Below are 115,343 nucleotides of genomic sequence, written 5' to 3'. Positions count from 1 at the left end.
GAGAGCCCCAGGTGCACCGGCTCCTCGGGGTGCACGCGCAGCTCCACCCCCTGGTAGCCGTTCCCGGCGGCGAGCCGGACGACGTCGGCGACCGGCGTCCCCGGCACTCCGAGGGTGGAGAAAGCGAGCTTCATGGTGCGTGTCCTTCCCTTGAGCCGACGCCCCGCTCCTGCCCGCCGGGGCCGGTGGCTACTCCCGGGGCGCCGGCCTCCTCAGCCGACGCCCCGCAACAGCCGCTCCAGGCTGCCCAGCAGTTTCAGCGCGTCCTCGCGCCGCGCGCCATCCAGCGCGCCCTGGCCGAACACCGCCCGGTGCTCGGCCTCCCGTACCCGCTCGGGGGTGACCACCCGCAGGGCGGCGGCGGCCTGCCGGGCGAACATCGCGAGCAGGTCCAGCTCCCGCACGCCCGACCGCGCCTGCGGAGAGGGGTCCAGCACCTCCAGCACGCCGAGGACCCGGGCGTCGCTGATGAGCGGGGCCGCCATCAGGGCGTTCGGCACGTACGCGGTCGACTCCGCCAGCGAGCGGTCGAAGGACGGATCGGCGCTGAGGTCGTCCACCACCATCGGCTCGCCGGAGGTCGCCACCCAGCCGGCGATCCCCCGCCCGGCCGGGAACCGGCGGCCCACGAGGAAGTCCTCGCCCTGCCCGGACACGGCCTGGAAGACCAGCTCGTCCGCCTCCTCGTCGAGCAGGAAGACCGAACTGGCCTCGGCCCCGAAGATGGCGCGGGCCACGTCGACGACCGACTGGAGCAGCTCCCCGCGCGGCGCGTCGGCGGCCGGGGCGGGCGTGGTGGAGAAGGAGGTGGCGGAATCAGTTCTCGGAGTCATCACGGATATCTCCTGCCGCAGTGGAGGACCGCGGCGCGTGGCGCACATTGGCCGCGGACAGATAGAGGGCGTTCTTGAGCTGGAAGGCCGTCATCCGCGGATGCGCGGACAGGACGCGGGCGCAGAGCCCGGCGACGTACGGCGTGGCGAAGCTGTTCCCGGTGGTCCGGATCGTCCGGCCGCCCAGCCACGGCACGGTCACGTTCTGACCCGGTCCGAAGAACTCCACCGGAGGGTCCGGGTTGTACAGGTGCAGTTCCGGGTCGTCCTCCTGGTGGCTGCCCACCGAGATCACCGACGCGAACCGCCAGGGGAAGCTCTCCACCGGCGTGTTGTGGGCGGAGGCGACGATCACCGTACGGGCGAAGTAGGCGCTGTCGGCCAGGTTGTGCAGTTCCTGCGCGAACCGGGTGCGGGTCGTGGACAGGCTGAGGTTCACCACGTCGAAGCGCTGCTCCACCGCCCAGCGCAGCCCCGCCATCAGGATGTCGCCGGTGCCGGAGAACCGCTCGCCGAGCACCCGCACACTGTGGATCTCACAGTCCGGGGCGGTCCGGCGGACGATGCCCGCGCAGGCGGTGCCGTGCCCGCAGGTGTCTCCGGTGGTCGTCGGCTCGACCGTGGTCTCCCCGCTCTCCCCGTCCTTGACGACCACCCAGGAACCGGCCAGCGGGCCGATCAGCGGATGATCCCGTTCCACGCCCGAATCCACCACGCACACGCGTACGCCGCGTCCGGTGGCGGGCCCGGCGGGACGTCCGCCCGGCGGTCCGGCGTCCGCCAGCACGGGGACGTCCTCCGGGCCGCGTCCGCGCAGACTCCAGGTCAGCCCCTGCCCCGGGGCCGTGCGCACGCCCGGTTCCGTGGTCGTCATCGCTCGCTCCTCTCCCTCGTCGTGGCCATCGGCCGGGGCGGGTGCGCGAGGAACCCGGAGACCCGGCGCACCCCCGGCAGATGCCCCTTGTCCGTGAAGTGCGCCCCGGCCGACCGGGCGCAGACCTCGGCCTCAGGCCGCCGTCCCAGGGCGGCGAGCGTGTGCGCCCGGTCCAGTTCGGCCGTCGCCTGGACCAGCGGGGAATCGGTGAGCAGCGAGGCCCGCACCGCCCGGACCGCGTGCCCGGCCGCCTCCTCGGGGCGCTCCCGTGCCGTCAGCCGGGCCCGCAGCCCCGCCAGGTCCACCGCGTCCGCACGGCTCAGCCCCGACGTGTCGCCGACCCCCGCCAGCCGGGCGGCGGCCCGGTCCTCCCGGCCCCCGTCCAGCTCCAGGCGGGCCGCGTCCAGCGCCACCGCCGTCCGCATCCCGGCCGCCCCGGTGCGCCGGGCCGCCGCGTCCGCGCGGCCGAGCAGGTCCAGCGCGGCGGCGCTCCGGCCGAGCAGCGCCTCCACCGTCGCCCGGAACACCGGGAGGAACACCTCCGCCTCGGCGAACCCCAGCTTCCCGGCCAGCCGCTCCGCCTCGGCCAACGCCCCGTACGCCTCGTCCGGCCGGTCCTGGAGCGCGTACAACACCGCCAGCGGGCAGTTGAGAGTGACCCGGACCGTCGGCCGGCCCGCACCGTGCGCCGCCAGCAGCGTCCGGCAGCGGGCCACCGCGAGGGGCACCGGAACCGGACCGCGCCACAGGGAGACGCCGATCGCGCCGAGCGCCCCGGCCCGTTCCTGCTCCGCGCCGGCCAGCACGGCGTGCTCCAGGGCCCGCGCCTGGTCCCGCTCCGCCTCCTCGTGCCGCCCGGAGCGCTGGAACTGCTGGGCGAGCCGCAGATGGGCCCGCGCCCGGCCGGCCGAGTCCCCGGCCGCCTCGAACACCGGCAGCACGGCCCGGGCCACGGCGGCCGGGCCGGGGCCCGGACCGCCCGGGCCGAGCACCGCGAGCGCGAGGCGGGCGTGCGCGGCCTCCACCGGGTCGGACCCGGAGTCCCGCACCTGGCGCAGCAGTTCGGCCCCCTCCCCGGTGCTGCCCAGCGCCACCCGTACCTCGCCGAGCCGCCGCGTCGCCCCCGGGTTCCCGGGGCACAGGTCCACCGCCCGTTCCAGCAGCCCGCGCGCCCAGTGCAGGTCGGACCGGGCGGCGGCCTGCGCCCCGGCCCGGCCCAGCGCGGCGGCGGCCCGCTCGCGCAGCCGCCGCGCCCGATCGTCCAGGAGGCCCAGTTCCGCGCGGTAGCGGTAGGCGCGCTCCAGATGGCCGCCCACCGCCGCGTCGCCGCTCCGCAGCACGCTGGGCAGTTCCGCCGCCCAGGCGTGGCGTTCGGCCTTGGCCCGCTTGGACAGCGAGGCGTACGCGACCTCGTGCACCAGTCCGCTGGTGAACCGGTACGCCGCCTCCCGGCTCCCCGGCGGCCCCGACTCCACCAGACGGCGGCGGCCCAGCACCGCCAACGCCTCCTCGACGCGCCGCCGGTGCTCCGGCGCCGCCCCCGCCGCGTCGGCGAGGGGCCCGGCGGAGCGGCCCTCCCCGGCCCGTACGGACAGCTCCAGCCGGACCAGTTCCGGCGCGGTGAACTCCCGGCCGATCACCGCTGCCAGGTCCACCACGCCGCGCTCCGCCCGTGCCAGGGCCCCGATGCGGGCGCTCAACAGGGCCTGGAGCGTGGGCGGCAGGTCCTCGCCGGAGACCGGGCCCCCCGGCCGGTCGCCGACCAGGAGCTGTTCCAGGTGGAGCGGATTGCCTCCGGCCCGTGCCAGGAGCCGGTCGTCCACCGGGGCGTCAGGCCCGCCGCCGTCCGGCCCGCCGAGACCGGCGGCCAGCCGCGCCGCGTCCTCGTACGGCAGGCCGGTGAGCTGGAGATGCCCGGCAGGACCGAAGCGTTCGCCGTCCCCGTCCGGACCGGTGGCGCCGTCCGGGCCCCTCGTGCCGTCCGGACCGGCCGGTCCGTCCGGCCGCCCGGCGCAGAGCACCAGCACACCCGCGCACCCCGAGCCGTCCGTCAGCCGGTGCACCGTGCGGACCAGCAGCGGGGCCGCCGCGTGCCAGTCGTCCAGCACCAGCACGACCGGGCGCATCCGGGCCGCCCGCCCCAGGACCGCCGCCAGGGCCGCGCACATGTCCTCGAAGGGCGCGTTCGGTGTGCCGTCCCGCAGCAGGCCCCCGGACAGGAGGGCCATCGCGTCGTCGACGCCCAGCCCGCCGGCCGCGTCCTCGGCGTCGTCCGCCGGACCGGACGCGGACGCGGGAACGGCCAGCGAACGCACCGCGTCCGCCAGCGGGGCGAGGGTGCCGTGGTCCCCGTAACTACGGCACCGCCCCGCGCCCCGGGCGAGGGCCCCGGACGCCGACCGCCGCGCCAGCCACTCCCGTATCAGCCGGGTCTTGCCGATGCCCGCCTCGCCGGTGACCCGCAGCAGCCCGGCCCCGCCGCCGCGCACGGCCCGTTCCAGGGCGGCGTCCAGGGCTCGGTGCTCGGCGTCGCGGCCGACGAAGGGGACGTCGAAGCGGCGCAGCAGCTCGGGGTCGTCCGCGCCCAGCGCGAGCAGCCGGTAGGCGCCCACGCTGTCCCGCTTGCCCTTCAGCCGCAGCGGCCCGGTGGGCTCCGCGCTCACGGTGGGACCGGCGGCGAGCAGGGTCCCCGGCCCGATGAGGATCTCGCCCGGGCCCGCGTGCTGCTCCAGCCGGGCGGCGACGTTGACGGTCTCCCCGGAGACCAGGGCCTGCCGGGCGGTGGCGTCCGAACCGGCCACCACCTGCCCGGTGTTGACGCCGATACGGGTGGCCAGCTCGATGCCGAGGGTGGCGTCCAGCTCCTCGTTCAGCCGGGCCAGCGCCCGGCGCATCCCGAGTGCCGCCGCGAGGGCCCTGCGGGCGTCGTCGTCACGGACCACCGGTACGCCGAAAACGGCCATCACCGCGTCCCCGATGAACTTCTCCGGGGTCCCGCCCCGCGCCACGATCTCCGCGCTCATCGCCTCGAAGTACCGCAGGGTCACCGTGCGCAGCGTCTCGGGGTCGAGTACTCCGGACAGGGCGGTCGACCCGACGAGGTCGCAGAAGAGCACGGTCACCGGCTTGCGCTCGTCACCGGACGGGTCGGCGGGCGCGGGGCCGGAGCCGGGGGGACCGGCGGTCGCGCACGGCGTCCCGCAGGACGAACAGAACCGGGCCGTCGGCGGCAGGTCCTGCTGGCACGAGAGGCAGTTCATGGCGGGTCCTTCTCTCCCGGGGGCCGTGCGGCCGGCGGTCGGGCGCCCGAGGCGCGGGCGGTCGGGCGGTCGGGGGGTCGGGGGGGACGGGGGCCCGCGGTGCCGGGGCGTCGTGACGTCCGGGCGGTAGGGGCCCGGCGCCGATGCCGGTCACCGGAGCCGGGCCCGTACCGCCGATCGGCCGCCGGTCAGAACAGCGCGCCGCCGGCGATCTCGCCGTGCGCCTGGACCTCCGGCCCCACGGCGTCCAGCCGGCCCTTGACGTCCAGCAGCAGGGCCAGCTCCTGCGGGGTCAGCTCGCACAGCACCTCGCGCTGCTCCTCGGTGAGCAGGTCCACGGGAAAGCCCGCCTCGTACAACGCGTCCGGCAGCACCGGCCGTTCGCTGTTCTCGGGTGATCCGGTCATGATGTGACTCCCATCGGTGGGACAGGTCCGGCTCCCCGCAGCGACGGCGCCGGTGCGGAGCGCCCGAGCCGGACGAACAGCCGGGTGAGCGCGTCGAGGGAGTGCAGCGCGCTGACCGCCACGGCCGCTTCCGGCTCCCGGCCCAGCGGCATTCGGTCCAGCAGCGCGTACAGCTCGTCCAGGTGCTCCGTGTCGAGCGCCGAGTGCTCCCGTACGGTCCGCAGCGCGGCGGCGGGCAGCCCGGTCAGCCGGGCGATGCGGCCGGTCAGGCCGGGGGCGGGCGCGTAGCCCTCCAGTACGGCGATGTAGCCGAGCAGGGCGACCGGGTGGTGGTGCTCGATCCAGTAGTACTGGGATCCCACGAGCGAGGCGACCAGGGGGGAGGGCAGCGGGCCGAGGGCGTCCTCGGGGCTGCCGCCCGCCGCCCGGAGGTCCTCCAGCAGCCAGGCGTCGTGGCCCTCCTCCTCCCGGATGTGCTTCTCCAGATACGCGGCGAGCGGCCCCGCCAGCGGGTCGCCGGAAGCGGCCCGGACACGGGCGCGGTCGAGGGCCAGCTCCATCAGGGGGACGGAGGCGCGGATGACGGCGTACATGGTGCACAGATACGTCCGGTAGCGCGGCAACAGCCCGTCAGCACGCCACATGTGGTGTGTGGCGTCCCGGAACTCCGGCTCCAGCAGCAGCAGTTTGACCCGGAGGCGCGCGGAGGCCGCCGCGCCGCCGGTCCGTGAGCGGCCGGCCGCCGGACCCCCGGGCCGGGCGGCCCGCTCCACGGTGCTCATCGCGCCTCCCGTCCGGCTGCGCGGACGCCGCCCTCCGGCAGGAGTGGTGCTCCCGTGACGACCAGCGGCGCGTACGCCGCACAGCCGTGCCGGCGCACGACGCCCTGCGCCCCCTCCCGCGAGCCGCGCACCGCTGCCGTCAGGTCCAGCAGCGCCCCGGCCGCCCCGCCCGCCACCGCACGGGCCCCGGCCGCCGCCTTCTCGTCGCCGCCGAGCGCCCGGCAGCCCTCGCAGTACGAGCCCGTCGGGGGGCCGGAGCCGTACCGGGCGGCCAGATGCGCGGGCCCGACCGTGCGGAGCATGCGCAGCACCGGGGACTCCAGCGCCCGGCGGCGCACCGTCGCCCAGTCGTCGGCGCCGATGTGCCCGAGGTCCAGATGGGCCGGGGCGGGCCGCCGGTCGACGGTGTCCTGGTTGCAGCAGGCGAGCACGCGGCCGTCGAAGGCGACCACCGGCCAGGCCGCCATCGAGCAGGGCGACGCCGCCGCGGGGTCCGGGCCGGTGCGGGCGGCCCCGGCCCAGGCGGCGGCCCGCCCGAACGGCCGCACCTCGTTGACCAGGCACGGAACCCGGCCGCCGAACTCCTCGTCCACCGCCCGGGTGAGGCCGGCGAGATACGGGTCGGACGCGCCGGTCCCGGTGAGATGGAAACTCACGGCCACGCCCTCGTCCCGGATCCGGTGCAGGGCGCGGAACACGTCGGCTCGCGGCACCTCGCGTTCGTGGTGGATGTCGAGGGAGGCCGAGAAGTGGTCGACGGAGCGGATCGCGCGCAGGATCGCGGGAGGAACCGCCGTACCCCGCCGGCTTCGGCGGCCCCCGGGCCGGACGAAGAACATGCCGCTGAGCAGCGCGGTACGGGACCCGGCGCCGCGCGCCGACGTGCTCAGCCGTTCGACGAGCGCGGGCAGCAGCAGCGGCTCCCCGCCCGTGAGCATGACGACGTCGGGCCGGTCCTCCTCGGTGAACGATCCGACGAAGAAAGCCAGTTGTCCCGCGTCGGGCTCCTCCCGGGTGAACAGGTCCGACCCGGTCGAGCAGTGCGCGCAGCGCAGCGGGCAGCGCCGGGTGAGACCGAGGAGCAGACCGGCGGCCGGGAAGGGCCGCCGTGCGACGAGTTCGGCGAGTTCCATGCGGGCCGCCTCCTTCGGGGCCGGGGCGCGTCGGGCGCGTACCCAGGCTGCGCGCCACCGGTTCACGGACGGTCCGGCGGCGCTTCGGCGACGGTATGGGCCCAGGTAGCGGCAGGTTCCCGGGCCGCCGCCGGGGCCGGAAAACGCTGGTCCCTCCCCGCCCAACTGGCGTGATACCGACGCCATACCGGGGCCGAAGCGATCGCCAGGCCCGGCTCCCTAACTTTCTCGGCAACGGCGGGCACCGGCCCGCCGCACCGGACACCGGAGGGCATCCCGGAGCCCGGGGCACGCAGTGACGAGTGGATGGAGACCACCATGTCCGAGAACACCAAGCCGGCCGCCGACGACGCCAACGAGACCCCCGAGGTCGAGGCGCACTCCGTCCTGGACCTCCAGGAGACGTCCGTCAACGCCGACCGCGACATCATCGCGCCCCCCGGCAACTGCATCAGCGTGCTGAGCGTCGTCGAGAACTGACCTCCCGCACCGGACGCCCGGGGTCCGTCCCCGGGGCTCCGGCCCCCGCAGTGACGAGTGGATGGAGACCACCGTGTCCGAGAACACCAAGCCCGCCGCCGGCGCCGACGAGACCCCCGAGGTCGAGGCGCACTCCGTCCTGGACCTCCAGGAGACGTCCGTCCAGGGCGGCGAACAGACCGACGGCAACTGCATCAGCGTGCTGAGCGTCGTCGAAGCGCAGCGCTGACACCACCGGGCCGTGCGCCGCGGCGGGACGAGGCCGACACCTCGCCTCCGCGGCGCCCGGCCGGCGAACAGGCGCTACGGGGCGGCTCCGTGAACACACCGGAGCCGCCCCGCCGCGCTTCCGGGCCGCCCCGTGCCCGACCCCTCCCGTCCCCACGGACACCCCTCGCACATGCCCTGCCCGACGATCTCCGGGAGCCCCCGATGGCCACGTCGCTCCGCTCGAACCGGGATTTCCGGCTGCTCTGGATGAGCGGCCTCTTCGCCGTTCTCGGCAGCCAGATGGGCGCCCTCGCGCTGCCCCTGCTGATCCTCAAGGAGACCGGCTCCGCCGTGCAGGCCGGCGCGGTGGGGACGGTCTCCGTCTGCGCCGTGCTGATCACGATGCTGCCGGGCGGCGTCATGGCCGACCGGGTCGAACGCCGCCGCCTGATGAGGCTGTGCGACGTGGGGAGCCTGGCGGCGGTCACCGCGCTGACCGTCGCCGTGTGGAACGGGGACGCCCCCATGGCGCTCGTCCTGCTGGTCGCGACCGCCGGCGCCGTACTGAACAGCGTCTACGCGCCCGCCGCCTTCGGCCTGATGCGTGCGGTCGTGCCGGCCGACCAGATGGGCACGGCGACCGCCCGGCTCCAGGCGCGCACCTCGACCGTGCGGCTGGTCGGCCCGCTCGTGGGCGGAGCACTGTTCGGCGTGCACCAGGCCCTGCCCTTCACCGCCCAGTTCCTCGGCCTGTTGCTCTCGACAATCTGCGTGGCGCTGGTGCGGACCCGCTCCGAGGCCAGGACCAAGGCCGGTTCGGTGTTCAGCCGCCGCGAACTCACCGCCGGACTCGCCTTCCTGTGGAACCTGCCCTATCTGCGGACGGTGCTGCTCGTCTTCGGCCTGGGCATGAACTTCGCGTTCGGCGCCCTCACCTTCACCGCGCTCGCCGTCTTCTCCGACAACGGGCGCTCCGGCCTCGGCGGCGGCTTCGTCATCGCCTGTGTCTCGGCGGGGGCCCTCGTCGGCGCGCTGATCGCGCCCCGGCTCGCTCCGGACCGCCATGTCCGCACCCTCATCGTCATCACCTGCTGGAGCTGCGTCTCGACGGCCGCCGCGCTGGCCTGGCTCAGCAGCGCGCTGGTGGCCGGACTCCTGTGCGCGCTCTGCATGTGCCTGTCGACGATCGCCAGCATCGGCTTCCTGTCGACCCTGCTGATCATCACCCCGGAGGACCGGCTCGGCCGGGTCCAGAGCGCGGCGTCCTTCCTGTCCTCGGTCGTCCAGCCGTTCGGGCCGCTCGCGGGCGGCGTCCTGCTGACCGCCCTGGGCAGCCGCGCCGCCTTCGGGGTGACCGGGTGCGTGCTGGCCGTCTCGGCGGCCGTGGTGACCCTCGCCCCGTCCGTCCGGGCCGGGGCGGCCCCCGCGCCCGCCCGCGCGGACGCGCCCGTGGGGCCCGCTCCCGGAGCGGACCCGTACGAGGAACCCGTACCCGATCCGGCCGCAGGGGCCCGCACCCGCCGGGGAACGGCCGCGGAAGAGGCCGCTGCCCGCCCCGCCCACGACACCGCCGGCCGTCCCGGCGCACTCTGAGGAGGAACACCGTGCCCGGACCGCAGCAGACCCAGCTCTACTGCCTCGCCGACCGTACGTACTACGACACCCCCGCCCGGCTGCGCGATACGGGGACCCGCTTCCCGCTGGACTCCGCCCCGCCCCCCGAGGGCTGGCGCCGGGCCCCGGCCGGCCTGTGGACCTCGCTGCTGCCCCAGCGGGGAGAGCCGGCCGCGCAGGGGTGGAAGATCCACGTCTCCACCGTCCCGGAGGAGGCCGAGGCCACCCTGCGCGACACCACCCGCGTCTGCCTCGCCCACGGGGTGCCGTTCAAGTTCCTCCGCAGCGAGCAGGCGCTCCTGCTGATGTCCGGCAAGTACATGTCCCGCTCCGGCGCGGGGAAGTTCCTCACGCTCTACCCACCGGACGAGACCGTCTTCCTCCGGGTGCTCGACGAGCTGACCCGCGCCCTCGCCGGGCGGCGCGGCCCGTACATCCTCAGCGACCTGCGGATCGGCGACACCCCGGTGCACGTCCGGTACGGGGCCTTCACCGCCCGCTGGTGCCGGGACGCGGACGGCGAGCGGGTGCCCGCCCTGCGCCACCCCTCGGGCGAACTGGTGCCCGACGAGCGCGGGGTGGTGTTCCGGGTGCCCTCGTGGGTCACCGTCCCCGAGGCGCTGCGCCCGCACCTGGCCGCCCGCGCGGCGGCCGGGGACGCCGCCTTCCCCTACACCGTCACCGAGGCACTCCAGTTCTCCAACGCGGGCGGGATCTACCTGGCCCGGCACCGGGAGACCGGCCGGCGGGTGGTGCTCCGCGAGGCCCGGCCGCACTGCGGGCTCGACGCGGCCGGCGACGACGCGGTGACGCGGCTGCACCGCGAGCACCGGGCCCTGACCGCACTGGCCGGACTGGACTGCGTACCACGGGTGCACGGGGTGACGACCGTGTGGGAGCACCACTTCCTGATCGAGGAGCACATCGAGGGGGCGACCCTCCTGGAGGAGATCGTCGCCCGCTTCGCCCTCGTGCGCGGAGCGGACACGGCCGCCGAACTCGCCCCGTACACCGCGTGGGTGGACTCGGTGACCGCGCAGCTCACCCGGGCGCTCGCGGCCGTGCACGCCCGGGGCCTGCGCTTCGGCGACCTGCACCCCAACAACATCATCGTCCGCCCCGACGGCCGCGTGGCCCTCATCGACTTCGAGTACGCCACCGGCCTCGACGACGAGAACACCCCCCTGGCGGGGGCGCCGGGCCTCCAGGCGCCCGCCGGGACCCCCGGGGCCGAGGCCGACGCCTACGCGCTCTGGGCGACCTGGCTCACCATGCTGATGCCCCTCATGGAGATGGCCGGGCACGACCGTGCCAAGGCCCTGACCCTGGAACGCTGGGCCCGCCTCAGATACGGCCTCGCGTCCGACGCGGGCCCCCGCCGCCCCACCGCCCTGCGGACCGTGGCGCGCGACGGGGAGGACGGCATCGCGGCCCTCCTGGACGGCCCCGCCCCCGACTGGGCGGGCCTGCGCACCCGGCTGCTCGCCGGAATCCGCGCAGGGGCGACGCCCGAGCGCCGCGACCGGCTCTTCCCCGGCGACCCGAAGTCCTTCGCCGCCGGCGGCGGCGACCTGGCGCACGGGGCCGCCGGCGTCCTGTACGCCCTCCACCGCGTCGGCGCCCCCGTCCCGGACGCCTGGACGGACTGGCTCGTGGACGCGGCCCGCCGCCGTGACCCCGCCGCGCCCGGCGGCCTGTTCGACGGGCTGCCGGGCACCGCCGCGGTGCTGGCGCTGCTCGGCCGCCGGGACGAAGCGCGGGAGCTGTACGCGCGGGCCGCCGCCGCGCCCGCCCCCGCCTCCGCCGACCTCCTGACCGGCCGCGCGGGCACGGCCCTGGCCGCCCTCCGGCTGGCCACGGCCAACAGCTCGACCCCGGACGCGGAACTGCTCGACACGGCCCTGCGCACCGCCTGGGACCTCGACTGCCTGGTCCGGGGCGAGGCCGTGCGGGGCGGCGGCCTTACCGCCCCGCCCTCCGCGGGGCTGCTGCGCGGGCTGAGCGGCGTCGCCCTGCTGCACCTCGAACTCCACGCGCTCACCGGCGAGGAGTGGCTGCTGCGCGCCGCCCGCACCGCCCTGTACCGGGATTCCGGCCACTGCGTCGCCATGCCCGACGGCACCGTCCAGGTCAAGGACGGCCGCCGCCACCTGCTCTACCTCGACCAGGGCAGCGGCGGCTTCGCCCTGGTCGCCCGCGCCTATCTGGCCCGGCACGAGGCGCCCGCGCTCGCCGCCCTGCTGCCCGGCGTGCACCGGGGCTGCACCAACGAGTTCGTCCGCGAGCCTGGGCTGTTCACCGGACGGGCCGGACTCGTCGCCACCGCGCGCCAGTTGGAGCGGGGCCCGGCGGGGGCGGGCGTCCTCGCCTCCGTAGGCAACCTGTCCTGGCACCTGATCGCCGACGGGGACCGGCTGCTGGTGCCGGGCGCGGGGCTGCGGCGCTGCTCCGCCGACCTGGCCACGGGGGCGGCCGGACTGCTGCTGGCCCTGCACTTCCTGGCCGGGGCGGAAGCCGGCGCGACCTCGGCCGGGGCCCCCGCCGGGCACCGGCCGAGCGATCTGCTGAAGCTGCTCACCCTGGGCTGAGCGGACCGGCCGTCACCGCCGTGCGGACGGGTACGCCGGTGTCCGCGGGCCCGCCGTCGGGGGCGGGGGCGCCGGTGCGCGCCGGTACGCGGACGGGGGCCGGTGCGCGGACGGGGGCCGGTGCGCCGGTGCGCGACGGTGCGCCGGTGCGCGACGGTGCGCCGTCGTGCCCGGACGCGTCCCGCTCGCGGGCGTACAGGCCGAGCAGCCGCGGCACCTCGTACAGGGCGGCGTGCGCGGTGACCTCCCCGGCGGGCGAGGTCACCGCCCCGGCGTCGATCAGCGACTCGACGGCACGGATCGCCGCCCGTTCCCCGCAGCCCAGCGCCGCCGCCGCCCGGTCCAGGGTGAGGCCACCGTCCTCCGCCGGCCCGGCCAGCCGCCCCAGCACCCACCGGTCGGCGTCCGCCAGGTCCCGCCAGCCGGACGCGATCCGCCGCCGCACGGAGACGTCCCCGGCGACCAGCTCGTCCAGCGCGGCCGACGGGTCCTCCAGCCGCGCCGCGTACTCCGCCAGCGGCAGATGCCGCAACACCGCCAGCCGCATCCCGCTCACCTCCACCGCGAGCGGCAGCGCCCCGCAGGCCCGGACGATCCGCGCCGCCGCCCCCGGGTCGGTCCGCAGCCGCCCGGCCCCGATCAGCTTCCCCAGCAGCTCCAGCGCCTCACCGTGCGCGAGGGCGGGCAGCGCGATCCGGTGCACCGGGGCGAGACCGGCCAACTGCCCCCGGGCGGTCACCAGTACGGAGCACTTCCCCGACCGGGGCAGCAGCCCCCGTACGGACGCCTCGTCCGGCACGTCGTCCAGGACGACGAGCGCCCGGTGCCGGGCCGTCCACCGCAGCCAGGCGTCCGCCGGAGCGGCCGCCGCCCCGCTGCCGTCCGCCTGCCCGCCCTCCACGGAACCCGCGTTCCCCGCAGTCATCCCGCACAGCCGCCCCAGCTCCGCCAGGACCTCCGCCCGGCCGCGCGCCGTACCGTCCTCCCGGCGTACCCGGACCTGGACGCGGCCGTCGGGGAAACGGTCCGCCAGCAGATGTGCCGCCCGGGCCGCCAGGGCCGACTTCCCCGCCCCGGCCGGGCCCGAGACGACCACCACGCGCTCCTCGCCGCCGCCCAGCACATCGAGCAGGTCCCGCAGTTCCTCCCGGCGGCCGGTGAACGCCCCGGTGGGGGCGGGCAGCGCCACCGCGCTCGCCGCCTCCCGGGCGGCGGCGGGCCGCCGGGCCTCACGCCCCCGGCCGAGCATCGAGCGGTACAGCGCCGTCATCGCCGGACTCGGCTCCAGGCCCAGCTCCCGCGCCATCAGCTGCCGGTAGTCGTCGTACACCGCCAGCGCCTCGGCCTGCCGGCCCGACTGGTGCAGGGAGTTCATCCAGGCGGCCCGGAGCCGCTCCCGCAGCGGGTGGCGCTCCACCAGGTCCCGCAGCCCGTCCACCGCGACGGCGGCCCGGCCCAGCTCGATCTCGGCCTCCGCCCAGTCCTCGTACACCGTCAGACAGCGGGCCTCCAGCCGGCCGGCCTCCTCGGCGACCCCGGCGGAGTCCCGCAGATCGTGCAGCGGCGGCCCCTCCCACAGGTCCAGCGCCTCGCGCAGCCGCCGGGCCGCGCCGGGCAGATCACCGCGCTCGGCCGCCGCCCGCCCCGCGCGGGCCAACGACCCGAAGCGCAGGGTGTCCAGCTCGCCCTCGGCGATGCGCAGGAGGTAGCCGCCGCAGCCGTGCACCACCCGGCCCGGCCCGCCGTCCCCGGCAGGCCCCAGGAGCGCCCGGGCGGCACTGACGTAGACCTGGAGGTTCTTGCGGGCGGTACGGGGCGGATCGTCCGGCCACACCGCGTCCGTCAGCACGTCCACCGGTACGGGGGTGTTGGGGCGGGCCAGCAGCGTGGCGAGGACGAGGCGCTGCTTTCGCGGGCCGAGCGGCAGTTCACGGCCGTCCAGCCGGGCGGCGAGCGGGCCGAGGAGGGAGAAGTACACCGCGCCGGCGGAACCGGTACGGGCGGGAGGTCGGGTCATCAGCGGGCCTCCGGGAACGGGGACGGGCGGCGGACTGGGCCGTACGCACACCCCGATCCTGCTGCCGTGCCCCACCCCCGCGCATCGGGGCGCCACCCGCATGTTCCGCCCGGGCGCCCGACCGAAACCGCCCGGCGCCCCCATGCGGCCCGCCCCGGCCCCCCATGGGCGTCCCCGCGCGGACCCGGCGCCGCGCCCGGGACGCGGCACGCCCCCCCCGCTCCGCATGCCGGTTCGGCGCGTGCTCGCCCCCGCTCCTCAGGCCGGTTCGGCGGCGCACTCGGCGGCGAAATCGCACAGCGCGGCCCGGTCCGCCCGCCCGGTCTTGTTCAGCAGACTGGCCATGTGCTTCTCCACCGTGCGGGGAGAGATGGACAGCCGCCGGGCGATCTGCTGGTTCCCGGGCCGCTCGGGCAGCAGGACGAACACCTCGTACTCGCGCGGCGTCACCCCGCTGGTCCGCAGCGGCGACGGGATCCGGTCCCGGCCGCCCCGGTGCTGGGCCACACTCGCCCCGGCCTGCCGCAGCGCCGCCCGGCACGCCGAGGCGACCGGCTGGACCCCGGCCCCGTAGAAGTACTCCTCGGCGGTCCGCAGCCACGCCACCGGCTCGCCCCACCCGTCCGCGCGGGCCGCGTCCGCGACCAGCCGCAGGCCCAGGTGGCGGGCGACCGGGAAGGGCGCGGAGCGCACACCGAAGGACTCCATCAGCAGGGCGGCCCCGGCCCGGTCGCCCTCCCGGCCCAGCAGCACCGCGTCGGCCAGCTCCAGGAACTGGCGATTCCAGGCGAGGCAGCCCCCGGGAGCCGCCCGCGCCTCCGCCAGCTCCGCCCGGTCCGCCTCGCCCGCCAGGACCCGCAACAACGGGCGCAGCCCGTAGCGCCCGCTCAAGTAGTAGTAACTCGGATGGTCCAGCTCCCAGGCCAGCGACTCCTCCAGCCCCGCCGCCGCCCGCTCCCGGTCCTCCTCCAGCAGGGCCCCGAACGCCCGGCACAGCCCCGACCGGAGCGGCACCAGCAGCGACTGCTCGCCCCCGGCCCGCCGGAACGCGGCCAGCGCCCGGTCCATGTCCCGCCGCCGCCCCCGGTGCGCGGCCATCGTCGCCCCGGCCAGCAGCAGATAGCGGTGCGCGGACAGATCGCCGACGCGTGCGCTGGCCTCCGCCGAGCGGTCGATGATCTCCCGCGCCTCCTCCCACCGGGCGCACAGCACCGCGTTCATCGCGAGCAGCCCGTCGACCGTACGGGTCAGCAGCAGCGCGCCCAGCTCGGTGGCCGCCGCCCGCGCGGAGAGCAGCCGGGAGGCGTCCCCGGTCCGCATGAAGGCGTTCGCCCCCAGCCGCACCAGCGCCTCCACCCGCCATACCGGCAGGGCGTGTTCGGTGGACAGCGACAGCATCCGCTCCAGCGCCGCGTCGGCGGCGTCGAAACCCTCCTCGCGCCGCAGCAGCGCCAGCAACTGCCAAGCCCGGCAGGCCACCACGGGCAGCCCTTCGGCCTCGGCGGTCTCCGCGGCCTCCCGCACGGCCCGCTCGGCCTCCGCCGGGTCCCGGGGCTTGCGCCCGTGCCCGGGCAGCAGCGTCAGATACCCGTCGACCACCACGAGCGCGGCCCGACGGCCCGGCGGCGGTGACGGGCCGAGCAGGACCCGGGCGGCGTCGAGCTGGAGCGCCGCCTCGGCGGTGCGCTCCGCCATCACCGCGGCCCACGCGAGTTCGACATGGGTCCGGCCGCGCCGCAAGGCGTCCTCGGACCGCGCCGGGACCGGCGGCAGCGCGTCCACCAGCGCCAGTGCACCGTCCAGATCGCCGCCCTCGGCACGGGCGACCGCCAACGACTCGGCGACGGCGGCCCGGTCGGTCTCGGCGGCCAGCGGGTGCGCCCGCTCCAGCAGCACCACGGCGGAGCCGTGCGCCCCCGAAGCGAGCATCCGTCTCCCCGCCTCCGCGAACCGGCGGGCCGCCCCCGACCGGTTGCCCGCGGCCAGTTCCAGCGAGGCCACGAGCTGCCGCCCGTCCTCGTCCAGCGGCTGTCCCGAGTGCTCGATGGCCCCGGCGGCGCGGCGCGCCAGCAGGGCGCGCTCGGCCGGCGCCAGCGAGGAGATCAGGGCCTCGGCGGTGAGGGAGTGCCGGAAGGTGTAGCGGTCGGGGGCCGCGCCGTCCGGGGCGATGACGCCGGCCTCCACCGCGGACCGCAGATGAGTGAACAGGGCGCGGTCCTCGAAACCGGTCACGGCCTGGAGCACGGTCACCGAGAACTGGCTGCCCAGGGTGGCCGACGCCAGCAAGAGGTCGCGCACCGGCTCGTCCAGCCGCTCCAGCCTGCGGGCCCAGCTGCGCACGATGTCCGAGGGAACCGGACCGCCCGGCTGCTCCGCCGCCTCCCACCCGTCGTCCGTCCGCCGGAGCCGCCCGGTGTCCAGCAGGTCCGCCAGCAGCACTTCCAGCAGGTACGGGTTCCCCGCGGCGCGTTCGGCCAGCCGCCGATGCACCGCCTCCGGTATGTCCCGGGGACGCGCCTCCAGGCACGCACCCGTCAGCGCCCGCACCTGCGCGTCGCCCAGCGGGCCCAGCTCCCGGACCGCCGCGCAGTGCCGGCGCTCGGCGGACCGTACGAGGTCCAGGGCGGCGCCCGGCTCCGGGCGCAGGGTGCCCAGCAGCAGGATGGGCAGCTCCGCCAGGTTGTCGATGACGTACTCGACGACCGCGACGGTCTCCGTGTCGCAGTCGTGCAGGTCCTCCAGCAGGATCGCGCAGCCCGCCTCCCTGCCCAGCACGGACAGCAGCCGCAGCAGCGCCTCGGCCAGCTCCACGACCGTCTCCGGATAGCCGGGGGACCCGTCCCGGCGCCACTCCGGGACGAGCCGGGCCAGCGCCGGATGGTAGGGCGCCAGCTCGGGATCGGTCGGGGTGCCCGCGGCCCGGAAGCGGGAGGACAGCGCCTCCGCGAGCGGGCGGAAGGGAACGACGAGCCCGGTGGAGGTGGCCCGGCCGCGCAGCACCGGCATGCCGAGTCCGTAGGCCCGGTAGGCGCACTCGCCCACCAGCCGGGACTTGCCGATACCGGCCTCACCGATGAGGAACAGCGCGCGCCCCGAACGCCGTCGTACGGCGTCCAGGGCGCTGCTCAGCAGTCCGGTCTCCTCGTCCCGCCCGACGATGACCGGCGAAGTGGCTCGCATGGCCGCAGGCTACTGGAGCCGCAACTCCTACGGCAGTGGGCCAATTCCTCCAAAGCGCGGCCGAGTTGGGCCGATCCGGTCAGAAGGGGGCCGTCATCGTGGTCCAGGGCAGGTCATGGCTGAAGCCGATCTCGCCCTCGGAGACGCTGAGAAGTCTGCTGCGCGCACCGAGCCCTCCGGTGGACCCCAAGGAGATCTGCCCGGCCGGGTGCTCGGGCGCGCCCTCGTACGCGATGTCGCCGGACGCCTGCGGGGCCGCTTCGCGGTTCTGCTTCATCGTGACCTCATCCTCTGGTGGTGGGTGATCGTCAGGCACTGGATCGCCGGCACGGCCGGCACGTCGGCACGTCCGTGACGAGGGGCGGCGGGTTCTCCGCCCCGGTGGAACCGTGGGTCCGGTGACGGCGGGGCCGTCGGTCAGGGCGCCCGGGAGGGGCGCAGGAGCAGGGCGGAGCCGATCCGGTCGGGGAATCCTGCCCGCAGCAGCCCGTGCCCGATCCCCGAGAGCCCGGTGAGCAGCCCCGGGTGCGGCACCCGGCCGGGCGTCCCGCACTGCGGGCCCGCCCGGTCCGTCGCGGCCAGCAGCGACCCGGCACGGCGCACCCATGCGGGCCGGACGGCGGGCAGGGAGCTGTGGCCGAGGAGTTCGAGCAGCCCCGACTCCCCGTGGCACAGGCTGTCATCGGCGAGCGGGCCGATGTCCGCCAGTTCGCCGGAGCGCGCCGCCAGCCAGCCGGACAGCTCCGGGTCCTCCAGCGCGTCCGGGCTGTCGGCGATGGCCAGCGCGATCCCGGCCACCCCGTCGCACCAGGCCGGCCCGGCCGCGGGCCCGGCCGTCGCCCGGCGCAGGGCCCGCAGCCCGGCGCTCCGGTGCCGGGCGTCGTTCCCGACGCCGGCGAAGCGCAGCAGCGCCCAGCCGATCCCCGCCGCCCCGTCGGCGAAGCCCCCGGCGGCCGGGAGCGGGGCGGCGGCGATCCGCTCGGCGCAGTGCGCGGCGCCCCGCCACGCCTCCGGGCGGCCCGTGGCACGGTGCACCGCGAGCAGCGAGACCAGCCCGCCCGCCGCTCCGCCGCGTACCCCGTACCCGTCCTCGGCGGCGCTCGCCGCGCAGCTCAGCCGGACCGCCGGGCCGGCCTGTTCCAGCACCTCCCGGTCGCCCAGCAGCGAGCCCACCTCGGTCAGCGCGTACGCGATGCCGCCGAGGCCCGCGAACGCGCCGGAGCCCAGGGCCCCGAGCTCGTCGGCCTGCCCGTGCAGCGCGTCCAGCAGCCCCGGGACCGGGGTGAGCGCCTCGCGGGCCGCCTCCGCGTACCGGGAGGCGCCGGTGAGCGCGGCCAGCTGGGCCAGGAAGAGCGCGGAGCCGGTGTAACCGGCCGCGAGATCCGCCGCCATCGGTGTGAGCCGCCAGTAGCGCTCGCCGAGCAGCTCCAGCCCGATCCAGTTGATGCGGCCCTCGTGCCGGTAGGCCAGGGAGACGAGCTGGTCGCCCACCGACCGTGCGGCGGACAGCAGTTGCTCGGGCTCCGGCGCGGTCGCCGCGCTCCGCGCCCGGCCTCCCGGGACCGCCCGGTGCGGCGGCTCGGGCGAGGTGCTCACCATCGCCGTCCGGATGATGCGCTCCTGGTCCTGCCGGTCCACGGTGTCCATCGCGCGCACCTTCGCCTCGACCCGCGCCAGCCCGGTGAGGCCGGCGGCGTCGTGCGGGGGCCGGCCGGGGCCGGACGGGGAACCCGCGGAGCCGTGAGGGCCTTCTCGGACGTCCTCCGTCGGCCCCGCGCCCTCCGCCGCCGCGCCCGCGGGACGGTGCGCGGACGCCGCAACCGTACGGCCGGTGCCGCTCCACAGCTCCGTGCCGCCCGGCCGGGTGGCGAACACCGGCACATCGCCGCACCACAGTTCCGCGATCTCCTCGTCCTCCAGGCCGGGCAGGGCGGGCACGCCCAGGAGCGGGGTGCGCAGCAGCGACAGCACCCGGTGCCGTTCGGCGGCGTCCCGCATCAGGTCGGGGTGGGTCGACTCGTCCAGCAGGGTCGTGTAGGTCCAGGTCGGCCGGGGCACGACGCGCACCTCGTCCCGGGCGAAGAGGCGCAACAGCCCGTCAGCGTGGAGCAGCCGGTCCCGGTGCTCGCTGATCGCGGTGTACGCGGCACGGAAGCCGCCGCAGAGGGCTTCGGTGTACGCGGAGGGGTCGGCCGCCTCCCCGCCGAGCCGGGGCCGGTTGGCGGACTCGGTGAACCGGCCCGCCCGCCGTACCAGCCGCATGCGGTCGGTTCCGGCGTCAGCCCAGTCGGCGGTCTCGATCGGAGACGAAGCGGCCCGGCCCCCGCCGATGGCGGACATGTCGAGCGCGGTCGTGTCCCCGACGAGCAACTGGGGCAGCAGACCCACCCGGTGGACCGAGTCGTGCAGGGCCCGGGCTGCCGGGTCGGCGGAGCGGGCCGGCCCCAGCGGCGGGTGGAACAGGGTCTCCACGTCGACGAGGACCGGGTGGGGGCCGCAGGCGATGAGGTTCTCGTGGTGCAGGTCCGTACCGTCCAGCGTGTGCAGCAGGGCCAGCAGGGCACCCTGGCGCCGGTAGAACTGCCGCGTCTCCCGCGCCGAGGCGCAGGGCCGTTCCTCGACGAACTCGGCCCAGCCGTAGTCGCCCCGGTCCAGGACGCGCAGCACCCGCAGGTCCGGTGCGTCCGGCAGCGAACCCAGCCATTCGGCGAGCGAGTTGAAGTGGCGGTGCGCAGCGAGCGGACGCGGCTTGTAGACCAGCCGGCTGCCGTCGGCGAACCGCAGCAGCATCACCGACCGCCCGCCGCGATGACTGTCGCCCGCACCGGCCTCGACGCCGGTGAGCCTCCCCGGCCCCGTACCGGCGCCCAGCACTCCGTCCGATGAGCCGGCCCGGTCGTCGCCGAGCACCCCTGCCGGGGCCAGCAGATGCCGGTCGGCGGCCAGCCGCGCGGCCATCTCCGCGAAGGCGTCCCCCGCGTTGAGGCAGGCCGTCGCGAGGAGGCGGGCCAGCACGGGATAGGCGGTGACGAGCCGGGCCAGGCCGTCACGGCGGGCGGTCAGCCGCACGAAGTCCCGGAAGCGCTCCGTCGGCCCCTCGCCGCTCAGCCGGCCCAGCCGCCGCGCCTCGTGCAGTTCCGTGACGAGCGTGCGCGCCGCGATCCTGGACAGCCGGCGCGTCAACTGCCGCCGGAAGTCCGCGAGGACGGCCGATCCTCCGTCCGCCGCCGCATGTCCGTTCACCGCTGCACCGTGCACCGCCGAGGCGCCCGCCACCGGCGCCCCGACCGGGTGGCCGTTCACCGCCGGCCCGTCCTCGGCGAGAGCGTTCCCGAGCCGCCCCGCCGCCGCCTCGACGAACGGCGCGACGACCGGCCCGAACCCGCTGAGCCCGGGGTAGGCCCGGTCGGCGACCACGACGTCACGCGGTGCCGAGGCGACGGCCTCCCGGGCGAAGGCCGCCCACCCGGGCTCGCGGGAGGGGGCGCCCCCGACGACACCGGGACGCCACCACGGCTCCGAGGCCGCGCCCCCGAAGAAGGGGGAGGGCGAGGGGCCGGCGTGGCCGGGCGCGGCACCGCCGGACGTGAGGGAGGCGCCGTCGCCGGACACGGCCGGAGCGCCGTCACCGGACGCGGCAGGAACAGCGGGGGCGGGGCGACGGCTCGTACCTCTGTCGATCAGATCCTTCTCCGCCACCGCTCCGCACCTCCCCGGTCCCGGGCCGGACCCCGGTCGGGCCGCCCGCTCCCATCGTGGCGGGGGAGCGGGACCGGGCGCATGGGGGAGTCGCCCCCATCTTTCGCCCCCCGGCCCGCATCCACGGGCCACCGGGCGGTGAGTTGGGGCACCGGGCGGCGAGTACGGCGGAAGCGGCTGCATCCCGTCTGCCGCGCGGAGCCGGGCCGACGCGTGACAGGGCTCCCGCGAGTGCGGGGCGAGTGACGCGTGCACGGGGGAGCCATGGACGGCGCCGGGAGCTTCGAGCCACCGTCAGCCAGCCGTCGGCCCGGTCGCCCCGCGGGCGACGACGGGTCCTGTCAGACACCCTCCGGCCCCCTTCGCGCCCGCGGACCCCGGTGTGTTCACCCTGCCCGTGGTCAGGGCCTGGCCTCCGGTCCTGTGACACCCCTGTGACCGGAATTGTGGCCTCCGTCACGGGCCCGGGGGCCAAGTCCTGATCGGATGGCCGGATGCGCAGACCCGCTCGACCTCGCTCGCCTCTCGCCAGGACCGCACCCCTCGTATCGGCTCTCGTCGCCGCTGCACTGCTCACGGGCTGCGGGACGGAGCGCCCCGGCGCAGGGAGCGCCGGCTCCGCCGAGTCCCCGTCTCCCACGCGGATCGACGATCCGGGTATGGACGGCGTGCGCGTCACCTCGTTGACTCTCCCCCCGGCCTCCCCGTCCCCCTCGCCCTCCCACGGCCATGCGGTCTCCGCCGACAGCCTCGACCTGGAGAAGGACTCGGGGATCAGCGCCGGCTACGAGGTCACCAACGAGGGCGCCGAGACCCTGACCTACTCGATCGTCATCACCTTCACGAGCGCGGACGGCGGCGCCATGGCGAACCAGACCGCGACCGCGCGTGACGTCCGCCCCGGAGCGACGGTGCGGGGTACCGTCCGGGCCGGTGTGCTGCCGCCCACCACGCCACGGGTGACCGGGGCCAAGGTGCTCAAAGTGACCAAGGTTCCCGCGGGCGAGGCGCCGGCCGAGCCGGGCACGTGTCCCGCCTCCGGAATCCGGGTCAGCGCCGACAGGGGCGACGCGGCCATGGGGCTGCGCGTCGTGGGCCTGCATCTCGAGAACTGCGGCACGCGCCGCTACACCGTCGAGGGCTATCCGCTGCTCACGCTCCTGGACGGCGGCCACCAGCCCGTCGACGGTGTCGACATCCTCGAAGGCGGCCGGGAGATCGCCACCGGCACCGGGGCCGACGAGCCGCCCCGGCCCGTCACGCTCGGGCCCGGGGAGTCGGCGTCCGCGAGCCTGGTCTGGCGCAACACGACCGAGTCCGGCACCCCGGTGAACGTCCCCCATGTGCGGGTCCGGGCCAAGGCCGGCGCCGACCCCGTGACCGTGACGCCGAATCTCGACCTCGGAACGACCGGAAGGCTCGGGGTCGGACCGTGGAAGAAGACGGAGCGCTGAGCGCACCCCGCGCGGTGCGTCGCTCGTTCCGGGCCGCTCCCGCCGGGCGGCGGACCGGTCGGGCGGCGCGAGGCCCTTCCCGTCCGCGCGGCCGACGCGTTCACGCTCGCGGAACGTCCGAAGCGGCTGGTCCGGGACCGGCCCGCCGATCTCGCCCGGCTCCCGACCGCCTGACCGTGCTGCACGGGGCCGCCAGGACCGCCGCCCCGAGGCGACCGCCCTCCGCATCGGGCCCCCGGGCGCCGCGACCGCCGGACGGCGCCGGCACGTCAGCTCCCCCCGGCGGTCTCTCCGGCGGTCTCTTCGGCGGCCATCGCATCGAACGTCTCCCGCATGGTGCGGTCGATCACTCCGGGCCGCCCGGTCAGCGAATCGAAGAGGTCGGCGAGCAGCCACAGTACGAAGCCGTGCACCAGGGCCTCCTCCGGTGGAATCCGCCCGAAACGGTCACGCCACGCCACGGTGTCCATGCCCATCGCCGCCGCCATGAGCACCCCGGTGACCATCGGCACCTGAGCCGGGTCGGCCTTTTCGAAGGCGGGGAGCCGGCGGATCACGGCGGGGATCAGATCGCTGAGCGGATCGAGAGGCTTCCCGTCACCGGACTGTTCGGCGATCAGGTACCCGGTCAGCACGCCCACCAGGAACACCGTGCCCCGGGACACCTCCTCACGCCCGCAGGCTTCCACGGCGGCCTCGACCCGCCGCCGCGCCTCCTGGCGCTCCCCGGCCGGAGTGCTTTTCTCCAGGACCCGGTAGGAGTCCCACGCCGCACGGATGGCCTCGTTCACGACTACGCCGTCACTGGTCATGGAGCCGACCGTAGACGAGGCGGCGCCCTGCCGAGGAACCCCCTGAGGAAGGGCCGCCGTCCGCGCGGCTGCCGCTACGGCGTCGCCTGCGCCGGTCTCCCGGCTCGGCTCATCCCCGCGGAGCCGCCGTGGACCCCCGGATCATCAGCTCGGCGGCGATGGTCGCGATGCCGCCGGGCGGCGGGTCCTCCTTGCCCATCGCGAGCCGCCCCGCCCGCGCGCCCGCCTCGAAGAGCGGCAGCCGTACCGTCGTGAGGGCCGGCACCGCGTCCACCGAGAACGGCAGGTCGTCGAAGCCGGCGACCGAGATGTCCTGCGGGATGCGCATCCCCTGGTCCCGTACGGCCGCGCACGCGCCCAGCGCCACCGTGTCGTTCGCGGCCACGATCGCGGTCACGTCCGGCGCCCTGCGCAGGAGTTCGAGGGTGGCCTCGTAGCCCGAGCGCCGGTCGTAGGGGCCGTGCACGGTGAGCAGGTCCTGACCCCCCGGCCCCTGGCGCCCGGAGCCGGTCTGCTCGCCGCCGGCCGCCGGTGCGGCGTCCGGCCCGGCAGCGCGCAGCGCCTCCCGGTGGCCCTCCAGCCGGTGGCGGGTGGTGGTGCGCTCCGGGGGCCCGGCGACGTAACCGATCCTGCGGTGGCCGAGCGCGATCAGGTGTTCGGCGAGCCGCCGCCCGCCGCCCCGGTTGTCGAACGCGAGCGCGGCGACGAGCGTGTCCCCCTCGGGCAGCGGGGGCCGCCCGCAGAAGACGATCCGGGTGCCCGCGTCCGCGAGCTTCGTCAGTTTCGCGGTCATCGCGGCCCCGTGCGCCGGGTCCTCGACCGCGCCGCCGGTGAGGACGACGGCGGCGGCGCGCTGGCGCTGGAGGAGGGTGAGGTAGGTGAGTTCGCGCTCCGGGGAGCCGCCGGTGTTGCAGATGACGGCCAGCTTCTCGCCGCCCGCCCGCCCGGAACCGTCCCCGGGCCCTCCGATCTGCGTCTGGGCCGCCCCCGCCATGATCCCGAAGAACGGGTCGGCGATGTCGCTGACGATGATGCCGACCAGGTCCGAGGTGGCCGCCGCGAGGGAGCTGGCGGGCCCGTTGAGCACGTAGTCCAGGTCGTCCACCGCCCGCAGGACCCGTTCGCGGGTCGACGCCGCCACCGGGTAGTTGCCGTTCAGCACGCGGGAGACGGTGGCCGGGGACACCCGGGCGCGGGCCGCCACATCCGCCAGGGTGACTGTCATCGCTGTCCTCCGTGAGATCCCGCGCGGCCCCCTCTTGTCCGGCCGCTGTCGGCAGGCTAGCGTCATCGCCTGTAGAAAGCGCTTGCTACGACCGTATGGAGGGACCTTCGTGACACGCAGGACAGTGCGCATCGCCATGAACGGCGTCACGGGACGCATGGGATACCGGCAGCACCTGGTGCGCTCGATCCTCGCGATCCGCGAGCGGGGCGGTCTGGACCTCGGTGACGGGCAGGTGTTGTGGCCCGAGCCCGTGCTCGTCGGCCGCAGGTCCCACGCCCTGGCGGAGATCGCCGAGCGGCACGGCCTGACCGAGTGGTCGACCGACCTGGACGCGGTCCTCGCGGACGACACGGTCGACGTCTACTTCGACGCCCAGGTCACCTCGGCACGGGTGGAGGCGATCAAGAAGGCGATCGCGGCCGGCAAGCACGTCTACACCGAGAAGCCGACCGCCACGGATGTCGAGGGGGCCCTCGACCTGGCCCGGCTCGCCCGGGACGCGGGCATCAAGCACGGCGTCGTCCAGGACAAGATCTTCCTGCCCGGCCTGCTGAAGCTGAAGCGCCTGATCGACGGCGGCTTCTTCGGCGAGATCCTCTCCGTGCGCGGGGAGTTCGGCTACTGGGTCTTCGAGGGCGACTGGCAGGAGGCCCAGCGCCCCTCGTGGAACTACCGCGCGGAGGACGGCGGCGGCATCGTCGTCGACATGTTCCCGCACTGGGAGTACGTGCTCCACGAGCTGTTCGGCCGGGTCACCTCCGTGACGGCCCACGTGCGGACGCACGTTCCGCGGCGCTGGGACGAGCGGGGCAGGCCGTACGAGGCCACCGCCGACGACGCCGCGTACGGCATCTTCCAACTGGCGGGCGGGGCGGTCGCGCAGATCAACTCCTCGTGGGCGGTGCGGGTCAACCGCGACGAGCTGGTGGAGTTCCAGGTCGACGGCACCCACGGCTCGGCCGTCGCGGGCCTGCGCAACTGCCGCGTCCAGCACCGTTCCGCGACCCCCAAGCCGGTCTGGAACCCGGACCTCCCGGTCACCGAGTCGTTCCGCGACCAGTGGCAGGAAGTGCCGGACAACCAGGAGTTCGACAACGGCTTCAAGGCGCAGTGGGAGCTGTTCCTGCGCCATGTGGTCCTGGACGAGCCGTACGCCTGGGACCTGCTGGCCGGCGCCCGGGGCGCCCAACTGGCCGAGCTGGGGCTGAAGTCGTCCGCCGAGGGCCGCCGCTTCGACGTCCCGGAGCTGGCCCTGTGAGCCGCGGAGCCGGCCGGCGGGAACACCGGGAGCCGCGGACATGACCATCCACCTTCCCCAGGGCCCCTACACGCCCCGCGACACCCCCCTGGACCTGGCGCCGGGAGCGGCGGCCGCCCCCTGCTCCCGTACGGTCTTCTCGGCGGCCCACGTGGTCGCGGACCCGTACGCGGACATCAGCCCGGACGACCCGGCGGCCGTCGACTGGGAGTCCACGCTCGCCTTCCGCCGCCACCTGTGGGCGCACGGCCTGGGCGTCGCGGAGGCCATGGACACCGCGCAGCGCGGCATGGGCCTGGGCTGGCCGGGCGCGGCCGAGCTGATCCGCCGCTCGGCCGCCGAGGCGAAGTCGGTGGGCGGCAGGATCGCCTGCGGCGTGGGCACCGACCAGCTGCCCGAGGACGGCACACCGACCCTGGCCGAGGTCACGGCGGCGTACGAGGAACAGCTGGCCCTCGCCGAGGAGAACGGCGTCCAGCCGATCCTCATGGCCTCCCGCGCGCTGGCCCGCGCGGCGCGGAGCCCGGAGGACTACCTCGCCACGTACGCCCATCTCCTGCGCCAGGCGTCGGAGCCGGTGATCCTGCACTGGCTGGGCCCGATGTTCGACCCGGCCCTGGAGGGCTACTGGGGCAGCGCCGGCCTCGACACGGCCACGGACACGTTCCTCAAGGTCATCGCCGAACACCCGGACAAGGTCGACGGCGTCAAGATCTCCCTCCTGGAGGCGGCGCGCGAGATCGACGTCCGCCGCCGCCTCCCGGGTGGGGTGCGCTGCTACACGGGCGACGACTTCAACTACCCGGAGCTCATCGCGGGCGACGAACGCGGCTTCAGCCACGCGCTGTTGGGCGTCTTCGACCCGCTGGGCCCGCTGGCGGCGCACGCGGTGCGGGTGCTGGACACGGGGGACGTGGACGGCTTCCGGGCCCTCCTGGACCCCACGGTCGGACTCTCGCGCCACCTCTTCCGGCCACCCACCCGCTTCTACAAGACGGGCGTGGTGTTCCTCGCCTGGCTGGCCGGCCACCAGGACCACTTCACGATGGTGGGCGGACTCCAGTCGGCGCGCTCGCTGCCGCATCTGGCTAAGGCGTACGAACTGGCCGACCGCTTGGGCCTCTTCCCCGACCCGGGCCGGGCCGAACACCGGATGCGCGCCCTGCTCGCGGTCCACGGAGGCGGACGATGACCGACGAACTGGCTAGCCTGAGCATCAACCAGGAAACCATCAGACAATGGTCGTTGCCCGAGCTGGCCGAGGGGTGCGTGAAGGCGGGCATCGGCAAGGTGGGCCTGTGGCGGGCCCCGGTGCAGGCGTACGGCGTCGAGCGCACGGCCGGGCTCCTGGCGGATGCCGGGCTCACCGTCACCAGCCTCTGCCGGGGCGGCTTCTTCACCGCCCTCGACCCGGCGACACGCGCCCGCGCCCTGGACGACAACCGGGCGGCGATCGACGAGGCGGCCGCCCTGCGCACCGACACCCTGGTCCTGGTCTCCGGCGGCCTTCCGCCCGGCAGCCGCGACCTGTACGGGGCCCGCGAGCGGGTGGGCGAGGCGTTGGCGGAGCTGGCTCCCTACGCGGCCGAACGCGGCGTCCGCCTGGCGATCGAGCCGCTGCACCCGATGTACGCCTCGGACCGCTGTGTCGTCTCCACGCTCGGCCAGGCCCTGGACCTGGCCGAAGGTTTCCCGGCCGAGCAGGTCGGGGTGGTCGTCGACACCTATCACCTCTGGTGGGACGACCGGGCCCCCGCGCAGATCGCTCGCGCGGGCGCGGGCGGCCGCATCCACTCCTTCCAGCTGGCCGACTGGATCACCCCGCTCCCGGCGGGCGTCCTGCTGGGCCGGGGACAGCTGGGGGACGGGTGCGTGGACTTCCGCGCGTTCCGCCGGTCCGTGGAAGCCGCCGGGTTCGACGGACCGGTCGAGGTGGAGATCTTCAACGAGGCGCTGTGGGCCCGCGACGGAGCGGAAGCCCTGGCGGAAGTGGCGGACCGCTTTGTGCGGCATGCCTGCTGAGAGCGGCGCGGTGGATCAAGGGTAAAGAGATCGCAAAGGGCTGCAACCTTTGCGTACCCTCCCGTGTCACACATGGCGTCGGGACTTCCGGGGAGGGGTCCGGGGGGAACGGGAAGGCCCGACGGGAGGGGAGATCGAGGGGGGTCCGGCCGCGAGGCCGGGCCCCATTCGGCTTTCTCCGTGAGCCGGCCGACGACCGGAGGGGCGAGTCCCGCCGGGGCGGGCCGGAGCGCGGTGCGGGCCGGTGGTTCCGGTTCTGGCCGATCGGCTGCCCGATCCGGACCGTGTCCCCGGCCGGGTCGGTCATCGGGGACTGCCGCACCCTGTACGCCAGGTCCTCCCGACGCCGCCCTGCCGTACCTCGCCGATCGGGACCGCCGTCGACTTCCGCACCGCCCCGGGCTTCGGGCGACGGGTGCGCCGGGCGTACGAGGCGCACTCGGCGGCCGGTCGCCGTACCCGTGTGTCTACGCGAGTCATGGGCGGGACGGGGGCGGCGGACCTTCAGGAGTGAAAATTTTCGCCACTTCGGCGCGTTGTCGCAGTTGAGGCGCGGCGGCAGAGGTCTAGACCGGGCGACCCCTTTACGCCTCCCGTCACTCGTGTCTTACTCATGACGTGTTCATGGCATCCGATTATCGGATGCCATGGGTTCCGCTCCCATCAACGTGCCCGGAGGCAGCCATGCCCGCGTACAGTTCTCCGCCCCGTCGCCCCCTCAGATCCAGAGGCGCCCTGCTGGCCGGCGTCCTCGGCAGTGTCGCCACCCTGCTCCTGACCGGTGCGGGCACGGCCGCCGCCGCGCCGCCCGCACCCGACAAGCCGATCCGGTCCGGACAGGCGTGGATGGGGTCGGGCACCCGCATCGAGCAGGGCCCCGCGTCCTCGGCGGGCGGGGGCATGACCACGCTGGACACCAGCGGGGTCCAGGGCATCGACGTCTCCCACTGGCAGGGGTCGATCAACTGGGGTTCGGTCAAGGCCGCGGGCATCGACTTCGCCTACATGAAGGCCACCGAGGGCACGTCCTTCAAGGACAGCAGCTTCAACGCGAACTACACCGGTTCCTACAACGCCGGCCTGATCCGGGGCGCCTACCACTTCGCCCGCCCCAACATCTCCAACGGGGCGACCCAGGCCAACTACTTCGCGAGCAGCGGCGGTGGGTGGTCCAGGGACGGCAAGACCCTCCCCGGCGTGCTGGACATCGAGCACAACCCGTACGGCGCCATGTGCTACGGCCTCTCCACGACCCAGATGCGCACATGGATCAACGACTTCTACAACACGTACAAGGCCCGGACCACCCGTGACGTCGTCATCTACACGACGGCCAGCTGGTGGAACACCTGCACCGGAAACTGGACCGGAATGGCCGCCAAGTCGCCGCTCTGGGTGGCGCACTGGGGCACCAGCAGCCCGAACATCCCCAATGGCTTCCCCACCTGGACGGTCTGGCAGTACTCGGCCACGGGCCGGGTCAGCGGGGTCTCCGGTGACGTGGACCGCAACAAGTTCAACGGCTCCATGACCCGGCTCCAGGCCCTCGCCAACAACACGGCGTAGCGGCCCCGCACGCGCGGCGGCCGGGTGAGCGCGCCAACGGCTCACCCGGCCGCCCGCGCCCTCGGAAGACTGCCCTCAGCGCCCAGCCCCCAGCGCCCAGCGCCCAGCCCCCAGCCCCCAGTGCCCCGCCCCCGCCGGCAGCCCCCAGCCGGCAGTCCCCCGGGGCCGCTGTCCGCCGACCGCACCGCCCGGCCGGAACGACCGCAGACCAGGAGCCCGCCGTGAACCTTCCGCAGCCGACCCGTCGCCACATCCTGCTCGCCGGCGCCGGCGGACTGGCCGCCGCCGCGTTACCGGCCACGGCCCACGCCTCCGGCCTCGTCGAGCCGGACATCGACAGCACTCTTCAGTGGAGGGCCCGCTCGCCCCGGACCCCGGTCAGCCTGGTGGGGAAGCGGCCGACCAAGATCATCGTGCATCACACGGTCAGCGCCAACACCGCGGACTTCTCCCGCGCGCAGGCCCACAGCCACGCCCACTGGGTCCAGGACCTGCACATGGACAAGAACGGGTGGACCGACACCGGCTACCACTTCCTCGTCAGCCGGGGCGGCTGGATCACCGAGGGCCGCCACCGCAGCCTCAGCACCCTGCTGGACGGCCGCGACTTCGCGCTGGGCGCCCACACGTCCGGTCAGAACGGCCAGGCCGTCGGCATCGCCAACGAGGGCGCCTACCACGACGGGGCACAGCCGCCCCGGGCGCAGTGGGAGGTCCTGGTGACGCTGTGCGCGTACGCCTGCCACCAGTACGGCATCGCGCCGAGCCGCATCTACGGACACAAGGACTTCGGCGACACCCTCTGCCCGGGCGTGCTGCACGACAAGCTGCCGCAGCTTCGCAGCGAGGTCGCGGCGAGTCTCGGCTGAGCGCGGTTCGCGGAAGGCCGGGAAACGGCTCGCGTGGCTCCCGGCGCGGCTGGAACGATGCGGCCCATGCCGCCCCCGTGCCCGGGCGGCCCATGCCGCCCCCGTGCCCGGCTATGACCACCGCCGGAGCGCAGCCCGGGCCGGCAGCGTGACCGCGAGCAGGGCCAGTCCGCCGGCGGCGGCCACGAAGGCCCCGTACAGCAGCGGCGGTACGTACGGCGCCTCGCCGGTCATGCCGCGCATCATCGGGATCAGTGTGGCCGCGGCGATCGCGGAGCCGAGGACCACGCCCGCCGAGGACACCAGCAGGCTCTCCCAGCGGAGCATGCGCATCACCTGGCGCCGGGTGGAGCCGATGAGCCTGAGCGCGCCCAGTTCGCGACGACGGTCGAGGACCGTCATCACCAGGGTGTTGACCGCGGCGACGGCGGCGAAACCGCCCAGGACCGCGGCCATGGTGTTGCTGGACCAGGCCCCCAGCTTCGCGTCGAGGCTCCGCTCCGTGGCGAAGCCGGACGCGTCGGAGACCTCGCCCAGGGCCGCGAGCGACCCGGCCGAGCCGCCGCGCACCAGCAGGACGCTGTCGAAGCCCGAACTGACGTGCCCGTCCAGGGACGCCCGGTCCAGGGTCACCGCGGCCAGACCGAGCCCGCGGCCGTAGACCGCGACGACCTCGGGCGCGGCCTCGGCGCCGTCGGGCAGGCGCAGCGGGAGCCGGTCGCCCACACCGACGTCCGCCGCGGCCGCCAGCGTCCGGTCGACGGCGATACGGCCCGCACCGAGTCGTTCCAGACTCCCTTCGCGTACGTCCAGGTCCTGCACCTTCGCCAGCTCGGCTCCGGAGCCGGTGACGCCTTGCGCCGCCGCACCCTGGAGCGAGGCGAACTCGCCGGAGCCGACCGGCACCAGCACCTGGGTGTCGAGCAGGCCGACGGCGGCCTCCACCCCGGGGAGGCGGGCCGCCCGCGCCGCGGCGTCCAGCGGGAGCCCGGCCGGGTCCGTCACCACGTGGTCCGCGGTGATGCCCGCACGCAACTGCCCGTCCGCGATGTGATTCTCGCTCGTGTGCATGAAGACGAGCGTCGAGGCGAAGGCCATGGCGAGCACGATCGGAGTGATCGCCGACGCGAGACGGCGGGCGTTGGCACGGGAGTTGGCGGCGGCCAGCTCGCCCGCCGCGCCCGCCCCGCGCAGCGGGAGCCCGAAGAGGCCCGCGCACAGCCGTGCCACCAGAGGGCCGAGCAGCGCGACGGCGAGCATGAAGCACATGACGACGCCGAGGGCGGCCCCCGCCGCGTCGTCCCCCGTCGAACCGGCGGAGAGCCCGGTGAGGAACGTGCCGCCGACGAGCGCGCCGACGCCCAGCACCGTACGGATCACGCCCGGCCGCAGCCGCTCCACGGACGCCTCGGCGAGCGCCTGCCCCGGCTTGGTCTTCGCCGGCCTGCGTCCGGCCGCCCAGCCCGCGCCCAGTGCGGTGAGCAGCCCCACGGCGACGGCGGCGAGCACGGGGATGCCGGACACGTGCACCCGCACCGCCTCCGGGACCGCGCCCCGGTCCTGCAACTGCCCGAACCACCAGTGCGCGAGCCCGATGCCGGGCAGGCAGCCGACGAGCCCGGCGAGCGGTGCGACGAGCAGGGCCTCGGAGGCGACCGCTCGGCGGACCTGCCGCGGGGTGGCTCCGACGGCGCGCAGCAGCGCGAACTCGCGGGACCGCTGGGACACGGACAGCGCCACGGTCCCGGCCGCGGTGAAGACCGCGACGATGGTCGCGATGCCGCCGAAGGAGCCGCCGAGCCCGAAGAGGGTCTCCTTGGCGTAGCCGAGGCCCGGGTCCTCGACGGCCCCCCGGTCGTCGCCGGTGCGCACCTCGGCTCCGGAGCCGGCCAGGGCACGCCGCACGGACACGGCGAGGGCGTCGGAACCGGTGCCGGGCTCCGCCAGTACGGCGATGGCGTCGGCCGTGCCGGGATGCCCGGCCAGGGCGGGCGCCTCGGAGTCGGCGAACCAGACGAGAGCGCCCGAGCCCGCTGGGCCGGTGCCCCGGGACGCCTCCGCGCGCCCGGCCTCGGCGACGCCCGCGACGCGGAAGTCCCGCTTCCCTGCGGCGGTGTCCAGCGCGACGATGTCGCCGACGGCCGTCCTCGCCGCTCGGACCGTCCCCGCGTCGAGGACGACTTCGCCCGTACGGGGCGCGGAGCCGCTGGTCAGCGCGGTACCGGTGAAGGCGTGCGAACCCCAGCCGTGCGCGGTGAGTACCCCGCCCGGCACGGACAGTCCACGGGCGCTGGAGGCGCGCACACCGTTCGCGCCGGTCCCGGCCCCGGTCCCGGAGCCCGCCCCGACCCCGGAGCCCGCGCCCGTCTCCACGGTCCGTACCGGAAAGGTGAAGTCCGGGACGGCGGCGGCCGCCCCCGGAGCCTCGGCGGCCCTCGCCGCCAGCCCGGCGTCCACCCGCGCGGTGTCCGGCAACGGGACCGCCTCCTCCTCGCGGTCCTCGCCGCTGCCCGTGACGACGTACTCGTACTGGTCCGCCGCCGTGACGACCGGGGCGTCCGCGTACCGCTCGGGCGGCACCGACGCGCGCAGCCCCGTCTCCAGCAGGATCCCGCAGGCCGTGACGATCAGCGCGGACATCATCAGCGCCACGAAGGTTCCCGCGAAGGACGCGGGCTTGAAGCGGACGGCCGCGCGGGCGAGACCGTTGGGGCGCATCACGCCGCCGCACCCGCCATCGCGCCCGCACCGGCGGTGCGAGCGGTGAGCGCCCGCATCCGCTCCGCGATCCGCTCCGCCGAGCCGCGCTCCAGGCCGTCGGCGAAGGAGCCCTCGGCGAGGAACAGCACCCGGTCGGCCCAGGCGGCCGCGACCGGGTCGTGGGTGACCATGACGACAGTGGCTCCGAGGGTGTCGACGGCGTGCCGGAGCAGGCCCAGGACCTCGGTGGCGGTGCCGGTGTCGAGGGCCCCGGTGGGCTCGTCGGCGAACACCACGTCGGGCCCGGTCACCAGGGCGCGGGCGACGGCCACCCGCTGCTGCTGCCCGCCGGACAGCTCCCCGGGCCGCCGTCGCGCCTTGTCGGCGAGCTGGACCTGCGCGAGCACCGCGGCCGCCCGGCGGCGGTCCTGGCGCTTTCCGGCGAGGCGCAGAGGAAGCAGGACGTTCTGCTCCACGGTCAGCGACGGCAGCAGGTTGAACGCCTGGAAGACGAAACCGAGGCGGCTGCGGCGCAGCTCGGTCAGCTCGTTCTCGTTCATCCCGGTGATCTCCGTGCCGCCGAGCCGCACGGACCCCTCCGACGGCCGGTCGAGCCCGGCGGCGCACTGGAGGAAGGTGGACTTGCCGGACCCGGACGGCCCCATGACCGCCGTGAACGTACCGCGCGGTAGGGCGAGGTCGACACCGGCGAGCGCGTGCACGGCACCCGCGCCACGCCCGTACTGCCGCCGGACACCGCGCAGTTCGACGGCGAGACCTGGTGTGGCGGCCCCAGGGTCGGGTCGGTCGCCCGCCGTGTGCCGCTTGCCCCTGCGTAGCCTCATGTTCCGTTCCGCCCTCTCGCGATCCGCTCGTACCGACGGGAGACAGCGTGCGGGGACGGTTGTGCGCGGGGCGTCCTACCCGGGGGCCAAGACGGGGGTGCTACCGGGGTAGGGGGTGGCCGGGCGGAGTACGACGGCGGCCCCGCCAGGTCGGGGACCGTGACGGGGCCGCCGGGGAAGCGCCGTGTACAGGCGGAGAGTCCGCCCCGCTTGACGGCGGTGGCGAAGGACGGCCGGCCCCGGGCGGAGAAGGCCGGCACAGGGCCCGCGGGGGACTTGCTGTCGCGGACGGGGACGGCGGCGTGACCACGGGCGGCCTCAAGGCACTCACCCCGGTCCCCGCCGCTGTAGCTGGATTCGCACCCCCCCGTGAGGGTGGACGCGGCCGCGGTGCGCCGCCTACCGCTGACCGTGATCGTGCTCCTCCGCCGCGGCGCGTACCCGGGCCTCTGACTCCTTCCGACTCCGGGTGCGACAACGCATCGCTCGGAGCGAGAACGTGTCGAACTTGTGGATGAGGAGTGGTTGCCCGCCGGCCGTCGATGGGACTTGAGTCTCCAGTAGGGGGAGACACGAAGGTGGGGGCATGGACGGCGACACGCTCTACTCGATCGGCGAGCTCGCTCGGCGGACCGGTCTCACGGTCAAGACCATCCGGTTCTACTCCGATCGCGGAATCGTGGCGCCGACGGACCGCAGCCCGGCCGGCTACCGCCTCTACGACATCGACGCCGTCGCGCGCCTGGACCTCGTGCGGACCCTGCGCGAGCTGGGACTGGACCTTCCCACGATCCGCAAGGTCGTGGACCGCGAGCTCCCGCTTCGCGAGGTCGCCGCGGCGCACGCCGAAGCACTGGCAGTGCAGATCCGCGTCCTGCGCCTGCGACGCGCGGTGCTGACGGCGGTGGCCGAGCGCGGGTCCACACCTGAGGAGACGGAACTCATGCACCGGCTGGCCCAGCTTTCCGAGGACGAACGCCGACGTCTGATCGGCGGTTTCCTCGATGCCGTCTTCGGCGGTCTCGACGCCGCCCCCGCATTCGCCGGGGTCATGCGCTCGATGACGCCCGAGTTGCCCGACCACCCGGAGGAGGAGCAGGTCCAGGCGTGGGTGGAGTTGGCCGAACTGTCCGTGGACCCGGATTTCCGCGCCGCCGTGCGGCGGATCACCGAGGACCAGGCAGCCGAACTGGCCCTGAGCGACACGGCGGGCCCGCGCCGCGACATCGCCACAGCTGTCCGTGACCAGGCCGGCCCGGCCTTGGCCGCCGGCATTGACCCGGCCTCACCCGGGGCCGATCCGATCGTCGCGGCGTTCTCGGCGCACTACGCGCGCCTTCTCGGCAGCCCCGACGACGTCGAGCTCCGCCGCCGGCTGGCGACTCGGCTGGAGAGCGTGAACGACCCCCGCAGGGAGCGGTACCTCCAGCTGCTCGCAGTGGTCAACGGCTGGCCGGCCCCGGAGAGCCTGGCTCCGGTGTTCGACTGGTCCGTCGAGGCTCTGCGCGTCCGGACGCGGCAATGACGGGACGGCCACAAGGGGGCATGGGCCGGACGCGGCCGGCGCCGGGTGAAAACTCCACCCCATGTCATCGCCGCCCCATGTCATCGGCCCCGGCAGCGGTGGTCACCGGGCGGGGCTGGTGGCGGCCGTTGCGGACCACAAGCCGCCGCATCGACGAGGGCGGTGCGGCGAGACGCTTCGACCGCTCTGGCGCACCAGAAGCCGCTGATCAGGTCGGACCGGAAGGAGCTCACTGAGAGGCATTCCGCTCCGGTCCCCGCTTCGTCGCGTACTCACGCAGCGTCTTGGCCGGGTCCTCACCCAGGACATTCGCGAGGTGTCGCACGACCCCGGACGAGGAGCAGGCTCCCTTGTCAGACAGGCGGTTCTCGAAGTACATGGAGACGAAGTACAGCGTGAGATCTTCGAACCGACCGCTGAACTCCCACCGCTTCCACTCGTAGCGCCTGTTGAACTCACAGCCCCAGTAACTGGTGCGGACAACGCGGTAGCTGACGACCACGAAGGAGAAGTCGTAGCGCCATTTCGTCACTACACGCGTCTTGCGGCAGGGACGCCAGGTACACCATCCCCAGTACCGTTCCTCGACCTCGACCTGCTCTGGCATGGTGACCGCCTCCGGTGGAGATCCTCCGGCGAAGCGGGTGCCCGGGACTGCGGCGTCCGCTGGTCAGCCGCGCTCGGAGACCCGCCAACACACAGTTCGTCCTCTTCTTTCTACGCCGCCGCCCGGCACCCGGCAACCGGACCGGGCGGGAGCCTCGGGCGCAGACGCGGGGCTCGGGCAGGCTTCCATCCGGGCCGGCCGGGAGTGGCGTACCGCTCCTCGAAGGCCGCCGTCTCCTCAGGGGCGCGGCCCTCCTCCAGGTGCATCCGGCGGCCGGCCTCGGCCGCGTCGCCGTACAGGCGGTAGGCGGCGGCCGGCCGGCGGTGGGGCTCGTGGGCGTGCGGGCAGGTGGGGACCAGCCCGCGCAGACGCTGCCTGGCCATCGGCGTACGTCCGGCGGCGCGGTCCGCGTCCACGCGGACCCTCACCCCCCGGCGAAGGCCGTCCCCGGTCGCTGCGGGCGAACCCTTAGGCTCGTGTTGTGACGACAGAGCGGTCCTTGGCAACGCTTCAACGCTCCTTGGGCGACCCCGCGGTCAGCTACCCCTTGTGGCCGCCTATGACCAGCGGATGCCCGCGCACCAGCACCGACGAGATCTCCTATCCCGTCGAGGTCGACTACGCCTACGACCGGGTCGGGACCGCCCTGTTCGCCGCAGCGGAGCGGGGCGGCGGGCTGGACCGCTGGGCGCCGCTGCTGCCGCCGCTCGCCGCACCGGGGCTGGGTGAAGGCGGTACGCCGCTGATCGGGATCGGGGCCGGAGTCTTCGTCAAGGACGAGTCCCGCAACCCCACCTGGAGCCACAAGGACCGGATGAACCGGTGCACCGTCAGCGCCGCCGTCGCCGTCGGAGCCCCGGGGATCGTCGTGGCGTCCTCCGGTAACCACGGGGCGTCCGCCGCCGCCTACGCGGCCCGTGCCGGCCTGCGCTGCGTGGTCATCACGGGCCCCGAGCTGCCGAACGCCGTCGACTCCTTCCTCAACGCCTACGAGCCGGTGGTCCTCCCCGTGCCCTGGGAAGCGAGGTGGCCGCTGATGCGCCGGATCGTCGAGCGGACGGGTCTGCACCCGGTCAGCAGCCTCACCACCACCCACACCGGCCACGCCTTCGGTCCCGAGGGCTACAAGACCATCGCCTACGAGATCCACCAGGACCTCGGCGTCCCGGCGGCGGTGTTCGTCCCCACGTCGTACGGCGAGCTCCTCTTCGGCATCTGGAAGGGCTTCACCGAACTCCGGCGGCTCGGCCTGACCGACCGGCTGCCGCGGATGTACGCGTGCCAGCCGGCCGCCGCCGCGCCGCTCGCCGAGGCCGTGCGACGCGGCCTGCCCGCGGCTCACGTCACGGTGGGACAGACCGAGGCGTACTCCATCGTCTCCCCGGTCAGCGGCTACCGCGGCGTGGTGACCGTCCAGGACAGCGGCGGACAGGTCCTCGAACTCAGTGACGCACAACTCCGTTCCGCACACCGGGAACTCGCCCGGTCCGGCCTGTGGACCGAACTCTCCGGCGCCGCCGGACTCGCGGGACTGCGTGCGGTCGGTGACCTCGACGGCCCGGTGGTCTGCATCTCCACCTCCAGCGGTTTCAAGGACCGCAGCGTCGGTTCCCGCCGGTCCGAGACGATCGACCCGGACGGTGACGACGTTCGGCGCAGACTGCGAGCGGCCGGAATCCACGACTGACGCACCGCTCGCCCCGGCCCGCGAGCCCGGCTTCCCGACGGCTCCCCCCCCCGGGAGGCCGCGCTCGACCACGGGCGCCCGGACGGCGCACGCGTACGGGGACGGCGGTCCCGGTCCCCGCACCCCGTGACAGGGCCTGGCCCGTGAACCGCACTGTCAGCGCCACCCGGTAGCGTCGGACCATGTCCAACATGGCCGTCCTCGAAGGGGTCCTGGAGCGGATCACCTACGCCAACGAGGAGAACGGGTACACGGTCGCCCGCGTCGACACCGGGCGCGGAGCCGGCGACCTCCTCACCGTGGTCGGCGCCCTGCTCGGCGCGCAGGTCGGTGAATCGCTGCGGATGGAGGGCCGTTGGGGCTCCCACTCGCAGTACGGCAAGCAGTTCACCGTGGAGAACTACACCACCGTGCTGCCCGCCACCATCCAGGGCATCCGCCGCTATCTCGGCTCCGGGCTGATCAAGGGGATCGGGCCGGTGATGGCCGACCGGATCACCACCCACTTCGGCGTCGACACCCTCGACATCATCGAGCAGGAGCCGAAGCGGCTCGTCGAGGTCCCCGGCCTCGGCCCCAAGCGCACCAAGATGATCGCGGCGGCCTGGGAGGAGCAGAAGGCGATCAAGGAGGTGATGGTCTTCCTCCAGGGCGTCGGCGTCTCCACCTCCATCGCCGTCCGCATCTACAAGAAGTACGAGGACGCCTCGATCTCCGTCGTGAGGAACCAGCCCTACCGGCTGGCCGCCGACGTCTGGGGCATCGGCTTCCTCACCGCCGACAGAATCGCCCAGGCCGTCGGCATTCCGCACGACAGCCCAGAGCGGGTCAAGGCCGGCCTCCAGTACGCCCTGTCCCAGTCCTCCGACCAGGGGCACTGCTACCTCCCCGAGGAACGGCTCATCGCGGACGGCGTCAAGCTCCTCCAGGTCGACACCGGGCTGGTCATCGAGTGCCTGGCCGAGCTGGCCGCCGACCCCGAGGGCGTCGTACGGGAGAGGGTGCCGTCCCCCGAGGGCGGCGAGCCGGTCACCGCGGTCTATCTGGTCCCCTTCCACCGGGCCGAGCTGTCCCTCGCCGGGCAGGTCCGCCGCCTGCTGAACACTGGGGAGGACCGGATGCCGGCCTTCCGGGACGTGGACTGGGGCAAGGCCCTCGCCTGGCTCGCCACGCGCACGGGAGCCACGCTCGCGCCCGAGCAGGAGGAGGCCGTGCGGCTCGCGCTCAGCCGGAAGGTGGCCGTCCTGACCGGCGGGCCCGGCTGCGGGAAGTCGTTCACCGTACGGTCCATCGTCGAGCTGGCCCGGGCCAAGCGGGCCAAGGTCGTGCTGGCCGCCCCCACCGGCCGGGCCGCCAAGCGGCTCGCCGAGCTGACCGGCGCCGAGGCGTCCACCGTGCACCGGCTCCTGGAGCTGAAGCCCGGCGGGGACGCCGCCTACGACCGGGACCGGCCGCTGGACGCCGACCTGGTCGTCGTGGACGAGGCGTCGATGCTCGATCTGCTCCTCGCCAACAAGCTCGTGAAGGCGGTGGCACCCGGTGCCCACCTCCTCCTCGTGGGTGACGTCGACCAGCTGCCCTCGGTCGGCGCGGGGGAGGTGCTGGGCGATCTGCTCGCGGAGGGCGGCCCGGTCCCCGCCGTCCGGCTCACGCGGATCTTCCGCCAGGCCCAGCAGTCCGGGGTCGTGACGAACGCCCACCGCATCAACGCCGGGCAGCCGCCGCTCACGGAGGGGCTGAGCGACTTCTTCCTCTTCGTGGAGGACGAGACGGAGGGCGCGGGCAAGCTCGCCGTCGATGTGGCGGCCCGCCGGATTCCGGCCAAGTTCGGCCTCGACCCACGCCGTGACGTGCAGGTCCTCGCCCCGATGCACCGGGGGCCGGCCGGAGCGGGCCACCTCAACGGACTGCTCCAGCAGGCCGTCACCCCGGCCCGCCCCGACCTCCCCGAGAAGAGGTTCGGCGGCCGGGTCTTCCGTGTCGGCGACAAGGTCACCCAGATCCGCAACAACTACGACAAGGGCGAGAACGGCGTCTTCAACGGCACGGTCGGCGTCGTCACCGGCCTGGACGTGGACGAGCAGAAGCTCACCGTCCGCACCGACGAGGACGAGGAGATCGGCTACGACTTCGACGAGCTGGACGAGCTGGCCCACGCGTACGCCATGACGATCCACCGCTCCCAGGGCAGCGAGTACCCGGCCGTCGTCATCCCCGTCACCACCAGCGCCTGGATGATGCTCCAGCGCAACCTGCTCTACACGGCCGTGACGCGGGCCAGGAAGCTGGTGGTCCTGGTCGGGTCCCGTAAGGCGATCGGCCAGGCCGTCCGCATGGTTTCCGCAGGCAGACGCTGTACGGCACTGGATTTCCGGCTCCGGGGCGGCTCGGGAGAAGACTTCGCGTGACCGCTGCGCAAAAATGATCGATCAAATCGGTGGGAAACATCACGGAGGTCTTCCGGAACCGCAGTCAAGGGGGCAGGATGAGTAAGTTGGCGGCACTCAGTGCCGTCACTAGGTCCAATGGACGACCCCGAGTGCACTCTCCTGAGCCGAATGGGGGAGGGTGGAAGACAGTCAGGGCACCTCGAAGAAGAGGCACTACGTCGGTGAGGGATGACGTGAGCGAGCACACCAACAACGCTGTAGTACTGCGGTACGGCGATGACGAGTACACCTACCCGGTGATCGACAGCACCGTCGGCGACAAGGGCTTCGACATCGGGAAGCTCCGGGCCAATACCGGCCTGGTGACGCTGGACAGCGGATACGGCAATACCGCCGCCTATAAATCCGCCATCACCTACCTCGACGGTGAGCAGGGCGTTCTGCGCTACCGCGGATACCCGATCGAGCAGCTCGCCGAGCGCTCGTCGTTCCTCGAGGTCGCGTACACGCTGATCAACGGTGATCTTCCGAAGGTCGACGAGCTGGCGGCCTTCAGGAACGAGATCACTCAGCACACGCTGCTGCACGAGGACGTCAAGCGGTTCTTCGACGGCTTCCCGCGCGACGCCCACCCGATGGCCATGCTGTCCTCGGTCGTCAGCGCGCTGTCCACGTTCTACCAGGACAGCCACAACCCGTTCGACGAGGAGCAGCGCCACCTCTCGACGATCCGCCTGCTGGCGAAGCTCCCGACGATCGCGGCGTACGCCTACAAGAAGTCGATCGGGCACCCCTTCGTCTACCCGCGCAACGACCTCGGGTACGTCGAGAACTTCCTGCGCATGACCTTCTCGGTCCCCGCCCAGGAGTACGAGCTGGACCCGGTCGTCGTCTCGGCGCTGGACAAGCTGCTCATCCTGCACGCGGACCACGAGCAGAACTGTTCGACCTCCACCGTGCGGCTGGTCGGCTCCTCGCAGGCGAACATGTTCGCCTCGATCTCCGCCGGCATCTCGGCACTGTGGGGCCCCCTGCACGGCGGCGCCAACCAGTCGGTGCTGGAGATGCTGGAAGGCATCCAGGCCAACGGCGGCGACGTCGACTCCTTCATCCGCAAGGTGAAGAACAAGGAGGACGGCGTCCGCCTGATGGGCTTCGGCCACCGGGTGTACAAGTCCTTCGACCCGCGCGCCAAGATCATCAAGGCTGCCGCCCATGACGTGCTGTCCGCGCTCGGCAAGTCCGACGAGCTGCTCGACATCGCGCTCAAGCTGGAGGAGCACGCGCTCTCCGACGACTACTTCGTCTCGCGCAACCTCTACCCCAACGTGGACTTCTACACCGGTCTGATCTACCGGGCCATGGGCTTCCCGACCGAGATGTTCACCGTGCTCTTCGCGCTCGGCCGCCTTCCGGGCTGGATCGCCCAGTGGCACGAGATGATCAAGGAGCCGGGTTCCCGCATCGGCCGCCCGCGTCAGATCTACACCGGTGAGGTCCTGCGCGACTTCGTCCCCGTCGAGGGCCGCTGACCCGCACCCGGTGGCGAGGCCCTGGACCGGGCCTCGCGTCGAGGTCGCTGCCCCGGACCTCGTAGCGGGATCCCGCACCGCCGGATCCCGCACCGCCCGTAGTGCCCGGCCTCTTCGGCCGACTGCCTTCGCCCCGCGTACCGCGCTTCGCACAGAGCGCGGTGTCCGGGGCGATTCGGCGTTGTGGGGGTGGAGAGCGAGAAGCGCCCCGCCGCCGATCCCCCCACGGGTCGACGGTCGGGGCGCTTCCCATATCCCGGAGCGGATTCCCCCCACGGGATCCGGCCGGGCGTCTACGGGGAGCCGCGGCTCCCCCTGTTCTGTTGTGCGCGGTCTGCCGGGGTACGTACGCACGGGAGGGCCGCTCAAAGCTCCCCGGTGCACGTGCCCCGGCCAACGCTTGCCACAGGAGCGTCCCCCAAGACACTCCATCGGACGTCCCCCAAGACATCCTTGGCATCGCACTCTAAGACTCGCGAACCCACCGGATGGTTACCCTGAAACTGGTGTGATCTAAATCTCTGTGTGGATATTACGTGAAGGCACGCAGCCGTAGGCTGTTCGTGACGGCGAACACGGACGAAAGCGCCATGGCGGCTCCCGCGATCATTGGGTTGAGCAGGCCACTCGCAGCCAGGGGCAAGGCCGCGACGTTGTACCCGAAGGCCCGGAAGGGGTTGCCCCTGATCGTGGCCAGCGTACGCCTGGAGAGGCGGATCGCGTCAGCGGTCACCTTGAGATCTCCACGAACCAGCGTGAGGTCGCTCGCCTCGATCGCCGCATCCGATGTTCCGGAAGTCCTCGGGGGTGGGGAGGGGGCCGGTGGTGTCGGTGGCTGCGGTGGCGATGGGGTGTCGGTCGCGTAGTTCTCCGTGGCGGTGACGCCGTCCATCCGGTTGAGCTTCTTCTCGACGCGGGCGGCGCACGAGGCGCAGGTCGTCCCGCCGATCAGGAGCTGGGCCTCGGAGGCGTCGGCGGCCGGGGAACCGGCTGCTGCTGTGCTGGCCATGTCCGGACTCCTGGGGAAACGCGACTGGGCCGTACCCCGCCAGTATCGACTGGTGGGGTACGGCCCAGTCGTGCGCGGGGTGTCGCGCCGCCCGCCGTCAGGCGGCCGGGCCGATGAGCTCGTACCCGGCCTCGTCCACGGCGGCGCGGACGTCGTCCTCGGCCAGCGGGGCGTCCGACGTGACGGTGACCAGGCCGGTGGAGGCGACGGCCGCGACCGAGGTCACGCCCGCGACGGCGGAGATCTCCTCCGACACGGCGCCCTCGCAGTGGCCGCAGGTCATGCCCTTGACCTGGTACACGGTGGTGACCGAGCCGGTCTCCTCGATCTGCACGTCGGCCGCGCCGTCGTGGCAGGAGCCGGTGGGCGAGCAGCAGGAACCGGTGGACGGGGTCTCGGTCTCGGCGGTCATGACGTTCTCCTCTTCGCGAACACGTTTCGGCGGCGTGACGGGGCGTGCGGGGCCGTGGTGCGTCCGTGGCGTCCCGTCTTCTCCAGACTATACCCCTAGGGGGTATGGATGCACTCCGGTGGGTCGCGTGTCGCGCCCCTCGGTGATCCGGTCCGGCTGCCCGGGCCGCGCGCAGGGGTGGAGTGCGCCGGGTTCTCGGGGCGCGCGGGGCGGGGTGCGCCGGGTTCCCGCCGGGGCGGGCGGCCCGGCGAGGGCCCCGTCGGCGGGGCGCCGGGGTGGGGCGCGGGGCCGGGGGAAGAATGTGGAAACAGCCCTCGGCGAGGCCGGGAATGCCCCCGGGAAGGGCTTCGGCGGGCGGGTCCGGCATCGAACGGGCAGGGGCCGGGGGTGGGGGTCGCCCGCCCGTGCGGGAGGGCGCGAGAAGCCTGCCGGGCGCGTCAGTAAAAGGGCTCTGACCTGGGGTTTTGTGCGTCAGGCGACTAGACTCGCCCCAACAGGAAAGGGGGCCGGATGGACCGGAACGTAACTACGGCGGATGATGTGCTGGCGCTGATGGACGGCCTGTTCGCGCCGGGGGCGGACCGCTGGACGGCCGGTGGGGCGCCCTGGTGGGACGACTTCTACGCGGACCGCTCGAAGGCGGTGCCGTTCTTCGTGGACAAGCCCGACGAAAGCCTGCACTCGTATGTCCGCCGGGGGCTGCTCGCGCCGGGCCGCGCCCTCGACCTCGGCTGCGGGCCCGGCCGCAACGCGCTCCACCTGGCCTCGCTCGGATTCTCCGTCGACGCGGTCGACCTCTCCGCGACGGCGATCGACTGGGCCCGGGAGCGGGCGGGCGCGGCGGGGACCCGTGATGTCCGGTTCCACCGCGGTGACGCGTTCGCCCTGACGGCGGCGGGAGCCGCCCTGGCCGGGCCCTACGACCTGATCCACGACTCCGGCTGCTTCCACCACCTGCCGCCCCACCGGCGTATCGGCTATCTCGCCCTGCTGGAGCGCTGCCTCGCGCCCGGCGGTCACTTCTCGCTCACCTGCTTCGCCGCCGGGGAGGGCGGGATGGGGTCCGAGCTGCCGGACGCCGAGCTCTACCGGACGGGCGCTCCGCAGGGCGGAGTCGCCTACTCGCCCGAGGCGCTGCGCCGCGTCTTCTCCGGTCTGACGGAAGTGGAGCTGCGCCGTATGAACGACGAGGCTCCCGCGTCCCCGCTCTTCGGGGAGCCGTTCCTCTGGACGGCCCTCTTCCGCTCGGACGCCCCGGAGTAGCCGCGCCGGGGCGTCCGGACGCGGCGTCAGCGCCCCCGGTTGCGGGGGCGCGAGGCGACCCAGGCGCGGACGTTGTCTCCGTACCAGTACGGCTTTCCGTTCTTCACCTGGTCGGGCGGGGGCAGGAGCCCGTGCTTGCGATAGGAGCGGACCGTGTCCGGCTGCACCTGGATGTGCGCGGCGATGTCCTTGTAGGACCAGAGTGTTCTGTCGGTCATCAGTGGCACCTCTCAGCACTTCTCCGTTCAACCTGTGCCCGGTCGAACGACCCGTACGGCGGACGGGGCGGGGCTGTCGACCGGTTGTGACGGAAAACCCGCATAGCGGAGACATGTGTGCCCAAACGGTTACTGCTGTGGCAGAAGGGGTGAACCGGGGCCGGTGGTAGGGAATGCGACCGTTGTCAGACCCGGGTGCCACGATGAAGACCATGAGCACTTCCGAACGCCTGATGCCCCCTCTGATCGCCGACGAGCGCACCTCGCTGGAGAGCTGGCTCGACTTCTACCGCGCCACGCTCGCCCAGAAGTGCGCGGACCTGTCTGACCAGGCCCTGCGCGAGGCGTCCGTGGCGCCCTCGCCGATCACGCTGCTGGGACTGCTCCAGCACGCGGCGGAGGTCGAGCGGAACTGGTTTGGCCGGGTGCTCGCCCAGGAGGACGCGCCGCCGGTCCACGCCCCGCCGGCCGGCGGCGGGGACGGGGCCGAGGGCCGCGACGGCGGCTGGGACCTCGCCGAGGACGCCACGTTCGAGCAGGCGCTCGCGCGGTGGGAGGCGGAGGTGGCGAGGGCCCGGCGGAACTGCGCGGCGCGAGAGCTCGACGACACCAGTCCGTTCATGGGCGCGCAGGTCACGCTGCGCTGGATCTACATCCACATGATCGGCGAGTACGCCCGGCACTGCGGCCACGCCGACCTGGTCCGTGAGCGCGTCGACGGGCGCACGGGCGTGTGATCCGGCGCGGAGAGCCGCGCGGCCCGGAGGGAGGGCCGGGCCGGGTCCGGGCAATCGGGGACGAGAGGGCTCAGGGGGCGGTGCCGGGCCTCCCGCAGGAGCGGAGGAACTCCCGCGTGCGGCGCGCGATGGGGAGGGGTTTGTCCGGCGGGCACGGATACATGTCCTGCTCCACGATCGCGAACAGGTCGACGTCCAGGGCGCGAGCCGCCTCCAGGACCGGCTCCAGGGCCGGGACCCCGCCGGGCGGCTCGCACATCACGCCCCGCGCCACCGCCGGGCCGAACGGCACCTCGTCGGCCGCCACCGCCGCCAGGATCTCCGGATCGACCTGCTTGAGGTGGAGGTAACCGATGCGCTCCCCGTACGTCTCGATGAGCTTGACGCTGTCGCCGCCGCAGTAGGCGTAGTGCCCGGTGTCCAGGCAGAGCGAGACGAGGTCCGGATCGGTGGCGTCGAGGAAGCGGCTGACGTTCTCCTCGGTGTCGATGTGGGTGTCGGCGTGCGGGTGGACGACGATGCGCAGCCCGAAGCGTTCCCGGACCTCCCGGCCCAGCCGCTCCGTCTGAGCCGTCAGGTGGCGCCACTGCGCCGGGGTGAGCGTGCGTTCCTCCAGCACCTCGCCCGTCTTGTCGTCGCGCCAGAAGGAGGGGATGACCACCAGGTGTTCGGCGCCCATGGCCCGGGTCAGCCCGGCGATGTCGCGGACATGCGCCCAGGTCCGCTCCCAGACGTCGGGGCCGTGGTGCAGCCCGGTGAAGACGGTGCCCGCCGAGACCGTGAGCCCCCGGCCGCGCGTCTCGTCGGCCAGCCGGGCCGGATCGGTGGGCAGATAGCCGTACGGACCCAGCTCGATCCACGCGTACCCGGCCTCGGCCACCTCGTCGAGGAAGCGTCGCCAGGGCACCTGCTTCGGGTCGTCGGGGAACCACACGCCCCAGGAGTCGGGGGCCGAGCCGATACGGATGCGGGCCGAGGAGCGGGCGGAAGGGGCCATAACGCCCAGCGTCGCGGCCCGTGCGGAAGAGTGTCAAGGGTTCGTCCGAATGTCCGGACAAAATGTTGACACGGTTCCCGGGAGGGGGCTAGACCTGGGACCAGCCGGCCACCGGCGGGTCGAAGGGATGCGTATGCCTGAGCCGCACGACGTGATCACCATGGGGCGGATCGGGGTGGACCTCTACCCCCTGGAGACCGGGGTGCCACTCGCCCGGGTCGAGACGTTCGGCAAGTTCCTCGGCGGTTCCCCGGCGAACGTCGCGGTGGCGGCGGCCCGGCTGGGACGGCGGACGGCCGTGATCACCCGGACCGGGCAGGACGCCTTCGGCGCCTATCTCCACCAGGAACTGGAACGGTTCGGCGTGGACGCCCGCTGGGTGACGACCGTGGCGGAGTACCCGACACCGGTCACCTTCTGCGAGATCTTCCCCCCGGACGACTTCCCCCTCTACTTCTACCGGCAGCCCAAGGCCCCCGACCTGGAGATCCACGCGCCGGACCTCGACCTGGACGCGGTGCGCGACGCCCGGATCTTCTGGATGACGGGCACCGGCCTCAGCGCCGAGCCGAGCCGCTCCGCCACCCTGGCCGCCCTCGCGGCGCGCGGTGCGAGGTCGGCCGGCGCCCGACCACACGGTGTGCCGCGTACGGCGACGGTCTTCGACCTCGACTGGCGGCCCATGTTCTGGGAGGGCGGCGACGACGGCGGAGAGGCGCCCGCGCGGTACCGCGAAGCGCTGGCCCACGCGACGGTCGCCGTGGGCAACATCGACGAATGCGCGATCGCGACCGGCGAACGCGAACCGTACGCCGCGGCCCGCGCCCTGCTCGCGGCCGGGGTGGAGCTCGCCGTCGTCAAACAGGGCCCGAAGGGCGTGCTCGCCGTCCACCGCGACGGAACCACCGCCGATGTGCCGCCACTGCCGGTGGAGGTGGTCAACGGCCTCGGCGCGGGGGACGCGTTCGGGGGCGCGCTCTGCCACGGGCTGCTCGCCGGGTGGCCGCTCGACCGCCTCGTGCGGTACGCGAACGCGGCCGGGGCCATCGTCGCGTCCCGGCTCGCCTGCTCCTCCGCGATGCCGTTCCCGGAGGAGGTCGAGCGGGCCCTCACGGCCGGAGCGGTCGCGGCGGACCCCGGCGCCCCGGTGAGCACCGGAGCGGTCGTGGCCGACCCCGATGCCCCGGCGAGCACGGAAGCGGTCGCGGCCGACCCCGACGCCCCGGCCGGAGCGGGCTCATGACACCGCTCGCCGCCTCCCTGCCCGAACTCGTCCGGCTGCGCGCGGAGCGCCCCGAAGCCGTCGCCGAGGCCGCCGCCCGACGGAAGCGGCGACGGCTGATCCGTCACCCCGGCGACCGGCTGATGATCATCGCGGCCGACCATCCCGCGCGCGGCGCGCTCGCCGTGGGAGACCGGCCCCTCGCCATGGCCAACCGCTTCGAGCTGCTGGAGCGGCTCTGCCTCACCCTCTCCCGCCCCGGAGTCGACGGAGTGCTGGCCTCCGCCGACGTCCTGGACGACCTCCTCCTGCTCGGAGCCCTGGAGGACAAGATCGTGATGGGCTCGATGAACCGCGGCGGGCTGGCCGGCGCCGCCTTCGAGCTCGACGACCGGTTCACCGGACACCGCCCCGACGACCTGGTCCGCCACGGGTTCGACGCCGGGAAGCTGCTTTTGCGCATCGACCACGACGACCCCGGGTCGCTGGACACCCTGCACGCGGCGGCCCGGACCGTCGACGCGATGGCGGCGCACCGGCTGCCCGTCTTCGTCGAGCCGTTCCTCTGCCGCCGCGTCGACGGCCGCCTCCGCAACGACCTCGCCTCCGCCGCCGTGGCCACCTCCATCGCCATCGCCTCGGGTCTCGCCGGGACGTCCGCGTACACCTGGCTGAAGGTCCCCGTCACCGACGACCCCGACGCCATGGGCCGGGTGATGGAGGCGTCCACCCTGCCCGCCGTCCTGCTCGGCGGCGAGGTCGGCGACGATCAGGACGCCGCGTACGGGAAATGGCGCGACGCGCTGCGGCTGCCCACCGTCCGGGGGCTGGTCGTGGGACGCTCGTTGCTCTACCCGGCCGACGGGGACGTGACGTGCGCCGTCGACACCGCCGTATCGCTGCTGGGGCCGGGTAGGGAGGGCCTATGACGACGCATCATCCCGACCCAGGACAGCGACACCCCGCCCCCGGGAAGCACGACCCCCACCCGCCGCCGCGGCGCCACCTGCCGTCCGGCAGCGCCGCGCGCGGGGCGTACGCCGTCGACGTCGATCCCGAGCGGGCCGGCTGGGACCGTTCGTCCCTGCGGGTGCTGGAGCTGGAACCGGGAGGTGTTCACACGCTCGACACCGGAGGCAGTGAATGGGTCATCCTGCCGTTGGCCGGTGCCTGTACGGTGCGTACGGCAGGTGCGACCTTTGAACTGCTGGGCCGGGAGAGCGTGTTCAGCGGGGTCTCCGACTTCGCCTACGTACCGCGCGACGCCCACGCACAGATCGCCTCCGGCGCAGGAGGCCGCTTCGCCCTGGCAGGAGCGAAGTGCGAGCGACGACTCCCCGCTCGCTACGGCCCCGCGCCGGAGGTACCGGTCGAGCTGCGCGGCTCCGGCGTCTGCTCGCGGCAGGTGAACAACTTCGCCGCCGCCGACACCTTCGAGTGCGACCGGCTGATCGCCGTCGAGGTCCTCACCCCCGGCGGCAACTGGTCCTCGTACCCGCCCCACAAGCACGACGAACACGTGCCGGGCCAGGAGTGCGAACTGGAGGAGATCTACTACTTCGAGGTGGCGGACGGCGGCCTCGGCTACCACCGGGTCTCCCCGTCGCGCGACGGCGGCACGGACGTCCTCGCCGAGGTGGGCGGCGGTGACGTCGTCCTCATCCCGGACGGCTGGCACGGCCCGTCCATCGCCCCGCCCGGCCGGACGCTGTACTACCTGAACGTGATGGCCGGGCCGGGGGAGGAACGCGCCTGGCTGATCCGCGACCACCCCGACCACCGTTGGATCCGCGACACCTGGCGGGACGAGCCGATCGACGCCAGACTCCCGCTGTACACGGCGCATCCGTCGCCCGGCCCGGAGGTAACGCCTTGAGCCCGACGAGTCCCGCGAACCCCGGCCGCCCCACCCGCCGGCTGACCACCGCTCAGGCCCTGGTCGCCTTCCTGGCCCGCCAGTACACCGAGCGCGACGGCCGCCGGCAGCGGCTCATCAGCGCCACCTGGGGCATCTTCGGACACGGCAACGTCGCGGGGATCGGCCAGGCGCTCGTGGAAGCGGGCGGCTGCGGAAACGGGACCGCCGCGCACCCTATGCCGTACCTCCAGGGCCGCAACGAACAGGCCATGGTGCACGCCGCCGTCGGCTACGCCCGTCAGTCGGGGCGGCTCTCGGCGCACGCGGTGACCACGTCCATCGGCCCGGGGGCCACCAACCTCGTCACCGGGGCCGCCCTCGCCACGATCAACCGGCTCCCCGTCCTCCTCCTGCCCGGCGACACCTTCGCGACCCGGCCCGCCGACCCCGTACTCCAGCAGCTCGAAGTGCCCCACGCGGGCGATGTCTCGGTCAACGACTGCCTGCGCCCGGTCTCGCGCTACTTCGACCGGATCACCCGGCCGGAGGCGCTGATCCCGGCGGCCCTCCAGGCCATGCGGGTCCTGGCCGACCCCGCCGAGACCGGGGCCGTCACGCTCGCGCTGCCGCAGGACGTCCAGGCGGAGGCGTACGACTGGCCGCTGGACTTCTTCGCCGAGCGCGACTGGCACGTCCGCAGGCCCGCCCCCGACGCGCACGAACTGGAAGCGGCGGTCCGGGCGGTGCGCTCCGCCCGCCGCCCGCTGATCGTCGCGGGCGGCGGAATCCGGCACAGCGCCGCGGAGGAGACGCTCGCCGCGTTCACCGCCGCGACCCGCATCCCGGTCGCCTCCACCCAGGCGGGCAAGGGCGCGCTCCGCCACGACCACCCGGCCGACGTCGGCGGCATCGGCCACACCGGAACCGCCACCGCCGACGAACTGGCCCGCACCGCCGACCTGGTGATCGGCGTCGGCACCCGCTTCTCCGACTTCACCACCGCCTCCGGCACGCTCTTCGCCGATCCGGCCGTCCGCTTCCTCCACCTCAACATCACGGCCTTCGACGCCCACAAGCTGGCCGCCCTCCCCCTGGTGGCGGACGCCCGCGCCGGGCTGGAGGCGCTCACGGCGGCGCTCGCCGGACGCGGCTACCGGGTCGACCCGGCGTACGAAACGGAGTACACCGGCGCGAAGGAGGCATGGGAAGAGCGGGTCGAGGCGTCCTTCGCCACCCCCGACCCCACCGCGCGCCCCACCCAGACCCAGGTCCTCGGCCTCCTGGACGCGCTGGCCACCGAGGACGACATCCTCATCAACGCCGCGGGCTCTCTCCCCGGCGACCTGCACAAACTCTGGCGCCAGCGCTCCCGCGACCAGTACCACGTGGAGTACGGCTACTCCTGCATGGGCTACGAGATCCCCGCCGCGATCGGCGTCCTGCTCGCCGTCGGGGCCCGCGAGCCGCACCGCCCCGTCTGGGCCCTCGTCGGCGACGGCACCTACCTGATGAACCCCACCGAGATCGTCACCGCGGTCCAGGAGAACCTGCCCCTGAAACTGCTGATCCTCCAGAACCACGGCTACGCCTCCATCGGCGGGCTGTCCGAGTCCGTCGGCGCCGAGCGCTTCGGCACGGCCTACCGCCACCGGGACGCCGAGGGCGGGTTCACCGGCCCGCCGCTCCCCGTGGACCTCGCCGCGAACGCGGCCTCCCTCGGCATGCGCGTCCTGCGCGCCACCACCGTCGACGAGCTGCGCGAAGCCCTCCTTGAGGCCCGCGGCGCCGAGGGCCCCACTTGTGTCTACGTCGAGACCGAAACGCCCGACACAGTGTCGGGCCCCCCTCCGGCACAGGCGTGGTGGGATGTTCCGGTAGCCGAAACCGCGAGCCGGCCGGCGGCGGTCAAGGCCCGGGAGGAGTACGACCGGCAGGCCGCCGCCCGACGCCGCCACCTGTGAAGCCGCGCCGGAACCCGTCTCCGAACCGCGTCCGAACGCGTGCGCAGCCCGCCTGCCTGCTTGCCCTGCTCGAAGCCTGAAGGAGTACGTCATGACGAAGACCGTCAACCACTGGATCGGCGGCAAGACGGCGGAGGGCACGTCGGGCCGGTACGGTCCCGTCACGGACCCGGCCACCGGCGCGGTCACCACACGGGTCGCGCTCGCCTCCGCGGAGGAGGTCGACGCGGCCGTGGCGGCGGCGAAGGCCGCGTACGCGACATGGGGAACCTCCTCGCTCGCCCAGCGCACCACGGTCCTCTTCCGCTACCGCGCGCTGCTGGACGCCCACCGCGACGACATCGCCGCGCTGATCACCGCCGAGCACGGCAAGGTGCACTCGGACGCCCTGGGCGAGGTCGCCCGCGGTCTGGAGATCGTCGAGCTGGCGTGCGGGATCACCACCCAGCTCAAGGGCGAACTGTCCACCCAGGTCTCCAGCCGGGTCGACGTCTCCTCGATCCGCCAGTCGCTCGGCGTCGTCGCGGGCATCACCCCGTTCAACTTCCCGGCCATGGTGCCGATGTGGATGTTCCCGCTGGCCATCGCCTGCGGCAACACGTTCGTGCTGAAGCCCAGCGAGAAGGACCCCTCGGCCGCCAACCTGCTGGCCGAGCTGGCATCGGAGGCCGGCCTCCCGGACGGCGTCCTCAACGTCCTGCACGGCGACAAGGTCGCCGTCGACGGTCTGCTGAACCACCCGGACGTGGCCGCCGTCTCCTTCGTCGGCTCCACCCCCATCGCCCGCCACATCCACGCCACCGCCTCCGCCAACGGCAAGCGCGTGCAGGCACTCGGCGGTGCGAAGAACCACATGCTCGTCCTCCCGGACGCCGACCTGGACGCGGCCGCCGACGCGGCGGTCTCGGCGGCGTACGGCTCCGCCGGGGAGCGCTGCATGGCGATCTCCGCGGTCGTCGCGGTCGGCGCGATCGGCGACGAACTGGTCGCGAAGATCCGCGAGCGCGCCGAGAAGATCACCATCGGCCCCGGCGACGACCCCGCCTCCGAGATGGGCCCCCTGATCACCGCCGCCCACCGCGACAAGGTCGCCTCCTACGTCACGGGCGCCGCCGCCCAGGGCGCGGAGGTCGTCCTCGACGGCACCGGCCACACGGTCGAGGGCTTCGAGGACGGCCACTGGATCGGCCTGTCCCTCCTGGACAAGGTCTCCACCGACTCCGACGCCTACCAGGACGAGATCTTCGGCCCGGTGCTGTGCGTGCTCCGCGTGGACACGTACGAGGAGGGCGTCGCCCTCATGAACGCCTCGCCGTTCGGCAACGGCACCGCGATCTTCACCCGCGACGGCGGCGCGGCCCGCCGCTTCCAGCTGGAGGTCGAGGCCGGCATGGTCGGCGTCAACGTCCCGATCCCGGTCCCGGTCGGCTACCACTCCTTCGGAGGGTGGAAGGACTCGCTCTTCGGCGACCACCACATCTACGGCAACGACGGCGTGCACTTCTACACCCGCGGCAAGGTCGTCACCACCCGCTGGCCCGACCCGGCCGACACCCCCGCGGGCGTCGACCTCGGCTTCCCGCGCAACCACTGACCGAAGCGGCCCGGCGGGCCCCGCCGCCCCGTCGGGGAGGGCGCAGGGCCCGCCACCCCGCCGGGGCGGGCGGGTCCCGCCCACCCGCCGAAAAACAGGTGCCGGACCGTCAACGCCTCCCGCATCCTGTGGACCATGAACGCCGCGACCCACCCGCCCCGTTTCGAGATCCGCGCCCGGCACACCGCCACCACCGTCACCGTCTACCAGGCGTATCCGCCCGCCATCGGACTGCCCGCAGCACGCGACGGGCGGTTCCCCGAAGCCTGGAAGCGGGACCGGATGACCTGGATCAAGCCCAGCTTCCTGTGGATGATGTACCGCTGCGGCTGGGGCACGAAGGAGGGCCAGGAGGTCGTCCTCGCCGTCGAGATCGAGCGGAGCGGCCTCGAATGGGCCCTCGCGCACGCCGAGCTCTCCCACTACGTACCCGGCGTGCACCCCGACGAGGCGGCCTGGAAGCACCGCCTGCGCGCCGCCCCGGCCCGGGTCCAGTGGGACCCCGAACGCGACCTCGGCCTCAACCCGCTCCCGTACCGCTCCCTCCAGCTCGGGCTGAGCGGTGAGGCCGCCCGGCGGTACGCGGACGAGTGGACCCTCTCCGTCCGCGACGTCACCCCGCTCGCGCGCGAGGTGCACGCGGCGGCCCGGGCGGGGGAGCGGGAGAGGGCCGCCGCCCTCCTCCCCGTGGAGACACCGCTCGATATCGCGGCGCCCCGGCCGGTGCGGGGAGCCGCCCCGGCGCAGCGGACGTGACTTTCGGCAGTGCCGCGGGGCTTGCGGTCTCCGTAGCCTCTGACACGTGAACAGCCTCTCTCCGATCAACAGGACCGCTGGTGAATCCGGCCCTCGGCGGGCGGACCCGGGAGGACTGCTGGTGCCCGCGGTGGCGGCGTTCGGCGCCTTGAGCCTGGTGGGGTGGTGGTGGGCTCTGCCTACCGCGCTCGGCGCGTTCGTCGCGGGGCGGGGGCCCGGGCGGGGCAGGACGCTGCTCCTGTGGCTGGCCGGGGCCCTCGCGGCCGGGGCGGTGGCGGTCGCCGTGGCCCCGTCCCTGCTCGGCCTCGGGACGCAGTTCGTCGCGGTCGTCGTCCTCGCCGTGGTGGTGCCCTGGTTCGTCGGGCGGTTCTCACGGCAGTACCGGGAGCTGGTCCGGGCCGGCTGGGAGAGGGCCGAACAGCTGGAGCGGGAGCGGCAGCTGGTCGCCGAGCAGGCGAGACTGCGGGAGAGGGCCCGGATCGCCCAGGACATGCACGACGTGCTGGGCCACGACCTCAGTCTGATCGCGCTGTCGGCCGGTGCGCTGAAGCTGGCGCCCGGCCTGGACGAGCGGCACCGGCGGGCCGCCCAGGACATCCGGGGCCGGGCCGCCGCCGCCGTGGAACGCCTCGGAGAGGTCATCGGCGTCCTCCGCGAGGAGAGCGAGGGCGCGCCGCAGGGACCGGGAGACTCCGACATCGCCCGGCTCGTCGGTGAAGCGGCCGCCTCCGGGCTGGCCGTCGAGCTGACGGTGGAAGGCGAGGCGGCGCGGCTTCCGGCCGCGGTCGAACGCGCCGCGCACCGAGTGGTGCAGGAGGGCCTGACCAACGCGGCCAAGCACGCACCGGGCCGGCCCGTGAGCGTCGAGCTCTCGCACACGGCGGCCGAGACCCGGGTGGCCGTCCGCAACGGAGCCCCGGCGGCACCGGCCGGCCCACGGTCCGGACCGCCGGGCCGCCGGCCGTCCGGTCCGCCTGCCGCCGGCCGGGGCGGCCGCGGGCTCGTCGGGCTGGACGAGCGCGTCCGGCTCGTCGGCGGCTCCCTCCACCACGGCCCCCGGGACGGCGGCTTCGCCGTCGTGGCCCGGCTGCCCCACCGCGCCCCCGCACAGCCCCGGCCCCGTCCCGCCGACCACGCGGCGAGCCCCGCACCCGCGGGGTACCGGCGGGCCCGGCGACGTGTCCGCCGCGGCCTGCTCGCCGCGCTGCTGGTGCCGGTGGCCGCCGGTGCGGTGCTGCTCGCCGTGGTCGGGACGTGGGAGACGGTGGCCGCGTCCCGGTCCGTCCTCGACCCGCGCGACTACGCACGCCTCCGGGTGGGGCAGGATCGGTCCGATGTGCGGAAGGTGCTGCCGGACCGGCAGGCGGCGGTTCGGCCGGCGGGCTCCGATCCGGAGAAACGAGGGATGACGTGCGAGTTCTACGCGATGACAGCGGACCGCTTCGACGACCGGTCGGGAGACGCCTACCGGCTCTGCTTCCGGGACGGCGAGCTGGTCTCCCGCGACGTGGTGCTGTCGCCGTGAGCGCCCGATGAGCCGCCCGATGGGCTGCCCGGACGCGGCCCGGGCGGCGACCCCGCCGGGCGCGGCCCCGGGGACGATCCGGGTGCTCGTCGCCGACGACGAGCCCATGATCCGCGCCGGCGTACGCGCCGTGCTCACCACCGACCCGGACATCGAGGTCGTCGCCGAGGCGGCCGACGGGCACCAGGCCGTGGAGCTGGCCCGGGCCCACCGCCCGCACGTCGCCGTGCTCGACGTGCGGATGCCGAAGGCCAACGGCATCGAGGCCGCGGCCGAGATCCGTCGCACACTGCCCGCCACCGGCGTCGTCATGCTGACCACGTTCGGCGAGGACGACTACATCCTGCGGGCGCTGGGCCGAGGGGCCGCCGGATTCCTGATCAAGTCGGGTGAGCCCGAGGAACTCGTCGCGGGAGTGCGGGCCGTGGCCGGCGGCGCCGCCTACCTGTCACCGAAAGTCGCCGCCCGCGTGGTCGCGCACCTCGCCTCCACTGACGCCGGGGCCGCGGCCGGCCGGCGGGACGCCGCCCGGGAGCGCGTCGCCGGGCTGACGCCCAGGGAACGCGAAGTGCTGTCGCACCTCGGCGGAGGGCTGTCCAACGGGCAGATCGCCCGGCGGCTGCACCTGGTCGAGGGAACGGTCAAGGCGCACGTCAGCTCCGTCCTGGCGCGCCTGGGCGTCGACAACCGGGCCGCGGCCGCCGTCGTGGCCCACGAGGCCGGCATCCTGCCCCCACCGCCGGCCGAGCAGCGCTGAGACGAGCAGACCGGCGGGACGGGCCAGCACGAGGAGCACCGCGGCGACGACCGCCCCGCCGAGCAGCGCGCCGGCGACCACGTCGTGCGGGTAATGGACCCCCACCAGGACCCGCAGCAGTGCCGCCGCCACGGCCAGCGGCAGGGTCACGGCGGCCAGCCGGGGCCGCCGCACGGCCAGGCCGACCGCGAGGGCGGCGGCCAGCGTGGCGTGGTTGCTGGGGAACGACCAGTCGGCCGGCCCGGGACACGCGGCGACCGCCTCGGCGCCCTCCACCACCCGGCACGGACGCTCCTCGTCGACGACCGCTTTCAGCGCCTCGCTGACCGCGTACGCCACCACGGTTCCGGCCCCGATGAGCACCGTCCCCGCGACCGCCCCCGCGTCCCTCCGGCGGACGGCCGTCCAGCAGGTCCCGAGCAGCAGGAGGCCGAGGACGATCAGCGTGGCCTCCGAGGACAGTTCCAGAAGGCGCCCCAGCCATCCCGGGGCGTCCGCGACCGCTCCCGTCAGCGACCGGTACGCGGATACGGAGGCCCCCTGCGTCACCTCGGTCGGTCCGGGCCGCCCCAGACCTCCGGGCGACAGCGTCCCGATCAGGGCCGCCGCCGTCGCCAGCAGCGCGACCGGCCCCAACAGCCGGACAGGCCGACGGCGTTGATGTGTGTGCTGTGTCATGCGGCGAACGTACGGAGCGACGAAGGCCCGCTGCGGGGGCCGAACGGCAGGAGCCGCCCCCGACGAACGTCAGGGGTGACACCCCGTCGGCGGGGGCCCGGCGGGGCTTCCGTACCGCGTACGGAGTACGGAGGGCGGGCACCGTACCTCTCAGGGAGGCCACCCGCATCCCCCTGACGGCACTTCGGCCGGTGGCGTCCTCCGTTTAGGGTCGAGGGATGGAGACCCCTACTGCTCGACGGTGGCGCCTGCTGCCCCGTACCCCGGCCCGGTGGGCCGCGGCCGCGCTCGCCGTGCTCGTGGGCGGCGGCGCCTGGACCGCCGTCGCCGACGACGGCTCGCCCACCGTGCGGCGCGAGGACCGGACGCTGCGGATGGACGGGGTGCCCGTCGACACCTCGTACTTCCACACCGGAGGTTCCGGCAAGCGGCCCGCCGTGCTCATCGGGCACGGCTTCGGCGGCAGCAAGAACGACGTACGGGCCCAGGCCGAGAAGCTGGCCGCCGACGGATACGCCGTGCTGACCTGGTCGGCGCGCGGCTTCGGCGAGTCCGGCGGGGAGATCGGCCTCAACGACCCCGACCACGAGGTGAAGGACGTCTCCCGGCTCATCGACTGGCTCGCGGAGCGGCCCGAGGTGGAGCTCGACGGGAAGGGCGACCCCCGGGTCGGCCTCACCGGGGCCTCCTACGGCGGGGCCGTGTCCCTGCTGGCCGCCGGGCACGACGAGCGGGTCGACGCCATCGCACCGGCCATCACCTACTGGAACCTCGCCGAGGCCCTCTTCCCCGACGGGGTCTTCAAGAAGCTCTGGGCCGGGATCTTCATCACCACCGGCGGTGGCTGCGAGAAGTTGGAGAAGCGGCTCTGCGAGATGTACGAGCGGGTCGCCGTCAGCGGTAAGCCGGACGCCGCCGCGGTCGAGCTGCTCACCGAGCGTTCACCGTCCGCCGTCGCCGACCGCATCAAGGTGCCCTCGCTCCTCCTCCAGGGGCAGTCCGACTCCCTCTTCCCGCTCGGCCAGGCCGACGCCATGCAGCAGGCCATCAGCGCCAACGGCGCACCCGTCTCCGTCGACTGGATCTCCGGCGGGCACGACGGCGGCGACAGTGAGGCCGGACGCGTCGAAGGGCGCGTGGGGGACTGGTTCGACCGCTATCTGAAGGAGGACACCGGCACCGGAACCGGGCCCGCCTTCCGCGTCACCCGGACCGGAGGCGTCGACTCCACCGACGGCGCCGCCCTCCTGCGCGGCGCGAGCAGCGACACCTACCCGGGGCTGCGCAGCGGCGGCCGGGACATCGCGCTCGGCGGCGGGACGAAGACCTTCCGCAACCCGGCCGGGTCCGCACCGCCCGCCATCTCCGCCGTGCCCGGCATCGGCGGCGGACTCGCCCAGCTCTCCTCCCTCGGCGTCGGCCTCTCACTCGACTTCCCCGGTCAGTTCGCCCGCTTCGAGTCCGCCCCCCTGGACACCTCCGTACGCGTCACCGGCACCCCCACCGTCAAGGTGAACGTGACGGCGAGCGGCGACCGGGACGCGGTGCTCTTCGGCAAGGTGTACGACGTGTCGCCGGACGGCAGGCAGCAGGTGCTGCCCCACCAGCTCGTCGCCCCCTACCGGATCACCCCCGACCAGCAGGGCAAGACGGTCGAACTGGCGCTGCCCGCCGTGGACCACGACTTCGACGCCGGACACCGGCTGCGCCTCGTGTTCTCCGCGACCGACCTCGGCTACGCGTCCCCGGCCGAGCCCGCCACGTACACCGTCACCGCCGAGGGGCCCCTCACCATCCCCACCGCGCCCGCGGTGACGACCGCGGCGGCCACCCTGCCGTGGTGGACCTGGGGCCTCCCGGCCGCCGCCGCCGTCATCGCGGCCGGTCTGCTGCTCACCGCCCGCCGCCGGACCGCGACGCCCGCCCCGGAACCCGCGCTCACCGACGTACCGCTCCAGATCACCGGTCTGTCGAAGAAGTACGCGAAGGCGGTCGACCGGTACGCCGTGCGCGAGCTGTCCTTCCGCGTCGAGAAGGGCCAGGTCCTCGGGCTCCTCGGGCCCAACGGCGCGGGCAAGACGACCACCCTGCGCATGCTCATGGGGCTCATCGCCCCCGACGAGGGCGAGATCCGCGTCTTCGGGCAGGCCATCCGGCCGGGTGCGCCGGTGCTGTCCCGGGTCGGGGCGTTCGTGGAGGGTGCGGGATTCCTGCCGCACCTGTCCGGACGCGCCAACCTCGACCTGTACTGGCAGGCCACCGGCCGCCCCGCCGAGGACGCGCACATCGACGAGGCCCTGGAGATCGCCGGCCTCGGCGACGCGCTCGCCCGCGCCGTACGGACGTACTCCCAGGGCATGCGGCAGCGGCTCGCCATCGCCCAGGCCATGCTCGGCATGCCGGACCTCCTCATCCTCGACGAGCCGACCAACGGCCTCGACCCGCCGCAGATCCGCGAGATGCGGGACGTGATGATCCGGTACGCGGCCGGCGGCCGGACGGTCATCGTCTCCAGCCACCTCCTCTCCGAGGTCGAGCAGTCCTGCACCCACCTGGTCGTCATGGACCGGGGCCGGCTCGTCCAGGCCGGACCGGTCGCCGAGATCACCGGGTCCGGCGACATGGTCCTGGTGACCACGGCGGATGAGGTGTCCGAGCCGCTGGCGGAGAAGGTGGCCGCCCTGCCCGGGATCGGCTCCGCCGTCCGCACCGACGACGGGCGCGGGCTGCTCGTCCGCCTGGACGGGGCCACCACCTCGCGGCTCGTCGCCGACCTCGTCCGGCTCGACGTCCCGGTCACCGGCGTCGGCCCGCACCGCCGCCTGGAGGACGCCTTCCTCACCCTGATCTCCGGAGGAGCAGCATGAGCGCCCCCGTCCAGCCCCCCGAGGCCCGGGTGGGAACCGAACACCCCGAGGCCCCCGGCTACCGCGCCACGCGCACGCTTCCCCTCCGCGTCGAGGCCATGCGGCAGTTGCGCAGGCGGCGCACCCTGCTCATGGGCGGGGTCCTCACCGCCCTTCCCTTCATCCTGATCATCGCCTTCGCGATCGGCGGCACGCCCGACGGCGAGGACGGCGGGGGCCGGGGCGGCAGCCGGATCAACCTGATGGACGTGGCGACCGAGTCCGCCGCGAACTTCGCCGCCACCTCGCTGTTCGTCTCGGCGGGATTCCTGCTCGTGGTACCCGTGGCCCTGTTCTGCGGGGACACGGTCGCCTCCGAGGCGAGCTGGTCCTCCCTGCGCTATCTGCTCGCCGCACCCGTGCCCCGGGTCCGGCTGCTGTGGTCCAAGCTCGTCGTCGCACTCGGCTTCAGCCTGGCCGCGATGGTGCTGCTGCCGCTCGTCGCGCTGGTGGCGGGCACGGCGGCCTACGGGTGGGGCCCGCTGAAACTGCCCACCGGGGGCGCGCTGACCGCCGGGGACGCCGTGCCCCGCCTCGCGATCGTCGTGGCGTTCATCTTCGTCTCCCAACTGGTCACCGCGGGACTGGCGTTCTGGCTCTCCACGAAGACGGACGCCCCGCTCGGCGCGGTCGGCGGCGCGGTGGGCCTCACCATCGTCGGCAACGTGCTCGACGCGGTCACCGCGCTCGGCTCCTGGCGCGACTTCCTGCCCGCGCACTGGCAGTTCGCCTGGGCCGACGCGCTCCAGCCGCAACTGGAGTGGGGCGGCATGATCAAGGGCACGGCCGTATCCGTGACCTATGCCCTGATCCTGTTCGCCCTGGCCTTCCGCGGGTTCAGTCGTAAGGACATCGTGTCCTGAACCTGATGTTCCACCGGCTTCCCGCCCGCTGTTGCCGCATCGAGATGGTTCCGCAACGCTTTCGTCGACTCCGTTCGGCGGCCCCGTACGTCACATTCACAGATGTCGAGGACATCGTGACGACGTGGGGGGTTACGCATGCACCAGATCAGCCGGCGACACGAGAAGCGGGCAGGGGGCCGGGCCGGGAGCCGGACGGGCGGCCGGGCGGGAGCCGTGGCGCTCCTCCTGGCCTCAGCCGTGCTCCTCACCGCCTGCGGCGGCGGCGACAGCGGGACGGAGAGTACGCGCGACCTCAGTTCGGGTACGCGCAAGGGGCAGGGGCCGTCCGGCGGCGGACAGCCCGCGCCGGACGCGGCGGCGTCCGAGCGGGGCCGGTCGGCCGCACCGGGGGAGGAGGCCGGGGGCACGGCGAAGCCCGACGCCGAGGCGCCCGACTACCTCTCCACCTTCGCCCTGGACGTGGACACCGCCAGCTACGGCTACGCGCGCCGCACCCTCGGCGACGGCAGGCTGCCCGCCCCCGAGGAGGTGCGCCCCGAGGAGTTCGTCAACAGCTTCCGCCAGGGGTACGAACGGCCGAAGGGCAACGGCTTCTCGGTGAACGTCGACGGGGCACGCATCGGCGCGGGGAAGGGCGGGGGCAGCGGAACCGGAGCCTCCGACTGGTCGCTGCTGCGCGTCGGTCTGGCCACCGAGGCCGCACCCTCGACCGCTGAACGTCCGCCCGCCGCCCTCACCTTCGTCGTCGACATCTCGGGTTCCATGGCCGAGACCGGACGCCTGGACCTGGTCAGGAAGTCCCTGGCCATCCTCACCGACGAACTGCGCGACGACGACTCCCTCTCGCTGGTCACCTTCAGCGACGAGGCCGAGACCCGGCTTCCCATGACCCGCCTGAAGGGCAACCGGAACCGGATCAAGGACGTGGTGGAGGAGATGCGGCCGGCCCAGTCCACCAACGTCGAGGCGGGTATCACCCTCGGCTACGAGGAATCGGTCGAGGGCCACCGCAAGGGCGCGACCAACCGGGTGGTGCTCCTCTCCGACGCCCTCGCCAACACCGGTGACACCGACGCCGACGGAATCCTGGAGAAGATCGAGTCCGCCCGCCGCGAGTACGGCATCACCCTCTTCGGCGTCGGCGTCGGAAGCGACTACGGCGACGCGTTCATGGAACAGCTCACCAACAAGGGCGACGGGAACACCACCTACGTCGGTGACGAGGAGCAGGCCCGCAAGGTCTTCGTCGGCCAGCTGCCCGCCCACCTCGAAATCCGGGCCCGTGGCGCCAAGGCCCAGGTGGCGTTCGACCGGAAGAGGGTGAAGCAGTTCCGCCTGATCGGCTACGAGAACCGCAAGGTCGCCGACGAGGACTTCCGCGACGACAGCGTCGACGGCGGCGAGGTCGGCCCCGGCCACACGGTGACCGCTCTGTACGCCGTACGGCTGCGCGAGGGCGCGTCCGGCACCGTGGCCAAGGCCACCGTCCGCTGGCTCGACCCCAGGACCCGCGAGGCCCGGGAGGAAACCGGAACCGCGACGACCGGGGCGATCGACGGCTCCCTGTGGGGCGGCGAGGACGACCGGCTCCAGGTCGCGGCCGTCGCCGCCTACTTCGCCGATCACCTGAGGGGCGGCGACCTGCCGGGCGCACCCGGCCTCGGCACACTCGCCACCCGGGCGGGCGAGCTGGCGAAGGCCACCGAGGACAGCTCCGTCGCGAAGCTGGCCAAGGCCATCGGCCAGGCGGACCGGCTCCGGGGCGGAGCCGGAACGGACGACCGGCCGGAGCCGTCCGAGGGCGAGATCGGCTGAGAAGGCTCACCCCGCGAGGGAGATCAGGGAGGGGGGAGAGACCAAGAAGGCTGGGACGGGAGGGGCGGGAGGGGCGGGAGGGAACAAGGGGGACGGGAAGAACTGGACGGGCGCCAGATGCGGGGGAGGCGGGCAGGGCAGGAGCCGCCGGAAGACGAGGAGGAGCGGGAGGAGCGTGAGGAGCAGGGGGAGTTGGCACGGTGGGGCGAGAAGGGCGGCGGGCGCCGTCACCCGGCTGATGGGCTGGGCACGGTCCGGCGAAAATGGGCCGTGCGGATGGCCGGTCCAGGCCATGATGTCCGCCATGACCTCCCTGTTCCTGGTGCTCTCCGTGATCGTCAACGGCCTCTACGCGGGCTTCATGCTGACCTTCCTGATCGCGATCATGCCCGGCCTCGCGGCCCTGACGGACGAACAGTTCACCGCCGCCATGAGCCGCTTCAACGACAAGGTCCCCGGCCCGGTCTTCCTGGTCCTGTTCCTCGGTGTGGTCGCGCTGCCCGCCGCCGCCTTCTTCACCGGCCTCGGTGAGCACGGCGCGGTGGCGGGCCCCGCCATCCTGGGGGCGCTGATCTGCGTGGTCGCCAGTCATCTGGTGACCGTCGCCGGGAACATCCCGCTCAACAACGCCCTCGCCGCGTCGGAGGGCGGCGACGACAGCGCGGCCCGCACGGCGTTCGAGACCCGCTGGAACACCTTCCACCAGGTCCGCACGGCGTTCAATCTGGTGGCGTGCGTACTGCTGGCGGTCGCCCTGTAGGGCGGGGGCTCCGGTCCGGCCTCCCGGCCCCCGCCGCTCGCACCCGGCTCGTCGACCGCCCCGCCCTCTGAGCCCGGCGGCGGACCGTTCGGCAGGTGTCCAGGGGCGTACGCCCGTCAGACGTTGGGCACTTTGAGCCGGTCCCAACTGGTCTTGCCGGGGATGCCGTCCGCGTCGCCGCCCGAGTAGCCCAGCTTGCGCTGCCAGGCGGCGTACGACTTCCGGTCGACCTCGGACCAGTTGGGCCCGGGCCCCACCGTGTACCTGCCGCAGCCTTCGGACACCAGTCGCTTGCCCATCGCCGTGATGATCGCGCTCCTGCGGCCGACCCTGAAGAACGCCGCTCCCGGGAACGGCTCGTGTCTCGGTTTCGGTGGCGGATCGGAGGGGCCGTCCGGGGAGCCGCCGAGCCGCTTGCCGATCCGCGTGCGCATCGAGTTCATGGTGAACCCGCGCGGATCGACCTTGCCCGGCTGCCACTCCAGGTGCCCGATCACCGACCGCTGCGACCAGCCGTGCGCCCGGCAGACGGCGGCGGCGGCCCGCTCGATCGCCAGCAGTTGGGCCGCCGGCCAGGGGTCCTTGCCGTCGCCGAGGTTGATGCACTCGAAGCCGTAGAAGTGCCGGTTGCCGTCGGTGTTGGCTTCGTTGTCCAGGGGCAGCGCCTTCTCCGCGATGACGGCGCGCAGCACGTCGTCGTCACCGAGCCCGGCGTGGTTGGCCCGCCCGTTCCCCACGAGGTGGACGGACCCGTCCTTGGCGATGACCCCGTGGCAGAGCGGGCCGGGGAGGGCGGAGTGGCCGTTGTAGCAGAGCTCGACCGAGGATGTGGTGCCGGAGGTGACGGTGTGATGGATCATCACCCCGTGCGTCGGTCCCCAGGCGCCCTTGTGATTACGGTTGTTGGTACGCCAGCTCCGGTGTTCGACGACGTGGAGACCTTCGTCGCGGAGGGCTTTCAGCAGCTTGTCGGCGGACAGTGGCGTCGCCATCGCGGCGCTCCTTTCCCTGATGTGCGTAGTTCACGCGGGCGCTTCGCTGTGCGGGCGATGGGACCGGCGGGTGGACCACGGCGGGAGTCGTGTGCATCTGCCGGGTGAGGGGGGGGCGGTACGGGAGCGCCCTGCGGCGGGGTCCGCCTTCGGGCTCACATGAGCGATTTGCCCGCTCCCACGCCCTGCCGAACGTCCCGCCGGACGGAAGGTTCCGCCGGTGCCGAACTCCCCTCCGGGGAGACCCGAACTGCTGACCGATGTTTACGGCGCCGAGGCCCGCCGATCCCCTGCCCCGCGCCACGGCCGCCCACCCGGCGCCACCCGCCGTGACCCCGCCGCGCCCCCTCCGCGCGCCTATGCCGCGCCCCTCCGCACGCGCCGACGCTTCCGCGACGCGGGTCCGTACGCCGGGGGCGGCCCCCGCTCGGGCACGCCGGGAGTGGGACCCGCTCGGGCACGCCGGGGGCGGGCCCTGCTTACGCGGACGTGACAGCGTGCTCGCTAACGTGCCTCTGACCGGCGAAAGGCCCCCCTGCGCGGAGGGCCTCTCGGTCGTGCGGTCGGTGCGCCCCCGGCAGGACTCGAACCTGCGGCCAAGCGCTTAGAAGGCGCCTGCTCTATCCACTGAGCTACGGGGGCCGGGAGTCCTGATCGGTGGTTCCGTGGCCGTGCCGGGACAAGGATAGGGCTCCGATCCCCTGGACCCGGGTGCTTCACCTGCGTGGCACGATGTGGAGGTTCAGTGAAGCGAAACGATAATCGCAGGTAGGTGCGATTCCTGCATCGCTTTTCGCGCCCCGCGTGCCGGGTGTTGTGCAGTCGTTATGCCCCCGTCCCACTCGTCCCCTCTGTCCTGACTCTGTCAAGAGGGTGGAACCGCCGCGCAGAGGGGGCTATACGCTTCAAAAAGGCTCTAAAATTGGGCATTCTTCGCATGTGGTGACCATGGACGTACGGCCTCAGCTCATCGACGCACTTTCCGCCCTGCGCGACCGTGTCGCCGCCGTGCGTCTTCCACTGCCCCTGCCGGGGGCCGAACGCGCCCGGCAGACCAGGGTCGAACTCCTCGCCCAGCTCGACGACTACCTCCTGCCACGCCTCAAGGACCCCGAGGCGCCGCTGCTCGCCGTGATCGGCGGATCCACCGGGGCCGGGAAATCCACCCTCGTCAATTCGCTGGTGGGCTGCCGGGTCAGTGAGGCCGGGGTGCTGCGGCCCACCACCCGGACGCCGGTCCTGGTCTGTCACCCCGACGACCACCACTGGTTCGCCGGAGTGCGGGTGCTGCCGCAGCTCACCCGGATCTGGCTGCCGCCGGGGCAGGCACCCGACCCGGACGGGCTGGACGACCTCGCCGCCCGCGGAGGGGACGGGGAGACCGCGCTGCGCGTGGAGACCGCGGTGAGCCTGCCCCGGGGACTCGCGCTCCTGGACGCCCCCGACATCGACTCGCTCGTCGTCCGCAACCGGGTCCTCGCCGCCGAACTCATCTGCGCCGCCGACGTCTGGGTCATGGTCACCACCGCCTCGCGCTACGCCGACGCCGTGCCCTGGCACCTGCTGCGTACCGCGAAGGAGTACGACGCGGCCCTCGTCACCGTCCTCGACCGGGTGCCCCACCAGGTGATCGCCGAGGTGTCCCGGCAGTACGCCGCGCTGCTGACCCGGGCCGGACTCGGGGACGTACCCCGGTTCACCATCCCGGAACTGCCCGAGTCCGCGGGCGGCGGCAGCGGACTGCTCCCCACCACCGCCGTGGCTCCGCTGCGCGCCTGGCTCGCCCACCGCGCCCAGGATCCGGCCGCCCGGCAGCAGGCGGTCGGACGCACCGCGTCGGGCGTCATCGAGTCGCTCAACGCGCGGATGCCCTCACTGGCCTCCGCCGTCGCCGCCCAGTACGCCGCCTCCGTACGGCTGACCGGAGTGGTCGAGGACGCGTACGGCAAGGAGGCCGCCCGGATCCGTCGCCGCCTCCAGAACGGGGCGGTCCTCTCCGGTGACGCGCGGACCCGGTGGCGCGGGTACCCGCTCTACAGCTCGCCCGAGGAACTCCTCGACGCCCTCGTCGACAGCCTGGTGGCCCTGCTCCAGTGCTCGGTCTCGGCCGCCGACGAAAAGATCCGCGCCCAGTGGGGCCGCGAGCCCGCCGGGAGCCTGTTCCGGTTCGAGTACGCCGGGCGGGAGGCCGGCGGGTGGGGGCCGGCGGAGGACGTCGACGGGCGGATCGCCGTCGCCGTACGCCGCTGGCGGCGGGTCCTGGAGGAGCTGGCCGAGGAGGAGGTGCGCCGGCTCGAACGCAACGTGGCGCCCGCCCCCGAGACCGTCGCCGCGCTGCTCGCGGCCGCCCTCCTCGGCGGACGGCGCGCCCGTGCGGCGGGGGAGCAGCTCGCCGAACGCATCGGCGCACAGGGCGCGCTGCGCCTCCGTGACAAGGGCGGCGAGCTGCTGACGACCTACCTCGACCAGGTCCTCGGCGGTGAACGCGACCGCCGCCTGGCCCCGCTCGACGCGCTCGACGTCGCCCCCGAACCCCAGGCCGAACTGATCGCCGCGCTTTCCGTACTGCAGAAGGAGAGGTGGCAGCGATGACTGCCGTCACGGACGAGGGCCAGGACAACGGAAACGGCGGCGGCACAGGGAAACGGGACCGGGGCACGCCGGACGGCGGGGGCGGTCGCTGGGACGACGGGCTCATCGCCCGGCGCGCGGCGGCGGCCCGGACCCGCGAGGCGGTCGGGCAGCCCGCGCCCCGTACGCCCGCCGAGGACGACGCGGAGCCGCAGGTCGAGGCGTATCTGCCCTCCGGCGGGCCGCTGCCGCTCCGGCTGGACGCCCTGCGCGAACTCGTCGGGCTCTCCCGCGCCCGGCTCGACCGGGACACCCTCGCCGAGGCGGGACGCGTGCTCGACGAGGCCGCCGCCCGGCAGCGGCTCTCCTCACGGCACACGGTCATCGCCGTCGCGGGAGCCACCGGCAGCGGGAAGTCCACCCTGTTCAACGCGCTCGCCGGGGCCCCGATCTCCGACACCGGGCTGCGCCGGCCCACCACCTCCCAGCCCATCGCCTGCAGCTGGACCGACGGGGCCGCCGGGCTGCTGGACCGCCTCGCCGTCCCCGGCCGGCTGCGCCGCAGGCCCCACCCCGGCCCCTCCGCCTCCGACGAGACCCTCCAGGGACTCGTCCTGGTCGATCTGCCCGACCACGACTCGGCGGCCACCGAGCACCGCGACCAGGTGGACCGGGTGCTGGCCCTGGTCGACGCGGTGATCTGGGTCGTCGACCCGGAGAAGTACGCCGACGCCGCCCTCCACGAGCGCTACCTGCGCCCGCTCGCCGGACACGCGGAGGTCACCTTCGTCGTCCTCAACCAGACCGACCGGCTGCCCGGCGAGGCGGCCGACCTCGTGCTCGACGATCTGCGCCGCCTCCTCGACGAGGACGGCATCGCACTCGGCGAGCACGGCGAACCCGGGGCCACCGTGATGTCCCTGTCCGCGCTCACCGGCGACGGGGTGCCCGAACTCCGCGAGATGATCGGCCGCTTCGTCCAGGACCGCACGGCCGCCACCCGCCGCCTCTCCGCCGACGTCGACGCGGCGGCGGCGCGGCTGCGCCCCGTGTACGTGGCCGAGGGGCGGCCCGGCCTCGGCGAGCGGGCCCGCGAGGAGTTCACCGACCGGCTGGCCGAGGCCGTGGGCGCGGCGGCCGCCGGACAGGCCGCCGAGCGGGAGTGGCGCAGGAACGCCGGGCGGGCCTGCGGGACCCCGTGGCTGCGGCTCTGGCGGTGGTACGAGAACCGGGGCCTGCCCGGCAGCCTGGACCGGATGGGCCAGGCGCTCACCCCGCCCGAGGAGGAACTGACGGCCCGGCAGCGGGTGGAGCAGGCTGTGCGGATCGTCGCGGACGACGCGGCCGACGGGCTCCCCGGCCCCTGGGCGCAGGCGGTGCGCGAGGCCGCGTTCACCGGGGCGGACGGGCTGCCCGAGGCGCTGGACGAACTGGCGGTCAAGACCGGCGCCCCTGGCGCGTCCAAGCGGGGCGGGGGCGCGGAGACCGGGCAGGGCGCCGTCGCGGGCGCACCGCTCACCGGCCGTCCGGCCAAGCCGCCCCGGCCGAAGTGGTGGCCGGCGGCGGTGCTGGCGCAGGTGGCGATGACGCTCCTCCAGGTCTTCGGCGGGCTGTGGCTGGTCGGCCAGATCATCGGCGTCCTGGAGCCGGGGCTCGTCACGCCCGCGCTCGTCATGCTGGCCGGAGTCGTCGGCGGCCCGCTGGTGGAGTGGTCCTGCGCCGCGGCCATCCGGGGACCGGCCCGGCGTTACGGGCAGGACGCCGAGCGGCGACTGCGCGAGGCGGCGGCCGGGTGCGGCCGGGCCAGGGTCCTGGACCCCGTCGCGGCCGAGCTGGTGCGCTACCGGGAAGTGCGCGAGCGGTACGTGACGGTGACGGAGTTTTCCACAACCGGCGGGTAGTCCACAGGCCCCGACGCGATTCCCGTCCGGCGTCCACCATGGAGTCCGTCGGGTCACGCGGCGCTGGTACGACGGCGATGAAGGACCACGAGGGAGGGCGAGGAGAGAGCAAGAGGGGCCAGAAGGGGGCCGGGAGGGGCCAGCAGGGGCCACGAAGCACCAAGAGGGGACCAGGAAGGACCAGGAAGGGCCAGGAAGGGAACACGAAGGGACCACGAAGGTCCGCGAAGCGCCAAGAGGTCAACGAAGGACTACGGGGAGATCGGGGCGGGAAATGAACGAGACCTTGGTGACACTGGTGGGCAACGCCGCGACGGCGGTGGAGTTCCGGGAGACGTCCACCGGCGGAATGGCGCGATTCCGTTTCGCCGTGACTCCGCGGCGCTGGGACCGCGAGAAACAGCTCTGGGCAGACGGCCGTACCAGCTTCTACACCGTCTGGTCCTGGCGAACGCTCGCGGCGAATCTGGCCAGTTCCGTTTCGGTCGGAGAACCCTTGGTCGTGCACGGCCGTTTGAAGGTCAGGGAAGAGGAACAGGGTGGTCAGCGCCGGGTGTTCGTCGACGTCGAGGCCATCGCCGTCGGCCATGACCTGAGCCGGGGGACGGCCGCCTTCCGCCGGGCGACCAGAGCGGAACCCGTTCTGACGGAGCGTCCGGAGCGCATCACGGACGGCGACGCGGAGAGGCCGACGAAACAGCGGGAACACGTCGGAGCAATGGCGGCAGTGTCCTGAAAGGGCTGTTCGTGCCCAGCATCGCGCGATAACGATTCCGATTCGGAATGGTTGTGCAAGGGCAGTACGGGGGACTGCCCTTCGCCCGTTCCTTAGGATTCCCAGAGCTCACGGGTCACTTGGGTCTGCTGGCGAGGCATTCCCCACACGCGCACCAAGCGCGAGGGCCTCGCCCGGAGGGGAATTCTGTGTATTTTGCGTCTTCAGCGTCCGTTGCGTCGTCCGGCACGACGGGAGCGCCCCCGGGACGCGGGAGCCTCCGCCCGGCCGCCGCGCTGCTGGTCTCCGGTCTCGTCGCCGCGGCCGCGCTCGTCGGCGCCGGACCGGCGGCGGCCGACGACCCGGGCCAGCACCACGACGGCGCGGCCGCGGTGCTCGACGGGCTGAAGACCTTCGACAGTGCCGTACTCCGCATCGAGGGCGAGGGCGGTGCACCCGACCGGACCCAGGAGCTGCCCGCCGGGCTGTTCGAGATGACCGTGGACGGCGGCGGCAAGCTCAAGACCTACGGCATCGACCTCCACAACCCCACCCAGGACCAGGCGAAGTATGTGGAGACGCCCTGGGCCGAGACCTCGCTGAGCGGCAACCGGGACGCGGGGAAGATCCGCTGGATCCTCCGGCACTCCTACCCCCAGGTCGACGACCTGGCCGCGCTCGCCGAGGCGGCCGGCACCGGTCCGCTGACCGAGCGGACCGCCGCCGCGGGCACCCAGGTCGCCATCTGGCGCTACTCGGACGACGCCGATGTCACCGCGTCGGACAAGCAGGCGGAGAAGCTCGCCGACTGGCTCCACCGCAGCGCGCGCAGGACGAAGGAACCCCGGGCCTCGCTGACCCTGGAGCCGGCCGCCGTCTCCGGCCGGGCCGGCGAACGGCTCGGCCCGGTGACCGTCCGCACGGACGCGGACCAGGTCTCGGTGTCCCCTCCGGTGGACGCGGCGGGCGGAGGCATCGCCGTCACGGACGAGAAGGGCGCCCCGGTCACCGCCGCGGCGGACGGCGACCGGCTCTACTTCGACGTGCCGGAGGACGCCGCGGACGGCACCGCTTCCCTGTCCGTCCAGGCCACCGCATCCGTGCCGGTCGGCCGTGCCTTCGCCGGGGTCGGCCGCACCCAGACCCAGATCCTGGCCGGTTCCAGCCAGTCCACGGTCTCCGCCCGGGCCGACGCCGCCTGGGCCGCCACGGGCCCCGCCCCCGCGCTCAGCGCGCGGAAGAACTGCGCCGCGGGCGGTGTGGACGTCACGGCCGCCAACCAGGGCGACGAGCCGTTCACCTTCGAGCTGGCCGGCGAGGAGCACACCGTCGCCGCCGGGGCCACCCGCACGGTGACCGTCCCCGTCGTCGAGGACCAGGCGTACGGCTTCACCATCACCGGGCCCGCCGGATTCGGCAGGACCTTCACCGGGGTGCTGGACTGCGCGACCCGCGGCAGCGTCCTGGACCGGGAGAACGAGGGCGACGGCGGCGGCAACGAGATCGGGACGCAGAGCGCCCAGCGGTCCGTCCCGGCCACGACCGGTTCCGGTACGTCGGGGGCGGAGGGCGACCTCGCCGCCACGGGCGGCTCCAGTGCCACGCCGATGCTGGCCGCCGTCGCCATCGGACTGCTCGTCGTGGGCGGCGGCGCCGTCTTCCTCCTCCGCCGGCCGCATCCGCACACCGACGGTGGGTGAACACCCGGACGCGTGAGGTGACCCGTTCGCCCCCGGTGGGTGGACGGGTTTCCGTCCGGGGATGGACGTCAGGCAAGATGGGGTGTATCTGCTCACACCTCTATTGCTGCCGGACGGTTTCTCTTGGCTGAGTTCATCTACACCATGCGCAAGACGCGCAAGGCGCACGGCGACAAGGTGATCCTTGATGACGTCACCTTGAACTTCCTGCCCGGCGCCAAGATCGGTGTCGTGGGGCCCAACGGCGCCGGTAAGTCCACGGTGCTGAAGATCATGGCGGGTCTGGAGCAGCCGTCCAACGGCGACGCGTTCCTGTCCCCCGGTTTCAGTGTCGGCATCCTCATGCAGGAGCCGAAGCTGAACGAGGAGAAGACGGTCCTGGAGAACGTCCAGGACGGCGCCGCCGAGATCATGGGCAAGCTCAAGCGCTTCAACGAGGTCGCCGAGCTCATGGCGACCGACTACTCCGACGCGCTGATGGAGGAGATGGGCAAGCTCCAGGAGGACCTGGACCACGCCAACGCCTGGGACCTGGACGCCCAGCTGGAGCAGGCCATGGACGCCCTGGGCTGCCCGCCCGGCGACTGGCCGGTCACCAACCTCTCCGGTGGCGAGAAGCGCCGCGTGGCGCTCTGCAAGCTCCTCATCGAGGCCCCGGACCTGCTCCTCCTCGACGAGCCCACCAACCACCTGGACGCCGAGTCGGTGAACTGGCTGGAGCAGCACCTCTCGAAGTACTCGGGTGCCGTCGTCGCCGTCACCCACGACCGGTACTTCCTGAACAACGTCGCCGAGTGGATCCTGGAGCTCGACCGCGGCCGCGCGATCCCCTACGAGGGCAACTACTCCACGTACCTCGACAAGAAGGCCACCCGGCTCAAGGTCGAGGGCCGCAAGGACGAGAAGCGCCAGAAGCGGCTCAAGGAAGAGCTGGAGTGGGTGCGGTCGAACGCCAAGGGGCGCCAGACCAAGTCCAAGGCCCGTCTCGCCCGGTACGAGGAGATGGCGGCCGAGGCCGACAAGATGCGGAAGCTGGACTTCGAGGAGATCCAGATCCCGCCGGGCCCGCGGCTCGGCTCCATCGTCGTCGAGGTCGAGAACCTCTCGAAGGCATTCGGCGACAAGGTCCTCATCGACGACCTGTCGTTCACGCTGCCCCGTAACGGCATCGTCGGCGTCATCGGTCCGAACGGCGCGGGCAAGACCACGCTGTTCAAGATGATCCAGGGCCTGGAGACGCCGGACAGCGGCGCGATCAAGGTCGGCGACACGGTCAAGATCTCCTACGTCGACCAGTCCCGCGCCAACATCGACCCGAAGAAGACCCTCTGGGCCGTCGTCTCGGACGAGCTGGACTACATCAACGTCGGCCAGGTCGAGATGCCCTCGCGCGCCTACGTCTCCGCGTTCGGCTTCAAGGGCCCGGACCAGCAGAAGCCGGCCGGCGTCCTGTCCGGTGGTGAGCGCAACCGTCTCAACCTGGCGCTGACGCTCAAGGAGGGCGGCAACCTGCTGCTCCTCGACGAGCCCACCAACGACCTCGACGTCGAGACGCTCTCCTCGCTGGAGAACGCCCTCCTGGAGTTCCCGGGCGCCGCGGTGGTCATCTCCCACGACCGCTGGTTCCTGGACCGCGTCGCCACGCACATCCTCGCCTACGAGGGTGACTCCAAGTGGTACTGGTTCGAGGGCAACTTCGAGTCGTACGAGAAGAACAAGGTCGAGCGTCTCGGCGCGGACGCGGCCCGCCCGCACCGTGCCACGTACAAGAAGCTCACGCGAGGCTGATCGTCTTGGCTCGTCACCTCTACAGCTGCCCCCTGCGCTGGTCGGACATGGACGCCTTCGGCCACGTCAACAACGTGGTCTTCCTCCGCTACCTGGAGGAGGCGCGCATCGACTTCATGTTCCGGCTGGCGCCGGGGGACGGCTCGCCGTCGTTCTCGGGCGGGTCCGTCGTGGCCCGCCACGAGATCGACTACGTACGGCCGCTGGTCCACCGGCACGAGCCGGTGACCGTCGAGTCGTGGGTCACGAGGATCGGCGCCGCGTCCCTGACGATCGCCTATGAGATCAAGGACGCCGACCAGGTGTACGTACGCGCCTCGACCGTGGTCGTGCCGTACGACCTGGCGGCGGAGCGGCCCCGGCGGATCTCCGCCGAGGAGAAGCTCTTCCTCCAGCAGTACCTCGCAGAGGAGCCCGCCGCGGCATGACCCTGCCCGTGCAGACCCTGCGGTTCGCCGAGGCGAGGGAGGCGGCGGATCTCGCCGCCTTCCTCGGCCGGCTGCTCCACTACGACCGGGCCGCCGCGGTGCGGTTGCAGGCGGGCGGCGGCGACGCGCTGGCCGTGTTCGGCCGCCCGCCCTCCTTCGAGGTCCTCGCCATCCGCACCGCCCGCCTGGCCCGCCCCGAGACGCTCGACGTCACGGTGTCGGCCGGGGAGCTGCTGGAGACCCTCGACGTCCCCGGTACGGCCGACGCCGACGCGGGCGGGGCGCTGCCCGCCCCCGTCACCGGGCCGCCCTGGACCGGGGTCCTCCCGCCCCGGGGACCCTGGCGGGAGCAGTCGGGGCTGCCCCGGCCGGACGCTCTGCGGGCCTCGCTGGAGACCGCCGTCGCCGAGTTCCGCGCCCGGGACGAGGCCCTGCCCGAGGCACACCGCACCCGCGCCGAGCGGGAACGCATCGGCCGTGAGATCTGGTCCCGGCCGGTCGGGGCGACAGAGCTGCCCCTGCGCGCCGTGCACGCGGCCCAGTCCCTCGGCTTCCTGCGCCCCGGCCCGGACTTCCCCGTCTCGCTGCTCGCCGCGGGCGGCTGGCTGCGGCTGCGGACACCCTTCGGCTCGATCGCGCTGCGCCGCGACCCGGCCGGCGGGCTCGGCGGGTTCGGCCTGTCGGTCGAGCCCGGCTGAGCCGCCGGAACCGGCGGACTCGCCCTACTTCTCCTTCGGGGCCTCGGAAGAAGCGTCCGGCTTCTCCGGGGCGCTCCCCGGGGCCCCGTGCGCGTCCGGCCACACGCCGATGTGATCCTTCTCCAGCTCCAGCAGCACCCGGTGTTCCATGCCCAGCGTCCGCGTGTGGTCCGCGGGAAGCTGGAGCCTCCCCGCCCGGTCGAGCATCGCGTACTCCCGGGCCACCTGCGACTCCTGGCCGGTCGCCGCGTCCACCTCCGTGCGGCGCAGTACCTCGGAGGACGTACGGCCGTCGCGGATCGCGACCGTGCGCCGCACCTCGTTCGCGACCGCCTGGTCATGGGTGACGATCACGATCGAGGTGCCCAACTCCTCGTTGGCGCGCCGGAAGGCGGCGAAGACCTGCTCCCCGGTGGCCGAGTCCAGCTCGCCGGTCGGCTCGTCCGCGAGCAGCACGGACGGGTTGTTGGCCAGGGCCACCGCGATGGCCACCCGCTGCTGCTGCCCGCCGGACAGCTGCTGGGGCCGCCGGTCACGGCAGTCCGCGATGTCGAGCATGGCGAGCAACGATTCGGCGCGGGCCGCCCGTTCACGCTTGGCCCCGCCGCCGCGCAGCTGCATGGGCAGGGTGATGTTCTGGATCGCGCTGAGATACGGGAGCAGATTGCGGGCGGTCTGCTGCCAGACGAAGCCGACCACGTCCCGGCGGTAGCGCAGCCGTTCCTTCGGACCCATCGACAGCAGATCGCAGCCCGCGACCTTCGCGGACCCCGCCGTCGGCACGTCCAGGCCCGCCAGGATGTTCATCAAGGTCGACTTGCCACTGCCCGACGCCCCCACCAGGGCCATCAGCTCGCCCTCGGCGACCAGCAGGTCCAGGCCCTGGAGCGCCTGCACCTCCACCCCGTCCGTGGTGAAGATCCGCACCACGCGATCGCAGGCGATCAGCGCGTCATGCCCGTAGGAAGGGCGGTCCCGGCGGGCCGCGGCCCGCTGTTCCAGCTCCGCCAGCGTCGTTTCGGCCGCGCCGTCCGCGCCTGCCGTGTCGGTGGACGAGGTCATCGGGAGTCTCCTGCCCTGAGTTCGGTGATCGATCCGCGGCGGCTCGCCCACCACGCCTGGACGCCCGCGACCGCGGCGGCCAGCGCCACGACCCCGGCGGCCGGCAGCCCCAGCGACCAGAGGTCGGTGCGCAGCGCGACGGGACCCGGGTCCGATCCGGCGACGCCCGCGAGCGCCAGCGGGACCAGATCGATGCCGGGGGAGAGCAGGGCGATGGTCGCCCAGCCGGTGAACAGGCCGCCACCCGCCGCGAGCAGCGCCTGCGGCGTCGCCTCGAAGGCCAGCAGCCGCCTGCCCTGCCCCGTGGTGAGCCCCATCGTGCGCAGCCGGGCCAGCAGCGTCCTGCGCTCCGGCGCGGTCTGGAGCAGCGACAGCAGTACGGCCAGCAGCGCGTATCCGGCGCCCGCAGCGACGGCCGCGAGGTAGATCCGCTCGGCCCCCGCCTGCATCGGGGTGTTCACATACCGTGCGCGCTCCTCGGAACGTGTCTGTACGGCGTACTCCTCGCCGCTCCCGCCGACCGCCGCGCGCAGTTCTCCGGCGTCCGGTGTGCCGGTGAGGAGCAGCGTGGTGGGCGCGCTCCGCTCCAGGGACGCGGAGTTCACGATCAGGAAGTTCGTGGAGGAGACCGAGGGGACACGGGCGGTGGTCCCCACGACCTGGACCATGAACTCCCCGGACAACGTGTCGATCGCGCGCGGTTCCCCGCCCAGGCGGGCCGCCACCGCCGGGGAGGCGATGGCCGGCAGGACGCGTCCCGGGTCGGACTCCGTGCCCCCGGCGGGCGGGGCCGAGGGGCCGGCGGCCTTCAGCCGGGCGGCCGGGAAGGCCGGCAGCCCGGTCGCGCGGGTCAGCCGGGCGTACGAGGCCGGATCGATGCCCACCAGGGCCGCGGTCCTCACCTCGCCCGCGCTCCCTCCGTCGCCGCCCGTCCCCGTACCGGAGCCGTCCGTTCCGGCGCTCGGGGCGTTGCCGTCACCGGCCTCGGTCTCGGGCATGCTCACGCTGTACTCGACGCGTAGCGGCGTCGCGTCCCGCACGCCGTCCAGATCGCGCACCGTGCGGACCAGCCCGTCGGGCAGCGTCGCCCGCTCGCTCACGCCGTCGATCCGGGCGTCCGCCCCGACGGACGCCAGAGCCGCCTCGTCCCGTGCGTCCCCGATGCCGGCGATCACCGAGCCGCCGAACGCGGCGGTGGCCAGCGCCAGCAGCAGGGCGAGCAGCGGCAGCGCCCCGCCGGCGGAGGAACGGCCCGCGCGGGCCAGCGAGAGGAAGCCGATCGCCCCGCGCAGCCGGGTCATCGGCCGGGCGGCGAGCCGCAGGGGCAGTGGATAGAGCCGCACCAGCACCAGCGCCGCGATCAGCGCGACCAGCACGGGCGCCGCGCTGACCAGCAGGTCGGTGCCGCCGGTGGCCGACGTACCGCGACGGCGCAGCGCCGCCACCGCGCCGACCGCCAGTACGAGCAGGGTCAGTTCGGCGACGGTCCGCCGACGCGAGGGCCGGGCGCTCACCATGTCCTCGCGGGCGCCGTGCAGCATGGGCCGGAGGTGCTGGAGCGTCGTCCGCAGCGGCAGGGCGACGCACACCAGGACGCCGACCCCGGCCGCCGCGAGCGCTCCCGGCCACCACCGGCCCTCGCCCACGACCAGCACCGCGAGGAGCAGTCCCAACGCGCTCGCGGGCAGCACGGCCACCGCGGTCTCCGCGAGCAGCCGGCCGCCGATGCCGCGCAGCGAGCCGCCGCGTGAGCGCATCAGTGCCAGTTCCCCTCGGCGGCGGGCGGCGATCAGGGCACCGGTCATCAGCAGCACGACGGCGGCCACGGAGCCGATGCCGAGGGCGGCCACCGCGATCACGGGACTGATCGCGTCCCGCATCCGCGCGTTGGCCTCCACGATGTGCCCGAGTCCGGTGGCGACCACCGCGGTGTCCCCGGCGATCTCCCGCACCTTCAGCAGCCCCGGGCCGCTTTCCAGGGAGGCGATGACGGACGTCAGCCGGGAGCCGTCGGGCCCGGTCAGCCGCGCCGGGTCGGGCGGGATCCGCCAGAAGAGGACGGGCTCGGCGGACGTGCTCAGCAGCACCGGACCGGCGTCCTCGGCCAGCATGACCGTGCCGGTCCAGTAGTGCTGCGGGAAGGGGCTCGCGGGGTCCAGGACCAGGGACGGGGAGCGCAGCAGTGGGTCGGCGGACCAGTAGCTGCCCCGCGGGTCACGCGGAGCCACGATGCCGGTGATCGTCACGGTGACGGGCTCTTGAGCCGCGGTGAGCAGCCCGACGGTCGCGCCTACCTTCACCTTCAGCTCGGCCGCCGTCTCCTCGGTGACCGCGCCCTGCACCTCGCGGGAGTCCGAGGTCACCCTCTCCGGCGTCGTCGGCCAGGCGCCCGAGGACAGGGTGGCGTGCTCCTTCAGCCCGGTCTGCGCCACGTACGTGAGCTGCGGCGGAAGCGCTTCGGGCCTCGGCAGCCAGGGCTCGTCCGCGACGGCCGGCTTCGTGGTGCGCACCCCGTACGCCACGGACGAGGCGTCGGCGCGCAGGGGTTCGGGCAGGGCCTTCAGGAGCCGGGCCCCCACCCGCGACAGCTCCGGGCTCCGCACCTCGGCGTCCCGCTGCGCCGGCGGCAGTTCGAGACCGGGCTGCGGGCGGGCGACCTCCACGGCACTGCGGCCCGCGTCCGCCGCCACGATGTCGTGGCGCAGCCCCTTCGTCTCGTACGCGTCCACGGCCCGGGGGAACGCCGCGGCGAGGAACGCCGTCACCAGCACCAGCACCGCGAGCGCCGCCGCCGCACCGGGCGCGGTACGCAGCCGGGTACGGATCCACGGGGCGGTGGCCGCCCGGTTGTCGTGTCGCATATCAGTGGTCCCCCTGGTGGCGCAGTGTGACCGCCGGGTCCCCGCGGCGGAGGGCCATCGTCGCGACGATCACGAGCGGCAGGGCGGCGACCCCGGCCAGCAGCGCCGCGACCTGCCCGGCGGGCAGCTCGACCAGCACCGGCGGAACGGGCCGGTCCGCCTGCCCGGTCAGCACGATGAGCGGGACGACGGCCCGGGTCAGCACCGTGCCGATGCCCAGCCCGATGAGCAGGGCGAGGGCGATCAGCACTCCTTGTTCGGCGGCGATCATGCGGGCCAGCTGGCGGCGCGGCGCGCCGAGCGCCCGCAACACGCCGAGTTCGGCGGACCGTTCGCGCCGCGACCCCGAGGCGCTCACCGCGAAGCCGACCGCGGCCAGCGCGGCGGCGACCACCGCGACGGCCGGCAACGCCGACTGCGGCCCCGCGCCCAGCGGGTCGTCCACCAGCCGCCGGGCGGCCTCCGCACGGACGAGGACCTGGGCCGGATCGGTGTCCGGCAGGGCGCGCAGGGCGGCGGCCGCCTTCGCGGCGTCGCCCGGGGCGGCGCTCAGCCACCACTCGTTCGCCTCGATCGTGGCGGTCGGCCGGTGGGCCAGGACCGCGGTGACGGCCTTGAGGTCCAGCAGCAGCGCGCCGCCGCCCGCCGCCGCGCCGGAAGCGCCGGACGGCTCGGCGGCCCCGGTCGTCGGCAGCCGGCGCACGGCCTCCACCAGGGTCACCCGGACGGTGTTCCCGGCCAGGGTGAGGTCGATCTCGTCGCCCAGCTTCGCGTTCGTGCTCCTGAGGTAGGCGTCCGTCGCGACCGCCGCGGCCGTCGTCGCCCGCGGCCGGGCGGCGGTGATCCGCAGGGTGCTGGAGGCCGGCTCCCAGGTGTCCGCACTGCCCACGCCGGTGTCGTACGTGAAGTCGGGAAGGCCCGAGGTCCCGCTGCGCACCGGTGGTCTGCCCGGCCGGTCCTCGTCGAACTCGGTGTGCGTCATGGACGCATCCCAGCGCACCGACGCCGGTGCCGGCACCGGACGTTCGGAGCCGGCGCCGGTGACCACCCGTACGTCGCTCATCGAGATCCTGTGCTTCTGCGCGTAGTCGGACGGCGGTTCGCCGTCCACCTCGATGCCGGTCACGGCGAGACCGCCCGCCGCCGACACCGGGAAGGACACCGGGACCGGGCGGCCGTCCACGGGCACGGGACCGGCCAGCACCCGGTAGGGGAGGCCGTAGCGGTCCTCCAGGAGCACGGTGACCACGGGCGGTTCCCCGTCCGGGTACAGCGCGGGGCCGGAGCGCTTCGACGGCGCCGCGGCGATCCGCAGGTCCAGCTTCAGCCGGGTGCTGTCCCGGGGGAGTACGAGACCGGGGCGCGGGGCGGGTTCAGGGGCTATGGCCGCGAACAGCCGGCGCGGATGCCCGTCGGCGAGGTCGGACCGCATCAGCATCCGCTCGTCCGCGTGGCCGGTGTCCAGGGCGAGGACCTCGGCCGTGCGCCCGCCCGACGCCTCGACGGTCGTCCGGTAGGCCGGGGCAGCCTGCCGCACCCCTTCCAGGGCACTGTAGGAGCCGGCCGTCGCCGGACCGCTCCCGTGCCCGCCCACGAGCCGGACCGAGGCGCCGGATCCGAAGTCCGCCTGGTCGGCCTGCGAGCGGTCCCAGGAGGCACTCTGCCCGATCGCCAGCATGCCCATCGCGACCGACAGGACGAGCAGCAGCACCGGCCCCGCGCCGCGCAACGGGCGCCGGCTGAACTGCCAGCCGGCCAGGGCCGCGGGCAGCCCCCGGCCCTTGGCCGCACGCCGTTCGGCGAGCCGCGCGGCCGGCGGCAGCAGGCGCAGCGTGAGGACCGTGCCGGCGAGCAGCGCCAGCGCGGGGGCGGCGACCAGCAGGGGGTCGATCCCGAGGTTGCCCGCCTGGTCGCCGCTGAGCGCCCCGCCGCCGGACTGCCGGTCCAGCTGCCAGTACGCCACCGCCGCGACGAGGAGCAGCCCGAGGTCCGCGCCCGCCCGCACCGGCCCGGGCAGCGACGCGGCCCGGGCCCGGCGCCCGCCGGACCCGGCCGCCAGCGACGGGGCCACCACCGCGAGGGCGCAGGCCAGCGCGACGGCGGCGGAGACCAGCCACACGGTGCCGGTCGAGGTCTCGCCGACCTTCAGCCCGATCCGGGAAAGGGCGCTCCGCTCGGCGAGCAGTCCGGTCAGCGGCCCGGCGAGCAGGGGGGCGACCACCGCGGCGGGCACCGCGAGCAACAGCGCCTCGATCGCGGCGAAGGAGGTGATCCGGCCCCGGGAACCGCCCCGGGCGCGCAGCAGTTCGCGTTCGCCGTCGCGCTCGCTGTTCAGCAGCCGGGCCACGAGCAGCAGCGCGTACGCGGCGAGCAGCACCAGCTGCACCGCGACGATCATCAGCGTGGAACGGGAGACCAACAGCGCCCGGTCGAGCTGGTCGAGGACGGTGGGCAGCGAGGTCCGGGCACTGACGCCTGAGGCGAACACCGGGGCCGCCGCCAGGGCCTTCGGGGCCCGTGCCGACGCAGTGCGCAGCCCCTCCATGGAGCCGGTGGTCAGCGTGGCGAAGTCCGCGACGGCCAGCCAGGACGTCTCCCCGTCGCCCAGTGCGCCCGAGGCGAGGACCGAGGGGTCGGTGAGCAGGGGGCCGTACGTCGTGAAGGCCAGTTCGCGCACTCCGCGCCCGCCGAGGGGGTCCAGTTGCCAGTACGGGTCCGACAGGTCGGCGGCCTCGTAGACGCCGGTGACCAGGACCCGCTGCTTCTCGTCGCGCAGCCGGTCGGTGACGGTGAGCCGTGCGCCGGGCTTCAGCTTCAGCGCCTCGGCGGCGACGACGGGCAGCGCGACCTGCACGGGTCCGCCGCCGTCCGAGGCCCCCGGCGCCCTTCCCTCGGTGATCCGCACCCGGCCGCGGTCGAGGGCGGCGAAGTGGGTGAGGTCCGGCTCGCCGCGCCGGGCGGCCGGGTCCTGGAGGCTTCGCGGCAGCGCGTACGACCCCGAGCCCTCCAGCTTCCCCACCGTCACGGGCAGCCCGTCGAAGGCGGCGCGGGAAGCGGAGCGGACGGCCTCATCGGCCTCCGCGCGCTGTTCGTGGCCGACCGAGGCGGAGACGACGAGGGCGGCCGAGGCGGCCGACCCGTGGGTCAGCGTGTGGCGCAGGGACGCGTCGCCCACGGAACCGGAGAACGCGGTGAGCGCGGCCAGGACGGAGGTGGTCAGCAGGACGGCGACCACGGCCGCGGACAGCAGGAGGCGATGAGCCCTCACCCGCAGAAGGACGAAACCCGTCACCTGATCCCCCAGCCCGGAAACACCCCGTGTGCGCACGCCCCCCGACGTACCGGTGATGCTTTCAGAGGCGGCAGGGTTCTGGTAACCGCTTACCGGCGCACCTTGATGCGATCGTGATCGTTATGCGGAGGTGGAGCGCCGGATTCCGGAGTCGCCCGGTCACGGACCGTCGCCCCGGCCGTCCCCGCGGCGGCCGTGCCGCGGGGATCGGTGACGACCGTCCGGCGGCGGCCGGTTCAGTCCGCGGTGTTGACCATCGAGGCGGCGGCGTACGTCAGGTAGTCCCACAGCTGTCGCTCGTGCTCGGGGGCTAGCTCCAGCTCGTCCAGCGCGACCCGCATATGGGAGAGCCAGGCGTCGTGGGCCGCCCGGTCCACGCGGAACGGCGCGTGCCGCATCCGCAGCCGCGGGTGGCCCCGGTGGTCGCTGTAGGTGCGCGGGCCGCCCCAGTACTGCATCAGGAACAGCGCGAACCGCTCCTCCGCGGGGCCCAGATCGGCCTCCGGATACATCGGCCGCAGCAGCTCGTCGCCCGCCACGCCCTCGTAGAAGCGGTGGACCAGGCGCCGGAAGGTCGCCTCGCCGCCGACCTGCTCGTAGAAGGTCTGCTCCTGCAGCGTGTCGCGCGGAATCTCAGTCACCGCTCCATGGTCGCAGACGCTCCGGCCGAAGACAGGAGTCCTAGGACCAAGGGAGGGGGGCGCGGGGCCGGAATCCGTCCCGTCCGCCCGGCTCGCCCGCGCGGTTTCGGCGCAGGACAGTGGAGACATGGGCGCACACCGGCAAGGAACCTCCCCGTCCGTACCCGGCACCGGGGCCGACGCAGCGCGGCAGGCCCTCGTGCGGGAGATCGCCGCGCAGGGCGGGCTCACCGACCCCGCCTGGCGTACGGCCTTCGCCGAGGTGCCCCGGCATCTGTTCGTGCCGTTCTACTACGTGCGCGGAATCCGGGGTTACGAACGCCTCTGGGGCGAGGACCCCGACCCCGGCCGGCGTTCCCGCTGGCTGCGCGGCGTGTACACGGACGAGGCGCTGGCCACCCGGCTCAGGGACGGCGAACTCGTCTCGTCCTCCAGCCAGCCCTCCCTGATGGCCCTCATGCTCGACGCCCTCGACGTACGGGAGGGGGACACGGTCCTGGAGATCGGCACCGGCTCCGGCTACAACGCGGCGCTGCTCGCCCACCGGCTCGGCGACGCCGCGGTGACCAGCGTCGATCTGGACGCGGAGATCACGGAGTCGGCCCGCGGCCACCTCGCCACGGCCCGATACCGCCCGACGGTGGTCACCGGCGACGGGGCCCGGGGCTGCCCGCGACGCGCCCCGTTCGACCGGATCATCGCCACCTGCACCCTGCCGTCCGTGCCGCGGAGCTGGCCGGACCAGTGCCGTCCGGGGGCGCGGATCCTCGCGCCGCTCGCCACCGGCCTGATCTCGCTCCAGGTCGGCGAGACGGCGCACGGCCCCCGCGCCGAGGGGCGCTTCCTGCACACCCCGGCGTACTTCGTGCCGCTGCGCGGGGCGCTGCCCGAGCCCGGCGGCACCCCGCACCTCGGCGGACTGCCGCGCCGGGCGGCCGGGCACGACCTCTTCCGGTTCCTCCTGACCCTGACCGACGGCACGCTGGATCCGCACGAGGCCCTCTCCCTCTGGGAGCGGGAGGAGCGCCCGCAGCGGGAGAGGTACGGCATCACGGTCGACCGGGGCCGGCAGTGGGCCTGGCTCGACGACCCGCGGGGCCCGTACACCTGGCCGCTGCCGGCCGGATGAGGCGCCGGCGGTTCAGTCCCGGCGGACCGTGATCGTCGTCCAGGCCCCGACGTGCACCTGGTCGCCGTCCTGGAGCTGCACGGGGACGTAGGGCTGGATCGGGTCCTCGGCGCCGTTCAGGGTGGTGCCGTTGGTGGAGTTCTGGTCGACGACCGCCCAACTGCCGTCGGGCTGCCGCACCAGCACCGCGTGCTGGTGCGAGACCCCCGGGTCCTCCGGAGGCACCGACAGGTCGACGTCGGGGGACTCGCCGGTGCTCTGCCGGCGGCGCCCGATGGTGATCTGGCTCCCGGTGAGCGCAAGACGCTGCTCCGGGGAGTACGCGGGCAGGTTCAGCCCCGTCGCCTCGGGGCCGCTGCGCTGCATCATCGCGAGGAAGTAGGCGCGGTCCGGAGCGATCACCGCGGTCCAGGAGGAGGGCTGCTGGGGGCGGTCCTGGCCGGGGACGCCGCCATGCGGCCGGCCCTGGTCGTACCCCTGCCCCGGCTCCTGTTCCGGCCGCCGCCCCTGCTCCGGTCCCTGGTCCTGGCGCGGCCCCTGGTCCTGGTCCTGTTCCTGTCCCTGGTGCGGGGCAGGCTGCTGGAACCGCTGGGGCGGCTGCGGCGGCTGCGCCTGGGAGGGCGGCGGCAGCATCCAGTCGTCCCCGCCGTCGGTGTGACCGGTCGACCGCGGCGGCGCGGACGGTGCCGACTGCTGCTGCGGCGGTGCGAAGGGGGAGGACTGCTGAGGTTCGAAGGGCGAGGGCGCCGACCGCTGCGGCTCGAACGCCGAGGGCGCCGACTGCTGCTGCGGAGGCCCCTGCTGCTGGAACGAGGGCGGCGGCGGGGGACCCTGCCGGAACGACTGCGGCGGGGGCCCGCCCTGGCCGCCGTTTCCGCCCGGGCCGCCGTTTCCGTGCGGATCGCTCCGCTCGGGCGCGAGCGGCTCGGCGGCGCGGTTCATCTGCGAGGGGCGCGAGCCCTGGTAGTCGAACGGATCGCGCGGCTGGGGCGCGCCGGGCAGGCCGCCCTGCGCGCCGGGGCCGGGCTGGCCGCCGGGGCCCTGCGCCTGGAATCCGGGCGGCAGGTTGAGGCCGGGCGGAGGCCCGCCGGGCGTGCTGTGCTGCGGGGCCAGCGGGGTGTACGACGTCGCCGTGTTGGTGAGGAAGTTCCAGCGGCACTCCTCGCAGAACGGCGCCATCGCCTCACGCGGCGTGCGGCACTGCGGGCAGAGTTCCGCCTGCATGGTGGGTGGGCCGTCACCGGAGTCCTGTTGCGGGTAGCCGTAGCCGGGCGCGGGCGGCGGAGGCGGGGGCGCGGCGCCCGCGGGCGCACCGCCGGTGGCCATGCGGTGTCCGCAGACCTCGCACCAGTCCTCGGAACCCGACTGGTGTCCGTTCGGGCAGGTCGGCATGTCGGCGCTTCCCCCTCTCCTCGTCCGGCCGCGGAGGCCGTCATGCTGTCGATCGCGGCGTCGTTGCTCAGCGAACACGTGTGGCTGCTCTGTGCTCACGGCCCGGTGGTCGTCCGATGACCGTGCCGTGCTACTTCTTGACGCGAACGGTCTTGGTGGAGCGCGTTTCGAGGGTCATCTCGTCCGCCTCCGCGACCTTCGCCTTCAGTCGCACAGTACCCGTCGCGGCATCGACGACGTCGACCACCTTCGAAAGCAGTTTCGCAGTGTCCTGGTTCCCGGACGCCGATGCCAGCTGCACCGCCCGGCCCAGTTTCGCCGTCGCGCCGTCGAGGTCGCCCGACTTGCGTGCGTCCAGGCCCTGCTGGATGACGTGTGCCAGTTCCGCCTGGCCCGTGTAGTGCGCGACCTGCGGATTGATCGAGGTGGACGCCACCATGTCGTCCGTCCACACGGCTCGCACGAGCCCCTGCGACACGGTTTGCGGGGCGCCCGCGCCCGAGGGGCCGGGCAGGACCAGCGAGACGCGGGCGGCCAGCATCTCCTGGCCGATGCCGGCCTCCGGAACCAGGACGCACACGTGGTAGTCGCGGGACTCGTCGCCCCAGGAGCCGGTCGGATAGTCCCCGGCCCGGGGGCCCGCCCCGGTGCGCCGGTCGGTGAGGTCCGCGACGGCGGGCGCGACCTGCTTCACGAACCTGATCTCCGCGCCCACCGGCGTCCAGAGCCGCAGTGCCACGTCCGCGACCTCCTTGCCCATGGCGTTCTCCATCATCCGCGTGAAGTCCGCGGCCAGCCCCGAGGGGTCGGCGACGATGTCGGCCGTGCCGAGGAGGGCGGCGGCGATGCCGGTGACCTCCTTCACCTCCCAGTCGGTGCCCACCCCGCGGGCGTCGCAGGTGAACCGGCCGGCGCAGGACTCCAGCGCCGTCCGCAGGTCTTCGGGCGCCTCGTGCTCGTTGCGGCCGTCGGTCAGCAGGATGCCGTGCCGGATGCCCACCTCGGCCGCGCCCAGCAGCCGGTCGGCCAGCCGCAGCCAGGTGCCGATCGCGGTGCCCCCGCCCGCGCTCAGCTTCCGCAGGGCCTCCTTGGCCCCGGCTTTCGTCCGCTGGTCGGCGACCGCGAGCCGCCCGTCGCCCGGATAGACGTCCTTGGCCACATGCGTCCCGGCGACCACCGCGAACCGGGTGCCCTCGCGCAGGGCGTCGACGGCCGCCGCCGTCGCGTCGCGCGCGTTGCGCATCTTCGTCGGCGGGTAGTCCATGGAGCCCGAGCAGTCGACCATCAGCACCACGGCCGCGTCGGGGCCCTGCCCCGGCCCGTACGCGGGCGCCGAACCCGCCGGCGGCGTCCCCCCGGTGGTTCCGCCGCCGGTCGAGGTGACGGTGACGATCGCGTTGACCTCACGGCCGCCCTCGGGCAGAAACGCGTTCTGGTACACCTCGACGGAGAACCGCGGCACGTTCGACTTGGAGAAGTTGGCCATCTGGTCGGCTCCTTGGGGCTCCACGGGATCAGGTGACGAGGGGGCGCGGGGTCGGGGCAGGGGCGGAGAGGCGCCTCAAACGGTGTCGCAGGCCGATCCTGCCCCCGGCGGTCGCACGGCGAACGGCAGAAGCGCCACTGTTACGTTGTCGTGGCCCCCGCCGTCGAGCGCGTGTCCGACGAGCACCTGGGCGCCCCGCAGCGGGTGTTCATGGGCATCGGCCGGAACGGCCGCGGCCATCTCCTCGGCTGATTCCGCGTAGTTCCACAGGCCGTCCGTGCAGACGACCACCAGGCCCGGCCGGTCCGGCTTGAACGCGGCCGTGTGCGGCTCCAGTTCGTACGCGTCGGCGCCGAGCCAGCCGGTGATGGCGTGGGCCCGGTCGTCCGCGTACGCCTCGGCCTCGTTCATCAGGCCGGCCGCCACCATCTGAGCGGCCCAGGAGTCGTCCTCGGTGAGCCGGGTGGTCGGCTGGGCCCGGTCCTCCGGCACCCAGTAGACCCGGCTGTCACCGACCCAGCCGACGACCAGCAGGCTGCCCGCCGTGATCGCGCCGACCAGGGTGCAGGCCGGGGCGTTCTGGTGGCGGTGCGCGTCGTGCTCCACCGCCGTGGCCGGGTCCTGTGCCAGGGCGTTGACGGCCTCGGCCGCGGCGACGATCGCCTCGTGCATCGCCTGCTGCGGGTGCGTGCCGCGCGGCAGGGCCTCCAGCAGCGTTTCGTTGGCGGCGCTCGCGGCGGCCGCCGACGCCTCGTCGGGCCGGCTCGCCGAGGAGACGCCGTCGCAGACGATCGCGACGACGGCGGGCGAACCGTCCGGCAGCGCGGTCGAGGACACCGCGAAGGAGTCCTCGTTGCGGTGGTGCCGCAGACCCCGGTCGCTGACGGCGGCCACGGCGTCCAGCTCCTGCTCCATGTGGTCGCGCTCACGGGGCTGGGCGTGCCCGCAGTTCTCGCAGTAGCCGTCGGGGTCCACCCGGCCGGAGCGGCAGGCCACACAGACCTTCGTTCCCGGAGCGGGGGCGGGGGCGACGGCGGGCGGCGCGGGGGTGTGCTCCGCCGTACGGGGATCGGGCGCGGCCAGCGCGAAGTCACCGTCCGCCGCTTCCCCCGGGGCGGACGCCCGGTCGTCGTGGCGCACCGGGACGGCCGCGGGCTCCGGCACGCCCACCGGCCCCGGCTCGGGCGGGGAGGCCGCGCCCGGCTCCGTTCCGGGCCGCGGCTCCGGCAGCGGCCCCCGCTCCGGCACGGGTCCCTGCTCCAGAACGGGACCCTGCTCCGGCAACGGTCCCCGCGCCGGCCCCGACAGCGGCCGGCCGCCCGAATCCGTCCCCGGCAGGTCGGCCGGGCGGTGCACGGGGGCGGGTACGTCCGAGCTGTCGGCCTCCGCGGCCGCGGGCCACCGCACGGGCTCTGCCGGCGGTTCGGCCGGGGGCACGGCGATGGCCATCGTGGGCCGGTCGTCGGGGCGCGCCGGAACGGCCGAGAGGTCGTAGCCGCACGCCCCGCAGAACAGATCGCCCGCATCCAGCGGCTCCTCGCAGCCGGGGCACTTCGGGAGGGCGGGCTGCTGGTGGCTCTGTGACATCTTCACACCCACGTCCGGGGGCGGAAACGGTTGGCCCGCTCCACCAGTTCGATCCTCTCGTCGCCCCGCTGCGCGAGACGGGCGAGCTTGCGGTACGAGCGTTCCAGCCCGAACCGCAGTCCCCGCTCGTCGAGTTCGGCGCCGAGCAGCTTGCGTGCACCGGGACTGCCGGCGGCCGGTCCGCCCGGCCCCGGAAGACCGGGACTACCGGAGAGTACCCAGTCCAGCGCCTTGCCCAGTACTTCGGTCGACAGCTGCTCGTGGCGCACCGGGTCCAGATCGAAGGCTGCCAGCGCCGCCACCTGGACCCCGGCGGCCGTCAGATCGGCCAGCAGCGGCTCCTGGTGCGAGCGCTCGCGCAGCCGCGCCCGGACGGCCGCGACCCGCGCCGCCGTGTAGTGGATCGAGGACTCCGGCACCGACTCCAGGGTGCTCACCGCCGCGCCCCGCTCACCGGCGGCGATCCGCACCCGGGCCAGGCCGAACGCGGCACTGACGAAGCCCGGATCGGTCGCCCACACCAGGCGGTAGTACTCGGCGGCGTTGTCCAGCCGGCCCAGCACCTCCGCGCAGATCCCGAGCGCCAGCTTGGGCGCGGTCTCACCGGGGAACGCGTCGTAGACCGCGTCGAAGGAGAGCGCCGCCGTCTCGTGGTCGCCGGTCACCAGCGAGGTGACGCCGCGGTACCAGACGACCCGCCAGTCGTCGGGGTGTTCACCCTCCAGGGTGGTCAGGGCGCGGACGGCCGATTCCAGCTCCCGCATCTCCAGCCGGGCCCGCAGCTCCCGCAGCCGGGTCTCCAGGGACGGGGCCGGCACCGTGTGCAGAGCCGTGATGAGCTCGGCCGGGGCGGAGGCCATCAGCCCGGCGAGGAAACCGGCGTTCGGGTCCGCCGCGTCGACCCGTGGGACCGGCAGCGCCAGCGAGGTGGCCCGCGGGTCGAACTGGGCGAGCCGGACACCCCCGGCCGTCGCCCCGGAGGGCCCGTACGGGCCGGTCGCGGCGTACGGCCCGGCCGGCGTGCCCGGGGCCGGCTCGGCCGCCCGGGGAGCCGGAACGGGAGCGTGTGCCGGGGCAGCGCACGGGAGCGGTGCGCCGCCCTGTGCGGCCCCCCGCACATGCGTGGGCGGCGCGGCCAGCGGAGCGGCCCCCGCCGGGCCGGGCGGCTGGGCGCCCACCGGCAGCGCCCCGGCCACCGCGGATGCCGCCGCCCCCGGCGCGACCGGTGCCGTGCCGCCGTACGCCTGCCGGGCGCCGGCCTGCGCCGGAACGGTGGCCGACGGCCGGCCGCGGCCCCTGCGGCGGCCCAGGAGCCCACCACCGGAGCCGGTGTCCCGGCCGCCCAGCAGGGAGGCGTCGTCCGTCTGCCGGGCGAACAACTCCGTGTCGACCACGCGCGGTTCCGCTCCGAACAGCGTGGAAAGAGCGGGGCGCGGCCGTCCCGTCTGCAGGGCGACGACCTCCCGCAGCACTCCCGTCAGCTGCTCGGTCATCTCCGCGGCGGAGGCGAACCGCCGGGCCGGGTCCGGATCGGTGGCCCGCACCAGCAGCCGGTAGAACGACTCGTAGGTACGGAGCACCTCGATGGCGTCCGGGTCCGGCAGCGAGTCCACGAAGACGTTCGTGTACCCCTGGAAGTCGAAGGTGAGGACCGCCAGCGTCCGGGCGACCGTGTACAGGTCGGAGGCGACCGACGGGCCCAGTTCCGCGATCTCGGGGGCCTGGTAGCCGACCGTGCCGTAGATGGCCGACTCGTCGTCGTCCATCCTGCGCACCGCGCCCATGTCGATCAGCTTGAGCTGGTCCTCGGTCTGGATCGCGTTGTCGACCTTGAAGTCGCAGTAGAGGAGGTTGCGGCTGTGCAGGTGGCCCAGTGCCTCCAGCGCCTCGATCCCGTACGCGCACGCCTGCTCGACCGGTAGCGGGTCACGCTTCCCGGCCGGGGTGCGGCGTTCGTTGGCGATCTCCTTGAGCGCCTTGCCGCCGACGTACTCCATCACGATGTAGCCGTCGAGCGAGCCGGTCCGCTGGTCCAGGTGCTCGACGAAGTTGTAGATCCGGACGATGTTGGCGTGCTCGATCTCGGCGAGGAAGCGGCGCTCGGAGATCGCGGCGGCCATCGCGTCCTGGTCGCCGGTGTCCAGCAGACCCTTGAGGACCACCCAGCGGTCCGACACGGCCCGGTCCACCGCGAGATACACCCAGCCGAGCCCGCCGTGCGCCAGACAGCCCGCGACCTCGTACTGGCCGTGCACGATGTCGCCGGCGCCCAGCTTCGGCACGAAGGAATAGGGGTGTCCGCACTTGGTGCAGAACCCCTCGGTACGGCCCGGCCGTTCACCGCGGGAGCGGCCCACCGGCGCTCCGCAGTCGGAGCGGGAGCAGAACCGCTTGCGCTCGGGCACCTCCGGGTTCTCCATCACGGCCGTGCGCGGGTCGGGCCGCGGCACGTCCGGGACCTCCACCAGGCCGGCGCCCAGCCGCCCCCGGCCCGAGGCCGCCGACGCCGAGCCCGAGGAACGCACCGAGACGGAGCGGGAGGCGGACGCCCCGGACAGCGAGCGCGAGAGCCGGCCGGAGACCGAGCGGCGCGAGGTCGACGAACGGGACGAGGAGCGCCCTGAGGCGCGGGAGCCCGAACGCGCCGAGGAGCTGTCACGGCCGCTCGCCCGGCCGCCCCCGGCGATCCCGGTGGGCGGCGAGCTGACCATGCCGGTCGGCGAGACGACCGGGGCCAGACCGCAGGTGTCGCAGTACAGCTCGCCGCCGCCCATGTCCTCGTAGTTCCCCTCGCAGGCGGGGCGCTGGCACCGCGTACTCATCGTGTCTCCCCCTGTCCGCCCGCGCCCCGTCGGTCCTGAGGACCCTCCGGCCGGTACGGCGTCAGCGTGTCCGCGACGGCGTGCTGGTAGCGCTGGACGGCCTGCTCGGCCATCCGGAGATCGCACGGGGCGCTCCACAGCATGCGGCGCGCCGCGTCGTACCGCTCGATGAGCACCGGGTCCTCCGCCAGACCGTGCCGGGCCACCTTCGCCTTGTACGCGTCGAGCCGGCCGCGCAGCTCCGCGCGGACCGCCAACGGAGCCGTCACCGAGGTCAGCGACTCACGGGCGCGCAGCAGTTCGTCCTCGGCCTCCTGTTCCAGCGACTCCAGGAGCGGCGAGAGCCGGTGCCACTGGGCGCGCCTGCGGTGGTCGGAAGCGGCCGCCAGACGCTCCTGGAGGGCGGTCGGCGGCCCGCTGACCGCGGGCACCTCGGAGGCGGCGATCTTGGCCAGCACCTCGCCGCGCGCCGCCCGTGCCTCCGTCAGGGTGCGGTCGGCCCGCGAGAGCACGTCCCGCAACCGCACGAGGCGGGCCTCGGCGTCCTGCCGGACCGTGAGCACCGCCTCGATCTCCCGCCGTACGTCCTCCAGGGCGCGGGCGGCCCGGTCGTAGCGCGAGGTGTCGGGGCGGCCGCCGCCGGGCGCGGCGCTGCCGGGCCCCGGCAGCCAGAACGCCAGCGGGTCCGAGATCACCTGCACCCGAAGCGTGGTCAGCTCCTCGGTGATCTCCGCCAGATCGTCCCCGGCCGGGTGCTCACCGGGCCGCACCCCCACGGAGTGCGCCAGCGAACGCGTCCGGTGCAACTCCGCCGCGAGCAGGTCGATCCGGGCGGGCAGCGCCGACCAGACGGCGTCGGAGGCGACGACCATGTCCAGCGACCTGGCGTACAGCTCGTTCATCCGGGCGACCAGCTCCTGGAGCGAGAACCGCTCGGCCAGCCTGGCCGGGCCCGCCGCCGAGGGCGGAGGCACCGCGCCCGGGTTGGCGACGGTGACCGCCTCCCCGCGCAGCAGGCCGGTCAGCGCGACGAGGTCGTCCCGGTTCGGGTGACGCCGCCGCGCACGGATCTCACGGGCCCGGGACAGGGCGCCCGCGTACGCGTCGAAGTACTCCCACAGGAGGGTGATCGACTGCTCGGTCGTGGCCCAGCGCTCCCGGGTGACGCCGGTCAGCTCGGCGCCCTCCAGGAGCCGGCGGCCGGCATGGTCCTGGAGGGCGAGGAGCGAGGTCTCGATGGCCTCGTGCTCCGCACCGAGCCGGGCCAGCGCACGGTCCGCCTCCTCCCGGTCCATGACCGGGCCGGGGGGCCTCCCCGCGTAGCTGGGGAAGGATCCCGCGACGCCCATCGATCACCTCTCCGCTCTCCCCGCCGGGCCGGTGGGCCCGACGGGATCCGTCTGCTTCGGTCCGCTCCGGTCCGCACGTTCCGGTCCGTGCGTCCTGGTCCGTTCGTTCCGGTCCGTGCGTGCTGCCGTGCGCGCCGCTCCGGTCCGGCCGTGTACGGGGTGCTACCCGGTCGGGCGCTTCGGTATTACGGGGCGGGCGGTGCCTTGATGCCGGGCAGGCCGGCCGCCAGCCAGTGGCGGTACGACGTCATCCAGGCGCTGTTCTCGCCGCCGGCGCGGTAGTCGACGAGGACCTTGTTCACCCGGGCCACCAGGTCGTCGGCGCCCTTCTTCGCCGCGACGCCGTAGTACTCGGTGGTGAACGGGGCCTTCCCCTTCAGCTCCACCGCCGGGTCCTGCGCCGCCTGACCGGCCGCCAGGGCGTTGTCCGTGACGATCGCGTCGACCTCGCCGAGCTGGAGCCGCACCAGGCAGTCCAGCTGGTTGGGCACGGTCAGCAGGTCCCGGTCGCGCTCGGTGCCGTCGAAGTCGTCCTTGTAGAGCGCCCCGAAGGACTTCTTCTCCAGCGCCTCGTACGCGGTCGAGCCCTCGGCCGAGCAGACCCGCTTGCCCTTGAGCGACGTGTTGTAGCCGGTGATCGTGGACCCCTTCGGGGCGAGCACCTGCTGTCCCGCCCGGAAGTAAGCGGTGGAGAAGGAGACCTGCTCCAGCCGCTCGCAGTTGATCGTCATCGTCCGTACGACGATGTCGACGCGGTCTCTCTCCAGTGCGGCGATGCGCTGGTTGGTGGGGATCGCGCGGAAGACCACCGCGTCCGGGTCGCCCAGGATGTCCTCGGCGATGGCCCGCACCAGATCGATGTCGAACCCCTCCAGCCTCCGGGTCTCCGGATTGCGGTAGCCCCAACGGAAGCTGTTCTGGTCGACGCCCGCGATCAGCTTGCCGCGCTGCTTGATGCCGTCGACGGCCGGTCCGTCGGCCCCCGACGCGGGCGGGCTAGCCCCCGGTTCGGCGCACTCCTCGGCCAGCGTCCGGTCGGCCGTCACCGCCCCGCCGCCCGGGGCGCCCTCCCCGGCCGCCCCGCCGTCGTGGCGGGCCAGTGGCAACAGGGTGACCGCGGCCGTGACCGCGCATGCCGCCGCCATCCCCGTCACGCCGCCCCAGCCGCGCAGGCCGCCGCGCCCGTACCGGTCCCTCGCCCTGCTCATCGCTGCCCCTCTCACCGGTACTCCGAGAGCCTGCGGTTGACCCCGAGGATCACGGCGGCGGCCCCCAGCGCCGCCAGCACCGCCGCCCCCGTCGGCAGGCCGCGCAGGGCCCCGCGCCCGTCCTTCGCCGCCGAGGTGAACTCGTCCTCCTCGTGGGCGAGCGCCTTCTTCAGCGCGGCGTCCACCTGCTGGAAGGAACGCCCGGTGGACGCGCCGGTCCCGATGACCTGCTTCAGCGCGCCGTCGTAGTCGCCCCGGTCGTCCGTGGCACGGGCCGAGCGGTGGCGGGCCTGCCACTGGGCCACTCCGTCCGCGGCCTCGGCCAGCGGTGCGCTTCCCCTCTCGTCGTCCGCGAGCCGCCCGGCCTTCTTCACCTGGGCCTCCAGCGCCCGCATTCCCGTGGTGTAGTCGGCCTCGTACCGGTCGGCGGAGCCGTCGGGAGTCAGCACCGCGCCGCGCGCCACCAGGGTGAGGTTCTCGTTGGCGCGGGCCTTCAGCGAGCTGATCCGCGCGTCGTTGAGCACGTCCAGGGAAGCCTGGCCGTGCACCATCGCCGACCGCAGCTCCGCACGGGCCACGGTGTGCCCCACGGCCAGCCAGAGCACCACCACCGAGGCGGCGGCCGTCGCCGCCAGCAGCCCGTGGTTCAGCACCCGGTTCGTCCGGCGGTAGGTGCGCCGCTGCATCCACACCAGCGCGCCGAGTACCAGCACCCCGGCGCCGAGCGACAGGAGGGGCCACCGCCGGGCGTCGGCGGAGTCCGACTCCAGCCGGCCCGTCTCCGCCGCGTACAGCCGCTCGGCGGCCGGCAGCATCTCGCCGGCCATCTTCTGGTTCGCGTACCGGAGATAGGCGCCGCCCAGCGGCAGGCCCTGGCGGTTGTTGGCGCGGGCGCGCTCGACCAGGCCCGTGTAGACCGGGAGCAGCTTGTTGAGGGTGGCTATCTCACGGCTGGACGCGCTGCCGGAGTCGGTGTTCCCCGACGCCTTCACCAGCAGCCGGGCCGCCTCCTCGATGTCCTCGCGGTACTGCTCGCGCACGGCCTCGGGCTCCTGCGCGCCCGCGAGGAACCCGCTGGCCGCCGCCGTGTCCGCGTCCGCCAGGAAGCGGTAGACGTCCGCCGCGTCGGCACTGAGCGGCTGACTGCGGCTGACCACGTCGTCGGCCGCGGAGGCGCGCTGCGAGACCTCCAGCGTGGTCACCGCGCCGAACGCCACGACCAGCAGGGCGAGTACGGCCCCGACGATCCGGAGCCGGCCGGGCTCGGTCGTCGACACGGCGCGCAGGCGGTCCGTCCGCGCGGTCCACGCGGCCCGGGGCCGTGTGTCCACGCCGACGGGCGCGGACACCGGATCCGGGGCGCGCAGCGTCTGCGAGCCGCCGCTCGGCGGGTGTGTCATTCGACCTCCCCCTCGGTCACTGCGGGCGGGCCCCCGGTCCCCGGCGCGAGGACGTGTGCCCGGCCAGAAGTATGGCGGCGGGGACGGACGTTCACACCGGGAACATCCGGACCCGCGGCCGCCCCCGCGTCGCTCCCCGTATCAGACCGGCATCGGTCCCCGCATTCGATCAGGGCGGAAGCGGCCGATCAAGGCAAGCGGCGCAACGTGCCCGGATACATCCCCATAAGCGAACGGACCCCCCATCAAGTACACGTTCCGGAACCGCGATCGGTTCCCTCGCGCCCCACCCGGTCCGGGCGTTCACCCGAACGAGGGGCGTCCCCCCACGCGCATCGCGTGAGGGGACGCCCTGTGACGTACGGGACGCCGTGGTCCTCAGGAATACCGCGCGCGCAGCCTCCGGTGGACCTCCGGCGCCGCGCCCGTACGGTCCAGGCCCAGCAGCGCCGCGCCCAGCACCGGCGGCTCGGACACGACGCGCACCTCGGCCTTCGGGGCGCGGGCCACGAGGAGTCCGGCGATCCGGTCGTTCAGCTGCGGGTGGCGCGCGGCCAGCACACTGCCGCCCAGCAGCACCGGAACCTCCTCGTCCAGCAGGCCGAGCCGCGCCAGCGCGACCGAGGCCATCGCCACCACCTCCTCGGCCAGCCGTTCCACCAGTGCGCGGGCCACCGGGTCACCGCCCGCGGCCGTGGCGAACAGCACCGGCGTCAGCTCGTGCCGACGCGCCGACGATATCCGGCCCCGATGCAGCGCCTCGATGAGCCCGTACATCGAGTCGAGCCCGAAGTGGCCCGGCAGCGCACGGGCCAGCTCGGACGGCTCCCCGCGCCCGTCCTCGGCCCGCGCGGCGAACCACAGCGCCTCCTCCGCGAGCCCCGAACCGCCGCCCCAGTCACCGGATATCCGCCCGATCGCGGGGAAGCGGGCGGTCCGCCCGTCCGGGGTCATCCCCACACAGTTGATGCCGGCCCCGCACACCACCGCGACCCCCCGGGGCTCGTCCACCCCGGCGCGCAGGATCGCGAAGGTGTCGTTGCGCACCTCCACCGAGGAGCCCCACCCGCGGGCCTCCAGGGCACGCGTCAACTCGGCCTCCTCGACCGGAAGATCGGCGTTGGCCAGGCAGGCGGAGACATGGACGGGGGAGCCGGGCGAGCCGAGCGGGTTGTACGGGCCACCGGAGACCGGCAGCCCCGCCACCGCCCGCTCCAGCACGGCGGCCAGCACGTCGATCGCGGCCTCCACGCCGACCGCCGGGGGCTGGAAACCGCCGCCGCGTGCCGTGGCCAGCACCGTGCCGTCCTCGCCGATCAGCGCCACGTCGGTCTTGCTGTTGCCCGCGTCGATGGCGACGACCGACACGTTCACGCCCACGCCAGATGCTCCCGGTTGTGCGCGATCAGCCGGTCGGTGAGGCCCTCGGCGTACTCGTACTGCCCGATCAGCGGGTGGGCGAGCAGCGCCTTGAAGACCCGGTCCCGGCCGCCGCGCAGGGCGGCTTCCAGGGCGAGGTCCTCGTACGCCGTCACGTTGGCGATCAGACCGGCGTACAGCGGGTCCAGCGCCGGGACGGCCAGCGGCGTCGCGCCGTCGTGCCCGACCCGGGCCTGGACCTCGATCACCGCGTCATCCGGGAGGAACGGCAGCGTCCCGTTGTTGTACGTGTTGACCACCTGGACCGGGGAGCCGCCGTTGCCCAGCAGGGAGGCCGCCAGGTCCACGGCCGCCTCGGAGTAGAACGCGCCGCCCCGCTTGGCGAGCAGCGCGGGCTTCTCGTCCAGTGTCGGATCGCCGTACATGGCGAGCAGTTCCTTCTCCATCGCCGCCACCTCGGCGGCGCGGGACGGCTTGGCGCCGAGCTCCCTGACCACCTCGTCGTGGGCGTAGAAGTAGCGCAGGTAGTAGGAGGGGACGACACCGAGCCGGTCGATGATCTGCCGGGGCATATGAAGGTCGTCGGCGATGGCGTCGCCGTGCTCCGCGAGCAGCCGGGGCAGGACGTTCTCGCCGTCCGGGCCGCCCAGGCGCACCCCCAGCTCCCAGGTCAGGTGGTTGAGCCCGACGTGGTCGAGGTGCACCTCGGAGGGGTTCACGTCCAGCAGCCGGGCGAACTTCCGCTGGAAGCCGATCGCCACGTTGCACAGGCCGACGGCCTTGTGCCCGGCCTGGAGCAGGGCGCGGGTGACGATGCCGACCGGATTGGTGAAGTCGATGATCCAGGCGTCCGGGTTGGCACGGCGGACCCGCTCGGCGATGTCCAGGACGACCGGCACGGTGCGCAGCGCCTTGGCGAGGCCGCCGGCGCCGGTGGTCTCCTGGCCGACGCAGCCGCACTCCAGCGGCCAGGTCTCGTCCCGGTCGCGCGCGGCCTGTCCGCCGACGCGCAGCTGGAGGAGGACCGCGTCGGCGCCGGCGACGCCCGAGTCGAGGTCGGTGGTGGTCGTGATCCTCCCGGCGTGGTCCTGTTTGGCGAAGATCCGCCGGGCGAGACCTCCCACCAGGTCCAGGCGGTCGGCCGCCGGATCGACGAGCACCAGCTCCTCGATCGGCAGCGTGTCCCGCAGCCGGGCGAATCCGTCGATCAGTTCAGGGGTGTAGGTGGACCCGCCACCCACTACTGCGAGCTTCATGTCAGCCCTTTACTCCAGTCAGTGTGACGCCCTCGACGAATGCCTTCTGGGCAAAGAAGAAGACGGCGATCACGGGGGCCATGACCAGAACGGTCGCGGCCATGGTCAGGTTCCAGTCGGTGTGGTGCGCGCCCTTGAAGGATTCGAGGCCGTAACTGAGCGTCCAGGCGGCCGGGTTCTCGGAGGCGTAGATCTGTGGTCCGAAGTAGTCGCTCCAGGCGTAGAAGAACTGGAAGAGGGCGATGGCCGCGATGCCCGGCCTGGCCATCGGCAGGACGACCTTCATCAGCGTGCGGAACTCGCCGCAGCCGTCGACCTTCGCGGCGTCCAGGTACTCGTTCGGGATGGTCAGCAGGAACTGCCGCAGCAGGAAGATGGAGAAGGCGTCACCGAAGGCCATCGGGATGATCAGCGGCCACAGCGTGCCCGACAGGTCCATCTGCTTCGCCCAGAACAGGTACATCGGGATGATGACGACCTGCGGCGGCAGCATCATCATCGAGATGACGAGCATCAGCGACAGCCGGCGGCCCCGGAAGCGGAACTTCGCCAGCGCGTACGCCACCGGGACGGACGAGAGCACCGTGAGGACGGTGCCGACGCCCGCGTACAGCAGGGTGTTGCGCCACCAGGTGAGGAAGCCCGGGGTGTTGAAGACCCGCTCGTAGTTGCCCCACTCCCAGGAGTTCGGGGTGAGGTCGCGGGTCAGCGCCTGCTGGTCGCTCATCAGCGAGGTCAGCACCACGAAGACGAACGGCAGTACGAAGAAGAGCGCGGCGGCGATCCCGAGCGAGTGCACGGCGATCCAGTGGAGCAGCGCCTTGCGGCGGGCGGTGCGCTCGGCCGGGGTCCGCGAAGAGGTCGGCGGGGCAGCCGCGGTGGTCTTTTCGACGCGTCGGGTCATGGCTCAGTCACCGGCCTGGATCAGGTTGTTGCGGCCCCGCATCAGTAGCGCGGTGAAGGTCATGGCCAGGGCGAACAGGACGAGGGCGACGACACAGGCGGCGCCGTAGTCGAAGCGCTGGAAGCCCTGGTTGTAGACGAGCTGCGGGAGCGTCAGTGTCGACTTGTCGGGATAGCCGGGTTCGAAGGACTGGCCGGAGCCGCCGATGACCCCGGAGGCGACCTTTCCGGCGACGAGAGGCTGCGTGTAGTACTGCATCGCCTGGATGACGCCCGTCACCACGGCGAACAGCACGATGGGGGAGATGTTCGGCAGCGTCACGAAGCGGAACTTCTGCCAGGCGGACGCGCCGTCCAGCTCGGCCGCCTCGTACTGCTCGGTCGGCACGTCCAGCAGCGAGGCCATGAAGATGACCATCAGATCGCCGATGCCCCACACCGCGAGCATGGTGAGCGCCGGCTTGGACCAGGAGGCGTCGTTGAACCAGCCGGGCGTCGGCAGCCCCAGGTCCCCCAGAATCGCGTTGACGGGCCCGGTGCCGGGGTTGAGCAGGAACACGAAGGCGAGCGTCGCGGCGACCGGCGGGGCCAGGTAGGGCAGGTAGAACAGCGTCCGGAAGACCCCGGTCCCCGTCTTGATCTTGGTGATGAGCATGCCGACGCCGAGACCGAAGACCACCCGGCAGCTGACCATGACGATCACCAGCCACAGCGTGTTGCGCAGCGAGGGCCAGAACATGGGGTAGTCGCTGAAGACGTAGGTCCAGTTGTCCAGCCCGTTGAAGACCGGCGTCCCGAAGCCGTCGTACGCGGTGAAGGAGAAGTAGACGGTCGAGATCATCGGGTAGACGAAGAAGACCGAGAACCCGATCAGCCACGGCGACATGAAGGCCGCCGTGCGCAGCGCCGACCTGCGGCGCTTCGAGCGCAGTGTGTGCGTCGTCATCGGAGGCTACTTGGCCTCGGCCTTGGCGATGTCGGTGTCGATCTGCCGCGCGGTCTTCTCCAGGCCGGCCTTCAGGTCCTTCACCGCGCCCTTCTCGTACTGGTAGCCGAAGTCCTGGATCGTCTGCTGGTACGTCGAGCCGTTGACGGCGCCGTCGGGGGTGCTGGACTCCGGGTGCTGGGCGATGTCCAGGAACGTCTTGAAACGCGGGTCGAACTTCAGGTCGGGGGACTTCAGCGCCTCGAAGGTGGAGGGCACGTTGCGGATGCCGTTGGCGAACTCGACGACCGCCTCGGTGTCGCTGGTCATGTACTTCACCAGCTCCCACGCGGCGTTCTGCTTCCTGCTGGCCGGGGCGATGCCCACGATGGTGCCGGAGAGGAAGCCCTTGCCGTAGCTGTCGGCCTCGTCGTCGGCGACGGGCATCGGCGCGACGCCGATCTCGAAGCCCGGCTTGGTGTCCTCGGCCATCCCGAGCCGCCACTCGCCGTCCAGCTGCATGGCGACCTGGCCGGTGTGGAACGGGTGCTTGGCGCCCCACTCGTCACCGAAGGTGCCGCGGTACCTCTCCAGCTTGTCGTAGCCGCCGAGGTCCTCGACGAGCTTCTTCTGGTACGTGAACATCTCCGCGAACGCCGGGTCCTTGGCGATGTTGGACTTGCCGTTCTCGTCGAAGTAGGCGTGGTCCCACGAGGACAGGTAGTGGTCGGCGACGGTCTCGTAGCCGTGGAAGGTCGGCATGAAACCGAGCTGCTCGTAGCTGTCGCCCTTCTCGACCGTCAGCCTCTTCGCGACGCTCGCCAGCTCGGACATGGTCTTCGGCGGCGCGGTGATCCCGGCCTTCTCGAAGGCGTCCTTGTTGTAGTAGAGGCCGTAGGCGTCGGTGAGCAGCGGCAGGGCGCAGCGCTTGCCCTCGAACTGGGTGTAGTCGAGGAGGACCTTCGGGAAGGTCTTCTCCAGGTCGAGCTTCGACTTCTCGATGAACGGCTTCAGGTCCGCGAAGGCGCCCGCCGAGCAGAACTTGCCGACGTTGGCGGTGGTGAAGGAGGAAACCACGTCCGGCCCGTTCGAACCGCCCGCCCGCAGCGCCTGGTTGAGCTTGTCGTCGTTGATGTTGCCGGAGACCTTCACCGTGATGTTCGGGTGGGCCTTCTCGAACCGGTCGATGTTGTCCTGGACCGCCTTCACCTCGGCGGGCGCGCTCCAGCCGTGCCAGAAGTTGATCGTGGTCTTCGCGTTCGGGTCGTCGGAGGCGCCGGCCTCGGACTGGCCGGTGCACGCGGTGGCGAGCACCGATATCGCGGCGACGGCGACGGCGGTGGTCGTGAGACGGCTTGTGCGCATGACAAAACTCCCAGGGGCGGGGAAGAGAGGCAGACGGCGGAGGCGGCGACAGGGTCGGACGGCAGAGGGGGACGGCGGGGGGACACGCGGGTCGGACGGCAGAGGGGGACGGCGGGGGACACGCGGGTCGGACGGCAGAGGGGGACGGCGGGGGACACGCGGGTCGGGCGGGTCAGCGTGAGGTGTCGAACACTTCGTCGCGGGTGTCGGCGAGCGCCCTCTCCAGGGCGCCGCGCAGTACGGGGGTGCGGTCGATCTCGCCGACCACCAGCCGGGGCCGGGAGGCGGCGAGCTCCGCCAGCTCGGACTGGATCACGGAGCGCAGGGTCTCGCCGCCCGCCGCGATCGCTCCGCCGGAGAGCACGATGAGTCCGGGGTCCAGGACGGCGGTGACGGAGGCGAGCCCGGTGGCGAGCCGCTGGGCGTACTGGCGCAGCAGTTCGGTGAGGGCCTCGTCCGTCCCGTACGCGGCGGCCGCCCGCGCCAGCAGCTCGGCGGCGACCTTCGCGTACGGCTGCTGCGGGGTGTCGATGCCCAGCGACTTCCCGAGCCGGGGCACCGCCTGCGCGCCCGCCAGCTCCTGGAAGCCGCCGCTGTTGGCCTTGACGACCTGGCGCACGAGCGGGGTGCCCGGCACCGGCAGGAAGCCGACCTCGCCCGCGCCGCCGGTGAAGCCGCGGTGCAGCCGGCCGTTGATGACGAGGGCGGCCCCGAGACCCTCCTCGTTCCACAGCAGGACGAAGTCCTCGTGACCGCGGGCCGCGCCCAGGCGCTGTTCGGCGACGGCGACCAGATTGACGTCGTTCTCGTACTCCACCGGCATCGGCAGGAACGCGGCCAGCTCGTCCAGCAGGGTGGGGGAGTGCCAGCCGGGCAGGTGCGAGGCGTACCGCAGCCGCCCGGTGCCCGGGTCGAAGGCGCCCGGGGTGCCGATGACGATCCGGTGGACGTCGGCGCGGGTGAGCCCGGCCTCCTTCACCGCCCCATCCAGCGCGTCGGCGACCTGGCGCACCACGCTGTCGGCGCGCCGGCCCGGGGTCGCCAGTTCGAACTCCCCGACGGTCCGGCCGGTCACGTCCGCGACGGCGGCGACGATGCGCCGCCCGTTCACATCGAGCCCGGCCACGTGGGCGGCCCGCGCGTTCACCGTGTAGAGCTGCGCGTTGGGCCCGGGGCGTCCCTCGCTGGTCCCGGTGGCGACGACGAGGCCGGCCGCCTCCAGGCGGGCCAGGAGCTGGGAGGCGGTGGGCTTGGAGAGGCCGGTCAGCTTCCCGATGCGGGTCCGGGAGAGGGGGCCGTGCTCCAGCAGCAGATCGAGGGCGGCCCGGTCGTTCATGGCCCGCAGCACCCGTGGTGTGCCCGGGGTGCCGGGTGAGCCGGGAGTGGTTCCCGCCATGGTGGATGCACCGCCCTCTGCCAGGGCCTCGCGTCCCTGACTCTGTTAGGAAAGTTTCCTATTTGGTGAGAGGACCGTAGGGCGCAGGTCACCGGGTCGTCAATGGGGGCCGCCGGTCGGACCGTCGAAGTGTGACCCGCGTCATGTATCGGGGGCCGGGGCGTCGTGACGTACGGGCACGAAGCGATGACCGGGAGGGGTCACCGTCGGCCCCTCCGTGAGAAGGAGTGACAGCTCCCCGGCGACGGAGGAAACGGAAGAAGGGGCGCTCCACCGGAAAGCCCGGCGGAGCGCCCCTTCTTCCGCGCACGCGCGGCTACTTGTTCAGGGTCGTCGGCGGAGGCGGTATCGGCGTCGCCGCCAGGGACTGCGGGGAGACGGCCGAGGCGTAGGCGGAGGGCGCGGCCATTCCGGCCGTCGGGTCGGGGCCCCCGCCGTCCGCCTGGAGCGGCAGCGTGCCGACCATCCGGATGCCCGCGTCGTCCAGCGCCCGCTTGATGCGCCAGCGCAGTTCGCGCTCCACGCCGAGCGCCTTGCCCGGCATCGTCTTCGCGGTCACCCGGAGGGTCATCGAGTCCAGCAGGACCGCGTCCAGACCGAGCACCTCGACCGGGCCCCACAGCTGTTCCGACCAGGGGTCTTCCTTCGTCAGCGTGGCGGCGGCGGTGTCGATCGCCGCGCGGACGCGCTCCAGGTCCTCCGTCGGGCGCACCGTGACGTCGACCCCGGCGGTGGACCAGCCCTGGCTGAGGTTGCCGATCCGCTTCACCTCGCCGTTGCGGACGTACCAGATCGCGCCGTTCTCGCCGCGCAGTTTGGTGACGCGCAGCCCGACCTCGATGACCTCGCCGGAGGCCACTCCCGCGTCGATGCTGTCCCCTACCCCGTACTGGTCCTCCAGGATCATGAAGACGCCGGAGAGGAAGTCCGTGACCAGGTTGCGGGCGCCGAAGCCGAGCGCCACCCCCGCGACACCGGCGGAGGCGAGCAGCGGCGCCAGGTTGATCTTGAAGGCGCCCAGGACCATCAGGGCCGCGGTGCCCATGATCACGAACGAGGCCACCGAGCGCAGCACGGAGCCGATGGCCTCCGAGCGCTGGCGCCTGCGCTCGGCGTTGACCAGCAGACCGCCCAGGGCGGTGCCCTGCACCGCCTGGGCGCTGCGGTTCATCCGCTCGATCAGATTGGTCAGGGCGCGCCGGATCAGATAGCGCAGTGTGATAGCGGCCGCCACGATCAGCAGGATCCGCAGCCCGGTGCTCAGCCAGGTGGACCAGTTCTCCTCGACCCAGCCCGCGGCGTTCCCGGCCTGTTCGGCGGCGTCGTCCAGCGAGCCGCCCGGCTCGGGAGACGGGGCTGCTGCCAGGAGCACGGACAGGGACACGACAGGGACCTCCAGGAGGACGACGTTTCGCCGAATACCACTGACAAGGGTTCGTCGACAACAGTAACGAAGCCGGGGGAGTGGATCGTTGCCGTCGGGGGAGGAGAGACCGGTCTCACCGGGAACACCGGCACTGTGGCCGATCGCACAGCGCGCGCGGCCGCCCAGGTGAAACACCTGTCCGGCACCGCGGACCGGCGCGCGGAGGCCGGAGTGAGAAAAATCCTCCCGGCCCGTTACCCGTACGTGGTGGCGCTTTGACCAGGCATGAGGAGAGACTGAGATCGGATCGTCCCGGCGCGAGCCACGCGCCGCCGGCGTACAAGGAGGCATCCACCGTGCCGCACGTCCTGGTTCTCAACGCGTCGTACGAGCCGCTCGGCGTCGTACCGCTCCGCCGCGCGCTCGTCCTCGTCCTGGAGAACAAGGCCATCTGCCTGGAGGAGTCCGGCGCCTTCCTGCACAGTGCCACCCGTGCCGTGCCCGCACCCAGTGTGGTCCGGCTCAAGCGCTTCGTCCGGGTTCCCTACCGGGGGCCCGTCCCCCTGACGCGGCGGGCGCTGTTCGCCCGGGACGGCGGGCGCTGCATGTACTGCGGGGCGGCGGCGACCAGCGTCGACCACGTCATCCCGCGCAGCCGCGGCGGACAGCACGCCTGGGACAACGTGGTGGCGGCCTGCCGCCGCTGCAACCACGTCAAGGCCGACCGCCATCTGCCCGAGCTGGGCTGGCGGCTGCGCCACGAGCCCGCACCGCCGACCGGGCTGGCCTGGCGGATCATCGGGACCGGGCACCGCGACCCGCGCTGGCTGCCGTATCTGCAACCGTTCGGCGCGGACGACGTGATGGCCCGGATCGACGGCGTCTCCGCCTGAGTCCGGGCCTTCGCCGTGCCCGTGCCGCACCTCAGTCCGCGACGGCGTACGCCTCCACCGACCAGAGCGAATAGCCGTACTCCGTCGCCCGGCCGTCACCCTGCACCCGGATGAACCGGGTGTCCTTCTCGTCCATCCGGACCGACTCGCGCCCGCCCCGGCCCTCGGTCACGGTCGCCGCGGTGCGCCAGGTCCGGCCGTCGGCCGAGACCTGTACGCGGTAGCGGGAGGCGTACGCGTCCTGCCAGCTCAGCACCACCTGGCCCAGGCGCACCGGCTTCGGCAGCTCGGTCTGCCACCACGCCCCGTCCTCCACCGGCGAGGACCACCGGGTCTCCGGGTCGCCGTCGGAGGCCGCCGACGCGGGGAAGTCCGGGGTCTCGTCGCCGGAGGACGAGGCTTTCGCCGCACGCGCCAGATCCGGGCCGCCCGTACGCGGGAAGGCCCGCACGGTCAGCGTGGACTCCTGGCCGCCGAAGGCCAGCGGCACCTCGTACTCGCCCGCCGGGGTGTCCGCCGGGACGGTGATGTCCACGGGCACCTCCGTACGCGAGCCGCGCGGCACGGTCGTCTGCTTCGGGACCCGCACCTCGATGCCCTCGGGCGCCTTCGCGGTGAGTTTGCCCTTCACCTCGACCGGTCGCCGCCCCGCCAGCCGCGCCGCGACCCGCTGGGGCTCGCCGCCGATCTCCGCGTCCGTCTCGCCGTGCGCCAGGTCGAGCGTGGCGGCGGGCTCGTCCCCGAACCACGGCACCAGGGCGCGCACCCGCGGGGACCCCGCCACGACGGCGGGGGCGGGCGGCAGGGTCGGGCTCAGGTAGGAGGGCGGAGTGGTCCGGGCGGCCTCCGGCACGGTGACCCGTACGGCGTCCGCGCGCAGCCCCTTCGCGGCGGTCTGGGTCCAGCCGCTCGGCGAGAGCCGCCCCAGGGCCCGCCACCCCTCCCCGGGCACATGGGCCTCCACGACCGCGTCGGCGAGGGCGCTCCCCGGCTCGGCGAGCGCCGTGACGGCCTCCACCGGGCGGGCGCCCTCCAGTCGGACCGTGTAGCTGTGGGCGTCCTTCGTGACCCGCCCCGAGGCGCGGTCGGTGCCGTTCCACCCGGCGGCCGCCTTCGCCGCCCTGTCCAGGAACGGGTCCAGCACGCCCTCGCCGACCGTGGCCCGGCTCGCCGCGATCTCCTCGCGCAGCGGCTCCAGGGCCAGCTGCGCGCGCCAGGCGGCGGCGCCGTCCCCGGCGGCCTGGGCCTGGAGCAGGTCCACCGCGAGCTCACCGGCCCGGCCGTAGCGGGCCAGCTGCTCCGTCCAGGGGCGCACCTCGTCGGTCAGCCGCCCCTCGGCGGGGGTCTTCAGCCGCTCGGGGGCTCCGCGCATCACGGAGAACGCCGAGCGCAGGTCTCCCGCCGCCCGGTCGCGGCGGGAGGCGTCGGCACGGGAGTTCCAGAAGGCGTCGAACAGGGGCCGGAGATAGGCGGACTCCTGCGCGCCGAGCACCGAGCCCGCGCTGTTCCCGGCCAGCGCCAGCAGCGCGTCCCGGGCGCCCGCGTCCCCGCCCGCCAGATCCTCCACGGCCGCCCGCCAGGACTCGTCCGGACGGTAGCCCTTCGGGTTCCAGGCGAAGTCCGCGGCGGTGAACAGCGGAATCCGGGAGGCGGACGGCTGCTCCATCGCATTGGCCAGCAACGCCGCCGAGCCGCTCGCCACCGCCGGGTCCCGGCCGGTGTACGGGCCGAGGAAGATGCGGTCCTGCGCGTAGTCGTTGACCGGGTAGTTGTCCATCGTCACCAGCGGGTGGCGGAAGGCGGCGCGGGCCCCGGCCAGTTCGCCGCCGGTGATCTTCTCCGGCACCACCCCGACACCGGTCCAGGCCACCTGCACCCGGTCGTCCAGCTCGGCCGCCAGCGCGTCGCGGTAGTCGGTGGCCCCGTCCTGGTAGAACTCCGTCGGAAGCACGGACAGCGGGGCCGCGTCCGGGTGGCGTTCCGCCAGGTGCCGGGCGAGCGCGCCCGCGACCCGGGCCTGGGCGCGGGCCGCCGCCTTCGGGCCGCTGCCGAAGGTCTCCGCGTCCAGGTCGCAGTGCCACTCGCTGTAGCTGACGTCCTGGAACTGGAGCTGGAAGACGCGGATGCCCAGTGCCCACATGGCGTCGATCTTCTTCGCCAGCGCCTTGACGTCCTGGTCGGATGCCATGCACATCGCCTGACCGGGGGAGAGGGCCCAGCCGAGCGTGACGTGCTCGGCGCGCGCCCGCTCGGCCAGCGCCCGGAAGTCGGCCCGCCTGTCGGCCGGGTACGGCTCGCGCCAGCGCGCCAGCCGGTAGGGGTCGTCGCCCGCCGCGTAGAGATAGCGGTTCTGTTTGGTGCGGCCCAGGAAGGAGATCTGGGCGAGCCGCTCCTCGCGGGTCCACGGCTGTCCGTAGAACCCCTCGGCCATGCCGCGTACGGCGGTTCCCGGCCAGTCCCGTACCGCGACGCCCGCCACCGAACCGTCGGTGACCAGTTGGCGCAGGGTCTGGACGGCGTGGAAGAGGCCGTCCCCGCCGAGCCCGTCCAGTGCCACGGTGGCGCGTCCGGCGACCTGGCCGACCGCGATGCGGTAGCCGCCCGACGGCAGGTCGGCCCGCTCGGGAGTGCGCAGCGCCCGCAACGCCTCCGCGGCCCCGGCGCCGCCGAGGCGGATCACGGGCCCGGCGCCCGGCAGGCTCTCGTGCAGGGTCCGGACGCCCGCCCTGCGCAGCAGCGAGCGCGCCTGCTCGACGGCGTACGGATCGGCGTCCGGCGCGGCGGCGAGCGTGGCCTCGGAGCCCAGCCGCACGGCGGACCCGATGGCCTTCATGCTCTGCGGCCGGGGCCACACGGACGGCGGCCGCGCGCTGTCGGCGCGGTCGGCCGCGCCGACGGCGGGCCTGCCGGGTTCGGCGGGGGCGGCCGTCGCGGCCGGAGCGACGGAGACGGACCCGAGGAGTCCGCCGATCACGGCGACGGCCACGGCCGTCGCCTGCCTTCTGCGCCCGATCCGCACGTCGCACTTCCCTTCGTACGTACCCACTGCCGGCGAGCGGTCGCCGTTTCGACCGCCCGGGCCCGCGCGGGCGGTGGCCCCCGGCGGTGTCCGAGCCCACCACCCGGGCGCGAGGGTGTCAATGCGTGCGGCCGTTCTGCCGTGTTTGCCGGGAATAGTGGCACCTACGGGCCTCCTGGTGCCGGTGTGACGCCCGGAGTGGCCGAAAACGGCCCATACCCGCCGTACGGGGGAACGGAATGTGACCCGGAGCACGTTGGGCTCGTTGTCATAACGCCTGCATCACGGCCACGTCTGCCACGGCGAGCCCTGGGTAGGTCTGCTGTGTCCTGTTCCCCATGGCCAGGAGGCCACCATGCCCGCTGCCGCGCAGCTTCTGCTCTCCGCCCTCTCCAAACAGGTGCCCGCCCAGGCCGACTCCGGTCCCCTGACCAGCGGACTTCCCCTTGCCGATGTCGCCCACCTGATCAGCGGGCCGCCGCTCGCCGATGTCGCCCCCCTGCTCGGTGAATCCTCGTTCGCCGATTCCGCGCCGCTGACCAGCGAGCCCCCGCTCGCCGATGCCACCCCTCTCACGAGCGAGCCTCCGCTCGCCGCCGTCGCCCCTCTGACCAGCGAGCCGACCGCACCCGGCACCGCAGGGGGCATGGAGTTCCCAGGAGTCTGAATGGGCTTGTCCCGGCTCGCCGCACTGCACGGTGTCGCCACCTCCTACTCCCCGTCGCCGGATGTCACGGTGTCCGTCCCCGACGACACGGTCATCGCCGTGCTCGCCGCGCTGGGCGTCGACGCCGGCACTCCGGCGGACGTACGGACGTGCCTCGCCGCCGCGGAGTCCCGCTCGCGCCTGCTGCCGCCCACCGTGGTGGTCTGGGCCGGCGAGCCCCTGCCGCCCGCCCTGTCCGGGCTGCCCCCCGGCTCGGCCGTCACGGTCGAGCCGGAGCCGTCCGAGGCCCCGGGGCGCCCGTCCGCCCCGCTGAGCATGCGGGTCCGCGCGGCGCCCCCCGCCCCGCCCACGACGACCTCGGGGGACGGCGCAGGCGCCTCGCGCCCCCGGTCCGACGACCGGAGCGCCGGCGCTCCGGCGGCCGTCCCCGCCTGGTGGATCCCGCCTCCCCACGGCGTCCACCGCGTCCAGGTGCGGACACCCGACCACCGCCGGGCCACGGCCACCCTCGTCGCCGCCCCGGCCCGCGTCCCGCAGCCGCCCGAGCGCTCCCACGGCTTCCTGGTCCAGCTCTACTCCCTGCTCTCCGCCCGCTCCTGGGGCATGGGCGACCTCGGTGACCTGGCGGACCTCGCCGCCTGGTCCGGTCGCACCCTCGGCTCCGGGTTCGTCCAGGTCAACCCGCTGCACGCGGCCGTTCCCGGACACCCCACAGACCCCTCCCCCTACCGCCCCTCCTCCCGCCGCTTCCCCGACCCGGTGCACCTGCGCATCGAGTCCGTCCCCGAGTACGGCCATGTCCGTGACCGGACCACCCTGGAGGACCTTCGGCAGGACGCCGCCGCGCTCAGCGACGCCGTGCTGAACAAGGGGGCGCTGATCGACCGGGACGCCGTCTGGGAGCTGAAGCGCCAGGCCCTGGAACTGATCGTCGAGGTGCCTCTCACCCCGGGCCGCCGCGCCGCCTACTGCGACTTCCTGGCCGAAGAGGGGCAGGCGCTGGAGGACCACGCCCTGTGGTGCGCGCTCGCCGAGGTGCACGGCCCGGACTGGCGCACCTGGCCCGAGGACCTGCGCGACCCCCGCTCCCCGGCGACCGCCCGGGCCCGGGCCGGACTGCTGGACCGGGTCGACTTCCACTGCCGCCTCGCCTGGCTGACCGCCACCCAGCTCGCCGCCGCCCAGCGGGCCGCCGAGGACGCCGGGATGGGCGTCGGGATCGTCCACGACCTCGCCGTGGGCGTGCATCCGGCCGGGGCCGACACCTGGGCCCAGCGGGAGGCGTTCGCCCACGGCATGTCCGTCGGCGCGCCGCCCGACGCCTTCAACGCCCGCGGCCAGGACTGGGGCCTGCCGCCCTGGCGCCCCGACGTCCTCGCCGCCACCGGTTACGCCGCCTACCGGGGTCTGCTGCGCGCACTGCTGTCCCGGGCCGGGGCGCTGCGCATCGACCACGTCATGGGCCTGTTCCGCCTCTGGTGGGTCCCCGAGGGCCGCCCGCCCACCGACGGCACGTATGTCGCCCAGGACGCCGAGGCGATGCTCGCCGTCCTCGTCCTGGAGGCCCACCGGGCCCAGGCCGTCGTCGTCGGCGAGGACCTCGGCACCGTCGAGCCCGGCGTCCGCGAGGCGCTCGCCCGGCGCGGCGTGCTCGGCACCTCGGTGCTCTGGTTCGAGCGCGACTGGGACGGCGACGGCCGGCCGCTCGCCCCGGAGAGGTGGCGCCGGGACTGCGTGGCCACCGCCACGACGCACGATCTGCCCTCCACCGCCGCCCGCCTGACCGGGGACCATGTGACGCTGCGGCACCGCCTCGGCCTGCTCACCCGCTCCCTGGAGGAGGAGCTGACCGAGGACGCCACCGGCACCGCCGAGTGGATCGCCCTCCTCGCCCGGCTCGGAATGCTTCCCGAGGGCGACGGGGACGAGGAGGCCGCCGTCCGGGCCGTCCACCGGTTCCTGCTGCGCACCCCCGCCCGGATGACCGGCGTCTGGCTCCCCGACACCGTCGGCGACCGCCGCCCGCAGAATCTCCCCGGCACCTGGGACCAGTACCCCAACTGGCGCCTCCCGATCGCCGACGCCGACGGCCATCCGGTCACCCTGGAGGAGATCACCGCCTCGCCCCGGCTGCACGCGCTGATGGACGTGCTGCGGCCCCGGAAGCCCCGTACGGCACCCCCGGGCGCGCGCCGTCCCTAGGCGTTCGCTACGTTGGCACCGTGGACAAGAAGAACGCTATGCGCGCCGGCGTCGTTGCGGCCGGGACGACGCTGATGATGCTGCTCATGTCGGCCCCGGCGCTCGCGCTCACGCCCGACGACGGTGACGACCCGGCTCCGCGCCTGAGCGCGATGGAGACCATCGGTCTCTACGTCGTCGCGCCCATCGCCCTGTTCGTGGTCATCACGGGCCTGGTCATGGTCCTGGACAAGTCCAAGAAGCAGGTCTGACCCGCACGCGTACGACAGGAACGAAGGATGCGCCGCCGGTAGGAGCCACCGCGCGGGGCATCCGTGCGTGCGGGGACCGGACGCGCCGCGCCCAGCGACGGGAACACCGTCCGCCCCGGGCCGGTAGGTTGCGCCCATGACCGAGTGGGACGTCAAGAAGCTCCGCATCCTGCGCGCCCTGCGCGACCGGGGCACGGTGACGGCGACCGCCGAGGCCCTCCTGATGACCCCCTCCGCGGTCTCCCAGCAGCTCACCAACCTGGCCAGGCAGCTCGGGGTGGACCTCCTGGAGGCCCAGGGCCGCCGGGTCCGCCTCACCGACGCCGCCCACCTCGTCCTGCGGCACGCCGAGGCGGTCTTCGCCCAGCTGGAGCGGGCCGAGGCCGAACTGACCGGCTATCTGCGCGGCGAGGCCGGTGAGGTCAGGGTCGGCGCGTTCTCCACCGCCGTGCCCGCCCTCGTCGTCCCCGCCGTCCGGCTGCTGCGCGCCGAGGGCAGCCCGGGACCCGACGTACGCGTACGGGAGGCCGAGGCCGCCCAGGCGTACGAGCTGCTCACCGCCGGCGAGGTCGACCTGGCGCTGTCGCTCGCCGCGCACGCGCCCACCGCCCGCGACCCCCGCTTCAGCCTCTTTCCGCTGCTGGCGGACCCCCTGGACGTGGCGCTCCCGGCCGGCCACCCGCTGGCCGCAGCACCCGCTCCCCGCCTCGCGGACCTGGCGGCCGACCCCTGGATCTTCGGCGGCTCGGGACCCTGGTCGGAGATCACCACCGCCGCCTGCGAGGCGGCCGGCTTCGTGCCCGAACAGGCCCACAGCGCCGCCGGCTGGACCGCCATCCTCGCTCTGGTCGAGGCGGGCATGGGCGTCGCGCTGGTCCCCCGGATGGCCGCCCGGGAACGCCGTGAGGGCGTGGTGATGCGGGTGCTGGAGGCGGACCGGCCGCGCCGCCACGTGGTGGCGGCGGTCCGGCACGGAGCGGAGGACGGGCCCGCGGTGGCGCGGGTCCTCGCCGCGCTCACCAGCGTCGCCCGATCGTTCAGCTGAGCTGAACGATATCTGCGGAAACTTTCGATGGACCTGATGGGTTCGGTGGCGCGAAGCTAGGACGCATGACCTTCGACGCGAGCGAGACCACATTCCAGGACCCCGACACCGACCCCCACGCCAATGACGCCGCGCCCTACGGCGGCGGCGACCCGTACGCCGACTACCGCGAAGCCGGGGACGTCCCCTTCACCGAGCTGGTCGACCTCGCCGACCGCCGCCTCGGCGCGGGCGTGATCGCCGCCAACGACGAGTTCTTCGCCGAGCGCGAGAACCTCCTCATCCGTGAGCGCGCCGTCTTCGACCCCGAGCACTTCGGGCACAAGGGCAAGATCATGGACGGCTGGGAGACCCGCCGCCGCCGCGGCGCGGACGCCGGCCACCCCTTCCCGGCCCCCGAGGACCACGACTGGGCCATCGTCCGCCTCGGCGCGCCCGGCATCGTGCGCGGCCTGATCGTGGACACCGCCCACTTCCGCGGCAACTACCCGCAGCGCGTATCGGTGCAGGCCACCTCCGTCGAGGGCGCCCCGAGCCCCGAGCAGCTGCTCGCCGACGACGTGAAGTGGGAGGAGATCCTGCCCCCCACCCCCGTGCGCGGCCACGCCGCCAACGCCTTCGAGATCACCGGCGGCCGCCGTTACACCCACCTGCGCCTCTGCCAGCACCCCGACGGCGGCATCGCCCGCCTCCGCGTGCACGGCGAGGTCGTCCCGGACCCGGCCTGGCTCGCCGCGCTCGGCACCGTCGACCTGATCTCGGTCCTCAACGGCGGTACGTACGAGGACGCCTCCGACCGCTTCTACTCCTCGCCCACCCAGATCATCCTGCCGGGTACCTCCCGCAAGATGGACGACGGCTGGGAGAACCGCCGCCGCCGGGTCCGCGACACCAACGACTGGGTCCGCTTCCGCCTCCCCGCCCAGGGCGCGGTCCGCGCGATCGAGATCGACACCGCCTACCTCAAGGGCAACTCCGCCGGCTGGGTCGCCCTCCAGGGCCGCGACGGCGACACCGGCGAGTGGTTCGAGATCCTGCCGCGCACCCGCCTCCAGCCCGACACCCTCCACCGCTTCGTGCCGCACGCCCAGGCCGTCGTCACCCACGTCCGCCTCGACGCCTTCCCCGACGGCGGCGTGGCCCGGATGCGGCTGCACGGCTCCCTCACGGAGTCCGGCACGGCGGAACTGACCCGCCGCTACGAGGAGTCCGGCGCGTAGTCGCCCGCCTCCCGCTCGCTCCCGCCCGGCGGACGGCTGCGCTCCCGCGCCCGTCCGCCGGGCGGGGTCCAACGGCCGCCCCGCCGGCGGCGTACGCGGAACGGTCCGGCGCCCCGGTACGGGACCCGCCGGGCTCCGGGCCGGCCCGCGCGCGTACGACGAGAAGGGGCGCCCCCTCCGCTGCGGCGAAGAGGACGCCCCGGGGCCGTACGCGCCGGAACTACGCGGTGCCCGCCGCCCTGTCCGCGGCCTGGGCCTTCAGGGCACGCTCCACACCGGAGCGCGACTCCGACATCAGCCGGCGCAGGGCCGCGCTCGGCTCGGCCGAGGCCAGCCAGGCGTCGGTGGCGTCCAGCGTCTCCTGGGAGACCTGAAGGGCCGGGTAGAGCCCCACCGCGATCTGCTGGGCCATCTCGTGGCTGCGCGAGTCCCAGACGTCCTTCACCGCGGCGAAGAACTTCTCCGTGTACGGAGCCAGCAGCTCGCGCTGGTCGGTCTGGACGAATCCGCCGATGACCGCGTCCTGGAGCGAGTTGGGCAGCTTGTCCGATTCCACGACCGAGGCCCACGCCTCGGCCTTGGCCTCCTCGGTCGGCTGGGCGGCCCGCGCGGTGGCCGCGTGGCGCTCGCCGGCGGCCGTCCTGTCGCGCTCGTACTCGGTGGTGATCTCCTCCTCGTCCAGCAGCCCGGCCGCCGCCAGCCGCTCCACGAACGCCCACCGCAGCTCGGTGTCCACGGCCAGGCCCTCGATCGATCCGGTGCCGTCCAGCAGCGACTGGAGCAGACTCAGCTGCTGCGGGTTGCGGGCCGTCGCGGCGAAGGCGCGGGCCCACGCCAGCTGGTGGTCGCTGCCCGGCTCGGCCGCGCGCAGGTGCGCCAGCGTCGCGTCGGTCCACTGGTTGAGCGCGTTCTCACGGGTCTCCGGGGCCGCGTACAGGTCCAGCGCCAGCTTCACCTGGCGGTGCAGCGACTGGACGACGCCGATGTCCGACTCCTTGCCGATGCCGGAGAGCACCAGGGAGAGGTAGTCGCGGGTGGCCAGCTCGCCGTCGCGCGTCATGTCCCAGGCCGAGGCCCAGCACAGGGCGCGCGGCAGCGACTCGGTGAAGTCGCCCAGGTGCTCGGTGACGACCCGCAGCGACTCCTCGTCGAGGCGGACCTTGGCGTAGGAGAGGTCGTCGTCGTTGAGCAGGACGACGGCCGGGCGGGCCTTGCCCTCCGGGAACGGCACGGTGGTGCGCTCGCCGTCGACGTCCAGCTCGATCCGGTCGGTGCGCACGAGCTTGCCGTCCGCGTCGAGGTCGTAGGCGCCGACGGCGATGCGGTGCGGGCGCAGCGTCGGCTCGCCCTTCGCGCCGGCGGGCAGCGCGGGCGCCTCCTGGAGCACGGTGAACGAGGTGACGCGACCGTCGGCGTCGGTCTCGATCTCCGGGCGCAGGATGTTGATGCCGGCCGTCTCCAGCCACGCCTTCGACCAGGTCTTCAGGTCGCGGCCGGAGGTCTTCTCCAGGGCGCCCAGCAGGTCCGAGAGGCGGGTGTTGCCGAAGGCGTGCGCCTTGAAGTACGCCTGTACGCCCTGGAAGAACGCGTCCTTGCCGACGTACGCCACGAGCTGCTTGAGCACGGAGGCGCCCTTGGCGTACGTGATCCCGTCGAAGTTGACGAGGACGTCGTCCAGGTCCCGGATGTCCGCCATGATCGGGTGCGTGGAGGGCAGCTGGTCCTGCCGGTACGCCCAGGTCTTCATGGAGTTGGCGAACGTGGTCCAGGAGTGCGGCCACTTCGAGCCCGCGGCGTCCGCCTGGCAGGCGATCGAGGTGTAGGTGGCGAACGACTCGTTCAGCCAGAGGTCGTTCCACCACTCCATCGTCACGAGGTCGCCGAACCACATGTGGGCCAGCTCGTGCAGGATGGTCTCGGCCCGCACCTCGTACGCCGCGTCCGTCACCTTGGAGCGGAAGACGTACTGGTCGCGGATGGTGACCGCGCCCGCGTTCTCCATCGCGCCCGCGTTGAACTCCGGGACGAAGAGCTGGTCGTACTTGGCGAACGGGTACGCGTAGTCGAACTTCTCCTGGAACCACTCGAAGCCCTGCCGGGTGACGGCGAAGATCTCGTCCGCGTCCAGGTACTCCGCGAGCGAGGGCCGGCAGTAGATGCCGAGCGGGACGGACTGGCCGTCCTTCTCGTAAGCGCTGTGCACCGCGTGGTACGGGCCCACGATGAGGGCCGTGATGTACGTCGAGATGCGCGGCGTCGGCTCGAAGGCCCAGACGTCGTCCTTCGGCTCCGGCGTCGGCGAGTTCGAGATGACCGTCCAGCCCTTGGGGGCCTTCACGGTGAACGCGAAGGTCGCCTTCAGGTCGGGCTGCTCGAAGGAGGCGAACACCCGCCGGGCGTCCGGGACCTCGAACTGCGTGTAGAGGTACGCCTGCTCGTCGACCGGGTCGACGAAGCGGTGCAGGCCCTCGCCGGTGTTGGTGTAGGAGCAGTCGGCGACGACCTTCAGCTCGTTGGCGCCCTCGCGCAGGTGCGGCAGCGCGATGCGCGCGTCGCGGAACACGGCGGCCACGTCCAGCGCCTTGCCGTTCAGCACCACGTCGTGGACGGCGGGGGCGACCAGGTCGATGAAGGTCTCCGCACCCGCCTCCGCGCAGTCGAAGCGCACGGTGGTGACGGACCGGTAGGTGCCGCCCTCCTGCGCTCCGGAGAGGTCGAGATCGATCTCGTACGCGTCCACGGTCAGCAGGCGCGCCCGCTCCTGTGCCTCTTCGCGGGTCAGATTCGTGCCAGGCACGCGGTCATCTCCTAGGTATGCGACTTGATAAGCGGCGTTTCGGCCCATCCTTCCACGCACGTGCTCCCAGCGCGATGTCCGTTTTCCGCCGGACGCGGACGGCCCCGTGGGACACGCTCGAACCATGACCGGACACCAGCCACGCCCCATCGGCCCCGCCGCTCTCGCCGAACTCCGCGCCACCGACGACGCGGGCCGCCCCTGCCGCCCGTACTCCGCGACCGAGGGCGGCCACCCCCTGCGCTGCTGTCTGCGCGGCAGCGAGCCGGGGGAGCGCATCGCCCTCGTCTCCTACGCCCCGCTGCGCCGCTGGGCCCGCGCGACCGGGGCGAGCCCGGGGGCGTACGACGAGCAGGGGCCCGTCTTCATCCACGCCGAGGCGTGCGCGGGCCCGGACCCGGAGCGCGCCGGGTACCCCTTCGCGCGGGCGGGCGCGCTGCGCACGGTGCGGCGCTACGACGCCCGGGGGCAAATCGCGGGCGGCCGGCTGCTGGAGCTCCCGGCCGAGACCCGGGAGGGCTTCGACGCGGCCCTCGACGAGGCGTTCGCGGACCCGGAGGTGGTGGTGGCGCACGTACGGGCCGTGGAGTACGGCTGCTTCCACTTCGAGGTGCGCAGGGGCTGAGCGGGGCGGGACGTGGGCGGGGGGGGGCCCCCCGGGGGGGGGGGCCCCCCCCCCCCGGCGGGGGCCCGCCCGCCCCCCCCCCCCACCCCCCCCCCCCCCCCCCCA

Annotated in this window: 85 protein-coding genes, 1 tRNA gene and 4 pseudogenes (1 of these 90 only partly in view); 44 read left to right on the top strand and 46 right to left on the bottom strand. The window is 74.0% G+C overall.

Features of this window, described 5'->3' with window-relative positions; genetic code table 11:
- The 7 genes from ACIQMU_RS06590 to ACIQMU_RS06560 form a co-directional block, all read right to left on the bottom strand.
- A protein-coding gene (locus tag ACIQMU_RS06590; RefSeq protein ID WP_402688326.1) for a sugar phosphate isomerase/epimerase family protein crosses the window boundary here: on the bottom strand, positions 1 to 134 show its start. The gene continues 652 nt to the left of window position 1, outside the view; only the first 134 of its 786 coding nucleotides appear in the window; its start codon is at positions 132 to 134; its stop codon lies beyond the left edge, outside the window.
- A gap of 78 nt (positions 135 to 212) precedes the next feature.
- Positions 213 to 833 (bottom strand): GAF domain-containing protein, encoded by a 621-nt coding sequence (locus ACIQMU_RS06585; RefSeq protein WP_352241786.1) that lies wholly within the window; start codon positions 831 to 833, stop codon positions 213 to 215.
- On the bottom strand, positions 817 to 1,707 hold the full coding sequence (locus tag ACIQMU_RS06580) for a S8 family serine peptidase (RefSeq protein ID WP_352241787.1): 891 nt from the start codon (positions 1,705 to 1,707) through the stop codon (positions 817 to 819). The genes ACIQMU_RS06585 and ACIQMU_RS06580 overlap by 17 nt, the downstream gene beginning before the upstream one ends.
- A complete protein-coding gene (locus tag ACIQMU_RS06575) occupies positions 1,704 to 4,967 on the bottom strand; it encodes an adenylate/guanylate cyclase domain-containing protein (protein ID WP_402688325.1) in 3,264 nt (1,087 codons plus the stop codon). The genes ACIQMU_RS06580 and ACIQMU_RS06575 overlap by 4 nt, the downstream gene beginning before the upstream one ends.
- A 188-nt stretch (positions 4,968 to 5,155) precedes the next feature.
- Complete coding sequence (locus tag ACIQMU_RS06570) at positions 5,156 to 5,374, bottom strand: aroma-sacti cluster domain-containing protein (protein ID WP_352241789.1); 219 nt, start codon at positions 5,372 to 5,374, stop codon at positions 5,156 to 5,158.
- Positions 5,371 to 6,156, bottom strand: a complete 786-nt coding sequence (locus ACIQMU_RS06565) for an iron-containing redox enzyme family protein (protein ID WP_402688324.1) — start codon at positions 6,154 to 6,156, stop codon at positions 5,371 to 5,373. Before ACIQMU_RS06565 ends, ACIQMU_RS06570 begins: the two co-directional genes overlap by 4 nt.
- Positions 6,153 to 7,289: a radical SAM protein gene (locus ACIQMU_RS06560; protein ID WP_402688323.1), complete on the bottom strand. Its 1,137-nt coding sequence runs from the start codon at positions 7,287 to 7,289 to the stop codon at positions 6,153 to 6,155. The genes ACIQMU_RS06565 and ACIQMU_RS06560 overlap by 4 nt, the downstream gene beginning before the upstream one ends.
- Before the next feature lie 318 nt (positions 7,290 to 7,607).
- On the opposite strand from ACIQMU_RS06560, the gene ACIQMU_RS06555 reads away from it, so the two are divergent.
- The 4 genes from ACIQMU_RS06555 to lanKC all read left to right on the top strand — a co-directional run bounded on the left by ACIQMU_RS06555 (position 7,608) and on the right by lanKC (position 12,181).
- Positions 7,608 to 7,769: a hypothetical protein gene (locus ACIQMU_RS06555; protein WP_203685822.1), complete on the top strand. Its 162-nt coding sequence runs from the start codon at positions 7,608 to 7,610 to the stop codon at positions 7,767 to 7,769.
- Between the two features lie 73 nt (positions 7,770 to 7,842).
- The gene (locus ACIQMU_RS06550; protein ID WP_352241871.1) at positions 7,843 to 7,998 is read left to right on the top strand and encodes a hypothetical protein; all 156 of its coding nucleotides are present in this window, start codon (positions 7,843 to 7,845) and stop codon (positions 7,996 to 7,998) included.
- Between the two features lie 203 nt (positions 7,999 to 8,201).
- Positions 8,202 to 9,572 (top strand): MFS transporter, encoded by a 1,371-nt coding sequence (locus ACIQMU_RS06545; protein WP_352241791.1) that lies wholly within the window; start codon positions 8,202 to 8,204, stop codon positions 9,570 to 9,572.
- 11 nt (positions 9,573 to 9,583) lie between these two features.
- Positions 9,584 to 12,181, top strand: coding sequence for a class III lanthionine synthetase LanKC (lanKC, locus tag ACIQMU_RS06540; protein WP_352241792.1), 2,598 nt, complete (start codon positions 9,584 to 9,586; stop codon positions 12,179 to 12,181).
- On the opposite strand, the gene ACIQMU_RS06535 is transcribed toward lanKC, so the two are convergent.
- From ACIQMU_RS06535 to lanM, 4 genes are all read right to left on the bottom strand, one after another.
- Positions 12,168 to 14,198 carry a BTAD domain-containing putative transcriptional regulator gene (locus ACIQMU_RS06535; RefSeq protein WP_402688322.1) on the bottom strand — a complete coding sequence of 677 codons (2,031 nt, stop codon included), beginning with the start codon at positions 14,196 to 14,198 and terminating at the stop codon, positions 12,168 to 12,170. The genes lanKC and ACIQMU_RS06535 overlap by 14 nt on opposite strands.
- Before the next feature lie 258 nt (positions 14,199 to 14,456).
- Positions 14,457 to 17,378 (bottom strand): AAA family ATPase, encoded by a 2,922-nt coding sequence (locus ACIQMU_RS06530; protein WP_402688321.1) that lies wholly within the window; start codon positions 17,376 to 17,378, stop codon positions 14,457 to 14,459.
- 79 nt (positions 17,379 to 17,457) lie between these two features.
- A complete protein-coding gene (locus ACIQMU_RS06525) occupies positions 17,458 to 17,655 on the bottom strand; it encodes a hypothetical protein (RefSeq protein WP_352241795.1) in 198 nt (65 codons plus the stop codon).
- A gap of 140 nt (positions 17,656 to 17,795) precedes the next feature.
- Entirely contained in the window at positions 17,796 to 21,077 is a 3,282-nt protein-coding gene (gene lanM / locus ACIQMU_RS06520; protein WP_402688320.1) for a type 2 lanthipeptide synthetase LanM, read from the bottom strand.
- Positions 21,078 to 21,571: 494 nt separating this feature from the next.
- Between lanM and ACIQMU_RS06515 the strand changes: the two genes are divergently transcribed.
- Positions 21,572 to 22,531 carry a DUF4232 domain-containing protein gene (locus tag ACIQMU_RS06515; protein ID WP_352241798.1) on the top strand — a complete coding sequence of 320 codons (960 nt, stop codon included), beginning with the start codon at positions 21,572 to 21,574 and terminating at the stop codon, positions 22,529 to 22,531.
- A 269-nt stretch (positions 22,532 to 22,800) separates the two neighbouring features.
- On the opposite strand, the gene ACIQMU_RS06510 is transcribed toward ACIQMU_RS06515, so the two are convergent.
- Positions 22,801 to 23,343: a hypothetical protein gene (locus ACIQMU_RS06510; RefSeq protein WP_352241799.1), complete on the bottom strand. Its 543-nt coding sequence runs from the start codon at positions 23,341 to 23,343 to the stop codon at positions 22,801 to 22,803.
- 109 nt (positions 23,344 to 23,452) lie between these two features.
- Positions 23,453 to 24,568: a LacI family DNA-binding transcriptional regulator gene (locus tag ACIQMU_RS06505; protein ID WP_352241800.1), complete on the bottom strand. Its 1,116-nt coding sequence runs from the start codon at positions 24,566 to 24,568 to the stop codon at positions 23,453 to 23,455.
- Between the two features lie 109 nt (positions 24,569 to 24,677).
- On the opposite strand from ACIQMU_RS06505, the gene ACIQMU_RS06500 reads away from it, so the two are divergent.
- The 5 genes from ACIQMU_RS06500 to ACIQMU_RS06480 all read left to right on the top strand — a co-directional run bounded on the left by ACIQMU_RS06500 (position 24,678) and on the right by ACIQMU_RS06480 (position 30,286).
- Positions 24,678 to 25,829, top strand: a complete 1,152-nt coding sequence (locus ACIQMU_RS06500) for a Gfo/Idh/MocA family oxidoreductase (protein ID WP_352241802.1) — start codon at positions 24,678 to 24,680, stop codon at positions 25,827 to 25,829.
- 40 nt (positions 25,830 to 25,869) lie between these two features.
- A complete protein-coding gene (locus ACIQMU_RS06495) occupies positions 25,870 to 27,021 on the top strand; it encodes a dihydrodipicolinate synthase family protein (RefSeq protein WP_402688319.1) in 1,152 nt (383 codons plus the stop codon).
- Positions 27,018 to 27,851: a sugar phosphate isomerase/epimerase family protein gene (locus tag ACIQMU_RS06490; protein WP_352241804.1), complete on the top strand. Its 834-nt coding sequence runs from the start codon at positions 27,018 to 27,020 to the stop codon at positions 27,849 to 27,851. Before ACIQMU_RS06495 ends, ACIQMU_RS06490 begins: the two co-directional genes overlap by 4 nt.
- 684 nt (positions 27,852 to 28,535) lie before the next feature.
- On the top strand, positions 28,536 to 29,417 hold the full coding sequence (locus ACIQMU_RS06485) for a lysozyme (protein WP_352241805.1): 882 nt from the start codon (positions 28,536 to 28,538) through the stop codon (positions 29,415 to 29,417).
- Positions 29,418 to 29,638: 221 nt separating this feature from the next.
- Complete coding sequence (locus ACIQMU_RS06480; RefSeq protein WP_352241806.1) at positions 29,639 to 30,286, top strand: peptidoglycan recognition family protein; 648 nt, start codon at positions 29,639 to 29,641, stop codon at positions 30,284 to 30,286.
- Positions 30,287 to 30,397: 111 nt separating this feature from the next.
- Here the strand turns inward: ACIQMU_RS06480 and ACIQMU_RS06475 are convergent, their stop codons facing one another.
- From ACIQMU_RS06475 to ACIQMU_RS06465, 3 genes are read right to left on the bottom strand one after another with little or no spacing between them, the layout of a single operon-like run.
- The gene (locus ACIQMU_RS06475; RefSeq protein ID WP_402688421.1) at positions 30,398 to 33,004 is read right to left on the bottom strand and encodes an ABC transporter permease; all 2,607 of its coding nucleotides are present in this window, start codon (positions 33,002 to 33,004) and stop codon (positions 30,398 to 30,400) included.
- Entirely contained in the window at positions 33,004 to 33,831 is an 828-nt protein-coding gene (locus ACIQMU_RS06470; protein ID WP_352241807.1) for an ABC transporter ATP-binding protein, read from the bottom strand. The genes ACIQMU_RS06475 and ACIQMU_RS06470 overlap by 1 nt, the downstream gene beginning before the upstream one ends.
- Positions 33,828 to 34,247 (bottom strand): DUF397 domain-containing protein, encoded by a 420-nt coding sequence (locus ACIQMU_RS06465; RefSeq protein ID WP_402688420.1) that lies wholly within the window; start codon positions 34,245 to 34,247, stop codon positions 33,828 to 33,830. The genes ACIQMU_RS06470 and ACIQMU_RS06465 overlap by 4 nt, the downstream gene beginning before the upstream one ends.
- A 170-nt stretch (positions 34,248 to 34,417) precedes the next feature.
- Here ACIQMU_RS06465 and ACIQMU_RS06460 point away from each other — a divergent pair, with 170 nt between their 5' ends.
- Positions 34,418 to 35,356, top strand: coding sequence for a MerR family transcriptional regulator (locus ACIQMU_RS06460; protein ID WP_402688318.1), 939 nt, complete (start codon positions 34,418 to 34,420; stop codon positions 35,354 to 35,356).
- A 229-nt stretch (positions 35,357 to 35,585) separates the two neighbouring features.
- Here the strand turns inward: ACIQMU_RS06460 and ACIQMU_RS06455 are convergent, their stop codons facing one another.
- Together ACIQMU_RS06455 and ACIQMU_RS06450 are read right to left on the bottom strand one after the other, a co-directional pair.
- Positions 35,586 to 35,888 (bottom strand): hypothetical protein, encoded by a 303-nt coding sequence (locus ACIQMU_RS06455; protein ID WP_402688317.1) that lies wholly within the window; start codon positions 35,886 to 35,888, stop codon positions 35,586 to 35,588.
- A 269-nt stretch (positions 35,889 to 36,157) separates the two neighbouring features.
- Positions 36,158 to 36,346 (bottom strand): annotated as a pseudogene (locus ACIQMU_RS06450) (DUF6584 family protein); the annotation flags it as partial.
- A gap of 176 nt (positions 36,347 to 36,522) precedes the next feature.
- Between ACIQMU_RS06450 and ACIQMU_RS06445 the strand changes: the two are divergent.
- From ACIQMU_RS06445 to ACIQMU_RS06435, 3 genes are all read left to right on the top strand, one after another.
- Entirely contained in the window at positions 36,523 to 37,650 is a 1,128-nt protein-coding gene (locus ACIQMU_RS06445) for a pyridoxal-phosphate dependent enzyme (protein ID WP_352241811.1), read from the top strand.
- A 182-nt stretch (positions 37,651 to 37,832) separates the two neighbouring features.
- Positions 37,833 to 40,058, top strand: coding sequence for an ATP-dependent RecD-like DNA helicase (locus ACIQMU_RS06440; protein ID WP_402688316.1), 2,226 nt, complete (start codon positions 37,833 to 37,835; stop codon positions 40,056 to 40,058).
- A 215-nt stretch (positions 40,059 to 40,273) separates the two neighbouring features.
- Complete coding sequence (locus ACIQMU_RS06435; protein ID WP_352241813.1) at positions 40,274 to 41,572, top strand: citrate synthase; 1,299 nt, start codon at positions 40,274 to 40,276, stop codon at positions 41,570 to 41,572.
- 532 nt (positions 41,573 to 42,104) lie between these two features.
- Here ACIQMU_RS06435 and ACIQMU_RS06430 read toward each other — a convergent pair.
- The 3 genes and pseudogenes from ACIQMU_RS06430 to ACIQMU_RS06420 form a co-directional block, all read right to left on the bottom strand.
- Positions 42,105 to 42,359: pseudogene (locus tag ACIQMU_RS06430) on the bottom strand (heavy metal translocating P-type ATPase); the annotation flags it as partial.
- Between the two features lie 87 nt (positions 42,360 to 42,446).
- A pseudogene (locus ACIQMU_RS06425) lies at positions 42,447 to 42,581 on the bottom strand (cation transporter); the annotation flags it as partial.
- A gap of 97 nt (positions 42,582 to 42,678) precedes the next feature.
- Positions 42,679 to 42,993, bottom strand: coding sequence for a heavy-metal-associated domain-containing protein (locus ACIQMU_RS06420; RefSeq protein WP_402688315.1), 315 nt, complete (start codon positions 42,991 to 42,993; stop codon positions 42,679 to 42,681).
- A gap of 510 nt (positions 42,994 to 43,503) precedes the next feature.
- Here ACIQMU_RS06420 and ACIQMU_RS06415 point away from each other — a divergent pair.
- On the top strand, positions 43,504 to 44,256 hold the full coding sequence (locus ACIQMU_RS06415; RefSeq protein WP_352241815.1) for a methyltransferase domain-containing protein: 753 nt from the start codon (positions 43,504 to 43,506) through the stop codon (positions 44,254 to 44,256).
- A 26-nt stretch (positions 44,257 to 44,282) separates the two neighbouring features.
- On the opposite strand, the gene ACIQMU_RS06410 is transcribed toward ACIQMU_RS06415, so the two are convergent.
- Positions 44,283 to 44,474 carry a MerR family transcriptional regulator gene (locus ACIQMU_RS06410; RefSeq protein ID WP_352241816.1) on the bottom strand — a complete coding sequence of 64 codons (192 nt, stop codon included), beginning with the start codon at positions 44,472 to 44,474 and terminating at the stop codon, positions 44,283 to 44,285.
- Between the two features lie 212 nt (positions 44,475 to 44,686).
- Between ACIQMU_RS06410 and ACIQMU_RS06405 the strand changes: the two genes are divergently transcribed.
- Positions 44,687 to 45,211: a DinB family protein gene (locus tag ACIQMU_RS06405; protein ID WP_402688314.1), complete on the top strand. Its 525-nt coding sequence runs from the start codon at positions 44,687 to 44,689 to the stop codon at positions 45,209 to 45,211.
- Between the two features lie 70 nt (positions 45,212 to 45,281).
- On the opposite strand, the gene ACIQMU_RS06400 is transcribed toward ACIQMU_RS06405, so the two are convergent.
- A complete protein-coding gene (locus ACIQMU_RS06400; protein WP_352241818.1) occupies positions 45,282 to 46,208 on the bottom strand; it encodes a sugar phosphate isomerase/epimerase in 927 nt (308 codons plus the stop codon).
- A gap of 133 nt (positions 46,209 to 46,341) precedes the next feature.
- Here ACIQMU_RS06400 and iolC point away from each other — a divergent pair, with 133 nt between their 5' ends.
- The 8 genes from iolC (at position 46,342) to ACIQMU_RS06360 (ending at position 55,881) form a co-directional block, all read left to right on the top strand.
- Positions 46,342 to 47,451: a 5-dehydro-2-deoxygluconokinase gene (gene iolC, locus ACIQMU_RS06395; RefSeq protein ID WP_402688313.1), complete on the top strand. Its 1,110-nt coding sequence runs from the start codon at positions 46,342 to 46,344 to the stop codon at positions 47,449 to 47,451.
- On the top strand, positions 47,448 to 48,359 hold the full coding sequence (locus ACIQMU_RS06390; protein ID WP_402688312.1) for a deoxyribose-phosphate aldolase: 912 nt from the start codon (positions 47,448 to 47,450) through the stop codon (positions 48,357 to 48,359). The genes iolC and ACIQMU_RS06390 overlap by 4 nt, the downstream gene beginning before the upstream one ends.
- Positions 48,356 to 49,306 (top strand): 5-deoxy-glucuronate isomerase, encoded by a 951-nt coding sequence (gene iolB / locus ACIQMU_RS06385; protein WP_402688311.1) that lies wholly within the window; start codon positions 48,356 to 48,358, stop codon positions 49,304 to 49,306. Before ACIQMU_RS06390 ends, iolB begins: the two co-directional genes overlap by 4 nt.
- Positions 49,303 to 51,249: a 3D-(3,5/4)-trihydroxycyclohexane-1,2-dione acylhydrolase (decyclizing) gene (iolD, locus tag ACIQMU_RS06380; RefSeq protein ID WP_402688310.1), complete on the top strand. Its 1,947-nt coding sequence runs from the start codon at positions 49,303 to 49,305 to the stop codon at positions 51,247 to 51,249. Before iolB ends, iolD begins: the two co-directional genes overlap by 4 nt.
- Positions 51,250 to 51,340: 91 nt before the next feature.
- Complete coding sequence (mmsA, locus tag ACIQMU_RS06375) at positions 51,341 to 52,843, top strand: CoA-acylating methylmalonate-semialdehyde dehydrogenase (RefSeq protein ID WP_352241823.1); 1,503 nt, start codon at positions 51,341 to 51,343, stop codon at positions 52,841 to 52,843.
- 135 nt (positions 52,844 to 52,978) lie between these two features.
- Complete coding sequence (locus ACIQMU_RS06370; RefSeq protein WP_402688309.1) at positions 52,979 to 53,599, top strand: DUF4291 domain-containing protein; 621 nt, start codon at positions 52,979 to 52,981, stop codon at positions 53,597 to 53,599.
- A gap of 46 nt (positions 53,600 to 53,645) precedes the next feature.
- A complete protein-coding gene (locus tag ACIQMU_RS06365) occupies positions 53,646 to 55,124 on the top strand; it encodes a sensor histidine kinase (protein WP_402688308.1) in 1,479 nt (492 codons plus the stop codon).
- A 19-nt stretch (positions 55,125 to 55,143) separates the two neighbouring features.
- Positions 55,144 to 55,881: a response regulator transcription factor gene (locus ACIQMU_RS06360; protein WP_352241867.1), complete on the top strand. Its 738-nt coding sequence runs from the start codon at positions 55,144 to 55,146 to the stop codon at positions 55,879 to 55,881.
- Positions 55,882 to 55,968: 87 nt separating this feature from the next.
- Here ACIQMU_RS06360 and ACIQMU_RS06355 read toward each other — a convergent pair.
- A pseudogene (locus ACIQMU_RS06355) lies at positions 55,969 to 56,196 on the bottom strand (phosphatase PAP2 family protein); the annotation flags it as partial.
- On the opposite strand from ACIQMU_RS06355, the gene ACIQMU_RS06350 reads away from it, so the two are divergent.
- The 5 genes from ACIQMU_RS06350 to ACIQMU_RS06330 all read left to right on the top strand — a co-directional run bounded on the left by ACIQMU_RS06350 (position 56,087) and on the right by ACIQMU_RS06330 (position 62,906).
- Positions 56,087 to 56,542: a hypothetical protein gene (locus ACIQMU_RS06350; protein WP_352241872.1), complete on the top strand. Its 456-nt coding sequence runs from the start codon at positions 56,087 to 56,089 to the stop codon at positions 56,540 to 56,542. The pseudogene ACIQMU_RS06355 and the gene ACIQMU_RS06350 sit on opposite strands and share 110 nt — an antisense overlap.
- A gap of 235 nt (positions 56,543 to 56,777) precedes the next feature.
- A complete protein-coding gene (locus ACIQMU_RS06345; RefSeq protein WP_402688307.1) occupies positions 56,778 to 59,426 on the top strand; it encodes an alpha/beta fold hydrolase in 2,649 nt (882 codons plus the stop codon).
- Positions 59,423 to 60,328, top strand: coding sequence for an ABC transporter permease (locus ACIQMU_RS06340; RefSeq protein WP_402688306.1), 906 nt, complete (start codon positions 59,423 to 59,425; stop codon positions 60,326 to 60,328). The genes ACIQMU_RS06345 and ACIQMU_RS06340 overlap by 4 nt, the downstream gene beginning before the upstream one ends.
- 138 nt (positions 60,329 to 60,466) lie before the next feature.
- Positions 60,467 to 62,146 (top strand): von Willebrand factor type A domain-containing protein, encoded by a 1,680-nt coding sequence (locus tag ACIQMU_RS06335; protein ID WP_402688305.1) that lies wholly within the window; start codon positions 60,467 to 60,469, stop codon positions 62,144 to 62,146.
- Between the two features lie 292 nt (positions 62,147 to 62,438).
- Complete coding sequence (locus ACIQMU_RS06330; RefSeq protein WP_402688304.1) at positions 62,439 to 62,906, top strand: DUF1772 domain-containing protein; 468 nt, start codon at positions 62,439 to 62,441, stop codon at positions 62,904 to 62,906.
- Between the two features lie 116 nt (positions 62,907 to 63,022).
- On the opposite strand, the gene ACIQMU_RS06325 is transcribed toward ACIQMU_RS06330, so the two are convergent.
- Positions 63,023 to 63,898 (bottom strand): peptidoglycan-binding protein, encoded by an 876-nt coding sequence (locus ACIQMU_RS06325; RefSeq protein WP_402688303.1) that lies wholly within the window; start codon positions 63,896 to 63,898, stop codon positions 63,023 to 63,025.
- Between the two features lie 569 nt (positions 63,899 to 64,467).
- A tRNA-Arg gene (locus tag ACIQMU_RS06320) sits at positions 64,468 to 64,540 on the bottom strand.
- Positions 64,541 to 64,846: 306 nt separating this feature from the next.
- Between ACIQMU_RS06320 and ACIQMU_RS06315 the strand changes: the two genes are divergently transcribed.
- The 7 genes from ACIQMU_RS06315 to ACIQMU_RS06285 all read left to right on the top strand — a co-directional run bounded on the left by ACIQMU_RS06315 (position 64,847) and on the right by ACIQMU_RS06285 (position 73,699).
- Positions 64,847 to 66,490 (top strand): ATP-binding protein, encoded by a 1,644-nt coding sequence (locus tag ACIQMU_RS06315; protein WP_352241831.1) that lies wholly within the window; start codon positions 64,847 to 64,849, stop codon positions 66,488 to 66,490.
- The gene (locus tag ACIQMU_RS06310; protein WP_402688302.1) at positions 66,487 to 68,370 is read left to right on the top strand and encodes a GTPase; all 1,884 of its coding nucleotides are present in this window, start codon (positions 66,487 to 66,489) and stop codon (positions 68,368 to 68,370) included. The genes ACIQMU_RS06315 and ACIQMU_RS06310 overlap by 4 nt, the downstream gene beginning before the upstream one ends.
- Before the next feature lie 274 nt (positions 68,371 to 68,644).
- Positions 68,645 to 69,106, top strand: a complete 462-nt coding sequence (locus tag ACIQMU_RS06305) for a single-stranded DNA-binding protein (protein WP_352241833.1) — start codon at positions 68,645 to 68,647, stop codon at positions 69,104 to 69,106.
- A 188-nt stretch (positions 69,107 to 69,294) separates the two neighbouring features.
- Complete coding sequence (locus tag ACIQMU_RS06300; RefSeq protein WP_402688301.1) at positions 69,295 to 70,785, top strand: TQXA domain-containing protein; 1,491 nt, start codon at positions 69,295 to 69,297, stop codon at positions 70,783 to 70,785.
- Between the two features lie 123 nt (positions 70,786 to 70,908).
- A complete protein-coding gene (gene ettA, locus ACIQMU_RS06295) occupies positions 70,909 to 72,573 on the top strand; it encodes an energy-dependent translational throttle protein EttA (RefSeq protein ID WP_352241835.1) in 1,665 nt (554 codons plus the stop codon).
- Positions 72,574 to 72,578: 5 nt separating this feature from the next.
- Positions 72,579 to 73,001, top strand: a complete 423-nt coding sequence (locus tag ACIQMU_RS06290; protein ID WP_103531670.1) for a thioesterase family protein — start codon at positions 72,579 to 72,581, stop codon at positions 72,999 to 73,001.
- Positions 72,998 to 73,699: a hypothetical protein gene (locus tag ACIQMU_RS06285; protein WP_402688300.1), complete on the top strand. Its 702-nt coding sequence runs from the start codon at positions 72,998 to 73,000 to the stop codon at positions 73,697 to 73,699. The genes ACIQMU_RS06290 and ACIQMU_RS06285 overlap by 4 nt, the downstream gene beginning before the upstream one ends.
- A 24-nt stretch (positions 73,700 to 73,723) precedes the next feature.
- Here the strand turns inward: ACIQMU_RS06285 and ACIQMU_RS06280 are convergent, their stop codons facing one another.
- The 4 genes from ACIQMU_RS06280 to ACIQMU_RS06265 all read right to left on the bottom strand — a co-directional run bounded on the left by ACIQMU_RS06280 (position 73,724) and on the right by ACIQMU_RS06265 (position 81,555).
- Complete coding sequence (locus tag ACIQMU_RS06280) at positions 73,724 to 74,761, bottom strand: ABC transporter ATP-binding protein (protein ID WP_402688299.1); 1,038 nt, start codon at positions 74,759 to 74,761, stop codon at positions 73,724 to 73,726.
- Positions 74,758 to 77,622, bottom strand: coding sequence for an ABC transporter permease (locus ACIQMU_RS06275; RefSeq protein WP_352241837.1), 2,865 nt, complete (start codon positions 77,620 to 77,622; stop codon positions 74,758 to 74,760). The genes ACIQMU_RS06280 and ACIQMU_RS06275 overlap by 4 nt, the downstream gene beginning before the upstream one ends.
- A gap of 1 nt (position 77,623) precedes the next feature.
- The gene (locus ACIQMU_RS06270; protein ID WP_402688298.1) at positions 77,624 to 80,914 is read right to left on the bottom strand and encodes an FtsX-like permease family protein; all 3,291 of its coding nucleotides are present in this window, start codon (positions 80,912 to 80,914) and stop codon (positions 77,624 to 77,626) included.
- A gap of 236 nt (positions 80,915 to 81,150) precedes the next feature.
- The gene (locus ACIQMU_RS06265; RefSeq protein ID WP_352241839.1) at positions 81,151 to 81,555 is read right to left on the bottom strand and encodes a globin; all 405 of its coding nucleotides are present in this window, start codon (positions 81,553 to 81,555) and stop codon (positions 81,151 to 81,153) included.
- Between the two features lie 127 nt (positions 81,556 to 81,682).
- On the opposite strand from ACIQMU_RS06265, the gene ACIQMU_RS06260 reads away from it, so the two are divergent.
- Positions 81,683 to 82,684: a methyltransferase domain-containing protein gene (locus ACIQMU_RS06260; RefSeq protein WP_352241841.1), complete on the top strand. Its 1,002-nt coding sequence runs from the start codon at positions 81,683 to 81,685 to the stop codon at positions 82,682 to 82,684.
- Positions 82,685 to 82,696: 12 nt separating this feature from the next.
- Here ACIQMU_RS06260 and ACIQMU_RS06255 read toward each other — a convergent pair whose 3' ends face one another.
- The 14 genes from ACIQMU_RS06255 to ACIQMU_RS06190 form a co-directional block, all read right to left on the bottom strand.
- The gene (locus tag ACIQMU_RS06255) at positions 82,697 to 84,076 is read right to left on the bottom strand and encodes an FHA domain-containing protein (RefSeq protein ID WP_402688297.1); all 1,380 of its coding nucleotides are present in this window, start codon (positions 84,074 to 84,076) and stop codon (positions 82,697 to 82,699) included.
- Positions 84,077 to 84,206: 130 nt separating this feature from the next.
- On the bottom strand, positions 84,207 to 85,562 hold the full coding sequence (locus ACIQMU_RS06250) for a VWA domain-containing protein (RefSeq protein ID WP_352241843.1): 1,356 nt from the start codon (positions 85,560 to 85,562) through the stop codon (positions 84,207 to 84,209).
- Positions 85,563 to 85,637: 75 nt separating this feature from the next.
- Positions 85,638 to 87,149, bottom strand: a complete 1,512-nt coding sequence (locus ACIQMU_RS06245) for a protein phosphatase 2C domain-containing protein (protein ID WP_402688296.1) — start codon at positions 87,147 to 87,149, stop codon at positions 85,638 to 85,640.
- A 2-nt stretch (positions 87,150 to 87,151) separates the two neighbouring features.
- On the bottom strand, positions 87,152 to 89,971 hold the full coding sequence (locus ACIQMU_RS06240) for a tetratricopeptide repeat protein (RefSeq protein WP_402688295.1): 2,820 nt from the start codon (positions 89,969 to 89,971) through the stop codon (positions 87,152 to 87,154).
- Positions 89,968 to 91,320, bottom strand: a complete 1,353-nt coding sequence (locus tag ACIQMU_RS06235; RefSeq protein ID WP_352241846.1) for a hypothetical protein — start codon at positions 91,318 to 91,320, stop codon at positions 89,968 to 89,970. The genes ACIQMU_RS06240 and ACIQMU_RS06235 overlap by 4 nt, the downstream gene beginning before the upstream one ends.
- Before the next feature lie 185 nt (positions 91,321 to 91,505).
- Complete coding sequence (locus tag ACIQMU_RS06230; protein ID WP_402688294.1) at positions 91,506 to 92,528, bottom strand: glutamate ABC transporter substrate-binding protein; 1,023 nt, start codon at positions 92,526 to 92,528, stop codon at positions 91,506 to 91,508.
- A gap of 11 nt (positions 92,529 to 92,539) precedes the next feature.
- Positions 92,540 to 93,928, bottom strand: a complete 1,389-nt coding sequence (locus tag ACIQMU_RS06225; RefSeq protein WP_352241848.1) for a hypothetical protein — start codon at positions 93,926 to 93,928, stop codon at positions 92,540 to 92,542.
- A gap of 378 nt (positions 93,929 to 94,306) precedes the next feature.
- A complete protein-coding gene (locus ACIQMU_RS06220; protein ID WP_402688293.1) occupies positions 94,307 to 95,308 on the bottom strand; it encodes an N-acetylglucosamine kinase in 1,002 nt (333 codons plus the stop codon).
- Complete coding sequence (locus ACIQMU_RS06215; protein WP_352241850.1) at positions 95,299 to 96,564, bottom strand: 6-phospho-beta-glucosidase; 1,266 nt, start codon at positions 96,562 to 96,564, stop codon at positions 95,299 to 95,301. Before ACIQMU_RS06215 ends, ACIQMU_RS06220 begins: the two co-directional genes overlap by 10 nt.
- Before the next feature lies 1 nt (position 96,565).
- Positions 96,566 to 97,468, bottom strand: coding sequence for a carbohydrate ABC transporter permease (locus tag ACIQMU_RS06210; protein WP_402688292.1), 903 nt, complete (start codon positions 97,466 to 97,468; stop codon positions 96,566 to 96,568).
- Positions 97,469 to 97,471: 3 nt separating this feature from the next.
- The gene (locus tag ACIQMU_RS06205; protein WP_402688291.1) at positions 97,472 to 98,413 is read right to left on the bottom strand and encodes a carbohydrate ABC transporter permease; all 942 of its coding nucleotides are present in this window, start codon (positions 98,411 to 98,413) and stop codon (positions 97,472 to 97,474) included.
- Between the two features lie 6 nt (positions 98,414 to 98,419).
- Complete coding sequence (locus tag ACIQMU_RS06200; protein WP_402688290.1) at positions 98,420 to 99,757, bottom strand: ABC transporter substrate-binding protein; 1,338 nt, start codon at positions 99,755 to 99,757, stop codon at positions 98,420 to 98,422.
- Positions 99,758 to 99,929: 172 nt separating this feature from the next.
- The gene (locus ACIQMU_RS06195) at positions 99,930 to 101,153 is read right to left on the bottom strand and encodes an ROK family transcriptional regulator (RefSeq protein ID WP_352241854.1); all 1,224 of its coding nucleotides are present in this window, start codon (positions 101,151 to 101,153) and stop codon (positions 99,930 to 99,932) included.
- A 316-nt stretch (positions 101,154 to 101,469) separates the two neighbouring features.
- Complete coding sequence (locus tag ACIQMU_RS06190; RefSeq protein WP_402688289.1) at positions 101,470 to 102,537, bottom strand: mechanosensitive ion channel family protein; 1,068 nt, start codon at positions 102,535 to 102,537, stop codon at positions 101,470 to 101,472.
- 338 nt (positions 102,538 to 102,875) lie between these two features.
- Here ACIQMU_RS06190 and ACIQMU_RS06185 point away from each other — a divergent pair, with 338 nt between their 5' ends.
- A complete protein-coding gene (locus tag ACIQMU_RS06185; protein WP_030577163.1) occupies positions 102,876 to 103,412 on the top strand; it encodes an HNH endonuclease in 537 nt (178 codons plus the stop codon).
- A 31-nt stretch (positions 103,413 to 103,443) separates the two neighbouring features.
- Here ACIQMU_RS06185 and ACIQMU_RS06180 read toward each other — a convergent pair whose 3' ends face one another.
- Complete coding sequence (locus ACIQMU_RS06180; RefSeq protein WP_352241869.1) at positions 103,444 to 106,431, bottom strand: beta-N-acetylglucosaminidase domain-containing protein; 2,988 nt, start codon at positions 106,429 to 106,431, stop codon at positions 103,444 to 103,446.
- Between the two features lie 355 nt (positions 106,432 to 106,786).
- Between ACIQMU_RS06180 and ACIQMU_RS06175 the strand changes: the two genes are divergently transcribed.
- The 5 genes from ACIQMU_RS06175 (at position 106,787) to alc (ending at position 111,816) form a co-directional block, all read left to right on the top strand.
- Complete coding sequence (locus tag ACIQMU_RS06175) at positions 106,787 to 107,098, top strand: hypothetical protein (protein WP_352241857.1); 312 nt, start codon at positions 106,787 to 106,789, stop codon at positions 107,096 to 107,098.
- On the top strand, positions 107,099 to 109,300 hold the full coding sequence (gene malQ / locus ACIQMU_RS06170; protein WP_352241858.1) for a 4-alpha-glucanotransferase: 2,202 nt from the start codon (positions 107,099 to 107,101) through the stop codon (positions 109,298 to 109,300).
- A gap of 38 nt (positions 109,301 to 109,338) precedes the next feature.
- Positions 109,339 to 109,551 carry a hypothetical protein gene (locus ACIQMU_RS06165; protein ID WP_352241870.1) on the top strand — a complete coding sequence of 71 codons (213 nt, stop codon included), beginning with the start codon at positions 109,339 to 109,341 and terminating at the stop codon, positions 109,549 to 109,551.
- Positions 109,552 to 109,687: 136 nt separating this feature from the next.
- Entirely contained in the window at positions 109,688 to 110,596 is a 909-nt protein-coding gene (locus ACIQMU_RS06160; protein WP_402688288.1) for a LysR substrate-binding domain-containing protein, read from the top strand.
- 65 nt (positions 110,597 to 110,661) lie between these two features.
- Positions 110,662 to 111,816: an allantoicase gene (gene alc, locus ACIQMU_RS06155; RefSeq protein ID WP_352241860.1), complete on the top strand. Its 1,155-nt coding sequence runs from the start codon at positions 110,662 to 110,664 to the stop codon at positions 111,814 to 111,816.
- A 220-nt stretch (positions 111,817 to 112,036) separates the two neighbouring features.
- Here the strand turns inward: alc and pepN are convergent, their stop codons facing one another.
- Positions 112,037 to 114,613, bottom strand: coding sequence for an aminopeptidase N (pepN, locus tag ACIQMU_RS06150; protein ID WP_352241530.1), 2,577 nt, complete (start codon positions 114,611 to 114,613; stop codon positions 112,037 to 112,039).
- A gap of 124 nt (positions 114,614 to 114,737) precedes the next feature.
- Between pepN and ACIQMU_RS06145 the strand changes: the two genes are divergently transcribed.
- A complete protein-coding gene (locus ACIQMU_RS06145) occupies positions 114,738 to 115,238 on the top strand; it encodes a DUF1203 domain-containing protein (protein WP_352241529.1) in 501 nt (166 codons plus the stop codon).
- The last annotated feature ends 105 nt before the right edge of the window (positions 115,239 to 115,343 follow it).

The sequence above is a fragment of the Streptomyces sp. NPDC091649 genome (genome assembly GCF_044756785.1).
Lineage (GTDB): Bacteria > Actinomycetota > Actinomycetes > Streptomycetales > Streptomycetaceae > Streptomyces.
This window is presented reverse-complemented; position numbering and strand designations above follow the sequence as displayed.

Bases quoted from the DNA above. Each gene is read 5' to 3' on its own strand.
- ACIQMU_RS06495 (WP_402688319.1), top strand. From the start codon at position 25,870: ATGACCATCCACCTTCCCCAGGGCCCCTACACGCCCCGCGACACCCCC.
- ACIQMU_RS06195 (WP_352241854.1), bottom strand. From the start codon at position 101,153: ATGGCGGGAACCACTCCCGGCTCACCCGGCACCCCGGGCACACCACGG.
- ACIQMU_RS06330 (WP_402688304.1), top strand. From the start codon at position 62,439: ATGATGTCCGCCATGACCTCCCTGTTCCTGGTGCTCTCCGTGATCGTC.
- ACIQMU_RS06235 (WP_352241846.1), bottom strand. From the start codon at position 91,320: ATGGGCGTCGCGGGATCCTTCCCCAGCTACGCGGGGAGGCCCCCCGGC.
- ACIQMU_RS06445 (WP_352241811.1), top strand. From the start codon at position 36,523: ATGACCAGCGGATGCCCGCGCACCAGCACCGACGAGATCTCCTATCCC.
- ACIQMU_RS06160 (WP_402688288.1), top strand. From the start codon at position 109,688: ATGACCGAGTGGGACGTCAAGAAGCTCCGCATCCTGCGCGCCCTGCGC.
- ACIQMU_RS06405 (WP_402688314.1), top strand. From the start codon at position 44,687: ATGAGCACTTCCGAACGCCTGATGCCCCCTCTGATCGCCGACGAGCGC.
- ACIQMU_RS06565 (WP_402688324.1), bottom strand. From the start codon at position 6,156: ATGAGCACCGTGGAGCGGGCCGCCCGGCCCGGGGGTCCGGCGGCCGGC.
- ACIQMU_RS06250 (WP_352241843.1), bottom strand. From the start codon at position 85,562: ATGGCCAACTTCTCCAAGTCGAACGTGCCGCGGTTCTCCGTCGAGGTG.
- mmsA (WP_352241823.1), top strand. From the start codon at position 51,341: ATGACGAAGACCGTCAACCACTGGATCGGCGGCAAGACGGCGGAGGGC.
- ACIQMU_RS06510 (WP_352241799.1), bottom strand. From the start codon at position 23,343: ATGACCAGTGACGGCGTAGTCGTGAACGAGGCCATCCGTGCGGCGTGG.
- ACIQMU_RS06230 (WP_402688294.1), bottom strand. From the start codon at position 92,528: ATGAGCAGGGCGAGGGACCGGTACGGGCGCGGCGGCCTGCGCGGCTGG.
- ACIQMU_RS06400 (WP_352241818.1), bottom strand. From the start codon at position 46,208: ATGGCCCCTTCCGCCCGCTCCTCGGCCCGCATCCGTATCGGCTCGGCC.
- ACIQMU_RS06475 (WP_402688421.1), bottom strand. From the start codon at position 33,004: ATGCGCCCCAACGGTCTCGCCCGCGCGGCCGTCCGCTTCAAGCCCGCG.
- ACIQMU_RS06360 (WP_352241867.1), top strand. From the start codon at position 55,144: ATGGGCTGCCCGGACGCGGCCCGGGCGGCGACCCCGCCGGGCGCGGCC.
- ACIQMU_RS06575 (WP_402688325.1), bottom strand. From the start codon at position 4,967: ATGAACTGCCTCTCGTGCCAGCAGGACCTGCCGCCGACGGCCCGGTTC.
- ACIQMU_RS06280 (WP_402688299.1), bottom strand. From the start codon at position 74,761: ATGACCTCGTCCACCGACACGGCAGGCGCGGACGGCGCGGCCGAAACG.
- ACIQMU_RS06440 (WP_402688316.1), top strand. From the start codon at position 37,833: ATGTCCAACATGGCCGTCCTCGAAGGGGTCCTGGAGCGGATCACCTAC.
- iolB (WP_402688311.1), top strand. From the start codon at position 48,356: ATGACGACGCATCATCCCGACCCAGGACAGCGACACCCCGCCCCCGGG.
- ACIQMU_RS06325 (WP_402688303.1), bottom strand. From the start codon at position 63,898: ATGGCGACGCCACTGTCCGCCGACAAGCTGCTGAAAGCCCTCCGCGAC.
- ACIQMU_RS06285 (WP_402688300.1), top strand. From the start codon at position 72,998: ATGACCCTGCCCGTGCAGACCCTGCGGTTCGCCGAGGCGAGGGAGGCG.
- ACIQMU_RS06205 (WP_402688291.1), bottom strand. From the start codon at position 98,413: ATGACGACGCACACACTGCGCTCGAAGCGCCGCAGGTCGGCGCTGCGC.
- ACIQMU_RS06275 (WP_352241837.1), bottom strand. From the start codon at position 77,622: ATGCGACACGACAACCGGGCGGCCACCGCCCCGTGGATCCGTACCCGG.
- ACIQMU_RS06505 (WP_352241800.1), bottom strand. From the start codon at position 24,568: ATGACAGTCACCCTGGCGGATGTGGCGGCCCGCGCCCGGGTGTCCCCG.
- ACIQMU_RS06560 (WP_402688323.1), bottom strand. From the start codon at position 7,289: ATGGAACTCGCCGAACTCGTCGCACGGCGGCCCTTCCCGGCCGCCGGT.
- ACIQMU_RS06210 (WP_402688292.1), bottom strand. From the start codon at position 97,468: ATGACCCGACGCGTCGAAAAGACCACCGCGGCTGCCCCGCCGACCTCT.
- ACIQMU_RS06145 (WP_352241529.1), top strand. From the start codon at position 114,738: ATGACCGGACACCAGCCACGCCCCATCGGCCCCGCCGCTCTCGCCGAA.
- ACIQMU_RS06200 (WP_402688290.1), bottom strand. From the start codon at position 99,757: ATGCGCACAAGCCGTCTCACGACCACCGCCGTCGCCGTCGCCGCGATA.
- ACIQMU_RS06410 (WP_352241816.1), bottom strand. From the start codon at position 44,474: ATGACCGACAGAACACTCTGGTCCTACAAGGACATCGCCGCGCACATC.
- iolC (WP_402688313.1), top strand. From the start codon at position 46,342: ATGCCTGAGCCGCACGACGTGATCACCATGGGGCGGATCGGGGTGGAC.
- ACIQMU_RS06215 (WP_352241850.1), bottom strand. From the start codon at position 96,564: ATGAAGCTCGCAGTAGTGGGTGGCGGGTCCACCTACACCCCTGAACTG.
- ACIQMU_RS06545 (WP_352241791.1), top strand. From the start codon at position 8,202: ATGGCCACGTCGCTCCGCTCGAACCGGGATTTCCGGCTGCTCTGGATG.
- ACIQMU_RS06340 (WP_402688306.1), top strand. From the start codon at position 59,423: ATGAGCGCCCCCGTCCAGCCCCCCGAGGCCCGGGTGGGAACCGAACAC.
- ACIQMU_RS06420 (WP_402688315.1), bottom strand. From the start codon at position 42,993: ATGACCGCCGAGACCGAGACCCCGTCCACCGGTTCCTGCTGCTCGCCC.
- ACIQMU_RS06535 (WP_402688322.1), bottom strand. From the start codon at position 14,198: ATGACCCGACCTCCCGCCCGTACCGGTTCCGCCGGCGCGGTGTACTTC.
- ACIQMU_RS06245 (WP_402688296.1), bottom strand. From the start codon at position 87,149: ATGTCACAGAGCCACCAGCAGCCCGCCCTCCCGAAGTGCCCCGGCTGC.
- ACIQMU_RS06255 (WP_402688297.1), bottom strand. From the start codon at position 84,076: ATGCCGACCTGCCCGAACGGACACCAGTCGGGTTCCGAGGACTGGTGC.
- ACIQMU_RS06485 (WP_352241805.1), top strand. From the start codon at position 28,536: ATGCCCGCGTACAGTTCTCCGCCCCGTCGCCCCCTCAGATCCAGAGGC.
- ACIQMU_RS06240 (WP_402688295.1), bottom strand. From the start codon at position 89,971: ATGAGTACGCGGTGCCAGCGCCCCGCCTGCGAGGGGAACTACGAGGAC.
- ACIQMU_RS06570 (WP_352241789.1), bottom strand. From the start codon at position 5,374: ATGACCGGATCACCCGAGAACAGCGAACGGCCGGTGCTGCCGGACGCG.
- ACIQMU_RS06260 (WP_352241841.1), top strand. From the start codon at position 81,683: ATGGGCGCACACCGGCAAGGAACCTCCCCGTCCGTACCCGGCACCGGG.
- ACIQMU_RS06305 (WP_352241833.1), top strand. From the start codon at position 68,645: ATGAACGAGACCTTGGTGACACTGGTGGGCAACGCCGCGACGGCGGTG.
- ACIQMU_RS06225 (WP_352241848.1), bottom strand. From the start codon at position 93,928: ATGACACACCCGCCGAGCGGCGGCTCGCAGACGCTGCGCGCCCCGGAT.
- malQ (WP_352241858.1), top strand. From the start codon at position 107,099: ATGGGCTTGTCCCGGCTCGCCGCACTGCACGGTGTCGCCACCTCCTAC.
- ACIQMU_RS06490 (WP_352241804.1), top strand. From the start codon at position 27,018: ATGACCGACGAACTGGCTAGCCTGAGCATCAACCAGGAAACCATCAGA.
- ACIQMU_RS06525 (WP_352241795.1), bottom strand. From the start codon at position 17,655: ATGAAGCAGAACCGCGAAGCGGCCCCGCAGGCGTCCGGCGACATCGCG.
- ACIQMU_RS06460 (WP_402688318.1), top strand. From the start codon at position 34,418: ATGGACGGCGACACGCTCTACTCGATCGGCGAGCTCGCTCGGCGGACC.
- ACIQMU_RS06415 (WP_352241815.1), top strand. From the start codon at position 43,504: ATGGACCGGAACGTAACTACGGCGGATGATGTGCTGGCGCTGATGGAC.
- ACIQMU_RS06315 (WP_352241831.1), top strand. From the start codon at position 64,847: ATGGACGTACGGCCTCAGCTCATCGACGCACTTTCCGCCCTGCGCGAC.
- ACIQMU_RS06370 (WP_402688309.1), top strand. From the start codon at position 52,979: ATGAACGCCGCGACCCACCCGCCCCGTTTCGAGATCCGCGCCCGGCAC.
- ACIQMU_RS06555 (WP_203685822.1), top strand. From the start codon at position 7,608: ATGTCCGAGAACACCAAGCCGGCCGCCGACGACGCCAACGAGACCCCC.
- ACIQMU_RS06515 (WP_352241798.1), top strand. From the start codon at position 21,572: ATGCGCAGACCCGCTCGACCTCGCTCGCCTCTCGCCAGGACCGCACCC.
- ACIQMU_RS06165 (WP_352241870.1), top strand. From the start codon at position 109,339: ATGCGCGCCGGCGTCGTTGCGGCCGGGACGACGCTGATGATGCTGCTC.
- ACIQMU_RS06390 (WP_402688312.1), top strand. From the start codon at position 47,448: ATGACACCGCTCGCCGCCTCCCTGCCCGAACTCGTCCGGCTGCGCGCG.
- ACIQMU_RS06530 (WP_402688321.1), bottom strand. From the start codon at position 17,378: ATGCGAGCCACTTCGCCGGTCATCGTCGGGCGGGACGAGGAGACCGGA.
- alc (WP_352241860.1), top strand. From the start codon at position 110,662: ATGACCTTCGACGCGAGCGAGACCACATTCCAGGACCCCGACACCGAC.
- ACIQMU_RS06585 (WP_352241786.1), bottom strand. From the start codon at position 833: ATGACTCCGAGAACTGATTCCGCCACCTCCTTCTCCACCACGCCCGCC.
- ACIQMU_RS06310 (WP_402688302.1), top strand. From the start codon at position 66,487: ATGACTGCCGTCACGGACGAGGGCCAGGACAACGGAAACGGCGGCGGC.
- ACIQMU_RS06470 (WP_352241807.1), bottom strand. From the start codon at position 33,831: ATGAGGCTACGCAGGGGCAAGCGGCACACGGCGGGCGACCGACCCGAC.
- ACIQMU_RS06175 (WP_352241857.1), top strand. From the start codon at position 106,787: ATGCCCGCTGCCGCGCAGCTTCTGCTCTCCGCCCTCTCCAAACAGGTG.
- ACIQMU_RS06335 (WP_402688305.1), top strand. From the start codon at position 60,467: ATGCACCAGATCAGCCGGCGACACGAGAAGCGGGCAGGGGGCCGGGCC.
- ACIQMU_RS06345 (WP_402688307.1), top strand. From the start codon at position 56,778: ATGGAGACCCCTACTGCTCGACGGTGGCGCCTGCTGCCCCGTACCCCG.
- ACIQMU_RS06580 (WP_352241787.1), bottom strand. From the start codon at position 1,707: ATGACGACCACGGAACCGGGCGTGCGCACGGCCCCGGGGCAGGGGCTG.